The sequence below is a fragment of the Scandinavium tedordense genome, assembly GCF_024764965.1.
GTDB lineage: Bacteria > Pseudomonadota > Gammaproteobacteria > Enterobacterales > Enterobacteriaceae > Scandinavium > Scandinavium tedordense.
The window spans coordinates 1-114,365 of record NZ_JALIGG010000049.1 but is presented as its reverse complement, the minus strand read 5'-3'; the positions used below and the strand labels follow the sequence as shown (position 1 = coordinate 114,365).

The following is a 114,365-nucleotide window of genomic DNA, read 5'->3' as shown; positions in this document are numbered from 1 at the left end:
AAGCGGTGATGAGTTCCCATGCGCGTCTGACCTATAATAAGGTCTGGCACATGCTGCAGGGCGATCAGGAGCTGCGCGAGCAGTACGCCCCACTGGTGAAGCATATCGAAGAACTGCACAACCTCTACAAAGTGCTGGATGTTTCCCGCGCTGAACGTGGCGGGATCTCGTTCGAAAGCGAAGAAGCGAAGTTTATCTTCAACGCCGAGCGCCGCATTGAGCGCATTGAGCAAACTCAGCGTAACGATGCCCACAAACTGATCGAAGAGTGCATGATCCTCGCGAATATTTCGGCTGCGCGCTTCGTCGAGAAAGAATCAGAGCCTGCGCTGTTCCGTATTCACGATAAGCCAACTGAAGAGGCAATCACCTCTTTCCGCACCGTTCTGGCCGAGTTGGGCCTGGAGCTGCCGGGTGGCAATAAGCCTGAGCCGCGCGATTACGCGGAACTGCTGACGTCCATCGCTGATCGTCCGGATCACGAGATGCTGCAAACGATGCTGCTGCGCTCGATGAAACAGGCGGTATATGACCCGGAAAACCGCGGTCACTTCGGTCTGGCGCTGCAATCTTATGCGCACTTCACTTCGCCGATCCGCCGTTACCCTGACTTGTCGCTGCACCGCGCCATCAAATATCTGCTGGCGAAAGATGAGGGGCACACAGGTCACTCCACCGATACCGGCGGCTGGCACTACAGCATGGAAGAGATGCTGCAACTGGGCCAGCACTGTTCGATGACCGAACGTCGCGCCGATGAAGCGACGCGTGAAGTCTCCGATTGGCTCAAGTGTGACTTCATGCAGGATCAGGTCGGTAACGTGTTCCCTGGCGTTATTGCCAGCGTGACAGGCTTTGGCTTCTTCGTACGCCTCAGCGACCTGTTCATCGACGGCCTGGTGCACGTGTCTTCCCTCGACAACGATTACTACCGTTTTGACCAGATAGGCCAACGTCTGATTGGCGAATCCGGTGGTCAGACTTACCGTCTGGGCGACCGCGTGGAAGTTCGCGTGGAAGCGGTCAATATGGACGAGCGCAAAATCGATTTCTCGCTGATCTCCAGCGAACGTGGTCCGCGTAACGTCGGTAAAACCGAGCGTGAAAAAGCGAAGAAACCGGGCGGTGCAAAGCCTGGCAACCGTCGTCGTCAGGCCGGTAAAAAGGTGAACTTCGAGCCGGATGCCGCATTCCGCGGTGAGAACGGCCAGGCAAAACCGAAGCCAAAAGCGAAGAAAGACGCAGCCGGTAAGAAAGCCAAAAAACCGTCTGATAAAACGCTTAAAATCGCCACCGCAACCAAAGCCAAACGCGCTGCGAAGAAGAACGTCGCCGAGTAATTTTTACCCTCATGCTGTCCTTCTCCTTAAAAGAGAGAGGGTGATGCCCGGAGCAATCCGGGTTTTCTCTCTTGCCACTTTGGGGAGCGGCCGGGATGAGGGGATCAACGATTAACAATTTACGAGTACCATTCATGAGTGAAATGATTTACGGCATCCACGCGGTGCAGGCCCTTCTCGAGCGTGCACCCGAGCGTTTTCAGGAAGTCTTTATCCTGAAAGGCCGCGAAGATAAACGTCTTCTGCCGCTTATCCATGCGCTGGAAGCCCAAGGTGTGGTGATTCAGGTCGCGAACCGCCAATACCTTGACGAGAAGAGCGAAGGTGCTGTGCATCAGGGGATCATCGCGCGCGTAAAAGAGGGTCGACAGTATCAGGAAAACGATCTGCCGGATCTGCTGAGCCAGTTCGAGAACCCATTCCTATTGATCCTCGACGGCGTGACCGATCCGCATAACCTCGGTGCTTGTCTGCGTAGCGCAGATGCGGCGGGCGTGCACGCGGTGATTGTTCCGCGCGATCGTTCTGCCCAGCTCAATGCGACGGCCAAGAAAGTGGCCTGCGGTGCTGCAGAAAATGTGCCGTTGATCCGTGTGACCAATCTGGCACGTACCATGCGTCTGTTGCAGGAAGAAAACATCTGGATTGTGGGTACCGCGGGTGAAGCCGACCACACGCTGTATCAGAGCAAGCTGGCTGGCCGTATGGCGCTGGTGATGGGTGCGGAAGGTGAAGGCATGCGTCGCCTGACCCGTGAGCACTGCGATGAGCTGATCAGCATTCCGATGGCGGGCAGTGTGTCTTCACTGAATGTGTCTGTCGCCACCGGTATTTGCCTGTTTGAAGCCGTGCGCCAGAGAAGTTAATATTGAATGCCTGGTGGCACTACGTTTACCCGGCCTACAATCCGTAGGCCTGGCAAGTGTTAGCGCCGCCGGGCAGTTTGTTTACTCATCCAGTGACCGCAGATGGTCATCCTTCCTCAGCGTCATCAACGCCATAATACTCACCACTGCCGTGGCCATCACGTAATACGCCGGAATATCGAGATTACCCGTTTGCTTAATCAGCCCGGTAATAATCAGCCCTGCGCAGCCAGAGAAAATGGCATTGGAAAGTGAATACGCCAGCCCAAGTCCGGTGTAACGAACTTTGGTTGGGAACATTTCCGACAGCATGGCAGGCCCAGGCCCGGCCAACATCCCTACCAGTCCACCCGCAATAAACACGACCAGCCCTTTGACCAGCAGCGTGCTGGATTCCGCCTGCAAAATTTTCAGCAACGGCAGTGCCAGTACCAGCAGTAATACCGCGGCGAGCACCATCAGCGTGCGGCGACCAATTTTATCGCTCAGCATGCCCGACGGAAGAATGGTTACCGCAAAACCAATATTTGAAATCACCGCAATCAGCAGCGCCTGGTTAAACCCGGTATGCAACGCAGATTGTAGGTAGGAAGGCATGATTACCAGATAGGTGTAACCCGCAGCAGACCACACCATCAGACGGCCAATGCCGATAACAATCGCTTTGAAGGTACCGCTACTGCTGGCTTTGACCGGAATCGCATCCGTTTTCTGCTGACGGACGAAACTTGGCGTTTCTTCCATATTCATTCGCAGCCAAAGTGCCACGCCGCCCATCGGCAGCGCTAAAAAGAACGGCATGCGCCAGCCCCAGTCGAGCATTGCTTCAGGGCTGAGCATGGCAGACATCAGTGCCACGATACCCGCACCCGCCAGCAAACCCAGCGCAACGGTGAAGGATTGCCACGCGCCGTACAGCCCGCGTTTGCCTTTTGGCGCGAACTCGGTCATCAACGACACGGCTCCGCCGTATTCTCCGCCCGCAAACAGACCCTGCAAAATGCGCAGCGCGGTTAAGAGTAACGGCGCGGCGACGCCTATTGTGGCGTACACCGGCACGAAGCCAATCGCGGTGGTTGCCAGCGTCATCATCACCAGCACCAGAATCAGCGTCGGTTTACGTCCGATGCGGTCGCCCAGACGCCCGAAAACGACGGCTCCCAGCGGGCGGAAGAAAAAGGCCACAGCGAATGCCGCATAGGTGAGGATAAGCCCGGTAATCGGCGCCTCTCCTTCGAGCTGAAAGAAGTTTTTGGCAATAACCGTCGCCAGAAAACCGTAAACGGCAAACTCATACCATTCGATGAAATTGCCAATTGAACCGGCTATCAACGCACGTTTGTGCGCCCCTGCTGCCACTGCTCCTGTTTGCATAGCATGTCCTGAGGTTGTACATCGTATTAACCATTGAATAAATTATTCCATACAAAGCATATAAGAAAATTTAAAATTCTTATGGCTGTGATGGGCCTCACGAAGCTGGGTATGTTTCTTTTTTGTCGCTCTTTTTACGGGCAGACCCTCAGTGCGCTGACCATACTTACGGCTGATGCTCATGAAGGAAGGAGGCGCCATGTCCTGGCAAACGCATACCGTGTTCAACCAGCCTATGCCGCTCAATAACAGCAACTTGTTCCTTTCCGATACCGCGCTGCATGAGGCGGTGATGCGGGAGGGCGCAGGCTGGGATCTCGATTTACTGGCCAGCATTGGGCAACAGTTGGGGGCTGCGGAATCGCTGGAGCTCGGGCGACTCGCCAACGTGAATTCGCCGGAACTGCTACGCTACGACGCCACGGGTGAACGGCTGGATGATGTGCGCTTTCATCCGGCCTGGCACCTGTTGATGCAGGGCCTGTGTGCCAACCGCGTGCATAATCTGGCCTGGGAAGAGGACGCACGATCCGGCTCGTTTGTTGCCCGCGCGGCGCGTTTTTTGCTGCATGCGCAGGTCGAGGCCGGCACGCTTTGCCCGGTGACCATGACCTTCGCCGCCACGCCGTTGTTACAGCAATTCCTGCCTAAGCCTTTTGCCGACTGGGCCACGCCCTTAATGAGCGATCGCTACGATTCCCATTTGCTGCCCGGTGGTCACAAGCGCGGGTTGCTGATTGGCATGGGGATGACCGAGAAACAGGGCGGTTCTGATGTGCTGAGTAATTCCACCCGGGCCGAGAAAATCGACGGTGAAATGTACCGGCTGGTAGGGCATAAATGGTTCTTCTCCGTGCCGCAAAGCGATGCGCATCTGGTTCTGGCGCAGGCCAGCGGCGGATTATCGTGCTTTTTCGTCCCGCGCTTTTTGCCTGACGGACAGCGTAATGCGGTACGGCTCGAGCGCTTAAAAGACAAACTTGGCAACCGCTCCAATGCCAGCAGCGAAGTGGAGTTTACCGATGCAATCGGCTGGCTGCTGGGAGAAGAAGGCGAGGGGATCCGCCTGATCCTCAAAATGGGCGGCCTGACCCGCTTCGATTGCGCGCTGGGCAGCCACGGTCTGATGCGTCGGGCGCTATCAGTGGCGCTGTATCACGCGCATCAACGACAGGCGTTTGGCAAAACGCTTGTCGAGCAGCCGTTAATGCGCCAAGTGTTGAGTCGGATGGCATTGCAGCTGGAAGGGCAAACCGCCTTTCTGTTTCGTCTGGCACGGGCGTGGGATAACCGGGCTTCCGCCGAGAGCGCACTCTGGGCCAGACTCTTTACGCCGACGGCGAAATTCGCCATCTGCAAAGCGGGCATTCCGTTTGTCGCCGAGGCGATGGAGGTACTCGGCGGGGTGGGCTACTGCGAAGATAATGAGCTGCCTCGTCTGTACCGTGAAATGCCGGTGAACAGTATCTGGGAAGGCTCGGGGAATATCATGTGCCTCGATGTACTGAGGGTGCTGGCAAAACAACCGGGGGTCCTGGAACTGCTCAGCGTCGAATGCAATGAAGTGAAAGGGCAGGACCGGCATTTCGACCGCGCCTGGCGTCAACTTCAGCAGCGGCTGCGTAAACCACTGGAAGCGCAGGGGCGTGAAATCACGCAGCAGCTCTATCTGCTGGGTTGCGGGGCGCAAATGCTGCAAACGGCATCACCACCGATGGCGCAGGCCTGGTGTCGGATGATGCTGGATTCGCGCGGCGGAATGCTGCTGGATGAGCGTTTACAGAGTGATTTACTGCTGCGGGCAACAGGCGGGATGGGGTAAAGCAGGGGCAGGCGCTCAGCGTCTGCCCATTATATCAGGCGTACAGAATGGCCTGTACGCGCCAGTTGTCTGGATTCTGTTCTTCATACATCTGGATAATACGGTACCACGACGCCCCTTGCTCATCGGCTTTGAGGGCGATCACGCGTTCGACGTCCTGAAGGCTGCCAGAAATATTATTGACGGAAATTTGACCGATTTCATTCAGTCCAGTCACACAATCGGCGCTGGCAAACTCTGCAGATTGCGCCGTGGTGTTCGAAAATCCTAAAGTAAAGGCAAAGGCGTGTTTCATCGTCGTCAGCTCCATTTCACGTAACCCGAGGTTAGCCCTGGGCAATCCATCGCAGACATGCATCCTGTTATTCCCCGTCATACTTCGATCTGCAGGGGCGTTGACTGCACTCTCTCACTCAGTCACTTACTCACGTAGGCTCCTGGAGATTCAGTCTCTTGCCGCCTTCCTGCCACACGAATTATTTCGGGGATGGCATGACGTCATTGTGCATCGGGAAACGTGAACGGCTGAAAAGCAATGTAAAGCTGGCTAAATTATGCCCGCTCAAGGTTTGCGATACAGTATTGCCTGTGAATACCATTGTCCCGGAACCATGGTGTCATCAATCATGATGATCACGTAGTAATCTGCTTTGGCGGCGGTCACTTTCGCCTTGATGACCGATTCAACATCCATCGGTGAACCGTACACCATGGCACTGACTGTACCCATCTTTTGCAGACCTTCCGTCTGATTCCGTTGGATTTCCTGCGGGTGACTGGTGAGTGGCGGCGGGGCTTCAGGGGTTCCCTGAAGTACGCTACATCCACACAGCAAAAGCACCAGCAGCATTGGCGCAAAACGTCGCATAGCCATATCCCGTTTCCTGATAATCATTAGTGTAGTGATTAATAAATTGCGTTTAGGGGGAATGTTCCCGAACTGTTATCTCTGGCGCGATTTTCGAATGAAATAATCGTAAAACCGTAATCCACCTCTCAACATTAGCAGCCGTGAGGAAAGGATAAACTTGCGCGGGAAATCTCAGCGTGTCATACCAGCATAAAAGAAGGGGAAGATAAATGATTGAACTTGAAATGCGTAAGCTGGCGGGCAGCGAGATTTTACACGCCTTTCCGCGCGGAAAAGCAGATTGTGCATTGCCGTGTATCGTTTTTTATCATGGATTTACTTCGTCAAAACAGGTCTACAGCTATTTTGCCGTAACGCTGGCACTGGCCGGCTTTCGGGTCATCATGCCCGATGCGCTCGATCACGGGTCGCGTTTTAGCGGTGATGATGCGACACGAATGCAGCGCTTCTGGCCTATTCTGCTCAACAGCTGTCACGAATTCGCCGCGCTGAAAGAGGCTATCGTGGAACAAGGATGGCTGGAAGAAGACCGGCTGGCGGTGGCGGGCGCATCGATGGGTGGCATGACGGCGCTGGGGATAATGACCCATCACCCGGAAGTAAAATGCGTCGCCAGCCTGATGGGGTCAGGCTACCTCACATCACTTTCCCGCTCGCTGTTCCCTTCACTAGAAACGCCAGCGGAACTGACCGAATGGGACGTTGGGCATCAGCTGGAAAAATTGGCTACCAGGCCTCTGCTCTTGTGGCACGGTGAAGACGACGACGTAGTGCCCGCCGCCGAAACGTTCCGTCTACAGCAGGCGATGCAACAGCAGGGGCTGGACCGCAAGCTTACCTGCCACTGGCAAGCAGGCGTTCGCCACCGAATCACGCCGGAAGCGCTGGACGTGACGGTGGCGTTCTTTAAGCAGTTCCTCTAAACACGCAGAACCCGGACGCCCTGATTTTCCAATTGTGTGAGGATTTCAGGGTTAGCGTCTTTGCCGGTAATTATAATATCGATATCTTCCGCGCGGCTGAACAGCATGCCCGCGCGTTCACCGACTTTGGTGCTGTCGACTAACACCACCAGTTTCCCGACGCCGTTCAGCATTTTTTGCTCTGCCATCGCGGTCAGCATATCGGTTTTATATAACCCGTCGACGGTGAGGCCCTTGCCGCTGGTGAACATCCAGTGTCCTGCATAAAGCGAGTTTTCACTTCCCTGCGGGCTCAGCGTGATGGACTGGCTCTTATCGTACTGGCCGCCCATGATGATCACGCTGTCGTGCTCCTGGTCGATCAGGAAATTCGCCAGAGGCAGATAGTTGGTGATGATTTGTACTGGCTTGCCGCACATTTCCCGGCCAAGCAGGAACGCCGTTGAACCACAATTGATAACCACGCTTTCTCCTGGATTCACCAGTTGCGACGCGGCCCGTGCGATACGCACCTTTTCATCGTGATTCAGTGCTTCGTGGATGTTCATCGGCGTCCAGCGTGGGCGCTGTTGGCTAATGGCTTCGGCGCCGTTCCGCACTTTTTTCAACCTGCCGCTTTCATCCAGTTTATTGATGTCCCGACGAGCGGTTGCCGGAGAAACCCCCAGTTTTTCAATCACCTGTTCGACAGTGACAAAACCCGTCTGCGCCAGCAGTTCGAGTAAGATTTGGTGCCGTTGTGCTTCGGTCATGAGCTATTCCGCAGATCCCTGATTTTTAATGATGATATTTGAAATAGCCTGAAATTACTAAGCAAAAGTCGTATTGAAAGGCCAGCGCAGCGGTCATCCCCCCGGATCGGTGCCGCGCCAGCGCGGTCTTACAGGAAAGATTTAAACGGCAGATCCGGTTCTGTGGTGAAGCAATCATCGAAGCCACGCGGGTAATGGTATTCCAGATTGTCTTTATCCTGCGGCCAGGTGAATTTGCCGCCAACCTGCCAGATAAACGGCTTGAAGCCATATTTCAGGCGGTCTTTCTTCATTTCCCACAGCGCGCGGATTTCCTGCGGGTCGGCCTGGAAATTCGACCAGATATCGTGATGGAACGGGATAACCACTTTAGTGTTCAGCGCTTCCGCCATTCGCAGCATATCGGCGCTGGTCATTTTGTCGGTTATGCCACGTGGGTTTTCACCGTACGACCCGAGCGCAACGTCGATCTGGTGCTCGTTGCCGTGTTTGGCGTAGTAGTTGGAATAGTGAGAGTCGCCGCTGTGATACAGATTACCGCCCGGTGTTTTGAACAGGTAGTTGACCGCGCGTTCGTCCATGCCATCCGGCAGAATGCCTGCCGCTTTTTGTTCTGCAGGTAGGGTGATCAACGCTGTGCGGTCAAAAGCATCGAGGGCGTGGATTTCAATATCTTTCACTTTTACCACGTCACCCGGTCTTACTACGATGCAGCGTTCACGCGGCACGCCCCAGCCAATCCACAGGTCGACACAGGTTTGCGGCCCGATAAACGGAATATCGTCGGCGCAGTTTTGCATCACGGCGGCAGCGACGTTCACGTCGATATGATCGTTGTGATCGTGCGTCGAAAGCACGGCGTCTATTTTTCTGATCGCAAAAGGATCCAACACAAACGGCGTGGTACGCAGGTTAGGCTGGAGTTTCTTCACGCCTGCCATTCGCTGCATCTGGTGGCCCTGTTTCATCAGCGGATTGCCGTGACTTTGTTTGCCGGTACCGCACCAGAAGTCGATGCAAAGGTTAGCACCACCCTGAGATTTCAACCAGATACCGGTGCAGCCTAGCCACCACATGGCGAAGGTTCCCGCGGCCACCTGCTCTTGCTCAATTTCCTCATTCAGCCAGCTTCCCCACTCCGGAAAAGTATTCAGGATCCAGGATTCGCGGGTAATGCTCTTCACTTTACTCATGGTTATCGTCCTTATCAGTTTTCAAAATAAATCACATTGTGATTATTATTGATTGATACTGACATCACTTTTACGTCAGCGCAACTCTGCTTTTTGCCAATTATCGCTAACCCCAGAGACTGGATTATGAGCTGGAGATATTTCACTGGTGGTTTAAATGTGTTTTTTATTATTGAGTTATGTTGATTTGTTTATCGTCGAAAACGGTGTGATGAAAGCCATGTAATAACCAGGGATATATTTTGCGATCGGACTCTCAATAAATCAAATTCAATCTTGTGATGATTACTTGTGATTATTAAAGTGAGCAGCACAACACCGGGCGGTGTCAATTCGCCCGATGATTCCAACCATGGAGATCGTTATGGCGTTCCTCTACACCGCCTTTACCGTGTTCTTTAATCAGGTCATGACTAACGCCCCGTTGCTGCTGGGGATAGTGACGTGTCTGGGCTACATCCTGCTGCGTAAGAGCGTGAGCGTAATCATTAAAGGCACCATCAAAACCATTATTGGTTTCATGCTGCTGCAGGCAGGGTCGGGGATTTTGACCGGCACGTTCAAGCCAGTGGTGGCGAAAATGTCGGAAGTGTATGGCATTAATGGTGCTATCTCAGATACCTACGCGTCGATGATGGCGACTATCGAGCGCATGGGAGATGCCTATAGCTGGGTGGGATACGCGGTACTTCTGGCGCTGGCGCTGAATATTATTTATGTCCTGCTTCGGCGCATCACCGGTATCCGCACCATCATGCTGACCGGGCACATCATGTTTCAGCAGGCAGGGCTGATTGCCGTGTTCTTCTACATACTCGGTTACCCGATGTGGACCACCATTATTTGCACTGCGGTACTGGTGTCACTCTACTGGGGCATTACTTCCAACATGATGTACAAGCCGACGCAGGAGGTCACCGACAACTGCGGTTTCTCTATCGGCCACCAACAGCAGTTTGCCTCCTGGATTGCCTACAAAATTGCGCCGTACCTCGGTAAGAAAGAGGAGAGCGTTGAAGATTTGAAGCTGCCTGGCTGGTTGAATATTTTCCACGACAATATCGTGTCTACGGCTATTGTCATGACCGTGTTCTTCGGTGCCATTTTGCTTTCCTTCGGTATCGATGTGGTGCAGGCGATGGCGGGCAAAGTGCACTGGACCGTCTATATCCTGCAAACCGGTTTCCAGTTCGCGGTGGCAATATTCATCATCGTGCAGGGTGTGCGCATGTTTGTGGCTGAGCTCTCCGAAGCCTTCAACGGAATATCGCAGCGGCTGATCCCTGGGGCCGTGCTGGCCATCGACTGCGCTGCCATCTACAGCTTCGCGCCGAACGCTGTGGTTTGGGGTTTCATCTGGGGCACCGTTGGCCAGTTGATTGCTGTTGGCATCCTCATTGGTTGCGGATCGTCGATCATGATTATTCCCGGTTTCATTCCAATGTTCTTCTCTAACGCCACCATTGGCGTCTTCGCTAACCACTTTGGCGGCTGGCGCGCTGCGCTCAAAATTTGCCTGGTGATGGGCATGATTGAGATTTTCGGCTGCGTCTGGGCTATCAAGCTGACCGGTATGAGCGCGTGGATGGGCATGGCGGACTGGTCGATTCTGGCTCCGCCGATGATGCAGGGCTTCGTCTCTATTGGCATCGTCTTTATGGCGGTCATTATCTTGATTTCTCTGGCTTATATGGTCTTCGCTGGCCGCACGTTGCGTGCCGAAGAAGACGCAGAAAAACAACTGGCAGAGTCTTCTGCCCACTAAAAGGATCGGGATTATGACGGTACGAATTCTGGCGGTATGCGGTAACGGGCAGGGCAGTTCCATGATTATGAAGATGAAAGTGGATCAGTTCCTGACGCAGCAGGGAGTCGATCACTCAGTGAACAGCTGTGCGGTGGGCGAATATAAAAGTGAGCTGAGCGGGGCTGACGTCATTATCGCGTCAACACACATCGCCGGTGAAATCACGGTAACGGGCAACAAACATGTGGTCGGCGTGCGCAACATGCTGTCAGCGGCGGATTTTGGACCCAAGCTGATGGAAGTGATTACCGCGCATTTTCCTCAGGATCTGAAATAAGGACGCGGTATGAAACTACGTGATTCGCTGGCCGATAACCGCTCGATTCTGCTTCAGGCTCAGGCTAACACCTGGCAGGAGGCGGTAAAGCTGGGCGTCGATTTACTGGTCAAGGCTGACGTTGTCGAGCCGCGATATTACCAGGCCATTCTGGATGGCGTGGCGCAGCACGGCCCGTATTTTGTCATCGCACCAGGCCTCGCCATGCCGCATGGTCGTCCGGAAGAGGGCGTGAAGAAAACGGGTTTTGCCCTGGTCACGCTGCGGGAGCCGCTGGTGTTTAACCATGAAGATAACGATCCGGTGGATATCCTCATCACCATGGCGGCGGTGGATGCCAACACCCATCAGGAAGTGGGCATCATGCAAATCGTTAATCTGTTTGAAGACGAAGCCAATTTTGACCGTTTACGCGCCTGCCGTACCGAGCAGGATGTGCTGGACCTGATTGATAGCGCCACTGAGGCGTGTGCTTAACAAGGAAATACTATGAGCTCTTCATTACCGATGTTGCAGGTCGCGCTGGATAACCAGAGCATGGCCGATGCGTATGCCACCACGCGATTGATCGCCGAAGAAGTCGATATCATTGAGGTCGGCACCATCCTTTGCGTGGCCGAAGGCGTTCGCGCCGTGCGTGATCTGAAAGCGCTGTATCCGCACAAGATTGTGCTCGCAGATGCCAAGATTGCCGATGCCGGAAAAATCCTCTCACGGATGTGCTTTGAAGCCAATGCCGACTGGATAACGGTGATTTGCTGCGCGGATATCAACACCACCAAAGGTGCGCTGGAAGTAGCAAAAGAATTTAACGGCGACGTGCAGATAGAACTGACCGGATTCTGGACATGGGAACAGGCACAGGAGTGGCATCAGGCAGGTATTCAGCAGGTGGTTTATCACCGCAGCCGTGATGCACAGGCGGCGGGAGTGGCGTGGAGTGACGCGGATATCACCGCCATCAAACGCCTTGCAGATATGGGTTTTAAGGTTACCGTGACCGGTGGTCTGGCCCTGGAAGATTTACCGCTGTTTAAAGGTATTCCCATCCATGTATTTATCGCCGGGCGTAGCATCCGTGATGCAAACGATCCTGTTGAGGCCGCGCGTCAGTTTAAGCGGTCTATCGCCCAGCTGTGGGGCTAAGGAGCGTCTATGTTGTCGAAACAGGTTCCACTCGGTATCTATGAGAAAGCGCTCCCCGCCGGGGAGTGCTGGCTGGAGCGTCTGGGCCTTGCCAAAACGCTGGGTTTTGACTTCGTCGAAATGTCGATTGATGAGACCGATGCGCGCCTTTCGCGGCTTGGCTGGAGTCGTGAACAAAAGCTCGCGTTAATTAACGCCGTCGCCGAAACTGGCGTGCGGGTGCCGTCGATGTGCCTGAGCGCCCATCGTCGTTTTCCACTCGGCAGTGAGGACGACGCGGTGCGCCAGCAGGGCCTGGCGATTATGTACCAGGCGATTCAGTTCGCGCAGGATGTCGGCATTCGGGTGATTCAACTGGCGGGCTATGATGTCTATTACCAGCAGGCGAATAACGAAACGCGCCGTCGTTTTCGCGAAGGGCTGAAAGAATGCATTGAAATGGCGAGTCGGGCGCAGGTGACGCTGGCAATGGAAATCATGGATTACCCGCTGATGAACTCCATCAGCAAAGCGTTGGGGTACGCTCATTATCTCAATAACCCGTGGTTCCAGATTTACCCGGATATAGGCAACTTGTCTGCATGGGAAAACGATGTGCAAATGGAACTGCAAGCGGGTATTGGGCATATCGTGGCGGTTCACGTCAAAGATACACAACCGGGCGTCTTCAAGAATGTGCCGTTTGGCACGGGTGTCGTGGATTTTGAACAATGCTTCAGTACGTTAAAACAGAGCGGCTACCACGGGCCATATTTGATTGAAATGTGGAGCGAAACGGCGGAAGACCCTCTGGTTGAAGTGAAAAAAGCCCGCGACTGGGTGCTTCAGCGCATGGCAAATGCTGGATTGGTGGAGGCCGCCTGATGGAACAGCTTAAGCAGCAGGTTTTCGCCGCTAACATGGATTTACCGCGGTTTGGTCTGGTGACGTTTACCTGGGGAAATGTCAGCGCCATTGACCGCGAACATGGGTGGGTAGCCATTAAGCCGAGCGGCGTGGCGTATGAAGCCATGACTGCCGATGACATCGTCGTGGTCGACCTCCAGGGCAATGTGCTGGAAGGTTGCTATCGTCCCTCCTCTGATACTGCCACACATCTGGCGCTGTATTGTCAGTATCCCGACATCGGCGGCGTGGTTCATACACACTCAACGCATGCTACTGCGTGGGCGCAGGCCGGTCTTTCTATCCCGGCATTGGGCACAACGCATGCGGATTACTTCTTTGGCGATATTCCTTGCACTCGCCCGTTAAGTGAGCCGGAAGTGCAGGGGGATTACGAGCTCAATACCGGCAAGGTGATTATCGAAACACTCGGTGAAACCCCAGCGTTGCATATGCCTGGCGTTGTCGTCTGGCAGCATGGTCCTTTTGCGTGGGGCAAAGATGCGCATGAAGCGGTCCATAATGCGGTGGTCATGGAGGAAGTCGCGAAAATGGCGTTGCTGGCGCAGGGGATTAATCCGCAGCTCAAGCCGGTCGATGGTTGGCTGATGGAGAAACATTTCAATCGCAAGCATGGGCCGAATGCCTACTATGGGCAACAAGAGACTGGCCAGAAGTAAGTTTTCAGTACCTGCCGTACAAAAAAAAGCCCCCAAAAAATGGGGGCAGCATTGAGTCAGGGCAAATACGTTCTGCGGTTTTCCTGGTGCTAGCGGTAAACGTCAGCGCTGGCGTGAATAAGGCCATTGCTGCCGGGTTCATGGATAAGGATTGGGTGATAGTATTTGGCGCCACGGGCGTCACTCTCTTCACTCAAGGCTTGATCTGCTTCACTTTCGGTGGCGATGTTATGATTAATGTAAATGACGCCTAAGCTCTGCACATCGTCCATATTTCTGGCCTGTCGGCCGTCTATCTTGATGGCTGCCATCGCGTTTGCGCTGAGCAAAACGGCAGCCATTACGGCGATTACGATGTTTTTCATGACAGTGACTCCATACAGCCTGCTGCGTTATGGTGAAGTCTCCTCGTGGCTTCGGTCCTGATATGATTTAAGTGTAATCCCTCTTGGTTGATTAAATAGCGACCATTTCTGATGCAGTTGTTCAAAAAAATGGCGCATCCAGTGTTGGTTAATATTAAACCACTGACTTTCTTCCTCTTTGCGCTTCGTGCGAATTATTTGTGCAATCACCTTGAGTTATTCAGGGGCTGCAAGTATGATTACGCGTCAATTTTTCAGCCGCCCTTTAACCACGTTCCTTGCCTCCATGGGCCGCGGCTGACCCAGACAGGAGGCTGAATAATCCGTAAGGAGCAATTCGATGCGTCATTACGAAATCGTTTTTATGGTCCATCCTGACCAGAGCGAACAGGTTCCGGGTATGATCGAGCGTTACACTGGTGCAATTACTGCAGCAGAAGGTACGATCCACCGTCTGGAAGACTGGGGCCGCCGTCAACTGGCTTATCCGATCAACAAACTGCACAAAGCTCACTACGTTCTGCTGAACGTTGAAGCGCCGCAGGAAGTTATCGATGAGCTGGAAACAAACTTCCGCTTCAACGATGCCGTTATCCGCAGCATGGTTATGCGTACTAAACACGCTGAGACTGAAGCATCTCCGATGGTAAAAGCGAAAGACGAGCGCCGTGAGCGTCGCGATGATTTCGCAAGTGAAACCACAGATGATGCTGAAGCTGGGGATTCTGAAGAGTAATCGCTGATGGCCAACCGTCTGGCGTTGTCCGGCACAGTGTGCAGGGCGCCACTTAGAAAGGTTAGCCCATCAGGAATTCCTCACTGCCAGTTCGTGCTTGAGCACCGATCTATGCAGGAGGAAGCCGGTTTTCACCGGCAGGCATGGTGTCAAATGCCCGTTATTATTAGCGGACACGAGAACCAAGCCATTACTCACAGTATAACGGTCGGCACGCAAATCACCGTTCAGGGCTTTATCAGTTGCCACAAGGCACGAAATGGTCTGAGCAAAATGGTGTTGCATGCCGAGCAGATTGAATTGATAGATTCTGGAGACTAGCCAAATGGCACGTTATTTCCGTCGTCGCAAGTTCTGCCGTTTCACCGCGGAAGGCGTTGTAGAGATTGATTACAAAGACATCGCTACGCTGAAAAACTACATTACCGAAAGCGGTAAAATTGTCCCGAGCCGTATCACCGGTACTCGTGCAAAATACCAGCGTCAGCTCGCTCGTTGCATCAAGCGCGCTCGCTACCTGTCCCTGCTGCCGTACACTGATCGTCATCAGTAATCGGCCACAGTCCATTAACACGACTTTGAGAGGATAAGGTAATGCAAGTTATTCTGCTTGATAAAGTAGCAAACCTGGGCAGCCTGGGTGATCAGGTAAACGTTAAAGCGGGCTACGCTCGTAACTTCCTGGTTCCACAGGGTAAAGCTGTTCCAGCTACCAAGAAAAACGTTGAATTCTTCGAAGCACGCCGTGCTGAACTGGAAGCCAAACTGGCTGACGTTCAGTCTGCTGCTGAAGCTCGCGCTGAGAAAATCAACGCACTGGGCACCGTTACCATCTCGTCTAAAGCAGGCGACGAAGGTAAACTGTTCGGTTCTATCGGTGCTCGCGACATCGCTGATGCAGTTACTGCTGCTGGCGTGGCTGTTGCTAAGAGCGAAGTTCGCATGCCGAACGGCGTTCTGCGTACCACTGGTGAGCACGAAGTGGACTTCCAGGTTCACAGCGAAGTGTTCGCTAAACTGGTAGTAAACGTAGTTTCAGCGTAATTTTATTACTCTGTAACAACGACAAAACGCCGGCCTTGTGCCGGCGTTTTGCTTTTCTGCACTGGCACCATTCCTGCCCGCAGTAGCTATTCCCTAGACATTTCCGGATAATGAATTAAAACGCTATTTTAATTCAGGTGTCGGTAATGGAAATAGTTACACCCGCTCCGCTCTTTACCCGTAAAAACGTGGTCTATGCCGGGGCAACGCTGTGCTGTTTACTGTGGGGAAGCTCTTATCCCGCGATCAAAAATGGTTATGAAATCTTTGAGATAGCCACCGACGACATCCCTTCAAAAATCATCTTTGCAGGCTATCGCTTCCTGTTCGCAGGCTTGTTACTGCTGCTGTTCGCGCTGGTGCAGCGTAAGCCCATTGCCCGATTTAACGCCCGGCAGTTCGGCCAGTTCACGATCCTGGGTCTGGCCCAAACCTCGATTCAGTACGCCATTTTCTATATCGGCCTGTCGTTCACTACGGGGGTGAAAGGCTCAATCATGAACGCCACGGGCACATTCTTTAGCGTTCTATTGGCGCATTTTATCTATCAGAACGACAAGCTGAGCTATAACAAAACCCTGGGCTGTGTCCTCGGGTTTGCCGGGGTGATGTTGGTGAACTTTAGCCATTCACTGACCGATTTCAGCTTTGTCTGGCGCGGTGATGGTTTTGTGGTTCTGGCAGCATTCATTCTTTCCGCGGCGACGCTGTACGGGAAACGCATTTCGCAGACGGTCGACCCGACGGTGATGACCGGCTGGCAGTTGGCTATCGGCGGGCTGGTACTGGTGGTGGGCGGCTATCTTTCCGGTGGCATGCTGACGTTCCACGGCATTGAATCCATGGCGGTGCTGGGCTATCTGACACTGCTCTCATCGGTAGCGTTTGCGCTGTGGAGCACGCTGCTGAAGTACAACCGCGTCAGCATGATTGCGCCGTTCAATTTCGTTATTCCAGTGGCGGGTACGGTACTGTCAGGCATTTTCCTCGGCGAGAATATTATGGAGTGGAAATACGTGGTGGCGCTGGGGCTGGTGTGTACGGGGATTTGGTGGGTGAACAAGCAGAAAGGGTGAAACTGGCCCGGTAAGCGCAGCGTTACCGGGCAAAAGCGTTAGTGAACGCGGATATAGCTACCGTCAGATTGACGGGTAAACATCACCTGCTGTCCGCCGCCGCTATCGATGGTGAGCCCTGTCACCACGCCGTTAGCATTCTGGCGAACCTGAACCATTTGCCCGGCCTGCAGTGAACTCAACGGCTTTCCGGCACCTTCCACTTTTGACATCGCATAGACATCGGTCGGCGACAGATTATGATCGCGGAACAGCTGTGCCAGGGTTTTGCCTGACTCTACGCGATAGCTGCGCCACTGCTGTTCGATGCCCGGTAAGGATTGCGACTGCGCAGGCGCGGTTTGCGCCTGAGGCTCAGATTGTGGCTGAGCTTGTACCGTCTGCGACTGCTCGTCAGGCTGCTCTTCCTGAACGACTTCCGGGGCGGCAGGCGCAGCCTGGCCTGGATCGTTTACCGGCGGTGTGGAAACCAGCGGTGGCAGCGGCTGCTGTAGATTGCCCTGTTGCGGCTGAGACTGAGACTGGATATCGAGCTGCGCATTCCGGCTCACAGGCTGTTGGACTGGCGCATTATCATCAGAGGGAAGCAGAAAGCCGATGATGACCAGCAGAAAACCCGCAATGATACCGCGACGGTGCAGCGGTGGCAGCGGGTCCATCAGTGTGAAATTATCCGGTGCATGCCAGATTTTTAACAACGTAGGTTGTAGTGCGAATCGCCCGGGCATGGGTCACCTCCTGCTCCGCGTTTCCCTGTTTTGTCCCTCAGTATATACATAATTCTGCCGAGACAAAGTTTTACCCGATGCGGCCTGGCTGTTATGCTGCCCGCTGATTTTCATCCGATGAAAGGAAAGACCATGGCAACCCCGACTTTTGACACCATTGAAGCCCAGGCTAGTTACGGAATCGGCCTCCAGGTAGGACAACAGCTTAGCGAATCCGGCCTGCAGGGCCTGCTGCCAGAAGCACTGGTTGCTGGTATTGCTGATGCGCTGGAAGGCAAACAGCCGCAGGTTCCGGTGGATGTGGTTCACCGTGCGCTGCGTGAAATTCACGAACGTGCTGATGCAGTGCGTCGCGAACAATTCGAAGCCATGGCTGCAGAAGGCGTGAAATACCTGGAAGAAAACCGTGAGAAAGACGGCGTGAGCAGCACCGAGTCCGGCCTGCAGTTCCGCGTTCTCAATCAGGCCGAAGGCGCAATCCCGGCCCGTACCGACCGTGTACGCGTTCACTACACCGGCAAGCTGATTGACGGCTCCGTGTTTGACAGCTCCGTGGCACGCGGCGAACCCGCTGAATTCCCGGTTAACGGCGTGATCCCAGGCTGGATCGAAGCCCTGACCCTGATGCCGGTTGGCTCCAAATGGGAACTGACTATCCCGCAAAACCTCGCTTACGGCGAGCGTGGCGCTGGCGCGTCCATCCCACCATTCAGCACTCTGGTTTTCGAAGTCGAACTGCTCGAAATCCTGTAAGTCAGCTGATCCTCTCCCGTTCGTGGGAGAGGATGTCATAAAGTAGTGTAAAATCCCTAAGTTATAACTTCTTTAGCATTTAATTTTGCATTGTCGCAAGGTTAGTGTATTTTCGTGAGCTGTTTCGCGTAAGTAGAGTGATATAACACTCACTTCAAACATCTTATTAACATTATATTCATTTCTTAGTATTCAACCCGCCGATTCTTTCCTACTATCGATCCGTCTTAAAACTGAAACATCGACAGATGTATTCAATGGCCGCAGAGCCAGCACAACACAACAGGAACAACAGGAAGAAATCACATGGTAGATCAGATAAAAGTCGCTGCCGACGAAGAGGCATCGACCGAACAATCACTTCGGCGCAATCTCTCCAACCGACACATTCAGCTAATCGCTATCGGCGGCGCCATCGGCACCGGGCTGTTTATGGGCTCGGGTAAAACCATCAGTCTGGCTGGGCCGTCGATAATCTTCGTTTATATGATAATCGGCTTCATGCTCTTCTTCGTCATGCGCGCAATGGGTGAATTGCTGCTGTCGAATCTCGAATACAAATCCTTTAGCGATTTCGCCGCCGACCTGCTCGGACCGTGGGCGGGGTACTTCACCGGCTGGACTTACTGGTTCTGCTGGGTGGTGACCGGAATGGCTGACGTTGTCGCGATTACCTCCTATGCGCAATTCTGGTTCCCCGGATTGTCAGACTGGGTCGCGTCGCTGGCAGTTATCGTTCTGCTGCTGGGCCTGAACCTCGCCACCGTGAAAATGTTCGGTGAGATGGAGTTCTGGTTCGCGATGATCAAAATCGTTGCCATCGTCGGGCTGGTGATTGTCGGTCTGGTTATGGTGATGACGCACTTCACGTCCCCAAGCGGCGTACAGGCGTCGTTCGACCATCTGTGGAATGACGGCGGCTGGTTCCCGAAAGGGATTAGCGGTTTCTTCGCCGGGTTCCAGATAGCGGTGTTTGCCTTTGTCGGTATTGAGCTGGTGGGCACCACGGCTGCTGAAACGAAAGACCCGGAGAAATCCTTACCGCGCGCGATCAACTCCATTCCCATCCGTATCATCATGTTCTACGTGTTCGCCCTGGTGGTGATTATGTCCGTCACGCCATGGGGTTCCGTGGTGCCGGATAAGAGCCCGTTTGTTGAATTGTTCGTGCTGGTTGGCCTGCCTGCGGCGGCGAGCATCATCAACTTCGTGGTGCTGACCTCGGCGGCATCGTCCGCGAACAGCGGCGTGTTCTCGACCAGCCGTATGCTGTTCGGGCTGGCGCAGGACGGCGTAGCACCAAAAGCGTTCGCTAAGCTCTCTAAGCGCGCAGTTCCGGCGAAAGGGCTGACCTTCTCCTGCATCTGCCTGCTGGGTGGGGTGGTTATGCTGTACGTGAATCCAAACGCAATCGCCGCGTTCACGATGATCACCACTGTGTCGGCCATTCTGTTTATGTTCGTGTGGACCATTATTCTCTGTTCGTATCTGGTCTACCGTAAACAGCGTCCGCAGCTGCATGAAGCGTCAAAATACAAAATGCCGCTTGGCAAAATGATGTGCTGGGTATGTATGGCGTTCTTCGTGTTCGTGCTGGTGTTGTTGACGTTGCAGGAAGATACCCGTCAGGCGCTGATTGTCACGCCGCTGTGGTTCGTGGTGCTGGGCTTAGGCTGGATGTACGTCGGTAAAAAACGGATGGCGAAGTAACGATTTTTTCCCTCTCCCAATGGGAGAGGGAAACGACAGAACTATTCTCCCGCTAACGCCCGCGGGAAAAGCACATTGTTTTCCAGACTGATGTGCTCCATCAAATCATCGATCAGTTCGTTAATGCCGTTATACATCGCCTTCCAGGTGGTGCAGGCTTCTGGCGGTGGCGTCACGTTATGAGTCACGTGCTTAATCACTTCCAGCAGTTCTCCGGCATCATCATGCTCGCTTTCCATTACGCTGATTGGCCCCATCGCCTGGTGGCCCATGCCTCGTTTGATCATCGGGAACAGGATCTGCTCTTCTTTCATCATATGGCTGGAAAGCTCCTGATGCAGGGCGGTCAGGTATTTCGCCAGGCCTTTTGGCACGTTGGGTTTATCTGCATGAACGCGCTCCACTTTAGTGGCCTGTAAAATCAGCTCCGGCAGCTGTTCGCGGTGACGGTCGTGATAGCGCACCAGAATGTGGTCGATAATTTCTGCCAACGGTGCCACGCGCCACTCTTTCTCGACGGGCTGCAGCACGAGCGTTGCCAGCTCTGCTTCGATCAGCGCCACGTCCAGCGCTTTGCGCTCCGCAGCCCTGGCCAAGGTTTGCTTGCCACCGCAGCAGTAATCCATATCGTATTGACGAAACAGGGCAGACGCACGTGGGATTGAGAGTGCCAGTTCACCTAAAGGTTGATCGCGAAATGCCATAGCCGTTACCTCATCTTGAAATATAAGATGCATTTTAAATACATCTTTATGATAAGGAAATACCCCTTAGGAATAACGGATTATTTTACCGGTTTTTCATGCAGTTCCTGGAGTCGCGGCGGCTGTGGCTTGGCGCGCACGGCAATGATGACGCCCACGACCAGCAGAGCAATGCCGGTGAACGTCAACAGCGGCGGAAAACTCTGGCGCAGCAGGAAGGTATACAGCAGACCCGCCAGCGTTTCGAACACAATTAAAGGCCCGACGATAACCGTCGGCAGGCGCTGGCTGGCGATATTCCAGCACAGTGCGCCCACCCATGAGCAGAACACGGCGATGACTATCATCAGCGTGATAAACACTTCTGGCCGTGGCCCAAACGGCAGCGGGAAGGATTGTCCCTGTCCGGTGAGCCACAGGCAAGCGAGCACGTAACCCAGTAGCGACACGGGCAGCGTCACCAGAGCCTGTGCGGTCGCCCACATCATCGGGTGCTTCTCCGGATTTTCACGCAGCCAGCGCGCGTTGCGCAGTGCGTACCACGCCCAGCAAACGACGGATATTAATGCCAGACCGATACCGCTCCCGTAACGCCACCAGCTGAAATCAACGAGGCCATGGCGCAGCTCGGCGATATTCACGCACACTAATCCAAGCGCAATGCAGACCAGGGCTGGCGCCATGCTCAGCCAGGAGAGCTTGCCATCGCGATGGCTGTACAGCAGATTGGCGAATACTGGAAGCACCACCGGCAGCGTACCGATGATCATCGTTGAAACTGGCGCGCCTGCGCGCTGAATAGCGCTGGCCAGGCAGACGTAATAGATGAGGTTGCCCATCATGGTCAGGCCCAGCGCCGTAAGCCAGTCACTTTTGCGGAGCTGTTTAAGCTTCGCGCGTCCGAGCCACGCGAGCGGCAGAGCGATTAATCCCAGCGCCAGATAGCGCCCCATCGACTGCAGCACCGCCGGATATTCCGGCACCAGTAGTGGCCCGACGAAAATCAAACCCCACATCAACCCCGCCAGCAGGGCGTACAACACACCACTCATCATTGTCTACACCTTCTTGGTCAACAGACGCAGTGTAGGAGGGGCGACGGCGGGATGTATTGTATGAGGTTGCGCATTAGCGCATGAAGACCTGTTTTTGGTAGCGAACGGGCGTGATGCCATAGCGATGGCTAAAGGCTCGGGTGAGGTGAGACTGATCGGTCAGGCCGGTCGCAGCAGCCACGTCGGCGGCAGGCATGCCGCGGGTCAGAAAATCTTTGGCGCGCCATAGGCGAATCGCCATCAGCATTTGGTGCGGCGAAACGTGATAGCGGGCTTTGAACTGACGCTGAAAATGGTACGGGCTCAGCGACACTACGGCAGCCAGATCGTCGAGCGTCACGGTATGCATATAGTTGCCGTGCAGATAGTCTCGTACGCGTTCGAAACGGTGGGTCGCTTCATGCAGATGCGGAGCATGGTGGGCGAAGGGGGTGAAAGTCTCAATCAGATCGAGCAGCAGCCCTTTTTGTGCCAGCGGGTCGTCGGTGTTCCACAGGCCATAAATCTGCTGACACAGTTTGGCAGAACGCTCTGCGTCATGGCGGACCACATCGCTGAACCACCAATGGCGAACACCGGTCACTTCTTCAAGTAAATCGGGTTCCAGGTAAACCATCCGATAGCGCCAGCCGTCGGCGGTTTCGGCTTCGCCCGTGTGCAGCTCATCCGGGTTCATGGTGACGACGGAATTGACCGCAGCCACATATTGGGTGCCGCGATAGCGAAAACGTTCGGCACCGAGTTCAATAGCACCGATACCGAAGGCCTCATGAGTATGCGGCTCAAAGGCATAGCGCGAGATATAGGCGTGATAAAGTTCCACCCCGGGCACCTGGGGCAGGTGGCGGAAACTGGCACAATCTCTCTTATCTGCGAACTGTTCTGGAACACCCTGCACGCTGACCTCCCACGAAATATCCCGTCATTATCGAAGATACCCCGTGGGTGCGCCACAAAAATAGCCGCTTATTAACTTTACAGGATACTTTTGACGCTTTCAGACAACGGGGTGGTTGGGCGCTGGATAAGCTTGCTGAGCGTGCGGCTGTCATCAAATAAGCCGCCTTTTGAGGCACCAACGTCAGAGTCCGCCAGCATATCTGCCAGCCCAGCAGGCAGGCCGACGCCTTTCAGAGCGGCGGCAAAATCCGCTTCGCTCAGGTTCTGGTAACTCACGGGCTTACCGCTTTGTTTACTCAGTTCGTCGGCCAGTTCGCTGAGCGTCCAGGTACTGTCACCCGCCAGCTCATAGACTTTTCCGGCATGGCCTTCTCCGCTTATCACTTGTGCTGCGGCGGCAGCGTAATCAGCGCGGCTCGCCGAGGCAATTTTGCCGTCACCCGCAGCCCCGATAAACACGCCATGCTCAATGGCCGGAGGCGCGCTGGCGAGATGGTTTTCGGTGTACCAGCCGTTACGCAACAAGGTGTACGCGATCCCGGATTCAGCGAGCATTTTCTCGGTTTCGACGTGTTCAACGTGCAGGCCCAATGGGGATTTGTCAGCATGGAGGAGGCTGGTGTAGGCAATGAATTTCACGCCCGCGGCCTTCGCTGCGTTGATTACGTTGCGGTGCTGCACGGTGCGCTGGCCGACTTCGCTGCCGGAAATCAGCAGCAGTTTCTCTACGCCCTGAAGCGCGGATGTAAGCGCGGCTTCGTCGGTGTAATCGCCCTGACGTACGACGATGCCTTTGTCGCTCAGCGCCTGGGCTTTTGCGGGGTTACGCACAATGGCGACCAACTGGTTAGCGAGGATAGCTTTCAGCAGGTTGTCGATAACAAGTTGGCCCAGTTGGCCGGTAGCGCCGGTAATTGCGATCATCAGGTGACTCCTTCGTGTTTGTCTTCAGTTGTGATACGCTAACACCATAGCTAACTTTTAGTAAGTACGTACAAAAAGGTAAGTATGAAAATGGAAAATCCGACCCTCAGTGAACAGCTGCGCGATGGCAATTTGTTTGCCGAACAATGTCCTTCTCGGGACGTGCTCAAGCATGTGACCAGCCGCTGGGGCGTGCTAATTCTGGTGGCGCTGCGCGCTGGCACCCATCGCTTCAGCGATCTGCGTCGGAAAATGGGGGGCGTCAGCGAGAAGATGCTGGCACAGTCCTTACAGGCGCTGGAGATGGATGGCTTTATCGACCGAGTGTCGTATCCAGTGGTACCCCCGCATGTGGAATACAGCCTGACGCCGCTCGGTGTGCAGGTGAGTGAGAAAGTGGAAGCGTTGGCGGACTGGATCGAGCTGAACCTGCCGCAGGTGATGGCACACTGGGATGAGCGTGCAGCGTGATTGCCCGGCGGCACTGAGGCTCGCCGGGTCTACAAATAGCCTACAGTTACTTGCTTAAATCAAGCTGATACACCGCAAAACCGATATCGTCGGTGCCGACTTTTTTCATCGGATACTGCGCGTGGTCTTTGATAAACGCCGCGGCTTTCTCCGTCGGTGACGTTTCAAAACGAATATCCAGTGGCGTGGCCGAATGAATCGGCGCTAAGCGCCAGTTGTTGTCCGCTGCAGGATGGATTTCGCCCTGCTTTTTCGACTCCGCACTGATCCACGTCGCCAGCACCGAACGGTTTTCATCCGGTGAAGCGAAAGCGATATGGCTGTCGCCGGTTCCCGCAAACTTGCCGCCGTAAGCACGGTAGTTATTGGTCGCCACCAGGAATGTTGCGGTCGGATCGATAGGTTTGCCGTTAAAGGTCAGGTTTTTGATGCGTTCTGCTTTCGGGTTAATGCTCTGGCATTCACCGTCGTAGCGCGCCGGTTGGCTGACATCAACCTGATAGTCCACGCCGTCGATAACGTCGAAGTTATAGGTACGGAAACCGTCCCAGTTGATCAGCGATTGCGGTTTACTGCTGGTCACGTCAATCTGATTGAACTGCCCGGCGGAGCACTCCAGCCACTCTTTCACCTCTTTTCCGCTGACTTTCATCACCACCAGAGTATTCGGGTAGAGATACAAATCGGCGGCGTTACGGAAGGTGAGTTGCCCTTTTTCTACTTCGACAAAACTGGCAGGATCGTTTTTACGTCCACCGGCTTTAAACGGTGCGGCTGCGGAAAGCACCGGCAGTTTCGCCAGGTCCGGATCGCCCTGGATAAAGTGCTCCACGTAGGCTTTCTGCGCCATATTCACCACCTGAACGGTGGGATCGTCCTGCACAAGCGACAAATAGCTGTACATATTGTCGGACGATTTGCCGATAGGCTTGCTGACGAACGCACGAGTGGCATCGTGATCGGCTTTCAGCACCTTCACCATATTCGGGTCTTCTGCGGCGAGGGATTTTTTTGCGACGGCGTCATAAATCGGCCGCGCGCTGGCTTTGGCCTGCGATACTTGCCATTTACCGCCGTCATTGTTCAGCACCAAATCCACGACACCAAGGTGATCTCCCCACATGCCAGGCATCACCGCAGGAATTCCGTTGAGTAAACCTTTGTCGGTATCCGCCCCTTTGATGCTGGCGAAATCCTTCGACGGGAACACCGCATGGGCGTGACCAAACATGATTGCATCCACGCCCGGCACTTGGCTGAGATAGTAAACGGAGTTTTCCGCCATCGCCTGATACGGGTCGGCGGAGAGACCGGAGTGGGCGATAACCACCACCACATCGGCACCTTTTTCACGCATTTCAGGCACATATTTGCGGGCGGTTTCGGTGATGTCATTCACTGTCACTTTGCCGCTAAGATTGGCTTTATCCCAAATCATTATCTGCGGCGGCACAAAACCGATGTAGCCAATTTTTAGGCTCTGCGGCTTGCCGTCTTTGTCGACAACCTGGGTCTCTTTAATCAGATACGGTGTAAACAATGGCTTTTGGGTCTTAACGTCGATGATATTGGCGTTAACGTACGGGAACTTCGCGCCGTTGATTGCGTTGTGCAGGTAATCCAGACCGTAGTTAAATTCGTGGTTACCGAGATTACCGACTGCGTAATCCAGCGTGTTCATTGCCTTGTAAACCGGATGCACATCGCCCTTTTTGAGGCCTTTCGCCGCCATGTAATCGCCGAGCGGGCTCCCCTGAATCACATCGCCGTTATCCACCAGCACGCTGTTTTGCACTTCACCTCGCGCGGCATTGATCAGGCTGGCGGTACGCACCAGGCCAAACTTTTCCGTGGCGGAATCTTTGTAGTAGTCAAAATCCATCATGTTGCTGTGCAGGTCAGTGGTTTCCATGATCCGCAAATCCACGGTCGAAGCCTGAACACTTGCGGCAATCAGCGTGGCAAGGAGCGTTGCGCTAAACTTAATCATCAGAGGGGTCCTTTCATTGATCGGGGGCACAAAAGACAAAAGGGTATACATCCTGTTGCTTACAGAAGTGTGAAGGTTGCCAGAAAATTGCGCGATTAAACGGGTAACGCTTCACAGATAGCGCAAACAGCCGCGATAGGATATAAATAAAACAACGAGTTAACGCCACTCTACTTAACACGAGGTGGAAAATGCTGGAACAAGTATGTCAGCTTGCACGGAAAGCAGGTGATGCCATTATGCAGGTTTACGATGGGGCGCAGCCGATGGACGTCGTCAGCAAAGCTGATGACTCTCCGGTGACGGCCGCGGATATTGCGGCCCACAGAGTGATCGTCAGCGGGCTGAATGCCCTGACGCCGGAAATTCCGGTGCTGTCAGAAGAAGACCCGCCGGGTTGGGATGTACGCCAGCACTGGCAGCGCTACTGGCTGGTGGATCCGCTCGATGGCACTAAAGAGTTTATCAAGCGCAACGGGGAATTCACGGTCAATATCGCCCTGATTGAACAAGGGAAACCGGTGCTCGGCGTGGTCTATGCGCCAGTGATGAAAGTGATGTACAGCGCACATGAAGGCAAGGCCTGGAAAGAAGAGTGCGGCGTGCGCAACCAGATTCACGTGCGCGATGCCCGGCCGCCGCTGGTGGTGATCAGCCGTTCGCACGCCGATGGCGAGCTGACGGAGTATCTGCAACAGCTTGGCGAGCATCAGACCACCTCGATTGGTTCGTCGCTTAAGTTCTGCCTGGTGGCAGAAGGGCAGGCGCAGCTTTATCCGCGCTTCGGGCCGACCAATGTCTGGGACACCGCCGCGGGCCATGCGGTTGCGGTGGCTGCTGGGGCGCACGTTCACGACTGGCAGGGCAAAACCCTCGATTACACCCCGCGTGAAGCGTTTCTTAACCCCGGCTTCCGGGTATCAATCTACTGACCGAGTAGCTTATGCAGCAGGGCGGTAACCTGCTGCACATCCTCTTGTGTCAGCGCGCCGTCTTTTGCCCATTCCACGCGACCGTCTTTATTCAGCACTACAATCGCCGAACTGCCTTCTTCAAGCTGCCAGGCGCTGCGTGTTAGCCCGTTGCTGTCGACAATAAACTGTGACCACGGATAGAGCTTTTTATTGCTCTCAATACTGCTGCGCACGAACATCCCCGAGCCCGGAATAGCGTCATCGGTGTTTACAATGGTGGTGGTCTGGTATTTGTCGTGCGGGAATTTTGCGGACTTAATCGCTTCGATAAGCGTCGCGTTCTTCTCTTTGGCAGATGTACGGCCGGCAATATGTTGTACAACTCTCACTTTGCCAGGAAGCTGCGAGCTATTCCAATTTTTATAGCTAAAATCATCTTTATCAAGAATGAGTTCGCCACGGTCGGCGATGCCGACAGCGGGCACCCGTTGACCGTTCTGGAAATTATGCGCAGAGGCCATCAGCGGTATTAACAGGCATGAGATCGCCATCAGCTTACGTAGGGTCATGGTGTTTCCTTATTTTATGCAGGTGATCCGACCACTTGGTTCTGAGCTTTAATCATAAGTGCGAATTATGAGGTTTACCCGCAATCATGATGCCAGTTTGCGGGTGACCGCACATAACCGTGGAAAAATGAAGGCTTATACTGTCTTATTCGCCAATCTGAATAGATTATTCTTAATTACTGTCATCAAACGGTAAATAAACTTCTACAGACTGGGTGTCCCGGTCGTTATGGACTATAGTTTTAGAGCATTAATTTTGCGCCCCGGAACGCGGAACCGATTGTGGAGTCGTAAGGGCGTAAGACTCAGCAGGAGATAACAATGAAAATTTTCCAACGGTACAACCCACTTCAGGTGGCTAAGTACGTGAAGATCCTGTTTCGTGGACGGTTGTACATCAAGGACGTGGGCGCTTTCGAATTTGATAAGGGCAAGATTCTTATCCCGAAAGTGAAGGACAAGCAGCATCTTTCTGCCATGTCCGAGATCAACCGTCAGGTTACGCGTCTGCAAACTGAGATGGCGTAATCAACCAACGTGCTATGCAGTAATTAAGAAGTAAAAAAAACGGCTCCCACTGGGAGCCGTTAGTGTTTCTACAGGCCGTGAACTTATGCCGCACCTTTCTCTTCGGCATCAGGCAGTTTCGGCGTCAGAACCGTGGGCTTGCTGTCGACGCGGGTCACCAGCAGCTGATCGATGCGGTAGTTATCGATATCCACCACCTCGAACTTATAACCAGAGAACTTCACGAAATCAGTGCGTTTCGGGATTTTACGCAGGGTAAACATCATGAAGCCGCCGATGGTTTCATAGTTGCCGGACTGCGGGAAATCGTCGATATCCAGCACGCGCATCACGTCTTCAATCGGCGTACCACCGTCGATGAGCCATGAGTTTTCATCACGCGCCACAATCTGCTCTTCCTGACCCTGGCCGACCAGGTCGCCCATCAGGGTGGTCATCACGTCGTTGAGGGTGATAATGCCCACCACCAGCGCGTATTCGTTCATGATAACGGCGAAGTCTTCACCGGCGGCTTTGAAACTTTCCAGCGCTTCAGAGAGCGTCAGGGTGTCGGGCACAATCAGTGTATTGCGTAACTGCACGCCACCCGCCAGAGCCAGGCTCTGGTTCGCCAGCACGCGGTTCAACAGGTCTTTTGAGTCGACGTAGCCGATGATGTGGTCGATATCTTCTTTACAGACCAAGAACTTAGAGTGCGGATGCTGCGCGACTTTGTTCTTCAGGCTTTGTTCGTCTTCGTTCAAATCGAACCAGATAACGTTTTCGCGCGACGTCATCGACGACGGCACGGTACGCGATTCCAGTTCAAACACGTTCTCAATCAGCTCGTGCTCCTGCTTACGCAGCACACCTGCCAGCGCACCGGCTTCCACCACCGCATAAATATCGTCGGAGGTGATATCGTCTTTGCGCACCATTGGCAGCTTGAACAGGCGGAAAATCATGTTCGCCATGCCATTGAAGAACCATACCAACGGGCGGAATACCGAGAGGCAGAAGCGCATCGGGTTGATGATCCGCAAAGCCACGGCTTCGGGCGAAATCATACCGATGCGTTTCGGAGTCAGGTCAGCTATCAGGATGAACAAACTGGTGACCAGCACGAACGACAGAATGAAACTTATCTGCTCAGCAAGCTCGGCTGAAACGTACTTTATAAGAATGCTGTGGAAGGCAGGGGAAAAGGCTGCATCACCGACGATACCACCAAGAATGGCCACGGCGTTAAGACCGATTTGCACCACGGTAAAGAACATACCGGGGTTTTCCTGCATTTTGAGAACACGGTGTGCATTAATATTGCCCTCATCGGCGAGCAGCTTCAGTTTGATTTTGCGGGAAGCTGCAAGCGAGATCTCAGAAATCGAGAAAAACGCACTGACGCCGATGAGGCAGAGTATGATTAATATACTGTTTAACATAGTTTTTCTAACCGTTAAGGTCAGAACCTCGGAAGGATGGTTGAGTCGTTGATTGAATTGGAATAACGCTTAAAAAAACCGGTCCGAAGGCTCTGGACCGGCAATATCGGGGATAGTATAGCGTAAGGGACTGTTAATTCGCCAGAGGTTAACTTCCAGGCGCTAAAGCCGCACCGTTTTTGCTTTTATCCGGCGTGGCGTCCCACACTTCGTTGTAGGCCCGACCAGTCAAATCTTTGATGACCTGGCGCGTCTCTTCATCACAATCCTCGCAGGCACCGCCGAGTTTGCGACGGGCGATCTCTTTAATCAACGTTTTGTGCGAAGCCTGGGTGAGTTTGAATTTGAAGGTCATCCAGAAGCTTATTGCCAACAGCCCGGCGGTGGCGAAAATCATCAGCCCGATGATCGCATGCAGGGCGCTTTCCGGCTGCGTGCCGCCGCCTTTCACGAAACCACTTTCCTGCAACACGATACCAATCAGCATAATCGCCAGCGCTACCGTACTTTTGCGGGTCAACACCATTACGCCGGCGAAAATCCCCTCGCGACGCTGGCGGGTCACCATCTCATCGATATCCGGGATAAAGCTGTAGATATTCCACGGAATATAATAGAGCCCCGCACGGGCCGCACCGAGGACCACAAACACGGCAGAGAACAGCAGCGTCGGTACGCGGATATCGTTGATGTACACCACAAACAAGAAGGCCAGCACCGCGAAAATACAGCTGTAGGAGAGCCGCAGCGCGCCGGATGGCGTCATGTTGAGCTTATTCATCAGCATCATAAAGCCGAAGGTGCCCGGCACGGATACAAAGGCGGCAATGGTCAACAGGCCCGACACCGCCCCGGCATCGCGGCCTAGCGCGTACACCACGTAATATGTGAATACCGAACCGAATACATCCATCGCGGTAAACGAGCAGATATAAATCATGATGTGCTGGCGGAATGCTTTGATTTTGAACGATGAAAACAGGTCGACAACCAGATATTTCAGGTGATTGAGCAACCCTGATTGCCGATTATTCACGGGTTTAAATTCATACTCTTCGCGCACATCTTTAGCCTCCCAGGTGCAGGCCCAGGTGGTAAAGACGGCAATACAGAAAATCAGTGCAAAGATGCCGCCGGTCAGGGTGTAGGTGAACGGGTTATCTTTGCCGGTGAACTGCATAATTACCCCTGGCACGGACACCGCCAACAAGCCGCCGAACTGCGAGCACATCATGCGTACGCCGGAAAGACGGGTACGTTCGCTGAAGCGGTTAGTCATTTCAGCGGCCAGTGTTTCCCACGGCACCAGCACCATCGCTGAAAGCAGTTCGATGGAAAGGTAGGTGCCAAGGTAGTACCAGTAGCTCATGTCGGTGATCCAGACCAGCGCGTACAGGAACATCAACGGGGCACTTAATAACAGGAAAAAGCGGCGGCGACCGAATTTACGGCCCAGCCAGGTATCGCCAAAGTTATCCGTTACATAGCCCATAATCGGGCTCAGGATCGCGTCAATGACGCGGGCAATCGCGAAGATAGAACCTGCCTCTAAAACCGACAGGCCACAGTAGGTGGTGTAAAAAAAGAGCAACCAGGTGCCGATAACGGCAAAAGCACCCCCGCCAAAAAGATCGGTTACGCCGTAGCCAATTGCTACGCCGTAACCCACTTTGCGTTCAGTAGGTTTAACCATAATTATTATTCTCTGTTCGATGTTTAGTTATATGGCACACGCTCACTGTATGCCGCATCTTATTACAGCCAGAATCGCGTTGTTATTGGGGTAACGTGACCCAGTGTCGTAATTGTGAGGACCGGTAAATCGCTTCTACGAGTTGCAGGGATTTTGCCGCCTCGTGAAGGCCGGTAATGCCCTCGGACCTGCCGCTGCGCACGGCCTCATAAAATCGGCGAATGGCCTGAAGGTGGCCAATTCCCCAATAGCTTTTGCTGTGGCTGTAGGGGGTTTCGTCGCAGGCGAGAACCACCCGTTTGCCATCTGATACCCGCCAAAGCGTGTTATCTCGTAGCTGTAACTCGCCTTGTTCACAATGGATGTCCAGCTGTAACGGTGCGTCCCGGGTGTGGTTGTTGCTGGCGAAAAACAGCCCGCGCGCGCCGCCGCTGAATTCCAGCGTCGCCATGGCGGTGTCTTCGGTATCGATGGTGTCTTCAAGCCGTGCGCAGTCGACCACACCTTTCAGACGTGTGACGCCGCCGCCAAACCACTGCACAAGATCAAGCGTGTGAATGGCCTGATTGATAAGCAAACTGCCGCCTTCACTGGCGTAACGTCCACGCCAGGGGCTATTGGCGTAATAAGGTGGGGTACGTGACCAGGTCAGAAATGCATTAATGCTAAGTATCCGCCCTAATGCGTTTTCGCTCAGAAGCTGATGCAGTGCCAGGCTGGTGGGATTCAGGCGGTTTTGATAGCAAACGCCAAGCCGTCCGTCGGCCTGCTTTTCCGCTGCCCGCATTTCCACGACATCGACCATGTTCATCCCGACCGGCTTCTCGCAGAACACCTGTTTCCCTGCGGCCAGCGCGGCCAGGATCATCGGTTTGTGCAGGTTATGCGGCGTGCAAATGTGCACCACGTCGATGGTCACATCACAGAGCATCTCCCGATAGTCCTGATAAAAATGGCAGCCATACTCGGCGGACAGCGCCAGCCCTTTGTCTTTGTCGACGTCCACTACCGCCCGCAATGCCACGCCAGGCGTCTGGCGTAGCGCTTCAACGTGGCAGGTGTGAATGGCTCCGCAACCGATAATGGCGGCATTGAGCGTTTTCATCGCAGCCTCCTTATCGTCCGGCGTTGGCCAGCATTTGCGCCTTCACGCACAGCTCGGCGGCCTTAAAGGCATGCACCTGGCTCATGGCGTTTTCAGTGCGGTTCAGGCAATCCTTAATCAGCTCGCCGAAATAGGGGAAGCCCACCTGGCCCGCCACCGGATAGCGATGCTCGCCGTCTTTATTCACCAGATACACCACATCCTGTTCGCCGCGCGTCAGGTCAATGTATTTGCGGATTTCGATATAGCCCTCGGTACCGAGCAGCGTCAGGCGGCCGTCACCCCAGGTTGGCAAGCCTGCTGGCGTGAACCAGTCGCAGCGGAAATAGCCCGTTGCGCCGTTAGCCCCGGCCAGCATCGCATCGCCGAAATCTTCAAACTGTGGATGCTGCAGATGGTTCACGTTACGCACCTGGCTGGCGACGATGTGCGCCTCTTCATTGCCGGTATAAAACAGGAACTGCTCGATCTGATGGCTGCCGATATCGCACAGGATGCCGCCGAAGTAGCGACGATCATAGAACCAGTCCGGACGGCCTTCGCCTTCGCGGTGTGGCCCGGTGCCAAGCGTCTGAATGACCTGACCAATCGCGCCCTGTTTCACCAGCTGCCCGGCAAAGACGGCGCTTTCCACGTGCAGGCGTTCGCTATAGTAAACCGCGTATTTGCGTCCGGTTTTGGCGACCATCGCTTTGGCATCTTCCAGCTGTTCAAGGGTGGTCAATGGTGCTTTATCGACGAAGTAATCCTTGCCTGCGGCCATCACTTTCAGTCCCAGCGCGCAACGTTCAGACGGCACACCTGCGCCTGCGATGAGCTGCACCTGCGGGTCGTTGAGCAACATTTCCAGCGAGGTGGCAACCTGGGCCTGCGGATATTGCTGCACAAATTTATCGACTTTCGCCGGGTCCGGATCCCACACCCATTTCAGCTGTGCTCCGGCTTCAACCAGCCCATTGCACATGCCGTAGATATGCCCGTGATCGAGGGCGGCGGCGGCAAAAACAAACTCACCAGGCTTCACCACAGCCTGAGGCTTGCCAGTCGGGGCGTAATTCATACCGTCGTTCTTGTTCATGATGCAGCTCCTGTATCGAAATTTTTGCCGAGCGGGATGGCGCCGACTTCGCTGAAATTGGCGACTGAGGCGGATTTTTCATAAAAATGCGGAGCGCGCGCGGTCAGGCTGCCGGTACGATAAAAGACATCGTCAGGCGCAATTGGCAGCGTCACCACCGAACGGGTAATCGCTGATTTATAAATGGCGGTGATGATTTCCAGCGAACGCTTGCCCTGCACGCCGTCCACTAACGGAGACGTCTGCTGTTCGAGTGCGGTGAGGAAGTTGTCTATTTGCCCGGTGTGCAACGTCCAGCGCAGTCCTGGCGTCCCCCGAAACAGCGTGGTCAGCTGGTCTTCCAGCGCCGCGTCATGGGTATCTTGCGGAAAACCGTTGTCTGCCGACTGACTGGCGAAAACGTCCCACGGCGCGGAGATTCGCGCTTTTTCACCTTGAATTACTATCTTCTGGTCTTCGCCGTGATGCACCACCGAGGCGGTAAGCTGGGTCAGTGCGCCGGAAGGGTATTTGAAAATGGCGGCGCTCAGGTCCTCCACTTCGGCGTTGTCGTGGGCGACGTTGCTCATCATTGCCACCACTTCGCTCGGGAAACCGAGCATCCACTGAATGGCATCGATATGGTGTACCGCGTGGTTCAGCGTGCAGCCACCGCCTTCTTTCTCCCAGGTACCGCGCCACCACAAATCGTAATAGCAGTGGCCGCGCCACCAGAAGGAATCGACCTGCGCGTGGCAGATTTTCCCCGCAAGGCCGGAGTCCACCGCTGCTTTCAGGCGCCAAAAGGCGTCGGTAAAGCGGTTCTGGGCGATAATCGACAGTGTTTTACCGCTTGCCTGCTGGGCGGCAATCATCGCGTCGCACTCTTCCAGTGACGCGGCCATGGGTTTCTCGCACAGCACGTGCTTTCCTGCGTGTAGCGCGTCAATGCTGATTTCTGCATGAACGTACGGCGGGGTGCAGACATCAACGATATCAACGTTCGGTTCGTTGTCGAGCATCTGCTGATGGCTGCTGTAGATGCGTGCGTCTTGTAATGCGTAGCGGGTTTTCTTTTCCTGCGCTTTTTCCGGATAGATATCGACCAGCGCGACAATCTGGCAGCGCGCGCCCATTTCCAGATATCCCTGAATGTGGTTGTGCGAAATGTTCCCTGTTCCGACAATTGCGACACGTAACATATTGGCTCCTAATTACCAGGTTCCGGAAGCGTCGAGGGTGCGGCTCTCGACGTGTTTTTCCACCGAGGCGGCGATGCGTTCGTCGAGCAACTGCTTGAATTGCTGCTCATCAAACGGCAAATCGACCCAGCCGTCGGTCCATGTTGAAAGGTGCATGGCGTTGGAAAGGGTCAGGCCGCGAATGCCTTCGAGGCCCGGAGCAATAAGGGGGGAACCGTGCAGAATAGCGGCACAGAAATTGGCGGTGATCACGTGATGTTCGCTGCATTCGGCGGCGACGGGGAGGGTGACTTCCCAGCACTCCGGCTCGCCAAAGCCGTTTTGCCAGCGGGCATTGAAGGCATCTTCAGATTCGCGCAGTCGCCAGAAGCGCAATTGGCCCTCTTCGACGACAATTTTGCCCCGGGTGCCCGCGATTTCAAGGCGGTTGGTGCCCGGCGTTTCCGCCACAGTGGTGATGAACACACCGGTCGCGCCGTTGGCATATTCAGCGTAGGCGGTGACTTCGTCTTCCACTTCAATCTGGCGGTGCTTGCCGAACTGGCAGAAGGCGCGCAGTCGTACCGGCATACCGACCAGCCACTGCCAGAGATCGAGCTGATGCGGATCCTGATTGAGCAGCACGCCGCCGCCTTCACCTTTCCATGTGGCGCGCCAGCCACCGGAGTTGTAGTAACTCTGCGAGCGATACCAGTTGGTGATGATCCAGTTAGAACGGCGGATGTCGCCAAGTTCGCCGCTGTCGATCAGGTCTTTGACCTTCTGATACAGCGGGTTAGGGCGCTGGTTGTACATGATGCCGAACACCACATCGCACTCGCGGGCGCAGGCGTTCATCTCCTTAACCTGCGCGGTGTAAACCCCTGCGGGTTTTTCGCACAGCGTATGAATGCCGTTTTGCATCGCCAGGATTGAGAGGCTCGGGTGATCGTAATGTGGCGTGGCGACGATCACCGCGTCGATAAGCCCGCTGCGTAGCATGTCGTAGGCGCTACTGAAGATGTCGACTTGTTCACCCACAATCTGGCGGATGGCGTCGTGCTTTTTATCGTCAATATCGCAAACCGCGGTCAGTCGCGCGTCTTTTACCGTGCCTGCCAGCAAATAGCGAGCATGAACCGTGCCGATATTACCCACACCAATAATGCCGAATCTTACGCTTTCCATGTCACACCTTATTCAGAGCTGATGGCTGATAAAACGAAAATAGGTAAGGGGATACGGACAGACAAAAGGAATTTGTGAGAATGCTCGCAGGCTAATTATCAATTTCACCTGCAACCAAAATTTCTGTTTTAAAATCAGATGACTGTCTCTGCAAAAATTTGCAGATATTGATTGCGAGCGAGGTCACATAATGTCCGGCAAGCTGAAAATGGACCAAATAGCGGCGGCAACAGGATATTCCGTCAGTACCGTTTCGCGAGTGCTAAGCGGAAAGTCGTATACCAGCGAGCAGGCGCGGGAGGCGATTGTTCGCTGTGCCAGAAAGCTCGGTGTGCTGGATGAACTCGCCAGCGGGCGGTTATTGATTAACGGCATTGCCGTATTTGCCCCGTCGAGAACCTTTACCGCCCGTGGGGATATTTTCTATCAGGAAGTGACCCGTGGGATTGCCGATGCAATTGAACCGCATGATGTGTATCTGACATTTTGTGGCCTGGAAGAACAGGACGCGGATATTAAAGTCTTTCTGGATAAAGCCAATAATAAGAATATTAACGCAATAATTATTATCGGCACCGACGATTCCACCGTCTTTAAGCTGGCGCAGACCCTGAATAAACCCTGCGTATTAATAAATACCAACGATAAAGAACGTATTCTTGATGCCGTTTCACCCGATCATCGCGCCATTGGTTTTAGCGCCATGCGTTACCTGTTCGAGCAAGGCCATCGGCGCGTGCTGTGTATGACCACTCTTCGGCGGGAAACGCTGTACGCCCGGCTGGATGGCATAAAAGAGGCCTATCGCCGCTATCACGTGCCGTTCAACGCGCAAAAGGATGTGATTATCACCGAAGGCTTTACCGCCGAGGAGTCCGAGAAGGCGCTGACTCAGTGGCTGGCAGAAACGCCACGTGAAGAGTGGCCACAGGTGATTTTCCCTGGCAGCACCAGCATGACCACCGGTGTGCAGCGCGTACTGGAGCATCACGGCCTGCGAGTTCCGGAAGATATTTCGCTGATAACCACTGATTTTCACTGGCGGCTCGACAACGAACTGACGAAGCCCATCACCAGCGTGACGGTGCCGTGTCGCGAACTGGGCGTGGAAGCGGTGCATTTACTGCAAAACCGGCTGAACCGGCAGGGCGCATCAGTGCTGAATGTGCTACTACAGGGGAAATTACAGGATACGGGAACGGTGAGTAACGCAACGCGGCATGCGGCCCGCGTTGCGATGGAGAGCTAGCGGTCAGGCGAGCTGTGGCGGTAAGCACACGCCAATGCCGCCGATGCCGCAATAGCCGTACGGATTTTTATGCAGGTACTGCTGGTGGTCGTCTTCCGCGTAGTAGAACGGTTTAGCGGTATCGATTTCAGTGGTAATGGTCCGGGAGTCATTGGCCTCGTTCATTGCCGCCTGGAAACGCTCCAGACTGGCGTGGGCCGCTTTCTCTTGCTCAGGCGTCAGCGGGTAAATTGCCGAGCGGTACTGGGTGCCTTTATCATTGCCCTGACGCATTCCTTGGGCCGGGTCATGATTTTCCCAGAACACATGTAACAATTGCTCATAGCTGATAACGGACGGGTCATAGACCACGCGAACCCCTTCGGCGTGACCGGTTTCGCCGGAGCACACTTCGCGGTAGGTTGGATTCGGTGTGTAGCCGCCGGTGTAGCCCGCAGCGGTGCTGTAGACGCCTGGCAGCTGCCAGAACAGGCGTTCAACGCCCCAGAAGCAGCCCATGGCGAACAGCGCGATTTCCATCCCTTGCGGAACATGAGTCATGGAATGCTCGTTAACGGCATGCAGCGCGGCGACAGGCATCGGCGTATTGCGACCGGGCAGCGCATCCGCTTGAGCGACAACGTGTTTTTTATCGAATAAACTCACGGTTTGGCCTCCGGATAAAGGAAATTGGGGTTAAGGTTGTCACAGCGCCTCACTTTGATGACAATAAAGGCGATGAATACGTCTAGATTTAAACATAAGAAATATTGAGGTGTACGTCTTTTTTTCAACCGGTAGTGTTGAAATTTTGTTAAGCCGTGGATCGGCTATTGCGTTTCCTGACGGGGTGGAAACAAGGATATTTGGGAGAAAACGTGCCACAAATTCGCCAGTTATGTTGGGCCAGTCTGTTTCTGGTCAGTGGTGTTGCCGGGGCGGCAAACATACGTTTACAGGTAGATGGACTTTCTGGAGAGCTGCTCAAAAACGTGCGCGCGCAGCTGTCAACGATTGAAAGCGAAGAGGTCACTCCGGATCGCCGCTTCCGTGCGCGTGTGGATGACTCCATTCGTGCAGGCCTTAAAGCTCTGGGCTATTACGAACCTCAGATTGATTTCGAACTGAAGCCTGCACCGGCCAAAGGCCGCCAGGTTCTGTTGGCGCACGTCAAACCAGGTGAACCAGTACGCATTGGTGGCACCGACGTGATTTTGCGCGGCGGCGCACGTAATGACAGAGACTATCTGGATTTACTGAAAAAACGCCCGGCGATAGGGACGATTCTGGACCACGCCGATTACGACGGCTTCAAAAAATCGCTCACCGGCGTCTCGTTGCGTAAGGGCTACTTCGACAGCGAGTTCAAAAAGAGCCAGCTCGGCGTGTCGCTCGACCGCCATCAGGCATTTTGGGATATCGATTATGACAGCGGCGAGCGTTATCGCTTTGGCGCCGTCACGTTCCAGGGTTCGCAGATCCAGGATCGTTATCTGCAAAATCTGGTGCCGTTCAAAGAGGGGGATTATTACACCTCCGATGATTTGGCTGAGCTGAACCGCCGCCTTTCCGCGACCGGCTGGTTTAACTCGGTGGTTGTGGCACCAGAATTTGATAAAGCGCGAAAAACTAAAGTGCTGCCGTTGAGCGGCGTGGTGTCTCCGCGTACTAAAAACACCCTCGAAACCGGTGTCGGTTATTCCACCGACGTGGGCCCACGCGTCAAAGCCTCGTGGAACAAGCCGTGGATGAACTCCTACGGCCACAGCCTGACTACCGATCTCAGTCTGTCTGCGCCCGAGCAGCAGCTTGATTTCTCCTACAAAATCCCGCTGTTGAAGAACCCGCTGGAGCAGTATTACTTGCTGCAGGGCGGCTTCAAACGCACCGATTTGAACGATACCGAATCCGACTCGACCACGCTCGGCGTGTCGCGTTATTGGGATCTCTCCAGCGGCTGGCAGCGCGCCATCAACCTGCGCTGGAGCCTCGACCACTTTACGCAGGCTAACGTCACCAACACCACCATGCTGCTTTACCCGGGCGTGATGATCAGCCGTACCCGTTCACGCGGGGGTCTGATGCCAAGCTGGGGCGATTCGCAGCGCTATTCGGTGGATGTCTCCAACGGTGCGTGGGGTTCAGACGTCGATTTCGTGGTCGCTCAGGCACAAAATACCTGGATTCGCACAATTTACGATCGCCATCGCTTTGTGGTGCGCGGCAACATCGGCTGGATTGAAACCGGTGACTTCGACCGGGTTCCACCCGATCTGCGTTTCTTCGCCGGGGGCGACCGCAGCATTCGCGGCTATAAATACGAATCCATCTCGCCAAAAAATGCCGACGGTAAACTCACCGGTGCCTCGCGCCTGGCCACTGGTTCCCTAGAATATCAGTATAACGTGACCGGTAAATGGTGGGGCGCGGTGTTCGTCGACAGCGGCGAAGCGGTGAATGACTTCCGCGACAATGATTTCAAAACCGGTGCAGGCATCGGCGTGCGCTGGCAGTCGCCAGTCGGCCCGGTCAAACTCGATATTGCTGCTCCGGTCGGCGATAAAGAAGAGCACGGTTTACAGTTCTACATCGGTCTGGGGCCAGAATTATGAGTTTATGGAAGAAGATTAGCCTCGGCGTCCTGGTGTTTATCATCCTGCTGCTGGGGACAGTGGCGTTCCTGGTCGGCACGACTACCGGTCTGCATTTGGTATTTAAAGCCGCTGACCGCTGGGTGCCTGGGCTTTCTATCGGCCAAGTGGTTGGTGGCTGGAAAAATTTGACCGTTAAAAACCTGCGTTACGAGCAGCCTGGCGTGGCGGTCGATGCCGGGCAATTCCATCTGGCGGTGAACACGTCCTGCCTATGGGACAGCAGCCTGTGCGTGAATGACCTTTCGCTTGCCAACGTGAACGTGGCTATCGACAGCAAAAAGATGCCGCCGTCGGCGCCAGCGGTGGAAGAGGACAGTGGGCCACTGAACCTCTCGACGCCGTATCCGATTACACTCAGCCGGGTCGCGCTGAACAACGTCAACATCAAAATCGACGACACCACGGTGTCGGTGATGGATTTCACCTCCGGCCTGACCTGGCAGGAGAAAAACCTGACGTTGAAACCAACGTCACTGCAAGGGCTGCTGATTGCGCTGCCGAAAGTGGCGAAAGTGGCGCAGGAACAGGTGGTTGAACCGAAAATCGACAAGCCGAAGCCGGATGAAAAACCGCTCGGTGAAACGATGAAAGACTTGTTCTCGAAGCCTGTTTTGCCTGAAATGACCGATGTGCATCTGCCGCTAAACCTGAACATTCAGGAATTCCGCGGCGAGCAGCTGCGTCTGACCGGCGATACCGATTTAACGGTCTATAAACTGCTGCTGAAAGTCAGCAGTATCGACGGCAACATGAAGCTCGACGCGTTGGACGTGGATTCGAGCCAGGGTACGGTCAACGCCACCGGTACTGCGAAATTGCAGGATGACTGGCCGGTGGATTTAACCCTCAACAGCACCCTGAATATCGACCCGGTGAAGGGCGAAAAAATCAAAATGAAGATTGGCGGCGACGTGCGTAAGCAGCTCGACGTCGGGATCAATCTTTCCGGGCCGGTGGACGTGGGCATTCGCGCTCAGGCGCAGCTGGCCGAAGCCGGGCTGCCGCTGAATCTCGAAGTGCTCAGTAAACAGCTTTACTGGCCGTTTACCGGCGAAAAGCAATATCAGGCCGATAACGTAAAACTCAAGCTTAGTGGCAAGATGACCGACTATACGCTGTCGTTCGCGACGGCGGTAAAAGGGCAGGGTCTACCGCCAGCCACGATTACTCTGGACGCGAAGGGCAACGAGCAGCAAGTCAATCTCGACAAGCTGACCATCGCGGCGCTGGAAGGGAAAACCGAGCTGAAGGCGTTACTTGACTGGCAGCAGGCGATCAGCTGGCGCGGCGAGCTGAAGTTAGACGGCATCAATACCGCCAAGGAAGTGCCGGACTGGCCAGCGAAGCTCAACGGTCTGATTAAAACCAGTGGTAGCCTGTACGGCGGCAGCTGGCAGGTAGATGTGCCGGAACTGAAACTCACCGGTAACGTGAAGCAGAATAAGGTTAACGTCGACGGTAAGCTTTCCGGTAACAGCTATCTGCAATGGAAAATTCCCGGCCTGCATCTCGAACTGGGGCGTAACAGCGCTGACGTGAAGGGCGAACTGGGCGTGAAAGAGCTGAACCTCGACGCCACCATCGACGCGCCGGGGCTGGATAACGCGCTGCCGGGACTCGGCGGCACGGCGAAAGGGCTACTGAAAGTGCGTGGCACCGTGGATGCGCCGCAATTGTTGGCGGACATCACTGCCCGAAATCTGCGCTGGCAGGCGCTTTCCGTCGCCCAGGCCACCATTAAAGGTGATGTAAAATCGACGGACCAGATCGGTGGCAATCTCGACGTGCGCGTGAACGGCATCGCGCAGCCGGGCGTGAACATTAGTCAGGTGCTGCTCACCGCCAAAGGTGATGAAAAGCAGCACAAGCTAGAGCTGAAAATGCAGGGCGATCCGGTTTCCGGTCAGCTTGAACTGGCGGGCAGCTTCGACAGGAAAGAGCAACGCTGGAAAGGCACGCTGAGCAATACACGTTTTCAGACGCCGGTAGGCCCGGTATCTCTTTCGCGGGCGATTGCGCTCGATTACCGTAATCAGGAACAGAAAATCAGCATCGGGCCACACTGCTGGACTAACCCGAACGCCGAACTGTGCGTGCCGCAAACCATTGATGCCGGTGCCGCGGGGCACGCGGTGGTGAATCTCAACCGCTTCGACCTGGCGATGCTTAAACCGTTTATGCCAGACGCCACGCAGGCCAGCGGTGTGTTCACGGGGAACGCCGATGTCAGTTGGGACACCACCAAAGAAGGGCTGCCGCAGGGCAAAGTGAGCCTTTCCGGGCGCAATGTGAAGGTTACCCAAACGGTGAATGATGCGGCGCTGCCGGTGGCGTTTGATACGCTCAATCTGAATGCCGATTTGCACAACAACCGTGCGCAGCTGGGCTGGACGATTCGCCTGACTAACAACGGCCAACTCGACGGGCAGATTGACATCACCGACCCGCAAGGGCGGCGCAATCTCGGCGGTAACGTCAATATCCGCAACTTCTCGCTGGCGATGATTAACCCTATCTTCGCGCGCGGTGAAAAAGCCGCGGGTACGTTGAACGCGAATCTGCGTTTGGGCGGTGACCTGCAAAGCCCGCAGCTGTTCGGCCAATTGCAGCTCACCGGACTGGATATCGACGGTAACTTTATGCCGTTCGACATGCAGCCGAGTCGGGTGGCGATGAACTTCAACGGCACGCGCTCGACGCTGGATGGTGTGATTGCCACGCAGCAGGGGCAGATTAGCCTCAGCGGCAACGCTGACTGGACGCAAATCGACAACTGGCGTGCGCAGGTGGCGGCGAAAGGCAGCCGGGTGCGCATCACCGTGCCGCCGATGGTACGCCTCGATGTATCTCCGGACGTGGTCTTTACCGCCACGCCAAGCCTGTTCACGCTCGACGGTAACGTAGACGTGCCGTGGGCGCGCATCGTGGTGCATGACGTGCCGGAAAGCGCCGTGGGCGTTTCCAGCGACGAAGTGATGCTCGATAAAGATCTCAAACCGGTGAATCCGAAGTCCGCAGGCATTCCTATCAACAGCAACCTGACGATTCACGTCGGCAATAACGTGCGTCTGGATGCGTTTGGTCTGAAGGCGCGCCTGACCGGTGACCTGAAAGTGGCGCAGGATAGCCACGGTCTGGGTCTCAACGGGCAGATTAACATTCCGGAAGGCCGTTTCCACGCCTACGGCCAGGACCTGATCGTGCGCAAAGGGATCTTGTTGTTCTCTGGCCCGCCGGATCAGCCTATGCTCAATATTGAAGCCATTCGTAACCCTGAGGCCACCGAAGACAACGTGACTGCCGGGGTACGAGTGACCGGAATGGCGGACCAGCCGAAGGCCGAAATCTTCTCTGACCCGGCGATGTCTCAGCAGGCCGCGCTCTCGTACCTATTACGCGGACAGGGGCTCGACAGCGAACAGGGCGACGGCGCGGCAATGACTTCCGCACTGGTTGGTTTGGGGGTTGCACAAAGTGGGCAGATTGTGGGTAAAATCGGCGAGACGTTTGGCGTCAGCAATCTGGCTCTGGATACCGCTGGAGTAGGGGACTCCTCTCAGGTCGTGGTCAGCGGCTATATCGCGCCGGGCTTGCAGGTAAAATATGGTGTGGGAATTTTTGACTCTCTGGCAACACTCACGTTACGCTATCGCCTAATGCCCAAGCTTTATCTTGAAGCGGTGTCCGGCATAGACCAGGCACTTGATCTGCTCTATCAGTTTGAGTTTTAGCAATGCGAATATTTGTTTACGGCAGTTTACGGCGCAAACAAGGCAACAGCCACTGGATGACCAACGCTCAGTGGCTGGGCGATCATAGCGTCGATAACTATCAGCTCTACAGCCTGGGCCACTATCCAGGCGCGGTACCCGGCGACGGGACTGTAGCGGGTGAAGTGTATCGTATCGACGCCTCGACGCTCGCCGAGCTTGATGCGCTGCGCACTAAAGGCGGTGAGTACGCACGCCATTTAATCCAGACACCGTACGGTAGCGCGTGGATGTACGTCTACCAGCGTCCGGTGACCGGATTCATTCGTATAGAAACCGGCAACTGGCTGGACAAAGATAAGTTCTGAATGAATAACGCCACCCTCGGGTGGCGTTATTTTTTGCACCCTTCTGAAGAAATTCCTGCATCATTTTCGACATTTCATCTCTTTTCTGAAACGTACAAACAAAAACACCGCCCGTAGGCGGTGTCTTGCTTCACGACGCTAAGAATTATTTCTTAGCGCGTTCGAAGGAGGCGATGATTTCTGCTTTCGCAGCTTCAGCGTTATCCCAGCCTTCAACTTTAACCCATTTGCCTTTCTCGAGCGCTTTGTACTGCTCGAAGAAGTGGGAGATCTGCGCTTTCAGCAGTTCTGGCAGGTCGTTCACATCTTTGATGTGATCATATTCTTTGCTCAGTTTGGTGTGCGGTACCGCAACCAGTTTCGCATCTTCACCGGCTTCGTCGGTCATTTTCAGAACGCCAACTGGACGGCAACGGATCACAGAACCCGGCTGCAGTGGGTATGGCGTTGGGACCAGTACGTCAACCGGGTCACCGTCCAGAGACAGGGTGTGGTTGATGTAACCGTAGTTGCACGGATAGAACATCGCGGTAGACATGAAACGGTCAACGAACAGCGCGCCGGTGTCTTTATCAATTTCATATTTGATAGGGTCAGCGTTGGCTGGAATTTCGATAACAACGTAGATGTCTTCTGGCAAGTCTTTGCCCGCAGGGACGTTGAGTAAGCTCATGTCTTTTTCCTTTAATCTGGTGTCATTCAAGTGCCCGGTATTATAGCCAACTCGAGGTAAATGTCTCCGCTTCTTTTCAGCCGCAGAAGGCCTTCAGACCGTTTTTCAGAGCCTTTAACCAGGTGATAAATCCATAAACCCAGCCACTTCATGAATAAGTTTGTGGAAGCGCTTACAAATTACCCTTTCTCTTTTTGGAAGTGTGATGTAACGCATCACGTTACATTTCCCATTGTCTATAGTTTTTCGGCAGATGACTATTTTGTACCCTAAATAGTTCGAGTTGCAGGAAGGCGGCGAGTGAGTGATGCCCAGCAGCTTACTAGAGTAAGCGGCTGGGGTGAGGGAGTGCGGCCAACGCACATGCCGCTCGAAATATGATGAGTAAACAGATAATAACCCGAAGAGGATACCTTTATGTGGAAGCGCTTACTTCTTGTCTCGGCTGTTTCTGCAGCCATGTCGTCTATGGCGATGGCTGCCCCTTTAACTGTAGGATTTTCGCAGGTCGGGTCGGAATCCGGCTGGCGTGCTGCTGAAACCAGCGTGGCCAAGAGTGAAGCTGAAAAACGCGGCATCACCTTGAAAATTGCTGATGGTCAGCAAAAACAAGAAAACCAAATCAAGGCAGTACGTTCATTTATCGCCCAAGGCGTGGATGCAATTTTCATCGCGCCGGTGGTGGCAACGGGCTGGGAGCCGGTGCTGAAAGAAGCGAAACAGGCAAAAATCCCGGTATTCCTGCTCGACCGTTCCATTGATGTGAAAGACAAGTCGCTCTACATGACCACCGTGACGGCTGACAACGTGCTGGAAGGCAAGCTGATTGGCGACTGGCTGGTGAAAACCGAAGCCGGCAAACCGTGTAACGTCGTGGAATTGCAGGGTACGGTCGGGGCGAGCGTGGCTATCGATCGTAAGAAAGGCTTTGCAGAAGCCGTGGCGAAAGCGCCAAACATCAAAATCATTCGTTCTCAGTCCGGCGACTTTACCCGCAGCAAAGGTAAAGAAGTCATGGAAAGCTTCATCAAAGCGGAAAATAACGGCAAAAACATCTGCATGGTTTACGCCCATAACGATGACATGGCGATCGGTGCCATTCAGGCCATCAAAGAAGCGGGCCTGAAACCGGGCAAAGATATCCTGACCGGCTCTATCGACGGCGTGCCGGATATCTATAAAGCGATGCTGGCCGACGAAGCCAACGCCAACGTTGAGCTGACGCCAAACATGGCGGGCCCGGCGTTTGATGCACTTGAGAAGTTCAAGAAAGACGGCACCATGCCACCGAAGCTGACGCTGACCCACTCGCAGCTTTACCTGAAAGACAGCGCTCAAGCGCAGCTGGATAAGAAAAAAGACATGGGCTATTGAGTTGTATTCCCCCTCATCCTCGCTGCTCTGCGCAGTTTGTTGTTCTCCCTCTCCCGCGGGGAGAGGGCTGGGGCTGAGGGTGCAGTCGACACCGTAGCTTGTTTTCCTTCGCCCTAATCCTTTCCCTTGAGGGGAGATGAAGCCGGTTAACACCGCGTGTTTCATCTCCTTTTTCGGGAGCGGGTTGGGGTGAAGGGCATTTTCAGGGGACTGATAATGACTGACGTAACCCATAACCAGGATATTTTGCGCACGGAAGGCTTGAGTAAATTTTTCCCCGGTGTGAAAGCGCTGGATAACGTGGATTTCAGCCTGCGTCGCGGCGAAATCATGGCCCTTCTCGGCGAAAATGGCGCCGGAAAATCGACCCTCATTAAAGCGCTGACCGGTGTTTATCACGCCGATCGCGGCACTATCTGGCTGGAAGGCGACACTATCTCGCCAAAAAACACCGCCCACGCCCAACAGCTGGGCATCGGCACGGTGTATCAGGAAGTAAACCTGCTGCCCAACATGTCGGTGGCGGACAATCTGTTTATTGGCCGCGAACCACGGCGATTCGGTTTACTGCAACGTAAAGAGATGGAAAAGCGCGCCACCGCGCTGATGGCCTCTTACGGCTTTTCCCTCGATGTCCGTGAACCGCTGAATCGCTTTTCGGTGGCGATGCAGCAAATCGTCGCGATTTGCCGCGCCATCGATTTATCGGCCAGAGTGCTTATCCTTGATGAACCGACCGCCAGCCTCGATACCCAGGAAGTGGAAATGCTGTTCACTCTGATGCGCCAACTGCGCGATCAGGGCGTCAGCCTGATTTTCGTCACTCATTTTCTCGATCAGGTTTATCAGGTCAGCGACCGCATCACGGTGCTGCGCAACGGCAGTTTTGTCGGCTGCAAAGAAACCAAAGAATTACCGCAAATTGAGCTGATCAAAATGATGCTCGGCCGCGAGCTGGACAACAACGCCCTGCAACGCGCGGGCCGTACGCTGCTGAGCGACAAACCGGTGGCGGCGTTTAAAGGCTATGGCAAAAAAGGCGTCATTGAACCGTTCGATTTGCAGGTACGCCCTGGTGAAATTGTTGGCCTGGCTGGGCTGCTCGGCTCCGGGCGCACCGAAACCGCAGAAGTCATATTCGGCATCAAACCGTCCGACAGCGGCAGCGCGGAAATCAAAGGCAAGCCGCAAACGCTGCGATCCCCGCATCAGGCCTCGTGTCTTGGCATTGGTTTTTGCCCGGAAGACAGGAAAACCGACGGCATTATCGCCGCTGCTTCGGTGCGCGAAAACATCATTCTGGCGCTCCAGGCCCAGCGTGGCTGGCTGCGGCCAATTCCGCGTCGTGAACAAAATGAGATTGCCGAACGCTTCATTCGCCAACTGGGGATCCGCACGCCCAGTGCGGAGCAGCCGATCGAGTTTCTTTCTGGCGGCAACCAGCAAAAGGTCTTGTTGTCACGCTGGCTGCTGACGCGCCCGCAGTTCCTGATCCTCGACGAACCCACGCGCGGGATCGACGTCGGTGCACACGCGGAGATCATTCGTCTGATCGAAACGCTGTGTGCCGATGGCCTCGCGCTGCTGGTCATTTCGTCGGAGTTGGAAGAGCTGGTGGGCTATGCGGATCGGGTCATTATTTTACGCGATCGGAAACAGGTAGCAGAGATCCCGCTGGATGCGCTGTCGGTTCCGGCGATCATGAATGCAATTGCGGCATAAGGAGTACGACGTGATGCCACAATCTCTTCCTCAAACTGAACGGCCAAAACGCCGTTTCCGTTGGCCCACGGGCATGCCGCAAATCGCGGCATTGATCCTGGTATTGGTGGTCGACAGCATTGTTTCGCCACATTTTTTCCAGGTGATATTACAGGACGGTCGCCTGTTCGGCAGCCCAATAGACATTCTTAACCGCGCGGCTCCGGTGGCGCTCTTGGCAATCGGTATGACGCTGGTGATTGCCACCGGCGGCATAGACTTGTCGGTCGGCGCAGTGATGGCGATTGCTGGGGCTACGGCGGCATCGATGGAAGTTGCCGGGCACAGTTTGCCAATGGTGCTGTTGGCGTCGCTGGCGACAGGCGTGCTGGCCGGGCTGTGGAACGGCATTCTGGTTGCCATTCTTAAGATCCAACCGTTTGTCGCGACGCTGATTTTAATGGTGGCCGGACGCGGCGTGGCGCAGTTGATCACCGGCGGGCAAATCGTGACGTTTGATTCGGATTCCCTCGCCTGGTTTGGTAGCGGCAAATTATTGCTGTTCCCGACACCGGTGATTATCTCGCTGATTACGCTGGTGGTCTTCTGGCTGTTCACCCGTAAAACGGCGCTGGGAATGTTTATCGAAGCGGTAGGGATTAACATCCGCGCGGCGAAAAACGCCGGGGTGAATACCCGCATCGTGGTGATGCTGACCTACGTCTTGAGCGGCGTGTGTGCCGCCATTGCCGGGGTGATTGTCGCGGCGGATATTCGCGGGGCAGATGCCAACAACGCCGGGTTGTGGCTGGAACTGGACGCCATTCTGGCCGTGGTGATTGGCGGGGGTTCGCTGATGGGCGGCCGCTTTAACCTGCTGCTGTCGGTGATTGGCGCGTTGATTATCCAGGGCATGAATACCGGGATTTTGCTGTCGGGTTTCCAGCCGGAGCTCAATCAGGTGGTGAAAGCGGTGGTGGTGCTGTGCGTGCTGGTGGTCCAGTCGCCGCGCTTTATCAGCTTACTGAAAGGAGTGCGCGGCCATGATAAAACGTAACTTGCCGCTGATGATCACCCTCGGGGTGTTTATCCTCGGTTATCTCTATTGCCTGACGCAGTTCCCGGCTTTTGCCTCGACTCGCGTGATTTGCAATATCCTCACCGATAACGCTTTTCTCGGGATCATCGCCGTCGGCATGACCTTTGTGATCCTCTCTGGTGGGATCGATCTGTCGGTCGGCTCGGTGATCGCCTTTACCGGCGTGTTTCTCGCCAAGGCGATCGGCTTCTGGGGATTATCACCGCTGGTGGCGTTCCCACTGGTGCTCCTGATGGGCTGCGCGTTCGGTGCGTTTATGGGCCTACTGATTGATGCTCTGAAAATCCCGGCGTTTATCATCACCCTGGCCGGCATGTTCTTCCTGCGTGGCGTCAGTTATCTGGTGTCAGAAGAGTCGATCCCGATTAACCACCCCATTTACGATTCGCTATCAGACATGGCGTGGATGATCCCCGGCGGCGGGCGCCTGAGCGCCATGGGTGTGCTGATGCTGCTGGTGGTCGTTGCGGGAATGTTTGTCGCTCACCGCACGCGTTTCGGTAATCAGGTGTATGCCATCGGAGGCAGCGCGGTGTCGGCCAACCTGATGGGGATTTCTACCCGCAGTACCACTATCCGCATTTACATGCTGTCGACGGGTCTGGCTACGCTTGCCGGGATCGTCTTCTCTGTTTACACCCAAGCCGGTTACGCGCTGGCAGGAATGGGCGTGGAGCTGGATGCGATTGCCTCAGTGGTGATTGGTGGCACGCTACTCAGCGGCGGCGTGGGCACGGTGCTCGGCACGCTGTTTGGCGTCGGCATTCAGGGGCTGATTCAGACCTACATCAACTTCGACGGCACGCTCAGTTCGTGGTGGACCAAAATCGCCATCGGTATTTTGCTGTTCATCTTTATCGCCCTGCAACGCGGCTTGACCGTGCTGTGGGAAAGCCGCCAGAGCTCGACGGTGACCCGCATCCCGGTGGCGATAACAAAACAATAACATACTGAATTTACTGATAACCCTAAAGTCATTCCGGTAGCAGCCGATACTGTCTGTTTACGCCCAAAAGTCTCTTTGCTACCGGGAATGACATCATGCTGAAAAAGCTTTCAATCCGTACCGGCCTGCTTTCTTTACTGGCCGTGATGACCCTTCTTCTGCTGCTGGTCAGCGGCATGGGTATTTACGCACTCACCAAAAGTTCGTCTTCTCTCACGCGCATTAATCACCTACAGGGTGAGCAACTTGTCCAGCTCAACAAGGGCTATACGCTTATTCTGCGCGCGCGGAACGAAGCGGGTCAGGCGGTCCGGTTGATGGAAATAGGGATGCTCGACGACGCGGCAAAATCGGTACAAAACATCAATCGTGAAGTCACGACGGCGCAGAAAGCGCTGACCGACGTGATTGCCTCGACGATCGACGATAAGCAGGGCGCGCAGCTGCTGGCGAAGGTGGCAAAAAGCTACGCCGCCTATAACCAACAGGGCATCACGCCGATGCTGGCGGCACTGAATCAGCAAAGTGCAGACAGCTATTACGATCTGCTGGAAAATCATCTGATCCCGGTTTCCCGCCAATTTGATAACGACATGCAGGCGTTTCAGACGTGGGTAGACAGCCGTGGGCAGGCCGAAGTGAACGTGGTCCAAAAGAGTAAAAACCGGGTGATGACGTTGATGATTATCGCCATTCTGCTGACTGCGGGCGTGATTGTGCTGGCCTGGCTGGCGCTGCGCAACATGCTGCTCAAGCCGCTGAACACCGCGATTGTGCAGCTCGAACAGGTGGCGGCGGGCAATCTGACCCACAGCGACAATGCGCCGGTCAGCCGGGAGATTAACCGTCTGAACGCGGCGATAAGCGAAATGCGTGAATCGCTGATGGGTTCGGTTCTGCGAGTGCGCGATGCCAGTTCGCAGATTGATATCGGCAGCCGCGAGCTGACCGCGGGCAACAATAATCTGGCGCAGCGCACCGAATCCACGGCGACTTCGCTGGAGCAAACGGCGGCGAGCATGGAGCAAATAACTGCGACGGTGAAACAGAACGCCGACAACGCCGAGCAGGCGCACCAGCTGGCGAAAACGGTGTCGGATACCGCCGATCGCGGCAGCGAAATGGTGTGTTATGTCATTGAGAAAATGCGCGATATTTCCGGCAGCTCCAGCCGCATCGGTGACATCCTTAGCGTGATTGACGGGATTGCCTTCCAGACTAATATTCTGGCGCTGAATGCGTCTGTCGAAGCGGCACGCGCCGGTGAACAGGGGCGTGGGTTTGCAGTGGTGGCGGGTGAAGTGCGTAATCTGGCGAGCCGCAGCGCTGACGCAGCGAAAGAAATCCGCACCCTGATCAGTGATTCACAAACCCACGTCAGTGAAGGCAGCGAGCTGGCGCAGCAGGCCGGGGAAACGATGGACGAAATTGCGTCAGAAGTGATGCGAATGACTAAACTGATGCGCGAAATTGCCAGCGCGTCGCAGGAGCAGAGTCGTGGCATTGAGCAGGTAAATATTGCGGTGATTCAGATGGATGAAACCGCGCAGCAGAATGCGGCGCTGGTGCAGCAGTCTTCCGCCGCCACCCGCTCGCTGGAAGAGCAGTCCCGCGAACTGATGGAAGCAATGGCGTCGTTCAGGTTACAGACTCAGGCGGCGTAGCTATCGTCTGATGCCCTCTCCCTAACCCTCTCCCACAGGGAGAGGGAACCTATCGGTATTTTGTTGTCAGTCTTTCACTCAGGAAGAAGGGCGCTGCCGATTTTTCGTTTTCTCCCTCTCCCTCAGGGAGAGGGTCGGGGAGAGGGGAAACGCAAACCGATTACGCCTCCGGGAACTCGCGAATTAAGCGTTCCACATCGTCGACCATATGCTCGTTACCGACGAAGAACGGACGGCGCTGGTGCAGCGTATCCGGAACGATATCCAGAATGCGGTCTTTACCGTCGCTGGCCTTACCGCCCGCCTGCTCGGCAAGGAAGGCCATCGGGTTGCATTCGTACAGCAGACGCAGTTTCCCTTCCGGGTGGCTGGCGGTGCTTGGGTACAAATAAATGCCACCCTTCAGCAGGTTACGGTGGAAATCTGCCACCAGTGAGCCAATGTAGCGCGAGGTATACGGGCGCTGGGTGTTCTTATCTTCTTCCTGACAGAACTTCAGATACTTCTTCACGCCCATCGGGAATTTGATGTAGTTGCCTTCGTTGATCGAATAGGTGTTGCCCTTATTCGGGAAGCGCATGCGCTCCTGGCACAGGCAGAATACGCCGAGCGAAGGGTCGTAGGTGAAGGCGTGCACGCCGCAGCCGGTGGTGTACACCAGCATGGTCGAGGAGCCGTAAACCACGTAACCCGCCGCGACCTGTTTATTGCCGGGTTGCAGGAAATCTTCTTCAGTTACCGGTGTGCCGACAGGCGTCACGCGACGGTAGATGGAGAAAATGGTGCCGACGGAGACGTTAACATCGATGTTGGACGAACCGTCCAGTGGATCCATCAACACCACGTATTTGGCGTGCTCGCAGCCGTCGAAAACAACAATGTCGTCTTCTTCTTCGGAGGCAATCCCGGCCACGATATCACGGGCTCTCAGTGCGGCTTTCAGCTTTTCATTGGCGAACAGGTCCAGCTTCTGCTGCGTTTCGCCCTGAATATTTTCAGCCCCGCTGGCACCCAGGATATCGACCAGACCGGCCTTGTTGATATCGCGGTGGATGATCTTGGCGCCGAGCTTTATTGCCGACAGCAAAGCAGTGAGCTCCCCGGTCGCATGAGAGAACTCGTGCTGCTTTTCGACAATAAATTCACCTAACGTTTTCATAACACTTTCCCTGCATTTGATGTTGAGTAAAGCGGTTAATGTCCAACAATCTTAACAAACATTCAAAATCCCGCGTAATGGTGAATCGCGCCAGCAAATTACGGAATTAACCGAAATGCGTTTCTTAGCCCGCTCACATGAGGGTAAAATACGCGGCTAATGAAAGAGGGATAATGACGTATGCGCATTCATATTTTGGGGATTTGTGGCACTTTTATGGGCGGGCTGGCGATGCTGGCACGTTCCCTGGGCCATGAAGTGACTGGTTCGGACGCCAATGTGTATCCACCGATGAGCACGCTGCTGGAAGAGCAGGGCATTGACCTGATTCAGGGCTATGACGCGAGCCAGCTAGAGCCTCAGCCGGATCTGGTCATCATTGGAAACGCCATGACCCGTGGCAATCCGTGCGTTGAAGCAGTGCTTGAGAAAAACATTCCGTACATGTCCGGCCCGCAGTGGCTGCATGACTTTGTACTGCGCGACCGCTGGGTCGTGGCCGTTGCGGGCACCCATGGCAAAACCACTACCGCCGGGATGGCGACGTGGATCCTCGAAGCCTGCGGCTACAAACCAGGTTTCGTGATCGGCGGCGTACCGGGCAACTTCGACGTATCCGCGCGTCTGGGCGACAGCCCGTTCTTCGTGATTGAAGCCGATGAATATGACTGCGCGTTCTTCGACAAGCGTTCCAAATTCGTGCATTACTGCCCGCGCACGCTGATCCTCAACAACCTTGAGTTCGATCACGCGGATATTTTTGACGATCTGAAAGCGATTCAGAAACAGTTCCATCACCTGGTGCGCATCGTACCGGGCCAGGGCCGTATTATCGTGCCGGAAAACGACATCAACCTGAAGCAAACGCTGGCGATGGGCTGCTGGAGCGAGCAGGAGCTGGTGGGTGAACAGGGTCACTGGCAGGCGAAGAAAATCACCCCCGATGCCGCCGAATGGGGAGTGTTCCTCGACGGTGAAAAAGTCGGTCAGGTGAAATGGGGTTTGGTGGGCGAGCACAACATGCACAATGGCCTGATGGCGATTGCTGCCGCGCGTCACGTAGGTGTGAAGCCTGCCGATGCGGCCGAGGCGCTGGGCTCGTTCGTCAACGCCCGTCGTCGTCTGGAACTGCGTGGCGAAGCCAACGGCGTCACCGTGTACGACGATTTCGCGCATCATCCGACCGCCATCCTCGCGACGCTGCAGGCGCTGCGTGGCAAAGTCGGCGGAACGGCGCGTATTCTCGCTGTGCTGGAGCCGCGTTCTAACACCATGAAAATGGGTATCTGCAAAGACGACCTTGCACCGTCTCTTGGCCGTGCCGATGAAGTGTTCCTGCTACAACCGCAGCATATTCCGTGGCAGGTCGCGGAAGTGGCGGAAGCCTGCATTCAGCCTGCACATTGCAGTGCTGACGTAGATACGCTGGTCGACATGATCGCGAAATCCGTGCAGCCGGGTGATCACATTCTGGTGATGAGCAACGGTGGTTTCGGTGGCATCCATCAGAAACTGCTGGATATGCTGGCTAAAAAAGCGGAAGCGGCAGAGTAATCAACACGCCCGGTGGTGCTTTGCTTACCGGGCCTACAACATCGTAGGCCGGATAAGCGCAGCGCCATCCGGTAACGACTTAGCCGGCGTTTTCGGTCAGTTCGCGCAGATACTGGAAAATCAGACGCGAAGATTTCGGCGGTTTGTTACCTTCTTTCTCTTTCTTCGCGTTACGGATAAGCGAACGTAGCTGCTGACGATCGGCATTCGGCCACAGACTCAGTACTTCCGCTACCGCGTCATCCCCTTCATCCACCAGACGATCGCGCAGTTGTTCCAGTTTGTGGAACAGAGCAACCTGCTGGTTGTGGCGGTTTTTCAGCTTGTCGAGTGCCTGACGGATTGGGTCTACGTCACGCTGACGCAGCATTTTTCCGATCAGCTGCATCTGACGGCGACGGCCTTCTTTCTTGATACGCTGTGCCAGTTCAACGGCGGCACGCAGGTCGTCATCGAGCGGGATTTTGTCCAGCGCGTTTTTACCCAGCTCTACGATTTCGGCCCCGAGATCTTTTAATTCCTCGGCGTCGCGTTTAATTTCACTTTTACTGACCCAGATGATTTCATTATCTTCATCGTCGATCTCGTTATCACCGGGCACGTCGTCGAGCCAGTCTTCGGGCTGCTTTGTCATCTCAGGCTCCTAAAAAAAGAGACACATGTTATCAGTTAAGGTGCGCACTGAAAAACGGTTCTACTCGTATACTTCAAGCTGCAAGTTCGTTGGCTACAGTTGCTCGCCCCGGTCACTTACTTGAGTAAGCTCCAGGGGGCTCACATCTTTGCCGCGTTATTCAGTCCATACGGACCTCACCCCCTACGAGGCCAGCGCAAGCGCTGTTCAATGCGCCATAGGCGTGTTGTCCTGCAACTCGAATTATTTCGAGTATTTCTGTTAGACTTCAATAAACTCCTTTCTACATTATGGCATTAGCGATGAAAGTAATCACACAGGTTGCAGAACAGCGTAAAGCACTGGAAAAAGCCGTCTCCACCGCCCTCGAACTGGCGGCAGGCAAGTCTGATAGTGCAGAGGTCGGAGTCAGTAAATCGACCGGGATCAGCGTCAGCACGCGCTACGGCGAAGTGGAGAACGTCGAATTTAACAGCGACGGCGCCCTGGGGATTACGGTTTACCATCAGAATCGCAAAGGCAGCGCGTCCACCACGGATTTAAGCCCGGACGCCGTCGCGCGTACCGTACAGGCCGCACTGGATATCGCACGTTATACCTCGCCGGACCCGTACGCTGGCGTGGCGGAAAAGGAGTTACTGGCCTTTGATGCGCCGGACCTCGACCTGTTCCATCCGGCAGAAGTGACGCCGGACGAAGCCATTGAACTGGCCGCGCGCGCTGAACAAGCGGCGTTGAAGGCAGATAAACGCATCACCAATACCGAAGGCGGCAGCTTCAACAGCCACTACGGCGTGAAAGTGTTCGGCAACAGCCACGGCATGCTGCAGAGCTATTGCTCCACCCGCCATTCACTGTCGAGCTGTGTTATCGCTGAAGAAAATGGCGACATGGAACGCGACTATGCGTACACCATTGGCCGCGCGATGGGCGACTTGCTTGACCCGGAATCGGTCGGTGCGGACTGCGCACAGCGCACACTGTCTCGCCTGTCGCCGCGTAAATTGTCGACCATGAAAGCACCCGTGATTTTTGCCAATGAAGTCGCAACCGGGCTATTTGGCCATCTGGTCGGCGCCATTGCTGGTGGCGCGGTATACCGTAAATCCACGTTCCTGCTGGACTCACTCGGACAGCAAATTCTGCCGGAATGGCTGACTATTGAAGAGCATCCGCACCTGCTGAAAGGCCTGGCATCGACACCTTTCGACAGCGAAGGCGTCGCGACCTCCCGTCGCGACATCATTAAAGACGGCATTCTGACGCAATGGCTGCTGACCAACTACTCTGCCCGCAAATTGGGGTTGAAAAGCACCGGTCATGCTGGCGGCATTCATAACTGGCGCATTCAGGGTCAGGGTTTGAGTTTTGAAAAGTTGCTTAAAGAGATGGGCACCGGTCTTGTCGTCACCGAATTGATGGGACAGGGTGTGAGTGGCGTAACGGGAGATTACTCTCGCGGAGCATCAGGCTTCTGGGTTGAAAACGGTGAGATCCAGTATCCGGTAAGTGAAATCACCATCGCCGGAAACCTGAAAGATATGTGGCGTAATATCGTGACCGTCGCCGACGATATCGAAACGCGTAGCAACATTCAGTGCGGTTCCGTACTGCTGCCGGAAATGAAAATCGCCGGCCAATAATAGTGTTCTCATGGTGGCGCGACCTGCCGCGCCACGCCTGTTAAATAATAATAAAGGAAGTGAGCAATGCGTAAGAAAGTACTGGCTTTATTGGCCGTCACGGCGCTGATGAGTGCTGCCCCGGCGTTTGCCGACCTGGGCGATGACATGGACACCCTGTCCGAAAACCTCAAAGTCGTGCAGAAAACCAATGATGCCGCGGCGATGAAAGACGCCCTCGGAAAAATGCGTACTGCGGCGCTCGATGCCCAGAAGCAAACGCCGCCGAAACTGGAAGACAAAGCGGCAGACAGCGCAGAAATGAAAGATTACCGCCACGGTTTTGATATTCTGATCGGCCAGATTGACAGCGCCACCAAATTTGCCAACGAAGGTAAAATAAAGGAAGCGCAAGGCGTGACGAAGGATCTGGCGGGAACCCGCAACACCTATCACCAGAAATACCGTTAATTTCGTATTCGTATAACGTTATCCTGCCGGGGAAATCCCTTTCCCTGGCAGATTCATTACCCAAATCCTTCCGCAACGTCATCGCAAAAGCTTATCGACATCACAGTTTCAAACGAAAGCCCGCAAATTTTTTCCACTTTCTCCTGCTCTCTTTTCAGCCGTTTCCCGTGATATTCATCACGCTTATCTAGCATTTAATCCGTATTCAGTGAAATTATGTGGGACAGATCACTCCCGCCTCTCCCCTTTCCACTTCGAAGTGGAAAACAACTCGCTACAAACCCAACACCGCTCACGTTAGTTTTAAGTCAGACGCAACAAACGGGGTCAGAAGAGTGAACAACGGAGCAGTCATTACCGACGTTGGGAGTCAGACAGAAGAGCTTGCGACACGCATGCTGAGTCAGGTTTACAGCCTGCTGAAGAGTCAAGGCATCATCCCTAACGCAGTCCAGGAGCAAATGCTGACATCTCATGTCCGCGCAATGGCACACCGGTCAATTACCGGCGAGCCGCTGCCAGAAGTAGAAGCCAGCCTGTTTGAAGAAATTTCACCCGATTCAATGTCGCTTGCCCGCGAAGTGGTAGCGCAGTTCGGCAACCTTCCGGATGAAGAAGCCTGGCTGTTGTCGGTGCACTTCGAAGTGGCGAAAGAAAACCTTTAAGGAGCAAAAACATGGAACAAATTACCGTAGTGATTGGCGATCGTCTGGGCAAAGGTCAGAAAGTTGCAGCAGGTGTGGAAAAGGCCGGTGGCCGTGCGGTAGTCGTGCCGGGCGTTGCTGCTGATATGAAACTGGGCGACGTGATGAAAGCAGAAAATGCCACCTTCGGCATCTCCTTCTGCGGCAGCGGTGGCGCAGGTGCGATTACCGCGCAGACCAAGCACGGTTACAAAGCAAAATACGGCATGCGCTCAGTGGATGAAGGCGTTACCGCAATTAACGAAGGCGCGAACGTACTGGGCTTCGGCTTTATGGATAAAGAAGAGTTGGGCGAGCGTTTGGTGCTAGCCTGGCAGAAGAAATACGGCGCATAAGCATGAAAGAACAATTCACCACAACGGTGAGGGTCAAGGGCAAAGGTGAGGCCAAATCACGCGCCTTCGCCGATGCTCTCAACCAGGTACAGGGTGCGGTGATGAAAGCGTCATCGCATATTTTACTGCGCATCGAACCACAGGACGTGGCGGTTGTTCATGCGCAGGAATCGGTCCGGAAAGAGGCATTTCTGTTTATCTTTCTGCGCCGGGAGCGACGCACGTTCAGCGTTGAGCTGGATGTCACCGTCAACGTGACAGCGTTAAATCTCGACAAAGTGGATTTCGTCACGACAACATAACCATTAGAAAAGGACAGACTCATGTTCCTGATTATTCTCTTTAAATCACTCATCATTGGCGGCCTGGTCGGCGTCGGTGTGGGTGCCGGAGCTGCACGCATGTTTCATGCGCCCACCACGCAAGGGATGGGTGCTTTTCGTACGTTGGGTGAGCTGAACTCCTGTGAAGGTGATCCGGCTTCCCACTTCTCCTTTGGTCTGGGCTTCTTCTTTAACGCCTGGGCATCCTCAGTGGCGGCGGGGGCCTTCACTCAGGACGTTGATCACCGCATCATCCCGAACTGGGGTGCCGCGGCACTGATGATCAAAAACCGCAACGTGGCGGAAACCCTGCACGACCCGAGAAAGATGGCGATTGCCTGCGGCGTGATTGGCATGATCGTGGTGGCATTCCTGAACTCTACCGCCTCGGCAGTACCGGAAGCGCTGCAGGTGACTGCGGTGAAAGTGCTGGTGCCTGCGGCCAACCTGCTGGTGAACATCATCATGCCTGTCATCTTCTGGCTGGCGGCGATTGATGCCGGTAAGAAATCCGGTTTCTGGGCGACCATTTTCGGCGGCGCAGCGCAGCTCATTATGGGTAACGCCGTACCGGGCCTGGTACTGGGTATCCTTATCGGTAAAGGCGTTGAAGAGAGCGGCTGGCATCGTGTCACCAAAGTGATGATGGGCGCGATTGTGGCTCTGTTTGTGCTGAGTGCCTTCTTCCGTGGCTTCGACATGAAGGTGATTGAATCCTTCCACATGACGGTGCCGAACTGGCTGGATCTGATTCACAACGCCATGAGCGGAAAATAAGGGGATAACGCATGGAACAGAATAAAGGTTTTTGGTACGCGGACTGGTCATTCCCGATCTTTGTCGGCCTGCTGTCCGCTGGCGTATTCGCCGGGACACACATGTATTACCTGTACGGCATTGGCGCATTTAACGAAGTGGCTTTCGTCGCGATGCTGAAATCGGGTATCGACACCGGTGCATACGGTGCGGTTGCCGCGTTTGGCGCAAGCTTCCTGTTCGCCCGTATCATTGAAGGCTCGCTGGTAGGGATTCTGGATATCGGCGGTGCCATCCAGACCGGTATTGGTCTTGGGGTTCCGGCACTGTTACTGGGCGCAGGCATTGTTTTCCCGGTAGCTAACTTTGCGGCTTCGCTGGCGACCGGTCTGATTCTGGGCTTGGCGGTAGGCTACATCATTATCCTGGCGCGTAAGTTCACCATCAATCAGAGCGACTCCACCTACGGTGCCGACGTGATGATGGGCGCGGGTAACGCCTCTGGCCGCTTCCTCGGTCCTTTGATTATCCTCAGCGCGATGACCGCCTCCATTCCTATCGGAATCGGTTCTCTGGTTGGCGCGTTACTGTTCTACATCTGGCAAAAGCCGATCACCGGCGGGGCTATCCTCGGTGCGATGATCCTCGGGTCTATCTTCCCGGTGGCTATCGGTTAAAAACCTACCCCATTAGGGCTATTTTGCTTGCCATTTTGAACCAGGGCAGTGCTCGAAATCCTCACGTACCACGTGTACGCTCCGGTTTCTCCGCGCTGTCCGTATTCAAACTGTCTACGCCAGTAACGCCTACTGGGATAGGTTATGTATGAAGGAGAAAGCGATGTTTGATTTACTGCTTAAGCGCGCACGACTGGTTAACGATACGGTAACGGATATCGCCATCAAAGATGGCAAGATTGCAGCGCTGGGCGAGATTAACGGTGAGGCGACGAAAGTTGTCTCTCTCAACGGCGAGCACTACGTCAGCGCTGGCTGGATTGATTTACACGTTCACTGCTACCCGAAATCGCCCATTTATAACGACGAGCCGGACAGCGTGGGCGTGGCGACAGGCGTCACCACTGTCATCGACGCAGGCAGTACCGGGGCAGACGATGTCGATACCTTCCACGAACTGACCCGCGCCTGTGCTACCGACGTGTATGCGCTGCTGAACATCTCTCGCGTGGGTCTTATCGCGCAGAATGAATTAGCCAACATGGCGAACATTGATGCTGACGCCGCGACGGCCGCCATCAAGCGCCACCCGAATTTCATCGTCGGCCTGAAGGCGCGCATGAGTAGCAGCGTGGTCGGTGAAAATGGCATCACGCCGCTGGAAAAAGCGAAAGAAATTCAGAATGCTAACGGCGATCTGCCGCTGATGGTGCATATCGGCAATAACCCGCCGAACCTCGATGAAATCACCGAGCTGCTGACCTCCGGCGACATCATTACCCACTGCTACAACGGCAAACCGAACCGCATTCTGACTCCGTCGGGTGAGCTGCGTGCCTCGGTTTCCGGCGCCCTGAAACGTGGCATCAAGCTGGATGTGGGCCACGGCACCGCCAGCTTCAGTTTTGACGTTGCCAAACAGGCGATTGCGATGGGCATTTTGCCGCACACCATTAGCTCTGACATTTACTGTCGCAACCGCATCAACGGGCCGGTGCATTCCCTGGCGCGTGTGATGGCGAAATTCCTCGCCATCGGGATGTCGCTGCCGCAGGTGATCGACTGTGTGACCGCCAATGCCGCCGAGGCAATTCGCCTGAAGAATAAAGGCCAGCTGGCTGTAGGCTTCGACGCCGACCTCACCCTATTCACCCTGAAACGCCAGCCGGTCACGCTGGTGGATGCTGAAAACAACGCCCTGCAGGCGGACCAGGATCTGGTGCCGCTGGCCGCAATCCGTGCAGGCAAGGGCTATCTGACCGAACAAGGGAGTGCAGAACATGTCTTCGATTTATGAGAAATACCAGCTTAAACAAGTGATTAACGCCTCTGGCCGTATGACTGCGCTCGGTGTGTCGACCCCGCGCCCGGAAGTGGTTGAGGCGGTCCTGACCGGTATGAATCACTACTTCGAAATGAAAGACCTGGTGAACAAAACCGGCGAATACATCGCGAAACTACTGGACGTAGAAGGCGCAACGGTTGTTTCCTGCGCCTCCGCAGGCATCGCGCAGTCCATCGCCGGTGTGCTGGTGAAAGACAGTGACTGGCTGCTGGAAAACCTGCACAACACGCCGGTTGAGAATAACGAAATCGTTCTGCCGCGCGGACACAACGTCAACTTTGGCGCACCGGTCAGCACCATGATCGCGCTTGGCGGCGGCAAAATGGTGGAAGCGGGCTACGCCAACGAGTGTTCCGCCGATCAGCTGGCGGCGGCGATCACGCCACGTACCGCGGCAATCCTCTATATCAAGTCTCACCACTGCGTACAGAAAAGTATGCTCAGCGTAGAGCAGGCGGTCGTGGTGGCGCGTAAACACAATCTGCCGCTGATTGTGGATGCTGCCGCAGAAGAAGATTTGCAGTGTTACTACCGTGCGGGCGCTGACCTCGTGATTTACAGCGGCGCAAAAGCGATTGAAGGGCCGACCAGCGGCCTGGTTATCGGTAAAACGCAGTACGTCGAGTGGGTCAAACGCCAGACGGCGGGCATTGGCCGTGCGATGAAAGTGGGTAAAGAAGGTATTCTCGGCCTGACCTGCGCTATCGAACATTACCTGACGGCGGAAAAAGAGAGCGGCGCACAGATGGTGGAAAAAATGACGCCATTTATCGCCGCGCTCAATGCCCTGAACGGCGTGACATCTCGCGTAGTGTGGGATGCTGCGGGTCGTGATATCGCCCGTACCGAAATCAAGTTTGATGAAGCCGTCACCCGCATCGCCACTGGCGAACTGGTGGCCGAGCTGAAAAAAGGCGAATACGCCATCTACTTCCGTGGCTACAAGGCCAATGAAGGCATTATTGAAGCTGATGTGCGCAGTGTGAATGCACAGCAGTTGGAGATTGTCGCAAGCCGTATTGCAGAAGTGCTGAACAAGGAAAAAAACGCATGAAACTGACCCCGAATTTTTACCGTGACCGTGTCTGTCTGAATGTCCTCGCCGGGTCGAAAGCGAATGCCAGCGAAGTGTATGAGGCCGCAGAAGGCCATGTGCTGGTCGGCGTGCTCTCCAAAAATTATCCGGACGTCGCGACCGCGGTCGCCGATATGCGTGAATACGCGGCGCTGATTGATAATGCGCTGTCCGTTGGCCTGGGTGCCGGTGATCCGAACCAGTCCGACATGGTTAGCCAGATTTCCCGTGAAGTGCAGCCGCAGCACGTGAACCAGGTGTTCACTGGCGTGGCAACCAGCCGTGCGCTGCTTGGGCAGAACGAAACCGTGGTTAACGGCCTGGTGTCTCCAACCGGCACGCCGGGTATGGTCAAGATATCCACCGGTCCCTTAAGCAGCAAAGAGCAGGACGGCATTGTGCCGGTCGATACCGCGATTGCGCTGCTGAAAGATATGGGCTGTAGCTCCATCAAATACTTCCCGATGGGGGGTCTGAAGTGTCGTGACGAATATCAGGTTGTCGCCGAAGCCTGCGCCCGTCACGATTTCTGGCTGGAGCCGACCGGCGGTATCGATCTGGAAAACTACAGCGAAATCCTTAAGATCGCTCTCGATGCGGGCGTGAAAAAGGTGATCCCACACATTTACAGTTCGATTATCGACAAAGACAGCGGCAACACCCGCCCGGCGGATGTGCGCACGCTGCTGGAGATGACGAAAAAACTGGTAGGGTAATTTATCCCCTCTCCCTAACCCTCTCCCTGTGGGAGAGGGGCGGGGAGAGGGCATCAAACCGCACCACTCATCAACTGACCGTCAAGGAGTTCCCATGCTGTCCGCACGCCATCTGCTTGTCGCTTCATTCTCACTGCTCGCCACCGCTGCCAACGCACAGACACAGTTCGCCTGGGTCGGCACCTACAACCCAAATGGCGAAGGCCTGTACCGTTTCGCGGTCGATCCTTCCACTGGCGAACTTCACGACAAAACCCTGGTCAGCTCGCTGCCTAACGCTGCGCAGCTGACCGTCTCTCACGACGGCAAAACGCTGTATGCCGCCAGTGAAGCGGAAAAGGGCGTGGTGCAGGCCTGGAAAGTGGCTGCCGACGGCAGTCTGACGGAGCTGAATCAGGTGTCTTCCGGTGGTGCGGGCCCGGTCTATCTATCCCTGACGCCAAATGGTCGCCACTTGCTGATAGCCAACTACGTCAGCGGCACGATCGCGGTATTGCCGGTGAAAAAGGACGGTAGCCTCGGTGAGGCCACGGATACGCATCAGGATGAAGGCCCGGCGGGCGCGAGCAAACCAGAAGCCGCCGTTGAAGGAAGCTTTGCCGCCAGTGATCACAACGGACCGCACGCGCACATGATCGCCGCCGATCCGCTGGGAAAATACGTTTTCTCAACCGATCTGGGTCTCGACCGGATCTACCAGTATCAGCTGGATGATGCTACCGGCAAACTGACGCCAAACACGCCGCCGTTTATTGCTGCGTCTTCCAAAGGTGCTGGTCCGCGTCACTTTGTCTTCACGCCGAAGGGGGATGGGCTATGGTTAATCAACGAAGAAGCCTCGACGCTGACGCATTATCGTCTCGATTCGGCGAAGGGCACGCTGACCGAAGGCAAAACCGTCTCATCGCTGCCCAAAGACTATAAAGGCACCAATTTTGCTGCTGGTTTGACGTTGAGTCACGATGGGAAACAGTTATATGTCGCCAATCGTTTGCATAACAGCGTCGCACACTTTACGGTATCCGCCGACGGTGAGCTCATTCATCAGGATGATGTGTGGACGCGTGGAGATTACCCGCGCACCGTCACGCTGGACCCGAAAGGCCAGTGGCTATACGTCATGAACCAGCGCAGTGACAACATCACTCGCTTTAAGGTCGCCCCGCACACCGGAAAATTGACCTTCGAGCCTGGCTACACCGCGGTAGGTAGCCCATCGCAAATGGTGATATCACCCAAAAATTAAGCTGGACGTCGGGCGGTAATCGCCCGTTTTGAAAAGAGGACACCCGAGTGCGATTTCCGAACCAACGCTTAGCACAACTGTTTGATATGTTGCAAAACGAAACGCTGCCGCAGGACGAGCTCGCCCAGCGGTTATCCGTTTCTACGCGTACGGTTCGGGCAGATATCACCGCGCTCAATGCCCTGCTAATTCATCACGGCGCGCAGTTTGTGCTTAGCCGGGGTAATGGTTATCAGCTGCGTGTGGATGACCCGACGCTGTTCCAGTCTTTGCAAGATTCCCGCCCACGCCTGTTGCGTATTCCGCGAACCGGTAGCGAGCGGGTGCATTATTTAATGGTTCGTTTTCTGACGTCAGCCTTTTCTCTGAAGCTGGAAGATTTGGCCGATGAATGGTTTGTCAGCCGCGCCACCTTGCAGGGCGATATGGCTGAAGTGCGTGAATGGCTGGCGCGTTATCAGCTGACGCTGGAAACTCGCCCGCGCCATGGCGTGAAGCTGTTCGGCAGCGAAATGACCATCCGCGCCTGCCTGACAGACCTGTTGTGGCAACTGGCGCAGCAGGACAGTACCAACCCGCTGCTGACCCAGGAAGCGCTCAATGCGGGCGTGCCTGAGCAGCTGACATCCGTACTGCAAGACGCGTTTAGCCGCTGGCACATTCGCCTCACCGACGAAGGTGAGCTGTTCGTGCGGCTGTATTGTTCGGTGGCGGTGCGTCGTGTCAGCGAGGGGTATCCGCTGCCAGAATTTAGCGCCGATGATGTCGATGACGCGGTGCGCAATGCGGCCCATGATATCGCCGTCGCGATTCAACAGCTGGCGGGCAAAACCCTGGCCCCTTCGGAAGAGAACTGGCTGCGAGTGCATATTGCGGCGCGCCAGGTGCAGGACATCTCCCCGAGCCAGATTAACGCCGACGACGATGAAGCGCTGGTGAACTACATTCTGCAGTACATCAACAGTCACTATAACTACAACATGCTCAGTGATGAGCAGCTGCACGCGGACCTGCTGACCCACATCAAGACCATGATCACCCGCGTGCGCTACCAGATTATGATCCCCAATCCGCTGCTCGATAACATCAAACAGCACTATCCGATGGCCTGGGATATGACCCTGGCGGCGGTGTCCGGCTGGAGTAAATACACGCCGTGGACCATCAGTGAAAATGAAATTGGTTTCCTGGTGCTGCATATTGGCGTGGGGCTTGAGCGTCATTACAACATCGGTTATCAGCGTCAGCCGCGCGTGCTGCTGGTGTGCGATGCGGGCAACGCGATGGTGCGGATGATTGAAGCGGTACTGCAGCGCAAGTATCCGCAGCTGGTGATGACCGAAACCATCACCCTGCGCGATTACGAACAGCGGGATGGCATCAGCGAAGACTTCGTGGTCTCGACGGTGCGCATTACCGAGAAAGACAAGCCGGTGGTGGTGATGTCGCCGTTCCCAACGGATTATCAGCTGGAGCAAATCGGCAAGCTGGTGCTGGTGGACCGAACCCGTCCGTGGATGCTGGAGAAGTTCTTTGATGCTCGCCATTTCCGCATCATTAACGAGCCGGTCGATCAGCAAATGCTGCTGGCTGAACTGTGCAATCAGTTAAGTGATGAAGGGTTTGTTGATGACGATTTTGTTGAGTCGGTCATTGAACGTGAGGCGATTGTCAGCACCATGCTCGGGGATGGCATTGCTTTGCCACACGCATTGGGCTTAATGGCCAAGAAAACGGTGGTGTACACGGTGCTGGCCCCGAAGGGAATTGCCTGGGGTGATGAAACCGCGCAGGTGATTTTCCTGCTCGCCATCAGTAAAAGCGAATACGAAGAGGCGATGGCGATTTACGATATTTTTGTCACTTTCCTGCGTGAACGCGCCATGGCCCGACTCTGTATCTGCAAAAACTTCAGTGAGTTTAAAACCGTGGCGATGGAGTGCGTGAGCCGGTTCTGATACAAAAAAGCGGAGCCAGAGCTCCGCTTTTTCTAACGCAGGTGATGAACCACCTGATTGCTGCTGCCGCGCCAGATAAGCGCCGGATCTTTCAGGTCCTGCACAAACTTGCCATCGACCAGCACGTTAATGAGATTGACCACTTCGAGCTGTTCCGTGTTTAGTTCATCGAGCTTGTAGCCAGTCCACACCCAGATATCTTTCCCCGGGCATTCCGTGTGAATGCGCTTCACCAGCCGCAGAATTTCCGCCACGTTTTGCGGATGCAGCGGATCGCCGCCTGAGAGCGAGATCCCCTGGCGTTTGATGCGCGTATCGTTGAGGTCAGCGATGATGCGGTCTGCCGTCTCATCGGTAAACGGCAGGCCGGAATTCAGCCGCCAGGTGCTTTTGTTATAGCACCCAGGGCATTCATGGACGCACCCGGAGACGAATAGCGTACAGCGCGTACCGGGGCCGTTGATGATGTCGACAGGATAATACTGGTGGTAATTCATTTTTCGCTTCTCACTGAATGCCATAACCGCGTTGGCTTCGCTCGCTCACCCGGGTCACTTACTTGAGTAAGCTCTCCGGAATTCTCTCGTTTGCCGCCTTGTTCTGACATCCATTGCTTTGCGAAAACGGAGCGATATGTGAAGCCGCAGGTAAGGCTTTTTACTCCCTCTCCCTGAGGGAGAGGGAGTAACGTGGCTGAATGCCGACTTAACCCAGCTGCCCATTCCCCAAATGCTTCACGCGGCGCTTCACTTCTTCCTGCTTCCCGGCGTTGAACGGACGTGCGTCCGGGCTGCCGAGATAGCCGCACACGCGGCGAGTCACTGATACGCGCGCGGCGTCATGGTTGCCACATTTCGGGCAGGTGAAGCCTTTGCTGGTGCATTCGAACTCACCGGTAAAGCCGCACTCGTAGCATTCGTCGATCGGCGTGTTAGTTCCGTAATACGGCACGTGCTGGTAGCTGTAATCCCATACGTCTTCCAGCGCTTTCAGGTTGTGCTGAATGTTCGGGTATTCGCCATAGCAAATGAAACCGCCGTTAGCGATTGGCGGATAGGCCGCTTCGAAATCAAGCTTGTCGTACGGGTTCACTTTTTTCTCCACGTCGAGGTGGAAGCTGTTGGTGTAATACCCTTTGTCGGTCACGCCATCGACCAGGCCAAACTCGGCGGTGTCGAGACGGCAGAAGCGGTCGCACAGGTTTTCGCTCGGCGTGCTGTACAGGCTGAATCCGTAGCCGGTCTCGTCTTTCCACTGGTCCACGGCGTCACGCAGACGCTGCACAATGGCCACGCCTTTTTCGCGCAGCGCGTCACTGTCATACATGTGCGAATCGCCAAACAGCGCGTTAATGGTTTCGTGAATGCCGATATAACCCAGAGAAATGGACGCGCGCCCGTCTTTGAAAATTTCCGACACATCGTCGTCTGCTTTCAGACGCACGCCGCAGGCACCTTCCATATACAGGATTGGGGCCACGCGCGCTTTCACGCCTTCCAGACGGGCGATGCGCGTCATCAGCGCCTTACGGGAGAGCTGTAAACGTTCGTCCAGTAATGTCCAGAACGCCGCTTCGTCGCCTTTGGCTTCCAACGCAATGCGCGGCAGGTTGAGGCTGATAACGCCGATGTTATTGCGGCCTTCGTGGATTTGCTCGCCGTTTTCGTTTTCCCACACGCCGAGGAAGCTGCGACAACCCATTGGGGTTTTGAATGAACCGGTGACTTTCACCACCTGGTCGTAGTTCAGGATGTCCGGGTACATACGCTTGCTCGCGCACTCCAGCGCCAGCTGCTTGATGTCGTAGTTAGCGTCACCGGCTTTGTGGTTCAGACCATCGCGAATTGCAAACACCAGTTTCGGGAACACCGCGGTTTTGCGGTTTTTGCCCAGACCGGCAATACGATTACGCAGGATCGACTGCTGGATCATGCGTGATTCCCAGCTGGTGCCCAGGCCAAAGCCAAAGGTCACGAACGGCGTCTGTCCATTGGCGGTGTGCAGCGTATTCACTTCATATTCAAGTGACTGGAACGCGTCGTAGCACTCTTTCTCGGTGCGAGAATGGGCGTAACCGTCGGCGTCCGGGATCTGCCACTCTTCTGCGGTTTGGCGGTGTTTCTCAAAGCTTGCGCTCACGAACGGAGCCAGCACTTCATCAATACGGTTGATGGTGGTGCCGCCGTAAATGTGGCTCGCAACCTGCGCGATAATCTGTGCGGTGACGGCAGTGGCCGTTGAGATGGATTTTGGCGGCTCAATCTCCGCGTTACCCATCTTAAAGCCCTGAGTCAGCATACCTTTGAGGTCGATCAGCATGCAGTTGAACATCGGGAAGAACGGCGAGTAATCGAGATCGTGATAATGAATTTCACCGCGCTCATGCGCCTGTACCACGTCGTAGGGCAGCAGATGCTGGCGTGCATAGTGTTTGGCCACGATGCCCGCTAGCAGGTCGCGCTGGGTCGGGATCACTTTGCTGTCTTTATTGGCATTTTCGTTGAGCAACGCGGAGTTAGTCTGGTCAACCAGACCGCGAATTTCCTGATTCAGGCGGCCACGCTTTTCGCGTTGAACGTCACGGTCGTGACGGTATTCAATGTAAGCGCGTGCCAGCTGTTTGTGCGGGCCAGACATCAGCTGATTTTCGACTGCGGTCTGAATGTCGTTGATATCAACGTGGTCACGGTCCTGCATCTGGGTACTAACGACTTCTGCGACGGTGGCGCAATAGTCTGCGTCATCGACTCCCGCTGCTTTGGCCGCACGCAGGATAGCTTCCTGGATGCGTGCTGAGTTGAAAGGCGCTTTACAGCCGTCTCGTTTCATCACATGCGGTGTCATGATCACTCCATAATTATAAGAACAGGTTATCCACAGAGGGGGAATGCGCACCTGAGACGCCAATGGGCTTATACGCCAATAACTTCCTCAGGTTCCGGCCCTTTTTATCCACAAATCTCATCACCCGAGTCCTTGGGGGATTGGTGTGAGAATAGGCGATTAATACAATATGTAGGGCCGGGGTGCATTCTAAGTTCTATATATAGTGATATGCATCAAACATGTTTACGATTTTTTTGATTCAGAACAAAGTAAAAACGGGACAGCACAGCAGATGGGCAACGCGGCTTAAAATGAAATTTATGATAGTTTGAGCTGTGTAAAAAACCAGCGAAATCAGTTGGTCACCGTGCAGCCAATGTTGTGAAAAAGATCACGCGATAAGAGTGTCGTTCAGCAAGTCGACAAGCATCAGCAAAGCGTAACGCGCAGCCTGGGCCGAAGGGGCCAGCGGCAGCACTTCTGCGGCCATGTTGCTTAGTGCGTGGGTATCCGGAGTGAGGGCAAAGATGGTCGCGCCCTGCATTCTGGCTTGCAGTGTGGCGCTTTGCAGCAGGTTATCCGCCGGGCCGGTGGCTAACACCAGCAGAACGTGATCGTCGCTGAGGGTGCTGGCAATCATGCGCATCAGGTTACCGTCCTGGCACAGATTGATGGCGATGCCGAGCGGCAGCAGCTGGTGTTGCAGCAGGGTTGCGAGCGGGATGTCCTGCTCGCCGAGGGCAAAACAGTGAACGGCGCGGGCCGTTTGCAGCCGCGCTTTCAGCTTTTCCACCGCGCTTTCGCTGGTGTGCTGCAGTTGGTGGGTCAGGGTCAGATTGACGGTATCAAAGCGGTCGCGCCAGCTGGAGGGCAGGGCGGCGCTGTTGCCTGACACCCAGGTTGAGCGGCGTTCGCTGGCCTGAGCGAGTTGTTTACGCAGGTCGCGAATATCGTCGCAGCCCACAGAACGGGCAAAACGGGTGATGGTCGCCGGACTGACCCCCGCTTTCGCCGCCAGTTCGTCAATCGAAGCGCTGGCGGTAAAGCTCATGTTTTCCAGAATAAATGCCGCTACCCGGGATTCCTGGGTGCTGAAACGGCTCATCCCATCCTTCAGTTGCCCAACGATATCCATCCGGTTCTGTCCTTTGCGCGAAGTCACGATTTGAAAATATTTTTCACTTATTGATAACTCACTTTATACCATTAATTCCCAATGACGCCTACGTTTTCGCTTGATCTTCCCGCTGCCCAGGCGCAAATAATGGCTGAAAATTATGCATTGATCACATCCATGAAAATAAATTTCATATAGCCTTCACCATTACATTATCTTAACAACATAGTCATATCCATCCAGATTAACCGGATGAATCACCGAAGGGGAACGTCATGCAACGAATCGTTTTATGCTGTGCCGCAGGAATGTCGACCAGCATGCTGGTGAATAAAATGAAGGCTGAAGCCCAGCTGCGCTCGCTGGAGTTGGATATCTACGCCGTACCCGTCGCTGAATTCGAACGCGAGCTGCCGGGTGCCGATGTGGTGCTACTCGGGCCACAGGTCAAATATGAAATTACCCGCCTGTCCGCCATCGCCGAGCCACAGGGCAAGGCCGTCGCGGTTATCGACATGGCCGACTACGGCATGATGCGCGGCGCTGCGGTGCTCGACAAAGCGCTGGCCCTGATCGCTCGCTAATTTCCTTTATATCCTGACTGGCACTTCCGCGTGGCGTTCGCGTTCACGCGTGGGCTTTCGTGTGCCGAAAACGAGGTCATCATGCAATCCTTAAAAATCGCCGTGATCGGCGGCGGCAGCAGCTACACCCCGGAACTGATTGAAGGGATTATTGTGCGCTACGAGCAACTTCCCGTAACGGAACTGGCGCTGGTGGACGTGGAATCAGGGCGCGAAAAAGTAGACGTTATCGCCGCGCTGACCCAGCGAATGCTCAAACACAAAGGACTCGAGCACGTAAAAGTTAGCGTGCATTTCACGCTGGATGACGCGATTCGCGGGGCCCATTTCGTGCTGACGCAGCTGCGCGTCGGGCAACTGGCGGCGCGCGCCCAGGATGAGCGGTTAGGTCTGAAATATAACCTGCTGGGCCAGGAAACCACCGGCGTAGGCGGTTTCGCCAAAGCGCTACGCACCATACCGGTTATTCTCGAGGTGGCGCGGAAAGTGGAAGAACTGGCCCCCGACGCTTTTATTCTCAACTTCACCAACCCGGCGGGGATCGTCACCGAAGCGGTCAGCCGTTACAGCAAGGCGAAAATCATCGGGTTGTGTAACGTGCCTATCAACATGCAGCACATGATTGGCAAAATGCTCAACGCTGATGAAGCCACGCTGAACCTGCGTTTTGCCGGGCTCAATCACATGGTGTGGATCCACAAAGTGATGCAGGACCATCAGGACGTCACCGCGAAAGTGATTGAGATGCTGTGCGATGGCAATGCGCTGTCGATGAACAACATCAAAGAGCTGCCGTGGCCTGCCGATTTCCTGCGTGCGCTGAAAGCCATCCCGTGCCCGTATCATCGCTATTTCTGGCTGACTCCGGCAATGCTGGCGGATGAAATCGACGCGGCGAAAAGCAAAGGTACTCGCGCGGAGCAGGTGATGAAGGTCGAGCAGGAGCTGTTTGCGCTGTATGCCGATCCGAATCTGGACGAAAAGCCCGAGCAGCTGAGCTTCCGTGGGGGTGCCTATTACTCCGAAGTGGCGGTGGAACTGATCAACGCTATTCACAACAATTTGGGCAAAGAGATGGTGGTGAACACCCGAAACAACGGGGCGATTCACGGACTGGGTGACGATGCGGTGGTGGAAACCAACAGCATTATCGATGCGCAGGGCGCGCGGCCGCTGGCGTTTGGCCCGCTGCCACCCGCGATGAACGGACTCACTCAGCAGGTCAAAGCGTTCGAACATTTAACGATTGAGGCGGCGGTTCATGGCTGTCGAGAAAGTGCGCTGCTGGCACTGGTCACTAACCCGCTGGTGGGCAACGTCACCGACGCACAGGCGTTGCTTGAGGAAGTGTTAACCCTGAATCGTCAGTGGTTACCACAATTTAACTGAGTTCGGCTTTTTAACGGAAGAGACGGGGTTTCACCATGTCAAAAACTACGCTTATTGAACGCTATGTCATGCCCGTCGCGCTGAAAATCGCCGGGCAAAAACACGTATTGTCAGTGCGCGACGGCATCATTCTTAACATGCCGTTTATGCTGATCGGCTCATTTTTCCTGATTTTTGCCTACCTGCCGGTGCCGGGTTATGCCGACATGATGACGCATTTTTTTTGCGACGTCTGGCGTGACAAGATGCTGTATCCGGTGAAAGCGACTTACGACATCATGGCGCTGATTTCGAGCTTCGGCATTGCGTATCGTCTGGCGGAAAAATACCGCACGCTCGACCCGTTGACCGCCGGGGCGATGTCGCTGGTGGCGTTCGTGATGACCATTCCGCAGAACACGCTGTTCACGCCGGTTCACGGGGCGGCAGAAGTGGTGAAAGGGGTGATCCCGGTGAATATGGTGGGCAGCCAGGGGCTGTTTGTGGCGATTGTTATTTCGCTGCTTTCCACTGAAATTTACCGCTTTGTCGCCAACCGCAATTTGGTGATTCGTATGCCCGACGGCGTTCCGCCTGCGGTGGCAAAATCGTTCCTCGCGCTGGTGCCTGGCTTCTGCGTACTGGCGGTGGTGCTGGCGCTGCGTCTGGCGGTGGAAGCTTCACCGTTCGGCGACATCAACAATATGATTGCGACGTTGATCGGCATTCCGATGCATCACGTCGGCGGTACGCTGCCGGGGATGATTATCTCGGTGATTCTGATTGGGATTCTGTGGACGCTCGGCCTGCACGGCGATGCGATTGTGCTGGTGTTCATTCAGCCGGTGTGGCTGTCGAACATGGCGGAAAACCTGACCGCGTTTCAGAATGGTTTGCCTATTCCGCACATTATCACACAGCAGTTCTACGATCTGTGGATTGCACCGGGCGGGACGGGCGCGCTGTTAGGGCTGGTGATTTTCATGGTGTTCCGCAGTCGCAGTGCACAGATGAAGCAGCTGGGTAAAATCGCCGCGCCGGCTGCCCTGTTCAACATCAGCGAGCCGATGGTATTTGGTATTCCGCTGGTGATGAACCCGTACTTCTTCCTGCCGTTTATCCTGACGCCGGTGCTGTTGGTGATCGTCACCTACACCTCGATGGCGACTGGGCTGGTGGCGCCGCCTGCGGGGATTGCGCTACCGTTCACCACGCCGATTTTCATCAGTGGTTATCTGGCAACCGGCGGACACATTTCCGGGACGGTATTGCAGGCGGTAAATCTGGGAATTTCGCTGGTAATTTATTATCCGTTCTTCCGGGCGTGGGACAAGTTGAAGGCAAAAGAAGAACACGCCTCGCAGCAGAAAACGACAGCCGAAACGGTGGAAGGATTACCGAACGCGTAGCGCGATTGCCTGGCGGCACAAGCTTGCTAGGCCTACCGGGAATGTTAATCGGTAGGTCCGTGCAAGCGACGCGCCGCCGGGAAATTCAACATATCACTTCTGGATCCACCATACCGCTTCAAACGGGCGCAGCGTCATTGCGCCCGGTTGGGTATCCAGGCCCGGATAATTACTCATCGCCACGTTCCACTCTCCATCGACTTGACCCGGCTGCCACGGCTGACTTTCACGGCTGAGGTTCGCCGCCACCAACAATTGCTGGCCCTGCCATTCGCGGCGATAGCACCACAGTGACGGATGTTCCGGCAGCAAGTCCTGATAGTTCCCCCACGTCAGCAATGGCTCGGCTTTACGCAGGGCGATCAGCTGTTGATAGGTGTAGAACACAGAATCTGTGTCCTTCAGCGCCGCCTGAACGTTAATTTCCTGCACGTTGTCGCCAAGGCCAATCCACGGTTCGCCGGTGGTAAAACCGCCGTGCGTTTCCGCGCTCCACTGCATTGGCGTGCGGCTGTTGTCGCGCGATTTACTGGCCAGAATCGCCAACAATTCATCGGCATCGTGGCCCTGTACGTGCAGTTCTGCGTACATATTGTGGCTTTCCACGTCGCGATAATCGGCGATCGTCGAGAAATGGGGATTAATCATGCCAATCTCTTCGCCCTGATAAATGTACGGCGTACCTTGCATACCGTGCAGCACCATCGCCAGCATTTTCGCCGCCGGGATGCGGTATTCCCCTTCATCACCAAAGCGCGACACGATGCGGGGCTGATCATGGTTACACCAGAACAGCGCGTTCCACGCCCGGTTGTGCATCCCTTGCTGCCAGTGGCTGAACAGCGCTTTCAGTGCCACGTAATCGGGTTTGGCGAGCGTCCATTTTTCACCGCCCGGGTAGTCGACTTTAAGGTGATGGAAATTGAACGTCATCGACAATTCGTGGCCCGCCAGGGAAGCGTACTGCTGACAGTGATCGAGCGTGGTGGAGGACATTTCGCCGACCGTCATCAAGTCGCGCGGGATAAACACGTCACGGCTCATTTGCTGCAAGAATTCGTGTACGCGCGGGCCGTCAGTGTAGAAACAGCGCCCGTCGCCAAGCGGATCGTTCGGGAACGCCTGGTCTTTAGAAATCAGATTCACCACGTCGAGACGCAGGCCATCGACGCCGCGATCGGCCCAAAATTCGCAGACCTTTTTCAGCTCTTCGCGCACCACTGGGTTTTCCCAGTTGAGGTCCGCCTGTTCCGGGGCGAAAAGGTGCAGAAAATACTGTTCGCTTTCGGCGTGCCACTGCCATGCGTTGCCACCAAACTTCGAACGCCAGTTGTTCGGTAGTTCGCCGGATTTACCGTCGCGCCAGATGTAGAACTCGCGGTGCGGGCTGTCCGGGTCGAGCGATGCCTGGAACCAAGGATGCTGCGTGGAGGTATGGTTGAGGACCATATCCAGCACGATGCGAATGCCGCGAGATTTGGCTTCGGCCAGCAGTTCGTCAAAATCTTCCAGCGTGCCGTAAGCCGGGTCGATAGCGGTGTAGTTCGCCACGTCGTAACCGTTATCCACCTGAGGCGAGATATAAAACGGTGTCAGCCAGAGGGCATCCACGCCGAGGGTTTTCAGATAGTCCAGACGCAATATCACGCCGCGTAAATCACCGGTGCCGCTGCCGGTGGTGTCCTGAAAACTTTTTGGATAGATTTGGTAGATAACGCCGTTTTGCCACCAGTGGGGGAGGTTGTTCATAAGGCTTTCCTGGTTAAAACAGAACGGGGCGCAAACGCGCCCCAAAAGTATTTATACAATTTGCAGCGTGCCCTGACGGTACTTACGCTGGTACACCGCGGTGGTGAGGACAATCGGGATAATCACTGCAATGGCCATCGCGACGGCATACACCTGCCAGAAGGTTGGCTGAATGGAGAGGATGCCCGGCAGGCCACCGACGCCGATGCCGTTCGCCATCACGCCGTTCAGGCCACACAGCAGGCCCGCCAGCCCGGAGCCGACCATGGCGCACAGCATCGGGAAGCGGTATTTGAGGTTGATGCCGTACATCGCCGGTTCGGTCACGCCGAGGAAGGCGGAAATGGCGGCGGGCACGGAAATCTCACGCTCGTTGTGTTTCTTGCTACAGATAATGATGCCGACCACCGCTGAGGCTTGCGCAATATTCGACAGCGCAATCAGCGGCCACACAGGCGTACCGCCCATGCTCTGAATCATCTGCATGTCGATGGCGAGCGTGGTCTGATGCACGCCGGTAATCACCAGCGGCGCATACAGGAAGCCGAACAACGCGGCACCAATCGGTGCGAAGCTACCGGTCATCAGGTGACGTACCGCGAAGGCCACGCCGTCACCAATCATGCGGCCAAATGGGCCGATAAGCGCGTGGGCCAGGAACACCGCGAGGATCAGCGAGCACACTGGCACCACAACCAGATACAGGTAATCCGGGACGATGCGTTTGAGGCGAGTTTCAATCATGCCGAGCGCCAGACCTGCCAGTAATGCCGGGATCACCTGCGCTTGATAGCCGACTTTCTCAATCGCAAACAGGCCGAAATTCCATACGTCCGGGATTTTGCTGCCGAGTTCGTAGGCGTTCATCAGCTGCGGAGAAACCAGCGTGACGCCCAGCACGATGCCGAGGATTGGCGTGCCGCCCATTTTTTTGACCGCAGACCAGCAGATGCCGACCGGTAGATAGAAGAAGATAGCTTCGCCAATTAGCCACAGGAAGTCATACAGAGTTTTCAGGCCAGGGTACATCTGTGCCAGCGTCTGGCCGTTGCTCATCGGTACATCACCGATGACGTTTCGGAAACCGAGGATCAGGCCCCCGCTGATAAGCGCGGGCAGCAGTGGGAAGAAAATTTCCGCGAAGTGCGAGATCATCCGCTCGTGCCATTTCATGTTCTGACGCGCCGCCAGTTTGGCCTGCTCTTTATCCGCTGAAGCCTGCCCGGTGCTGGTGATCAACACTTTGTAGTAATCGCCCACTTCGGTGCCGATAACCACCTGGAACTGCCCGGCGTTGGTGAAGCAGCCTTTGACCATCGGCAATTCTTCGATGGCTTTCGGGTTGGCCTTCGCCGGGGAGTTCAGCACGAAACGCAGGCGGGTAATGCAGTGGCTGACCGTGGCGATATTGTCGCGACCGCCGACCAGTTCGATCAGGCTGTCGATATCCTGTTGTTTGACCTTGCTCATCATGGAGCCTCATCTCTGTATTACACATCATCCTTCGAGCTGCCTCTTTGTTGGCTGCGCCCTCGAACCCCAGTCACATAGTTTTCTATGCTGCTGGGGATTCTCCGGCTTGCCGCCGCGACGCATCTCGAATGATTTCGTGTTGGAAGTTGGATTGAGTGTTATATGACTGAGCGCAAGCCTATCCGTTTCGCTTATTTTACAAAATGGGAACGTTCCCGAAGCGGGGCGGCGATCACAATAAATCGTTTTTCGGGCGGGGGAAAATCAGGTCAGGGAGGCGGGGATCACCAGCTGCTGTGGCTGTGCGCGGCCATTGATCTGTTCGATCAGCTGATGCGCGGCCTGGCGTCCGGCCTCGCCGTAGCCGGGATCAACGGTCACGATTTCCGGGTGCAGGAAATTCATCAGCGGCGTGTTGCCGACGCTGGCGAGTTGCAGGGTGTCGTTACGCTGTTCTTGCAGATATTTGCTGGCGCCGAGCGCCAGGGTGTCGGTGGCGCACACCAGCGCGGTGGTATCGCTATGGGTCACGCTGGCGACGGCCTCGTAACCCTGTTTCATCGCCAGACCGGGCAGCGCGGCGACCGGGTGCAGTTTGTATTGTTTGCAGAAGGTGAGGTACGCATCGTGACGGCGCTTTCCGGTGGTCACATCGCTGTGCGGTACGCCGAGATAGCTGATATGGCGGTGGCCTTTATCGAATAGCGACTGCATCAGCAGCGTGATGGCTCCTTCATCGTCGTAGCACACCGAGGCAATGCCTTTGGCATCGCGTGCCAGCATCACCAGGGTTTCGCGCCACGGCGCAAGCATCGCGTCGGAAATACCGGTAAAACCAAACAGCACCACGCCGTCGATATTGCGACGTCGCAACATGCCGAGATGTTCCTTCACCTTCTCCGGGGAGAACTGGCTTTCCATCATGATCGGGTCGTAGCCCTGCTCGTAGAAGGCCGGGAGCATGGTCTGCACCGCGAGGTTTTCCGACAGCGAATCCAGACGGCTCATGATGATCGCCACTACTTTATCGCTCTGACCGCGCATCGCCCGGGCTGAACGGGAAGGGGAAAAGTCGTGCTGATTCATTACCGCTTCCACCCGTTCACGGGTGCGCTGGCTGACGCCGCTTTCATTATTCAGGACACGAGAGACGGTCGATTTCCCGACGCCGCTTAAGCGCGCAATGTCTTTGATAGTCAGCCGGTTTTGCATCCTTTTTTCCCGTGTCAGTAAAGGCGAAGTGATTATAAGCGTAAACGCGTCGAGAAACAGTTCAATGAGTAAAGTCTGGTATACGTATCGTTTAGTGTCGGGCGCGTAAGATAATGGCACTATCGCTATGTATTGTAGGGTTAACGGCCTAGAGTTCGCGGCGTTTATTTCACTTACCGGAGGCTGTATGGATCCCGATCCCACTCCCCATCATCGATGGAGCAACATTTTTTCCCGGTAAGCCTGTCTTTCACTGTCTTGCCGGAGAACGCGTGAGGCAGTGACGTCACTTCTTTGATGTCCCTGTTTTAACTCTTAAAGTGCCCTTCAGGTGCAGCTTTGCTACGCCTGTAAGAAAACCGCGATCGCCGAACGGTGAGCGCAGAGGGACGTATTATGCTGAAAAACATCACCCGGCAGCTGTTCGCGCAGCTCAGCCGCCACCTGCCACATCGTCTGGTTAGCCGCGACCCGCTGCCTGACGGTAAAAATCTGGCAGCCACTCCGATCCCGGATTCGTTAAGCAAACAGTGTCTTAACGTTGCGGCGATGGATGAAAATGAAATCTGGCGCGCCTTTAACAGTCATCCTGAAGGGCTGAATCCGTCAGAAGTTGAAGACGCTCGCGAACAGCATGGCAGTAACGTGATTCCGTCACAGAAACCGTCGCCGTGGTGGGTGCATCTGTGGTTGTGCTATCGCAACCCGTTTAACCTGCTGCTGACCATTCTCGGGGTCATTTCGTACTCTACCGAAGACGAGTTTGCGGCCGGGGTGATCGCGCTGATGGTGGTGATTTCCACCCTGCTGAACTTCATTCAGGAAGCGCGATCCACCAAAGCGGCGGATGCGCTGAAAGCGATGGTCAGCAACACCGCGACGGTGCTGCGAGTGGTTAACGAGCGGGGCGAAAGCCGTTGGCTGGAGATCCCCATCGACAGGCTGGTACAGGGCGATATCGTGAAGCTGTCTGCCGGAGATATGATCCCGGCGGATCTTCGCGTGTTTCAGGCTCGCGATCTGTTCGTCGCTCAGGCCTCGCTCACCGGAGAATCGTTGCCGGTAGAGAAAGTGGCGCGGACCCGTGTACCGCAGCAAAATAACCCACTCGAAAGCGACACTATCTGCTTTATGGGCACCAACGTGGTGAGCGGCACAGCGCAGGCGATTGTCTTCGCGACCGGCGGTAATACCTGGTTCGGTCAACTGGCCGGGCGCGTGAGCGAACAGGAAAACGCGCCAAACGCTTTCCAGAAAGGCATCAGCCGCGTCAGCATGTTGTTGATCCGTTTTATGCTGGTGATGGCGCCGGTGGTGCTGCTGATCAACGGCTACACAAAAGGCGACTGGTGGGAAGCGGCACTGTTTGCGCTGTCCGTGGCAGTCGGCCTGACACCGGAAATGCTACCGATGATCGTCACCTCGACGCTGGCGCGTGGGGCGGTGAAGCTGTCAAAACAGAAAGTTATCGTTAAACACCTCGACGCCATCCAGAACTTTGGCGCGATGGATATTCTTTGCACGGACAAAACCGGGACGCTGACGCAAGACAAAATCGTGCTGGAGAATCACACCGACATCTCCGGCAAAACCAGCGAGCGCGTGCTGCATAACGCCTGGCTGAACAGCCATTATCAGACCGGGCTGAAAAACCTGCTGGATACCGCAGTGCTGGAAGGCGTCGATGAAAACTCGGCGCGTGGGCTGTCCGAACGCTGGCAGAAAATTGACGAGCTTCCGTTCGACTTTGAACGCCGCCGGATGTCAGTTGTGGTGGCCGAGCAGGACGACGTGCATCAGCTGATTTGCAAAGGCGCGTTGCAGGAAATCCTCAACGTTTGTACTCAGGTGCGCTACAACGGTGACATTGTGCCGCTGGACGACACCATGCTGCGCCGCATCAAACGCGTGACTGACACGCTGAACCGTCAGGGCCTGCGGGTGGTGGCGGTGGCGACGAAATATCTGCCTGCGCGCGAAGGGGATTATCAGCGCGTTGATGAATCGGATCTGATCCTCGAAGGCTACATTGCGTTTCTCGATCCGCCGAAAGAAACCACTGCCCCGGCGCTGAAAGCGCTGAAAGCGAGCGGCATCAGCGTCAAAATCCTCACCGGCGACAGCGAATTAGTGGCGGCGAAAGTGTGTCACGAAGTCGGGCTGGATGTGGGCGATGTGGTGATAGGCAGCAGCCTGGATGCGATGAGCGACGACGCGCTGGCGGCGTTGGCAAAACACACCACGCTGTTCGCACGTCTGACGCCGATGCATAAAGAACGCATCGTCACCCTGCTGAAACGTGAAGGCCACGTGGTCGGCTTTATGGGCGACGGCATCAACGATGCGCCCGCGTTGCGTGCGGCGGATATCGGTATTTCCGTTGACGGCGCGGTGGATATCGCTCGTGAAGCGGCAGACATCATTCTGCTGGAAAAAAGCCTGATGGTGCTGGAAGAAGGGGTGATTGAAGGCCGCCGTACCTTCGCCAACATGCTGAAATACATAAAAATGACCGCCAGTTCTAACTTCGGTAACGTCTTCAGCGTGCTGGTGGCGAGCGCGTTCCTGCCGTTCCTGCCAATGTTGCCGTTGCACTTACTGATTCAGAACCTGCTGTACGATGTCTCTCAGGTGGCAATTCCGTTTGATAACGTCGACGACGAGCAAATTCAGAAACCGCAGCGCTGGAACCCGGCGGATCTCGGGCGGTTCATGATGTTCTTCGGTCCAATCAGCTCCATTTTCGACATTCTGACATTTTGCCTGATGTGGTTTGTGTTCCACGCGAATACGCCTGAACACCAGACGCTGTTTCAGTCCGGCTGGTTCGTCGTCGGGTTGCTGTCTCAGACGCTGATTGTGCACATGATCCGCACCCGCCGTATTCCATTCATTCAGAGTCGTGCCGCGTGGCCGCTGATTGTGATGACCCTGGTGGTGATGGTGGTCGGTATCGCACTGCCGTTCTCGCCGCTGGCGTCGTATCTGTCGTTGCAGGCGCTGCCGCTTTCTTATTTCCCATGGCTGGTGGCGATTCTGGTGGGGTATATGACGCTGACGCAACTGGTGAAAGGGGTGTATACCCGTCGCTACGGTTGGCAATAAGCGTGACGGGCCCGGCACGCACAACCGGGCCTGTATCCTTAAGACAGGCAAGGGCTTTTTCTTAATTCTCAGCAGGTTGTGATGTCGATCGCATCCTGCGCTTGACCCTCAAATCGACGCATGTTACCTCATTGGATTGCCTTTTTTTGGCCCGTCATAAAGGAACCCTCATGCTTAAAACTGTGCGCTACAGCTTGTTGACGACCGGACTCTTATTGAGCGGTTTTGCGCTGGCAACGCCCGCTGGAGATTTACCGCTGATGCCGTGGCCGGCTCAGGTCGAACGCCCTTCGGCACAGGGGGCGCTGGTGCTGAATAACCAGCTCACCATCAATCTTTCCGGGGATGATTTAGGGGATGCAGTTAACCGTCTGCGCGAGCGCATTGGCCGTCAGACTGGCTGGGAAATGATGCCGCAAAGTGCGCCTGCAAAATCACCGACGGTTGATATCGTTATCGCGCGTAAAGTTCCGGCCATTCCGCGTCCGGATAGCGATGAAAGCTATAAGCTGGTGGTCGATGAAAGCGGCGTGAAGCTCACCGCCAACACCCGGTTTGGTGCGATGCACGGCATTGAAACGCTGCTACAGCTACTGCAAAACGGCCCGGACAATACCGCTATCCCTTACGTTACCATTGAGGATGCGCCTCGTTTCCCATGGCGTGGTGTGCTGTTGGATTCCGCACGTCACTTCCTGCCGATTGAAAATATCAAACGTCAGCTCGATGGCATGGCGGCGGCCAAACTCAACGTCTTCCACTGGCATCTGACCGACGATCAGGGCTGGCGTTTTGCATCGACCCGATACCCGAAATTGCAGCAGCTCGCCAGTGACGGCAAGTTCTATACCCAGGCGCAGATGAAAGACATTGTGCGATACGCCGCAGATCGCGGCATTCGCGTGGTGCCGGAAATCGATATGCCGGGACACGCCTCGGCAATTGCGGTGGCGTATCCGGAACTGATGAGCGCGCCAGGTCCGTATGAAATGGAGCGCCACTGGGGCGTGCTGAAGCCAGTGCTTGATCCGACCAAAGACGCGACTTACGCCTTTGCGGACGCGATGGTCGGTGAGTTAGCGGCTATTTTCCCTGATCCGTATTTGCACATCGGCGGCGATGAGGTGGACGATACCCAGTGGAAAAATAATCCAGCTATCCAAAAATTTATGCAGGAGAACAAGCTAGCGGACAGCCACGCGCTGCAGGCGTACTTCAACCGCAAGCTGGAAACAATCCTCGAAAAACACCATCGCCAGATGGTCGGCTGGGATGAGATATATCACCCGGACCTGCCGAAAAGCATTCTGATCCAATCCTGGCAAGGGCAGGACGCACTGGGTGACGTGACGAAAAATGGGTATAAGGGCATTCTGTCGACCGGGTTCTACCTCGATCAGCCGCAAAGTGCCGCCTATCACTATCGCAATGAAATCGTGCCGCAGGGTCTGAACGGTGTGGACAAAATCAGCGACGCCGACAGCGCTCAGAGCTGGACTTTCACCATGCCGCGCCTGAAAGGCAGCGCTGTGGAAGGCACCGTTACGTTAGTTAAAGGCGACCAGGAGTGGCGAGGGTTTATTGATTTCAAAGGGAAATCCCGCCGCGCGGTGGATGATATCGAATGGCTGAGCCCGGACCAGGTGACCTTCACGGTGGATACCTGGATGGGCGAAACCCGCCCGGTGCTGAGCATTCACGATGACCAACTGAAAGGTTATTTCCTGGTGGGCAATGCCCGCTATCCGATCAGCGGCGAGCGGCTGGATGAGGTGCCGAAAGGCATTCAACCGGTTGTGCCGGATGAAGCACAGCAGAAGAATCTGCTGGGTGGCGAAGCCGCGCTGTGGGCGGAAAATATCGTTGCGCCGGTGCTGGATATCCGCCTGTGGCCACGCGGTTTTGTGGTGGCAGAACGCCTGTGGTCGGCGAAGGATGTGACCGACACCGACAATATGTATCAGCGCTTGCAGGCAATTGATAGCTGGTCGACGGTGTCTGTCGGGCTGCAACAGCACACGCAGCAGCTGGTGCTGTTTACGCGGTTGGCGAACGGCGGCAGCACGCTGCCACTGCAAATTCTCGCACAGGCGATTGAGCCCGCGCAGTATTACACCCGTCAGCACCTGAAATTCCAGGCCGGAAATTATCACGCCTTTGAGCCGCTTAACCGCGTGGCTGACGCGCTCCCGGCGGAGAGCAACACTGTGCGTCATCTCAATGAGTGGGCGGATAATCTGATAAGCGACGCGGAAGATAATGAGAGTGCCGATGCGCTACGTCACGTCTTCACCCGCTGGCAGAACAACACCGCGGACGTGCTAGTGCTGACTGACGGTAATCATCAGTTGGCGAGTATGAAACCGGTGGCGTTGCAGGTTGATAAACTGGCGGCGTTAGGGCTGCGTTTAACCGATTTGGTGGCGCGACAGGGCACGCTGGATGACAAAGAGTATGCGTCTATTCAGTCGCAGCTGGATGAAGCGGCGAAAACGCAGGATGAAGTGGTGATTGCCGCGGTGTATCCGCTGGAAACGCTGCTGCGCGCGACGCGAATAGAGTAAGACGATTGCCCGGTGGCGCTTCGCTTACCGGGCCAACCCTTTCGGATTGGCTAAATCTGTCGGCCCGGCAAACGGAGCGCCGCCGGGCACTGGCGATTAACGACGAACGGCAATCGCTTCGATTTCAATCTTCACATCTTTCGGCAGACGCGCGACTTCCACACAAGAACGTGCCGGGAAAGTAGCATTATGCTCGGTGAAGAATGCTTCGTAGGTGGCGTTAACGGTGGCAAAATCGTTGAGATCTTTCACGAAAACAGTTGTTTTCACGATATCGCCCACTTTCAGGCCTGCGGCTTCAACGATAGCCTGCACGTTTTCCAGTGACTGGCGCGCCTGCGCGGAAACGTCTTCTGCTACGGTGCCGGTTTTCGGGCACACCGGGATCTGACCGGAAGTGATAATCATACTGCCTAAATCAACGCCCTGAACGTATGGGCCGATGGCTGCTGGTGCATTTTCCGTCGCGATAACTTTAGTCATGATGTCTCCATTTGTGACAGCGGGATTAGGTTTCAAAAGTGCCGGACCATTATAGGCAGCCCGGCACCTGATACCAACCTCAATTAGTTGGCCAATACCGCAGTATGCGAGAACTCTTTTTCACAGTATTTGCACTTCAGGGCGATATCGTCGGCGCGCTTTTTGACGCTAAAGCTTGATGAAACCGGTTCCGCGTGGCTGATGCAGTTGCTGTTCGGGCACACCAAAACGTTTTCGATACGCTCCGGCAGGCTAGGGCGTGACTTGCCCACCACTTCATATTCGTCGATGCGGTTCACCGTGGCGTCTGGCGCATACAGCGACAGCTGGTTGACCTGCTCGTCAGTCAGGAAGGTGTTCTCGATCTTAATCAAATCTTTACGGCCCATTTCGCCGGATGGCAAGTTCAGGCCGATGGTGATGCGCTGATCGGTTTCGGTCAGTTTGAACAGCGTCAGCAGCTTAAAGCCGATTTGTGCCGGGATATGGTCAATCACCGAGCCACGTTTGATGGCTTCTACCTGAAGTTTATTATCGTGTGTCATCGTCATTCCCCTTACAGTGCCAGGTCGCTGTTCAAAACCAGCGCCAGTAACGCCTGGCGCGCGAAGATGCCGTTCCCGGCCTGTTGGAAGTACCAGGCGTGCGGTGTTTTATCGACATCGGTAGTGATTTCATCAATGCGTGGTAGCGGGTGCAGTACCTTCATGTTGCTGCGCGCGCCTTCAAGATCTGCCGCCCGCAGGACAAACTGTGCTTTCACGTTGGCGTACTCGGACGGGTCCAGGCGCTCTTTCTGTACGCGAGTCATATACAGAATATCCACTTCCGCCATCACTTCTTCAATGGTGCCGTGCAGGCTCCAGGCAATGCCTTTTTCGTCGAGCATATCGAGAATGTACTGCGGCATTGCCAGCGCGTCCGGGGCGATAAAGTAGAAACGGTTACCGTTAAACTTCGCCAGCGCCTGGGTCAGAGAATGCACAGTGCGGCCATATTTCAGGTCGCCGACCATCGCCACACTTAAGTTTTCCAGACGACCCTGAGTTTCCTGAATGGTGAACAAGTCGAGCAGGGTTTGCGTCGGATGTTGGTTGGCGCCGTCACCGGCGTTGAGGATGGGCACGTTGCCGGAAAACTCGGTCGCCAGACGCGCTGCGCCTTCCTGCGGGTGGCGCATCACAATCGCGTCGACGTAGGTGCTGATAACGGAAATGGTGTCGGCGAGGGTTTCGCCTTTTTTGCCCAGCGAGGTGTTGGCGCTGTCCGAGAAGCCCACCACGCTCGCGCCCAGACGGTGCATCGAGGTTTCAAACGACAGGCGGGTGCGGGTAGAGGCTTCGAAGAAGCAGCTGGCGATAACCTTATGTTTCAGCAACTCCGGCTGCGGGTGCGCTTTCAGTTTGGCGGCAGTCGCCAGCACCAGTTCGAGGTCTTCGCGGCTGAGATCGTTTATGGAAATGATATGTTTTTGATATAGCGGATTAGCCATGGTTATCTCCTGACGCCTGGGCAAAAAAAAAGCCCCTTAAAAAGGGGCTTCTTGAATGGGGTGATGCAACGGGAGAAAAACGGCAGGCCAGCGTCTGTTCTCAGACGCGGTAAGACAGAATGTCGAACGCAGTTGACCATGCTTCCTCCCGGCAAATCGGCTGGCATTATACGCAGCTAAGCGCCGGATTCAAGTGATTCGTTCACAGACAGGAAAACGTTTGCCTCAAAAGATCCTGCGTCAGTGCAAATATCCCTAAAAAAGGAGTGGTATGGCCAGGTGAATGCGCGTATAAAAATCAAAAATGAAACATTGTTTTATATTTGGAGGTTTTTATGATCGCCGGAAATATTCACCATCTGCAGGGTTGGCTGCCGCTGGAACTGCGTCAGGCTATCGAACACGTTAAGGCGCACGTCACCGACGCTACGCCGCTTGGGAAACACGATATCGACGGTAACCGTCTGTTCTATCTGATTTCAGAAGACAGCACTGAGCCATTTGCGGATCGTCGTGCGGAATATCATGCGAAATATCTCGATATTCAAATCATTCTCAAAGGCCAGGAAGGGATGACGTTTAGCACGTACCCTGCGGGCAAGCCGGACACCGACTGGCTGGCGGATAAAGATATCGCGTTCCTGTCGGAAGGTGTGCAGGAAAAAACGGTAGTGCTGAGCGAAGGGGATTTCGTGGTGTTCTACCCGGGCGAAGTGCATAAACCGCTGTGCGCCGTGGGCACACCTGCGAAAGTGCGCAAGGCGGTAGTGAAGATGTTGGTTGAATAATCGTTAGTTTGATGCCCGGCGCGCGCTGCACTGACCGGGCCTACGAATGCTTGTAGGCCCGGCAAACAATGCGTCGCGGGCATATTCTGGGGATTAATTCTGACTCAGCGTCGCCACCATCACGGCTTTAATGGTGTGCATTCGGTTTTCGGCCTGATCGAAAACAATGCTCGCTTCCGACTCGAATACCTCGTCCGTGACCTCCATCCCGCCGTGTAAACCGTACTCTTCGGCCATCTGCTTTCCGAGCGTGGTCTCATCATCATGGAAGGCGGGCAGGCAGTGCAGGAACTTCACCTGCGAATTACCGGTCAGCGCCAACATGTTTTTATTCACCTGGTAGTCACGCAGCAGCCCGATACGTTCGGCCCATTTTGACTTCGCTTCGCCCATCGACACCCATACATCGGTATAGATGAAATCGGCGTCTTTCACGCCAGCAGCGACATCTTCCGTCAACGTAATATTCCCGCCATTTTTCTGCGCCAGCGCTTTGCATTCCGCAACCAGGCTCGCTTCTGGCCAGCAGCTTTGCGGGGCCACCAGGCGTAAATCCAGTCCGGTCAACGCTGCGGCTTCGAGCATCGAATTGCCCATGTTATTGCGCGCATCGCCCGCATACACCAGCGTCATCTCATTGAACGCTTTGCCCGGCAGGTGTTCCTGCATGGTCAGTAAATCGGCCAGCAGTTGGGTTGGGTGGAACTCGTTGGTCAGCCCGTTCCACACCGGAACGCCTGCATATTGCGCCAGCGTTTCAACGACTTCCTGACCGTGGCCGCGATACTGAATGCCGTCATACATCCGGCCCAGCACCCGGGCGGTATCTTTAATCGATTCTTTGTGGCCAATCTGGCTGCCGCTTGGGCCAAGGTAAGTGACACGTGCCCCCTGATCGTATGCGGCAACTTCGAAAGAGCATCGGGTACGGGTCGAGTCTTTTTCGAAGATGAGCGCGATGTTTTTACCGGTCAGTTTTGGCACTTCGTTACCGCTTTTTTTATCGGCTTTCAGTTGTGCGGCCAGCGCCAGCAGGTGAGTGAGTTGCGCAGAGGTAAAATCCAGTAATTTCAAAAAATGGTTCTGGTATAACGCAGACATATTTCCCTCTCATGGCTCAAGCCATTTATTGAATTAAAATTCAATTTATATGTATGAATATTCATTTGCAACCCCGTTTCACAATTCTTTCTCGGAAAGGTGGAGGCATTGACTGCGGTATGTGAAAATAGAAGTATCTGCCGCACATCATGAGGAACGAGCTATGGCAAACCCGGAGCACCTGGAAGAGCAGCGTGAAGAGACGCGTCTGATTATTGAAGAGTTACTGGATGATGGCAGCGATCCGGACGCGCTGTACACCATCGAGCATCATTTCTCTGCGGACGATTTTGAAACGCTTGAGAAAGTAGCGGTTGAAGTCTTCAAACTGGGTTACGAAGTGACCGAGCCGGAAGAGCTGGAAGTGGAAGAAGGCGGCGAAGTGGTTATCTGCTGCGACGCACTCAGCGAATGTGCCCTGAACCGAGAGCTCATCGATTCACAGGTTGAACAGTTGATGAACCTCGCTGAGAAGTTTGGCGTGGAATATGACGGCTGGGGAACCTACTTCGAAGATCCGAACGGTGAAGGCGAAGAAGGTGATGACGAAGACGAGATCGACGAAGACGACGATGGCGTTCGCCACTAAGTAATGACGGATGCGGCAGCACCCGCTGCCGCATTTTATTTAGAGTATGTTTATAAGAGACTGCGCAAGATACATGCATTACCCGCAAATACTCGCTCCTGTTTTAACCTTTCTCCAGTGCCCTACGCCGCAGGCGTGGATAGACCAGGCCCGTTCCCCTGAACACCTTCCTCTGTTGCTGACTGACCATCTGGTGTGCGAGCTGAAAGCCGCGCAGACCGCCATGCTATTGGTACGCAAATACGTAGCCGATAAAGACGGGGCTGATGCGCTGCTGGCGTGGCTGCAGCCGTACGAAGCCTTTGCGTTTCGTGGTGGCCCGGAGCCTGATTTTGCCGCCCTGCAAAAGCAGATTGGTAAAAGCATAATGCCGCAGACCGATGATGTATGGGGCCGACAGCTCATCGACAGCATGGTGCTGCTCATCAAAGAGGAGTTGCATCACTTCTGGCAGGTGCGGGAGATCATGACTGCGCGGGACATTCCATACGTGAAGATAACCGCCAGCCGCTACGCCAAAGGTATGCTCAAGGAAGTGCGCACTCATGAACCGCTGACGCTTATCGACAAGCTGATTTGTGGGGCGTACATCGAGGCGCGCTCCTGTGAGCGTTTTGCCGCGCTGGCGCCGTATCTGGATGATGATTTGCAGGCGTTTTATCTGTCGCTGCTGCGCTCCGAGGCGCGGCATTATCAGGATTATCTGGCGCTGGCTCAGCAGGTGTCAGACGAGGATATCACGGCGCGCGTGCGGCATTTTGGGGAAGTGGAGGCGGCGCTGATTTCGACGCCAGATACAGAGTTTCGTTTTCATAGCGGGCTCCCCCCTCACACGGCGTGACAGAGGGCCAGGATGCGGGGGAAATCCCGCACCAAAACGTACTAAAGCGTTTTCAACATCCGCACTTCGCAGTCGACGTGGCCGGTACAACCGAGCGGGCCGTCGATATGCTCAAAGCCGAGATGCTCATACAGCATAATCGCTTCTTTAAGAAAGGCGGTAGTTTCCAGATAGCAGCGGGTAAACCCATGCTCACGGGCGTGATCCATTGCCTGCAGCGCCAGCTTCTTGGCGAACCCTTTTCCGCGCGCTTCAGGCAGAAAATACATTTTTTGCAGTTCACAAATATCGGGCTCGCTGCACGTTAGTGGCGCGACACCACCGCCGCCCACCACTTTACCGTCCTGTTCGATCACCCAATAAGCATGCCCAGGCTGGCTGTAGAGCTGATACAGCTCGTCCAGGTTCGGGTCAGCAACGGTATAGCCTTTATCGGCAGTGAGGCCGTATTCGGCGGAGACTTGTCGAATGACGCGGGCGATCGCCGGGTTGTCATCGGGTGTCAGGGCGCGTAAGGAGAGTGGCTGCTCATGAGAGATATTCATTCTATTGCTCAATAAAAAATACATGAATCATAATGCCATTTAATACCACTCTCATAAACAGCGTGCAAGATCCGATTCCATGAATTCTGTATCTTGCTGTTGGGTTAAATGCCAGACATACTGCGTTTTTAACATGGCAGGGTAATTATTTATCCAGGTTATACATATTAATAAAAGGGAATGTTTTAATATGACTAGTAGCGAGGTTGGTACTGCGAATTCACAGCATGTATTTGTATTTCATGGGAAGGCTTGGCCCTTCTTTTTAATTTGCCTGGGGAATTTATTACTGACAATAATTACGTTGGGTATTTATCTACCCTGGGCATACGTTAAATCACGTCGCTATATTTATAAAAATATGGAGTTAAATGGCGTTCATTTTGACTATCATGCCACCGGAGGGGCATTTCTGGTGAGCTGGCTGTTAGTCGGCCTTATCTTTATTGTCCTGACGCTAGTCTGTGAGAGTATAAATCTGCTGTTCGGTTTTCTTCCTATCCTCCTGCTATGGGCGTTGATGCCGCTTATGATGGCAAAAGGATTGCGTTATCAGGCAATGATGACCCGACTGAATGATGTGCGCTTTGGTTTTAAATGTAGCGTGGGTAAAGTCATGTGGACGATGCTGGGGTTGCCGCTGCTGCTTGGCATTGCGGTAATTTTTTTCCTCTTTGGCGTTAACCGCACTATGGGAATACCTGAAAGTACGAATGGTGGATTAATTCAGCTCGCCGTCTTAGGTGTGCTGGGGCTGTTATCTGTAGGTATCACCAATGGATTTATGTATGGTAAATGGATGCACCTCCTGGGAAACCATACCCGTTTTGGTATTCACCCTTTCCGCATCGACATTTCTCTTAAACGCTGCATGGCTATTTGTATCGCAGCCATGCTTATATTGGTTCCGTTTGCGATTGTAATCGTAAAATTGATGGCGCCGTTTTATAGTACTTTATTCAAAGCAATGGGACAGGGGGAGATGGATCCAGCAATAAGTGATGCGGTGGCGCAGGAGTATATTCCACAAATTATTGTTAGCTATGTCCTTTACTTTATCGCAATTGTTCTGATGTCAATATTTTCCAAGGCTTCGCTGCGCAATCAGTTTATTAACGGATTGCGTCTGGGGGATTCACTGACTTTCCGTTCATCCCTGACTTTCGTTGGGCTGCTGATGCAGATACTGGTCTTAATCCTGGCGACGATGTGTACCTTTGGGCTGGCTTATCCGTGGGCCAAAATGTGTTACATGCGCTATCTGGCCAGCAATACTTGCGTCGTAGGGGAACTGGATGATGTTGAGCTTGATGATACCGACGGGCCTAACGATTCCGGTTTCTTTGCGATAATTTCGCGTGGGATGATGGTGGCCACTCCGTTTATTTAGGTGCCGATAAGCGGCAGGCATAAAAAAACCGGGCATTCGCCCGGCTTGATACGTTTAATGACGATTACAGCGCAGCGATAACGGCCTGCTGTTCAATCAGCTTCGCTTTTGCTTCTGCGTAGCCGTCGAGCTTCTCGCGCTCTTTGGCAATAACGGCTTCCGGGGCACGCGCCACGAAACCTTCGTTCGCCAGTTTGCTTTCGATGCGGCCAATTTCACCTTCAACTTTCGCCACTTCTTTCGCCAGACGCACCAGCTCATCTTCTTTGTTGATGAGGCCAGCCATTGGGATCAGCAGCTCGGCACCGTCGATGATTTTGGTCACGGAAACGGGACCTTTGTCATCGGCAGGCAGCACGGTGATGCTTTCCAGGCGTGCCAGGGTCTGCAGGAAGCTGAGGTTGTCGTTCACACGACGCTCAGCATCTTTACTGCAACCGCGCAGCAACAGATCCAGCGGTTTACCCGGGGAGATGTTCATCTCAGCACGAACGTTACGCACTGCAATGATAGCCTGCTTCAGCCATTCGGTATCGGCCAGCGCGGCTTCATCCACCTGAGCGGCATCGAATGCCGGGAACGGCTGCAGCATGATGGTGTCGGCGGAAATTCCGGCGATAACCTTCACGCGCTGCCAGATGGTTTCGGTGATAAACGGAATGATCGGGTGCGCAATACGCAGCAGACCTTCCAGCACCGTCACCAGCGTATGGCGAGTGCCGCGCAGTTCTGCTTCAGAACCGCCAGTCATTACTGGTTTGGTCAGCTCCAGATACCAGTCGCAGAACTGGTTCCAGGTGAACTCGTACAGGATGCCCGCGGCGATATCGAAGCGGAAGCTGTCCAGCGCGTCACGGTATGCTTTGATGGTCTGGTTGAATTCGGCGAGGATCCAGCGATCTGCCAGCGACAGAGTCATTTCGCCGCCGTTGAAGCCGCAATCCTGGTCTTCGGTGTTCATCAGCACAAAGCGGCTGGCGTTCCACAGCTTGTTACAGAAGTTACGGTAACCTTCCAGACGTTTCATGTCCCAGTTGATGTCGCGGCCGGTAGAGGCCAGCGCCGCCAGGGTGAAACGCAGGGCGTCGGTGCCGTGCGGCTCGATGCCGTCCGGGAATTGCTTCTCGGTGCGCTTGGCGATTTTCTCTGCCAGCTGCGGCTGCATCATGTTGCCGGTACGTTTCTCCAGCAGGTCTGCCAGCGAAATCCCGTCGACCATATCCAGAGGGTCAATGACGTTGCCCTTAGATTTGGACATCTTCTGGCCTTCGTCATCACGGATCAGACCGGTCATGTAGATGGTCTTGAACGGGATCTGCGGCTTGCCGTCTTCATCTTTGATGAAGTGCATGGTCATCATGATCATGCGGGCAATCCAGAAGAAGATGATGTCGAAGCCGGAAACCATCACGCTGGTTGGGTGGAACTGACGCAGCGCATCAGTGTTTTCCGGCCATCCGAGGGTAGAGAAGGTCCACAGCGCGGAGGAGAACCAGGTGTCGAGCACATCGTCGTCCTGGCGCAACGCAACGTCGGCGCTCAGGTTGTTTTCCTGACGTACTTCGTCTTCGGTACGGCCCACGTACACGTTGCCGTCGTTGTCGTACCATGCCGGGATACGATGGCCCCACCACAGCTGACGGGAGATACACCAGTCCTGAATGTCGCGCATCCAGGAGAAATACATATTTTCGTACTGCTTCGGTACGAACTGGATGTCACCATTTTCAACCGCTTCGACAGCCGGTTTTGCAAGTACGTCTGCACGCACGTACCACTGGTCGGTAAGCATCGGTTCGATAACCACGCCGCCACGGTCACCGTACGGCACGGTCAGATCGTGAGGTTTGATTTCTTCGAGCAGGCCGAGAGCGTCAATGGCGGCAACCACAGCTTTACGCGCAGCAAAACGCTCCAGTTTCTGGTATTCAGCCGGGATGTCGGCTGCGTATACGTCAGATTCTTCGCCTTTGGTGTCGAAAACCTGCGCGCTTTCACGGATATCGCCGTCGAAGGTCAGGATGTTGATCATCGGCAGAGCGTGACGTTTACCGACTTCGTAGTCGTTAAAGTCGTGAGCCGGGGTGATTTTCACGCAGCCGGTGCCTTTTTCCATGTCGGCATGTTCATCACCCACAATCGGAATACGGCGGTTAACCAGCGGCAGTACCAGGAATTTGCCGATCAGATCTTTATAACGCGGATCTTCCGGGTTTACGGCAACACCAGTATCGCCCAGTAGGGTTTCCGGACGGGTCGTCGCGACCACCAGGTAATCTTTACCGTCGGCAGTTTTTGCGCCGTCGGCCAACGGATAGCGGATGTGCCACATCGAGCCTTTAGACTCGCGGTTTTCCACTTCCAGGTCAGAAATCGCGGTACGCAGTTTCGGGTCCCAGTTGACCAGACGCTTACCACGATAAATCAAATCTTCTTTGTACAGGCGAACGAAGACTTCTTTCACGGCATTGGAAAGGCCTTCGTCCATAGTGAAACGCTCGCGCTCCCAGTCTACGGAGTTACCGAGACGGCGCATCTGACGGGTAATGGTGCCGCCAGATTCTGTTTTCCACTGCCAGATTTTGTCGATAAAGGCATCGCGACCGTAGTCTTGACGGGTTTTACCTTCTTCAGCGGCAATCTTACGCTCAACCACCATCTGGGTAGCAATACCCGCATGGTCAGTACCAGCCTGCCACAGGGTGTTTTTGCCCTGCATGCGCTGGTAGCGGATCATGGTATCCATGATGGTTTGCTGGAAGGCATGACCCATATGCAAACTGCCGGTGACGTTCGGAGGCGGGATCATGATGCAGAAGCTTTCCTGGCTTTCATCACCATTCGGTTTGAAATAGCCCTGCTTTTCCCAGTGCTCGTAAAGCGGCTGTTCGATATCTTGTGGGTTGTATGTCTTTTCCATTATTTCCAGGTTGCCGTATTCAGGTTAAAACCAGCCATGCGGTACGCTTTGTAGCGATCGCGCGCCAGTTGTTTTAAAGAATCTTCGTGAGGTACGAAGTCTATCACTTCTGTGAAAGCGGTGGCAAAATCTGCAAAGCCCACACGCAGGCTAATCAGTATATCTCGCGGGCTGCTGTTACGTTTTTGCGGCCAGGCAATTTCCACAGGCGCGCCGCCGCGCGGACCTTCACCGGACAAATTGTGTGGCACAAAGCTTTCCGGCGGCCGCGACCACAGCGCCTCATCGAGGCGAATGGCCTGATTCTCATTTTCACAGGCGATCAGAATGCGCTTCCCCGCCCGCCAGCGGTCTGCCGTCAGTTCGCACACCAGTTGCTCCACGGCGCTTAAGCCGTCGGCGGTGTCTTCGTTGTCGAGCAGGTAAAACGTCGCATTCTTATTCATATGGGGCTTCTTGTGGTGGATTTAAACGTATCGCCGGGCAGGCCCGGCTTACGTAAATCTTGTAGGTCCGGCAAGCATTACGCCGCCGGGCAATCATTGACTTACTCTTCGCCGCTAAATCCTGCGCGGTTCAACAGGAACTGAGACAGCAGGGCAACCGGACGACCAGTAGCCCCTTTGGCTTTACCGGAGCGCCAGGCGGTGCCGGCAATATCCAGATGCGCCCAGTTGTACTTGCGGGCAAAGCGCGACAGGAAGCAGCCTGCGGTAATGGCGCCGCCAGGACGACCGCCAATGTTGGCCATATCCGCAAAGTTAGTTTCCAGCTGTTCCTGGTATTCATCGCCAAGCGGCAGGCGCCACGCGCGGTCGCCAGCCTGTTCGGACGCGCCGATAAGCTCATGCGCCAGCGGGTTGTGGTTCGACATCAGGCCGGTGATGTGATGGCCCAGCGCAATCACACAGGCGCCGGTCAGGGTCGCCACGTCGATAACCGCTTCAGGTTCGAAACGCTCAACGTAGGTCAGCACATCGCACAGTACCAGACGGCCTTCGGCATCGGTGTTCAGCACTTCAACCGTCTGCCCGGACATTGTCGTCAGCACGTCGCCTGGACGATACGCTCGCCCGCCCGGCATGTTTTCACAGCCCGCGAGTACGCCGACTACGTTCAGTGGCAGCTGTAACTCTGCCACCATGCGCATCACGCCGTAAACTGCCGCCGCGCCGCACATGTCGTACTTCATCTCGTCCATGCCTTCGGCCGGCTTGATGGAGATACCGCCAGAGTCAAAGGTCAGGCCTTTACCGACCAGGACGATAGGACGCGCATCTTCTGACGGATTGCCTTTGTATTCAATGACCGACATCAGTGACTCGTTCTGTGAGCCGTTACCGACCGCCAGATAAGAGTGCATACCCAGCTCGCGCATCTGCTGTTCGCCGATAACGCGGGTGATGACGTTCTTGCTGTAGGAATCTGCCAGCTGACGCGCCTGCGACGCGAGGTACGCGGCGTTACAGATGTTCGGCGGCATATTGCCGAGATCTTTCGCGGCTTTAATACCGGAGGCAATCGCCAGACCGTGCTGAATCGCGCGCTCGCCGCTGGTTAATTCGCGACGGGTTGGCACATTGAACACCATTTTACGCAGTGGGCGACGAGGCTCGCTTTTGTTGGTTTTCAACTGGTCGAAGCTGTAAAGGGTTTCTTTAGCCGTTTCAACCGCCTGGCGTACTTTCCAGTAGTTATTGCGGCCTTTAACGTGCAGCTCGGTGAGGAAGCAAACCGCTTCCATCGAGCCGGTGTCATTCAGCGTATTGATCGTTTTCTGAATAACTTGCTTATACTGACGCTCATCAAGCTCGCGTTCTTTGCCGCACCCAATCAGCAGAATGCGCTCGGAGAGCACGTTCGGCACGTGGTGCAGCAGCAGAGTCTGGCCTGGTTTGCCTTCCAGCTCGCCACGACGCAGCAGGGCGCTGATATAGCCGTCGCTGATTTTATCAAGTTGCTCGGCTATCGGGGAGAGACGGCGTGGTTCAAAGACGCCAACAACGATGCAGGCGCTCCGCTGTTTCTCCGGGCTACCGCTTTTTACACTGAACTCCATGCACTACGCTCCTGAATCTTAAAGACAACGGCGGTGGCTACGGATAGAATTGCAAGCTTTCGTAACTCATGTCCGCTGTTGCGGTGACTTCGTGTTAATCTTAACGATATCGCGATGTTGGCTCGTCAGAACCGGGTCTGAAACGTAAAGCCGCTGAGTCATATAATCTTAGCGATGTTTTCGACGACTCAAGAGAATAAATGACGTTTAAGCCATGAAACAAGCAATTTTCCTGTAATAAGACGGGTTTTAACGGGCGTATTTATAGTGATAATCATAAGATATCTCGTGCGGGAGACGCTGAAAAGCCAGCTGGCGATCCTCTTCATCCTGCTTCTGATCTTTTTCTGCCAGAAATTGGTCAGGATCCTGGGCGCAGCGGTAGATGGTGACATCCCGACAAACCTCGTGCTTTCCCTGTTGGGTCTCGGGGTGCCAGAAATGGCGCAACTTATTCTGCCCCTCAGTCTGTTCCTTGGCCTGTTGATGACGCTGGGCAAACTCTACACCGAAAGTGAAATCACGGTGATGCACGCGTGCGGCCTGAGTAAAGCCGTGCTGGTGAAAGCCGCGATGATCCTCGCACTCTTTACTGCCATCGTGGCGGCCGTAAACGTGATGTGGGCTGGGCCGTGGTCTTCACGTCATCAGGACGAAGTGCTGGCGGAAGCCAAAGCCAACCCAGGCATGGCGGCACTGGCTAAGGGTCAGTTCCAGCAGGCCAGTGATGGCAATTCGGTGCTGTTTATTGAAGACGTTAACGGAAGCAATTTCCAGAACGTATTCCTGGCGCAGATCCGTACCAAGGGCAACGCGCGTCCATCGGTGGTTGTAGCCGATTCCGGATATCTCTCACAGCAGAAAGACGGTTCGCAGGTGGTAAACCTGAACAAAGGCACCCGCTTTGAAGGTACCGCGATGCTGCGTGATTTCCGCATCACCGATTTCAAAGATTATCAGGCAATTATCGGCCATCAGGCGGTGGCACTTGATCCTAACGATACCGAACAAATGGGCATGAGTGCGCTATGGAATGCGGATACGCCGCGGGCCCGTTCAGAACTGCACTGGCGTTTAACGCTGATAGCGACAGTGTTTATCATGGCGCTGATGGTGGTTCCTCTGAGCGTCGTGAACCCGCGTCAGGGGCGCGTGCTGTCGATGCTGCCCGCGATGCTGCTGTATCTGGTGTTCTTCCTGGTGCAAACCTCACTTAAATCCAACGGTGGCAAAGGCAAAATTGACCCGACCATCTGGATGTGGGCGATTAACCTGCTGTACTTCGGTCTGGCTGTGCTCCTGAACGTCTGGGATACGGTGCCGATGCGTCGCGTTCGTGCGCGGTTTAGCAGGAAAGGAGCGGTATAATGCAGTTATTTGGCGTACTCGACCGCTATATCGGTAGAACTATTTTCACCACCATCATGATGACGCTGTTCATGCTGGTGTCGCTCTCGGGCATCATCAAGTTCGTTGACCAGCTGAAAAAAGCCGGGCAGGGCACCTATGACGCGCTCGGTGCGGGCATGTATACCCTGCTCAGCGTACCGAAAGACGTGCAGATCTTCTTCCCGATGGCCGCGCTTCTGGGCGCACTGTTAGGTCTTGGGATGCTGGCGCAGCGCAGTGAACTGGTGGTCATGCAGGCGTCGGGTTTTACCCGTATGCAGGTGGCGATGTCAGTAATGAAAACCGCGATTCCGCTGGTGCTGCTGACCATGGCGATTGGCGAATGGGTGGCTCCGCAGGGCGAGCAAATGGCGCGAAACCTGCGTGCGCAGGCGATGTACGGCGGTTCGCTGCTGTCCACCCAGCAGGGCATGTGGGCGAAAGACGGCAACAACTACATCTACATCGAACGTATCAAAGGCGATGACCAACTGGGTGCCATCAGCATTTACAGTTTCAACGATCAGCGTCGTTTGCAGTCGGTACGCTACGCCGCGTCGGCGAAATTCGATAAAGACGCTAAGGCCTGGCGCCTGTCGCAGGTGGATGAATCCAACCTGAGCGATCCGAAGCAGGTGACGGGTTCGCAGACCGTTAGCGGGATCTGGAAAACCAACCTCACGCCGGACAAACTCGGCGTCGTGGCGCTGGATCCGGATGCGCTGTCGATAAGCGGCCTGCACAATTACGTGAAGTATCTGAAATCAAGTGGCCAGGATGCCGGGCGTTACCAGCTGAATATGTGGAGTAAAATCTTCCAGCCGATGTCGGTGGCGGTCATGATGCTGATGGCGCTGTCGTTCATCTTCGGCCCGCTGCGAAGCGTGGCGATGGGCGTGCGCGTGGTGACAGGGATAAGCTTCGGCTTTGTGTTCTACGTCCTCGACCAGATTTTCGGCCCGCTAACGCTAGTGTACGGCATACCGCCGATTGTCGGCGCGCTGTTGCCAAGCGCTAGCTTCTTCCTGATTAGCCTGTGGTTGATGACGCGTAAAGCGTAATTCCCGGACCGTGCCCGGCGGCGCAATGTTTGCTGGGCCTCCAAACCGCGTTTTGCAGTGTTGGCCCGGTAAGCGCAGCGCCACCGGGCAACAGCAGTTACCGCTTTCTTCCTCCCAGCAAACTCCCCAACATGCCACGCACTATCTGATTGGTAATCTGTCGGGTGGCGCTTTTGGCCATCGTTTGCACCACGCCGTCGTGCTTGCCGCCCCGTGGCCCGGTAGTGCCAAACAGAATATCCTTCAAACCGCCGAGAATGCCGTCATCGACCTCTGCGGAAGCTCCTTTCGCTGGCGGGGCGTTTTGCTGTTCGGTTGTCGCCTGAACGCCTTGTTGCAGCTTCTCAAACGCCGACTCTCTGTCCACCGCGTCTTCATATTTCCCGTACAGCGGCGAGGTGTTGATAAGCCCGTTGCGCTCATCATCGGTTACCGGCCCCATCCGGGAACAAGGCGCAATCACCATCACCCGTTCGACAACCGACGGGCTGCCTTTTTCGTCGAGGAACGACACCAGCGCCTCACCAGTGCCAAGCTCCTGAATCGCTTTTTCGGTATCGAAAGCCGGGTTCGCACGCATGGTTTGCGCCGCCGTTTTCACCGCTTTCTGATCTTTCGGCGTAAAGGCGCGCAAGGCGTGCTGCACACGATTCCCGAGCTGACCGAGGACATTATCCGGAATATCCGACGGGTTCTGCGAGACAAAATAAACCCCGACCGCTTTGGAGCGAATCAGGCGGATCACCTGCTCGATTTTATCCAGCAGCACCTGCGGCGCGTCGCTGAACAGCAGGTGCGCTTCGTCAAAGAAGAACACCAGTTTAGGTTTCTCTAAATCGCCCGCTTCCGGCAGCTGTTCGTACAGTTCTGACAGCATCCACAGCAGGCTGGCAGCGTACAGCTTCGGCATTTGGTAGAGCTTTTCGGCGCTGAGAATGTTGATCACGCCTTTGCCGTTGCTGTCGGTCCGCATCCAGTCTTTGATGTCGAGCATCGGTTCGCCAAAGAAATGCTCCGCACCCTGTTGCTCGAGCGTCAACAGCCCGCGCTGGATAGCGCCCACCGAGGCGCCGCTAATATTCCCGTACTGATTCTGGAACGATTTGGCGTTATCACCGATGTACTGAGTGATGGCGCGCAGGTCTTTGAAATCGAGCAACAGCAGGCCCTGATCGTCAGCGATGCGGAAGATAATATTCAGCACGCCCGCCTGCACTTCATTCAGGTTGAGCAGGCGCGCGAGCAGCAGCGGCCCGAGGTCTGACACCGTGGCGCGAACGGGGTGACCTTTCTCGCCGAAGATATCCCATACCGCCACCGGATTGCTGTGCGGCTGCCAGTCGGTTACGCCGATTTTTTTCAGTCTTTCCAGCAGCTTCTCAGAGGCCTGGCCATCCTTAGCCACACCGGTCAAATCACCTTTCACGTCGGCCATAAATACCGGTACGCCAATCTCTGAAAACGACTCAGCCATTTTTTGCAGGGTGACGGTTTTCCCCGTCCCCGTGGCACCGGTAATCAGACCATGGCGGTTGGCCATTCCAGGCAATAAATACAGTTGTTGTTCCGTTGTCCGGGCAATCAGCAGGGGTGAGCTCATGATGTTTCCTCCGTTAATCTGCGTCGAGTATAGGTCAAAGCCGGGGAAAAAATGCCCAGTCCGTTTTCGACTTTGCGGCGTAATACGCAGTGCCGACTATGCTTTTCCTATCCGTTTACAACGAACGTTTCACAGGAGTGGAAAGTCATGTCCAGATTCTTCTTTAATGACCGCCAACAGCTGGTCAACGACGCCATCGAAGGCATTGTGTTATCGGCCCCGCACGGCAACCTGGTGCGCCTGGATATCGATCCGGCCATTCGGGTGATTGCCCGTGGCGACTGGGATAAAAGCCGCGTGGCGGTTATTTCGGGCGGCGGCTCCGGCCACGAACCGGCCCATGCCGGGTTTGTCGGCAAAGGGATGCTCACCGCCGCGGTGTGCGGCGACCTGTTCGCCTCGCCGAGCGTAGATGCGGTACTCAACGCCATCGTGGCGGTGACCGGCGATCGCGGCTGTCTGCTGATCGTCAAAAATTACACCGGCGATCGCCTGAACTTTGGCCTGGCGGCTGAAAAAGCCAAACGCCATGGTCTGAAAGTCGAAATGATTATCGTCGCCGACGACATTGCGCTGCCGGATAACAAACAGCCGCGCGGCATCGCGGGGACGGTACTGGTGCATAAAATCGCGGGCTACGCCGCCGAGCAGGGGAAAACCCTCAGCGAAGTACGTCACATCGCGCAGCAGGCCTGTGACAACGTGTTCAGCCTCGGCGTGGCGATGGAGAGCTGTAACTTGCCGGGCAGCGATGACGAAGAGGGGCGCATCAAGCCTGGCCACGTCGAGCTTGGGCTGGGTATTCACGGTGAGCCGGGCGCGTCAGTGGTCGACAGCCATAACAGCAAAAAGCTCATCGAGACGCTGGTGAAACCGCTGCAGGCGAAAGTCGGCGACGCCAACGTGGCGGTGTTGATTAACAACCTGGGCGGCGTGTCGGCGCTGGAGATGGCGTTGCTGACCAAAGAGCTGGCCCATTCTGCATTGAAGAACCAGATTGGCTGGCTGATTGGCCCCGCGACGCTGGTGAGTTCGCTCGACATGAAGGGCTTTTCGCTCTCGCTGCTGAAACTCACGCCTGAGTTTGAACAAGCGCTACAGGCTGACGTAGAGACCCTCGGCTGGCAAAAACCGGTGGCTTTCGCGCCACTCAAAACCATCGCACACGACAAAATTCATGACAGTGTAGAAGCCACGCCTTCTGATAATCCGCAGGTGAAAGCGATTCTGCTGGCCGCCACGCAGACGCTCATCGACCTCGAGAACCGTCTCAACGCGCTGGATGCAAAAGTGGGCGATGGCGATACCGGCTCGACGTTTGCCGAAGGCGCACGGGATATTGCCGAGCAGCTCACTGCGGGCAAATTGCCGTTGAACGACAGCGCGCAGCTGTTACAGGTTATTGGCGAGCGGCTGGCGACGGTAATGGGCGGCTCCAGCGGGGTATTGATGTCTATTTTCTTCACCGCCGCCGGGCAGGCCGTGCATGACGGCAAAAAACTCCCGGACGCGCTGTTAACCGGTCTGCAGCAGATGAAACAGTATGGCGGGGCCGATCTCGGTGATCGGACGTTGATCGATGCGCTGCAGCCCGCGCTCGAGAGCTTACGCGATCAGAACCTGCAAGCCGCCGTCAGCGCTGCCAAAACCGGCGCAGAAAGCACGGCCACAATGCAAAAGGCGGGAGCGGGGCGCTCATCGTATGTGAATAAAGAGAACCTTGAAGGCGTCACCGACCCGGGGGCAGTGGCGATTGCGGAGGTGTTTGCCGCTTTAGTGACGGGATAATTCTCCAGGCCCGGCAAGGCGTAGCCGCTGCCGGGCACTCATATTCAACTCGCGATGCTTAAAAATCCGCTTTCAACACCACGCGATAACGGGCTTTGCCGTCACGCACATGCTTCAACGCTTCGTTGATTTGCGACATCGGGAACATCTCAGTCGTCGGCGCCACTTTAGTGCGACCGGCAAACTTCATCAGCTTACGCAGCTCCGCCGGGTTACCGGTAGCCGAACCCGAAATGCTACGGTCGCCGCCAATCAGTGTAAAGGCCGGGACCTGCAACGGTTTCATCACCGCGCCGACGGTATGGAAGTTGCCGCCGTAGGCCAGCGCTTCAAAGTACGGCTGCCAGTCGAGGTCCACGCTCACGGTGTTGATGATCAGGTCAAACTGACCGGCTAACGTTTTCAGCGCTTCCGGGTCTCGGCTGTTGACCACGCGGTCAGCACCCATCGCCAGCACTTCTTTTTCCTTCGCCGGATTAGAGCTAAATGCCGTCACTTCCGCGCCCATCGCGTGCAGCAGTTTAATGGCGATATGCCCCAGACCACCGATACCAATCACCCCAACGCGGCTGGTGGCAGTAACGTTATTGAGCAGCAGCGGTTTAAAGACCGTAATGCCGCCGCACAGCAGCGGGCCTGCGGTTTCAATATCAATGCTTTCCGGCAGAGGGATAATCCATTGCCAGTCGGCGCGAAGCTTATCGGCGAAACCACCGCGGTTCATGATGGTCGGCACAGAGCCTTCCAGACAGTTGATCTGATTGCCGCTGATGCAGGCATCGCAATGACCGCAGCTGCGTGCGGTCCAGCCCACGCCCACGCGTTGACCCACTTTCAGGCCTTTGTTCTGCGCAGCTTCGCCCAGGGCCGCCACGCGACCAATAATTTCGTGGCCCGCAACCAGCGGATAGCTCGACATGCCCCATTCATTGTCGATCATCGACAGGTCGGAATGGCAAATCCCGCAGTAATCCACCAGGACTTCCACATCTTCCGGCTTTAGCTCACCGGCATCGTATTCCCACACTTCCAGGTCGGAACCTGCCTGCTTTGCGGCGTAGCTTTTTATGATGGACATCGCACTTCCCCTCTTATGGCGTTGAACAGAGAGTGTAGAGCATGGGGTCAGGTGGTGCTTAGCAGAAGGGGGCAAGAAAAGTGCTGTGGCAGAAGGGATTGTCTGATTTTTCAGGCAATTCCTTTGCCCGTTGAGACTAAATACTACGCCTTACGCAAAAGAGCGTTCAGCCAGGTTTCATTCCGGTCCGGCCGCTTATCTTCCGTCAGCCATGTCGATTGGATGTGAATGCCGGGTAGCGGTTGAATCAGTTTGCTGAATGTCTGCTCGTTGAGATCGGTAAAATGCCGACCTTCTTTTACGCGTTCGCTGTCACCGTATTTGAACGAGACATACCAGACGCCGCCAGGCATCAGAGCACGGGCAAGCTTTTGCATCGCATCCGGAAGTTGTGATGCGGGCAGGTGCAACAGCGAGGCACAACACCAGATCCCCTGATAGCGCTCGGTGTCCGTGAGTTCATGAAACGACAACTGACGAACTGGAACGGCGGCATGCCGGGAAGCCAACGTCACCATCTCAGATGATGCGTCGAAGGCTTCAACCTGATATCCCATTTCGCGAAAAGCTTTGCTGTCTCGGCCCGAGCCACAACCGGCGTCCAGCACACGGGCATTCGGTGCAAGCTGTTCGGTGAATGCGGCATACAGCGAAGACATATCCACGTTGACGGTGCTGTCAAAAAACTGTCGGGCATTGGTCTGGTAAAAGTTAATAGTCATCAGAGGATCAGTGTCTCTCGAACGGGTGGCTTCCAGGTTTGCAGCCGAAGGCTAAATGCTGCGTTCCAGCTGTCGTTTAAAAATGTCTGACGTTGAGATTTGTTTTTGCCGGTCTGATTAATAATCGCCTCATGCAACGGCAGCCTGCTGTTAATAAAATACTCATTGCGGGCATGAAGACGATACAGTAAATCCAGCACAGGCACACGATCCGACTTCCCTTCAATGCCGCGATTACAGGGCTGGCAGGCCAGAACCAGATTCCAGACGCCATTCAGATTCACGCCCGGTAGCGACGATTGAATTTTCAGCGGCAGAAAATGATCAACATCCGTCAACTGCACATGGCCAGCCTCAAGGCTGATGGGCGCGTGGCAGTAGAAACAGTGGCCTTTCTGATAGCCATTCAGGCTGTTACGGCAACTGGTGAGCGTAATGCGTGACGATTTCGCCAGGGTGAACAGCGTTTCCTGATTCGGGTCGTAATGGACATCCAGCAATTCCGGCGGGAGGTTCATCTCCCAGGCTTTTTCCACCAGATTCCAGCGGGCATCCGTTTCATGCGTCAGGTTGTGGAACTGTGCACTTTGGGTGAGGTGATAAAAATCATCGGTCAGGCGGATGCTTTTACTTTCTCGCCGCTCATTGATGAAAAACTGCTTAGCGATGGGGCCGCCACCGACGTTATGAAACGCGTCCAGTACAATGCCGAACCCGTGCTTCACGGTCTGTTGAATGAGCTGGTCATCAGAGATTGCACCCTCGTTAAACTGAATGCACGCTTTCAGTAATGGCCCGGGTTTACTCATGTTGAGCGTTTGTTTGGCGGCATCCCGCAAATGCGCGCAGAGATGTCGACTGAAGGGAACCGCCAGGTCTTCAAGACGGATGACTTCATGTTCATGAGAGACGTCATACAGCGCATGCGCCAGCGCAAACTTGTATGTCGCGAAGTTCTTGCCAAAAAGGATAACCCCACGCCAATAGCTTTCAAGCGTGGGATCGACCTGATAAAACCGCATACGTTTGTCCTGATTGATTCGGATGGTGAATAGCAAAACCCGTAACAGGATCAGATAACAATGCGAGAAGAATGTAAACCACCCTCGTCACGTTGCAGTGTTTTGCGTGCACGGTTCCAAAAGCAGGGTGATTTGTGGGGGAAGTGATGTTTTTTTCGGCGTTCAGAAGGCGTTACGCTGGGCAATGCTTGCGCAGGGATCCGCAACAGGTATAATGCAACCCGCTATCAGCAGTTCCCCTTCCGTGCCGGAGTGGCGAAATCGGTAGACGCAGTTGATTCAAAATCAACCGTAGAAATACGTGCCGGTTCGAGTCCGGCCTTCGGCACCAAAAAGTACAAAATCGACGTCTACTGACGTCTTTTTTTGTCTCTAAAATCCAGCATTTACGCTGTTTCCCCTCTGTTCTGTGTCTCTTGACGTCCACTCACATCTATCCACATATACCAACAAATGATGGTATAACTGGTGGTATCTTCGGTTCGATTGATTTTGATACCAACAATGGAGGTATCAACTGATGGCACTCACTGATATCAAAGTTCGAACAACCAAACCCTCAGATAAACCCTTCAAACTCACCGATGGGCAGGGTATGCACCTGCTAATCAATCCAAATGGCGCTAAGTATTGGCGATTGCAATACCGTTTTGACGGCAAACAAAAAGTTCTGGCATTAGGTGTCTATCCTACAGTCTCACTTGGCGAAGCTCGTAGAAAAAGAGATGAAGCGAAAAAGTTGGTATCTGTTGGTATTGATCCCTCCGAAAAGAAAAAAACTGACAAGATTGAGCAAAGCGAAGCTTTTACCTTTGAAGCAATAGCAAGAGACTGGCATACCGCATGTAATCGGCGATGGTCTCCTTCACACAGCGAACGAGTTCTTAAAAGTCTTGAAGACAACCTTTTCTCCTCGATAGGGAAGAGGAAAATTGTCGAGCTTAAAACCAAGGATCTACTCGTTCCGATCAAGGTCGTTGAAGCTTCCGGGCGTCTGGAAGTGGCAGCACGTCTGCAACAGCGAACCACAGCAATAATGCGATATGCAGTCCAGAATGGTTTAATTGACTACAACCCTGCTCAGGAGATGTCTGGGGCTATTGCTGTAGCAAAACGAACCCACAGGCCCGCTTTACCTTTTGATCGCTTCTCTGAACTTCTGGAACGCATTGATAGTTTTAAAGGCAGGAAATTAACCAAACTAGCGGTGAAGCTCACATTGCTGATTTTCATTCGCTCCAGCGAACTCAGGTTTGCAAGATGGTCAGAGATTGATTTAGAAAACGCTATGTGGACGATCCCTGCGGAACGTGAACCATTACCCGGAGTGAAACACTCACACCGTGGGTCAAAAATGCGAACACCACATCTTGTCCCATTAAGCCGTCAAGCCTTAGAAATTCTGGAAGCAATCAGAGAAATCAGCGGTGACTATGGACTTGTGTTCATCGGTGATCATGATTTTAGAAAGCCTATGAGCGAGAACACGGTGAACAAGGCTTTAAGGTCTATGGGATATGACACATCTACCGAAGTGTGTGGGCACGGTTTCCGTGCGATGGCCTGTAGCGCATTAATTGAAGCAGGTTTTTGGTCCAAGGATGCGGTTGAGCGTCAGATGAGCCATCAAGAAAGAAACTCAGTCAGGGCTGCCTATATACATAAAGCTGAACATCTTGATGAACGCCGTCTAATGGTTCAGTGGTGGGCAGATTATCTTGATGCTTTGAGGACGCGAGCAATTTCTCCCTTTGACTTCAAAAAAGAGTAAACTCCAAACCTTCTGAGGAATCACGATTGCTGATACCTCATCAACCTTTTTAAGTTTCGATGGTTGTTGGGGTATCTTTCTTATTTATGCTCTGGTTAATATATTCCTTCTGAATTTTGCCTATTCTCAGGGGGGGAAATGCAAAACTGGAAGCCAGAGCATACCAAAGAGATCAAAGCGTGGTTGAACATTGATACTTATCGTAAATTCGAGGGAGTATCGTTGTTACTTTTGTATCATGAACTCTGGGCAAGAACACTGTTCTTCAAAACTAATAGAGACGGTTTTGAGCAAAAGGCATTTCTAAATTACCAGCAGCAAATATTCAACGGTGATCCTTTCCTTATTGAAGAGGAAAGGCTTGGTTATTTAAATATGGAGCATCAATTGCTCGACCCACCACATTTTCTATTGACCAATACAGAAGAAATAGCGTTATGGAGTATTGTGGCAATGAAGCGTGGAATTTTTTTATGGAAAGGAGGGGATGATTACGAAATTAATAAAAGTTACTCTGAGATCCCTCTTTCAGAATCAATGCCTGACTTTTTTAAGAGTTCAATTTTGTTGGAGTTAGATTTAGAAAGTGGGACGGACGAACAAATTGCAGAGTCTTTAAAATCTGCATTGCCTCAATGGCGAAAGTTTAAGGGTGTGTCTCCCAATCCTGTCGAGACTATGCGTTTCGGGTATGGAGTAATAAAAAAAATTATTAACTATCGGCTGATCCCAATGCTGGACATACTCTTTTGGGCTTCATGCAATGACGTTCGAATATCAGAAGATAGACTTTCACGTTTGCTTTATACCGATGACGACGACGAATCACAGACCAGGCTTCATTATCAAATAAAAGACACAGATCGACCACTTGCAATGAAAGCTATTACGAAGGATTTTATTCGACAGTTTAATTTTTTTATAAATAAAAACAGTGTGTTAAAAAATATGAGAGTTTCAGACGTGATGAAACTCACTGATTCTGAGTGAACTAAACTTCCTCAAACTCATCCCGAGGGAACTCGCATGGTTCCCTTGTTTTGGCCCTCGCTATTTTTCTCTTCTAATCAATTCTAAAGTCACTCCATCGAAGCAAAGCATGGAGAACTGACAATGAACAACCAAACAACCCGCCTTATCCGTCTACCTGAAGTGATGAACCGAACTGGTTATGGTAAAGCTTGGATCTACCGCCTGATCAGCGAGGGGCGCTTTCCTGCCCCAATAAAAATAGGAATTCGATCTGTGGCCTTCATTGAAGAAGAAATTGAAGAATGGATTCAAACCGCAATAGATAAAACAAGAAAAAATGCTGCTTAACTCATTTTAACTACAAGGATATCAAAATGAGAATTGAACACTTTATAAGTGAAGAATGCACAATGACCGGTGTTGAGTTAGAAATATACTCACAGATCTTTGATTTAAAGATAATGGATGCTCTTTCAGATAATGACCTTCACAGGAGGATAGGATATTGGTTAAGTCAATATTTTGAAGGGGATATTAGAGGCGTATTTGAAGAGATAAGTAAGATTAATATATTTGAGCAATCAATTGTCTACGAGACATTTATTCTTTTGATTAAGTCTCGCCGAGAATTAAAATTATTAGCAATAAGAATTATGAAATATCAGTTAGAATTAAGATGTTGTCAATAATTGCATATGTTTTTAAAAAAATTACACTTAGAAATTTGAGCTACTTGTGAAGTGATGAATGAAATGTAAAATTTAAATGATAAGAATAGAAGTGAATTAAAAATAATACTTTACTGAAATTCTGAGTGCCTTATTCTACTTTGATTCGACACTCATGTCTAAGATAAAAATATAATCAGAATATTGAATGGGAGCTATAGTCTTCTTTTGTCACTTTTTTTTGTAGGGCTTTTCGATACGCAATGTAATAATAATTCCCTATCTTGATTTGCTTGGTGAGATAATTTCAAAGTGTCGACTCTTTTTTGTATGTCAGAGAAATCATTGAATATTACATCTTGTAATATATGTTCACCCTTGTCATTTTTCACGACTATATCTTTACCAAGTATATAGTTAAGTAGGTCTGTTATCTTACAGGGTATTTCAATATCTGATTCGATAATTTCATCAATTAGTAATTCTATAAAATCTAAAAACTCTCGGGTGGATAAAGTAAGTAAGTATTTATCACAGAAATTAAAGCTACTAATTCTCTCGATCTCATTCTTAAATAACATTTCATTATTGTAAAAGTAATATTTTATGTGCTCAATGTTGTTTTTTACATCAATCATAGCGATCCTCGATAATATTTTATTAATATAAATAAATTAACATGATAAAAGTAAATAATGGAATAATTTCACCATGGCAATACAACAAGGAGTGTATATATATGAATGCTATATCCACTCCATATTTTTTAAAAAGGAATGTCGTCACGGTTACATTGCATTCTTTTTTCATTTTTTGATTCAATAACTGATCTGTCAGATTTTCTTTTTGCACTATAAATATTAAATGAATTATCAAAATCCTCGGTTTCTACTTTTGATTTTTTAAACTTATCCATTTGTTCGTCAATGAATTTATGAGGAATTCCTTTTACACATAAATTAGAGTTCAAATAAACATGACCATTTTCTGTATCACGGATTAATATTTTATTATCAAATAGCTCTTTAAAAGCTCTGGATACATTAGATTTATGCAATCCTAAATCCTCCGCTATTCTCGATTGGGAAAAATTGACAAGGATATTACCATAGTCAAGGATAGAGAAAAGATAGATAGTGATTCTGAAAGAAGTAGGCGTTAGCTTCATTTTTGCCAGCGTTCCAACATTCGTTTTAAATACCACGGAAAAGTCATCTTTAAATGAAGTTTTCTTCTTCGTGCTGGCTTTTATTGTAATTTCTTCCAATTCATCTACTGTGACATCTAACGCTTTAGCAATAGCAGACTTTTGTTCTTTTGTTATGGTTAAATTTGTATTCATTATAATATTTCCTTTTTGTTGTTGGTCTGATAATATATATTGCATATTTAAATAAAATGTCAAATATATTTTTTAAAAAACAAGAATATTTTATCCATGCCGATATGAGAATTATTAAATGTATTACTATGGTAGTGAGTTTAAAATTTATAGTTATACAATAAATAATTTTTTGTCATGAAATTGATTATCATGTGTAGAGTGTAATATTATGATTTATATGGTTTTATCTCTATCTGTTCACGCAAGATAAAAGATAAATAAAGAAATAAGAAACCAGAGCTTCGCTCCTTATTGCTGAAAGGTTGCGTAGTATTACTAAATTATACGTAACACTTACCTCGCTTTACTATTGTGTGTATGGATAATGAAGCCTGCGCAACTTCTGCGTTGCGCTTATGGGCTTCTGCTCAATGTCATAATATTGATCTGACATTCGTTTTGAATATATCGAGGATAATAATTTATATAGAGGTGCCCATAAATCAATCAGGAAGAATGAGTTTTTAACAGAAATTTATGGCACCAAAGAATGGGGAAATCGTTGTGTTTTCTGTGTATGTAAACCGGCATAAGCCGGAAAACCACTGGAAAATTCTATCTGTTTCAGCGAATGAGTGCTGTGGGCACTCAGTGGCGCTGCGAGAAGCTGGTAATGGGTATTGCCTGATAATATCACTACGGTAGCATTAAAGTCCTAAGGGCGATAGCCAGTGCGTAGCACTTAGTCAGAAACTTTCCAAAGGTGTTAGGTTTTGATTTTTTACTTACATACAGTTATGTTTTTTCAAGTGTAGTTATTATATTAAGTTATTTTAAAATTATATAATCCTATACGTGATTGGTTTTTAAAAGTAAAAAATTAAGATAATTATCTAATTTAATAGTTATTTGAGGAAAGGACAATATATTGGAGTGTTAAGAGGTTTTGAGTGGGAATCATACTATATATGAAAGTATCTGCTAATTTTCAATACGGTTTTAATAACATAAAATGACAAACGGTCAATTAAGGCAAGAGTTTTCAAATGTTATAAGATATTTTCCAGTAGGATAATTGACGCTATTGACAGAATTATTTTATATGTTATTAATTTATTATAAAGGAATGATGAATATGCAAGGATGCAACTTATGGACAATAAAAATGAGTGCTTTTCGAAAGAAGAAAAACTAATAAAGCTTATTGATAGATATATTTCTGATTCATACAAGCATGATGATGATATTTTTACATATAAGTTATATCTAATTTTCGTAGGATATCACCTAAAATATTTTTACCCAAACTCTCAGTATTGTTGCTCTCTTTCTAATATTGACAACATTATGCATATGTTTTGTAGTGTGTTTAAATGCATGAAAAGGAATTTTATACATGACTTACAAAATAAAGAGTTTATTTTTGTTCAGTTGAACGCACTTGTAGATTACATCGATGGGAATCAACTTAGATTAGAGCAGGTATATGCAGAATTAAAAGCTCAGTATGAATTGAAAGAGATCAGCAGTCGTGTCACAAAGGTATATAAACCTAAAAGGCCAAGGTTGTGATGCTTATATCAGAAAAGCTCCCTTCTGGGAGCTCTTTTGAAAATTAATCATTAATTACCAATTGCTTTCCATCCATCATCAGTGTTCAGTAATCTCACTGTGGTTGTTCGGCTTTCATTATTAATTGCTACTTCTGCATTACATTTATAATTTTTATCAGACTCTTTTATACAATCAATTTTCTTAACAGATTTTAGCGTTCTAAGCATATCTTGTGATGCATTTGGATTAATAGCTCGAATTGCAGAATTTCCACTTTCTAAAGATTTGTTTAATGCGCCGAATATATCTTGCTCTGAAGGTTCGCTATCGCAACCAGAGAGAAGAAAAGAAGAAATTATGACTGCAACAAAAGTATATTTTTTCATTTTATTTTCCATATAAAAACATGTCTACAGAATTATTTTTTGAAACTTCCGTTTCCAACTTCTTTTTCGATTCTCGATGTATGGCTGGCTAAAGTAAAATCACTTGTACCGATCGATGCAACGATGTTGATAGGTTGTGGCTATCGTAATTCAAATATTGATCTGTAATACCGATCAATATTTATTAAAAAAATCAATAGATTAATGCATGAAGATTTCATAGTTAATGCCTGGATTGTTGCAAGCTATTGTTATAAATGGTTTTTTATATTTTTAGAAAGCTGTGGTTGTATGGATGGGGTTAATGCGTGGATGGTCAGGACTCTCTTGAATTTGCGGAAAGAATTTATCAAGTAAAAACCAAATATTTTCAATGTGTTAATGTGGATTTTCCAAGAATTGAAGCGAGTGAACTTTACTGCTTTCCTGCTCTTAGCATTTTGTAAATCGAGGACAGCATCGATTATGCGTTTCCGTCTATCTTCTATTGCAACAATGTTGGGTGTAAAAGATGGTGTTGGTGCATGAGAAACCATTACGGGAGGGGGGAAGGCTATGGAAGAAGAAAGAGAAGCTATTTTCTCAGAAATAGTTAGTGATTCTTTCGTTGTATAGTTTACCTTTTTAGCAGGAGCAGGAGCAGGAGCAGGAGCAGGAGCAGGAGCAGGAGCAGGAGCAGGAGCAGGAGCAGGAGCAGGAGCAGGAGCAGGAGCAGGAGCAGGAGCAGGAGCAGGAGCAGGAGCAACTGACTTCGCATTTAGGAATAGAGGGTTATCACGGTTAGGTTCGTAGTTTATGCATTTCTGAAGATTTGACCATGCGTATTTTTTTCCAAGCTGCGAAGCTTTGAATGCTATACCTGAGAATTCGAATGAGAACCCGTTCATTTTTCCTGTGTTGGCTATGTTGGCCGTCCAGGAAACTTCAGCCTCTTTAAGCCGCTTGATAAAAGTTAGAAGTTCAGGTCTATCATCTAAACTTTTATCAAGGATCTGTTGTAAAGCTTCCTTAGGTGCAGGAACTCCTGTCCGTTCTGATAGCATCTTCTCATTACGGGAAACTCTTTTCTGCTTCGCTTGCTTTGGCTCTATGGAAGCTGCGGATTTTGTTACTGTGAGATTGTGCGCGATTTCGAGTTCACTGATTATGCGTGTGCTGATGAGGTTTTCGTTCCTACCGAGGTAAAGCTTACCATTAGCCACATCTATACGACTCGCAATGATATGAATATGTTGACCAGCAGCATCGTCGTGTAGGACGTAACAGCGAAGATGAGTATCACTAAACCCCATGCGCTTCATATAGTCGTCTGCGATACAAGACCACCGTTCGGTCGTGAGTGATTCGCTCGTGGGTAAGCGAAGCGAATTGTGCCACACGGGTTTCTGAACATCAGGGCGAAGCTGTTCGCTTGTATCGAATTCAGCGATTAGATCATTCGCTAAATTACTCAGCATGTTGCCACCGATTACAATTGGATCAGTTTTATGGTGAGATGCTTGCTTCAATGCATAGAGAACAACACCAACGAAGCTTTTACCACGCCTAATCTTCTGCATTCCCTTCATTAGAAGAAGCCCCCTGACTGTTTATACTAATTAATTTGTGGCGAAGCTCACGGATCTGTCTTTGGATTACGAAGATCTCTGTTTTCGTTAGCGGACTACTACTGCTTTTGTTGTCGAGATGGACAAGTATTCTGTTCAGCTTCTGCGACACATCTCCAATGCATTTCCATGCATCAATATTGATGGATGGAACAATAGGAGGTAGCCGGTGCAGTAATGCCATGCGAAGCCATTCACCTTTTTTTGTGGCACCACGTTTTTCGTTGAGAAGTTCCAATTCTTCCTTATTAAACCTGACACTGACGCAATAGCTTCTCAAAGCATCGATTGGTATCTTTTCAGTATTAAATTTTCCACGACGAGATGATTTGGATAGATCTATTTCTAATATTCTTTGTATTTCACTCATGTAAACTCCATTTTAAATTAATGATTATTGTTTTTAATCACAATGCGCATATTCCTTATGCATGCCGTGTTATAACCATTTATAAAGCGGATATGAATATTGTCAATAGCTTCGCAAACTACTTGGAATGTTCTTTTTCAACCGAAGGGCAGAAAAAGCAAGGCAACACTTTGAAGCGAGCGCAGCAGCTTCGGAGAGTTAGCCCTTGCTTTACACTTCACATAATATTTTATTTTGCTGATGCAACAGTAACTTTATATCCACGCTGAGTTAAATTTGTATATGTATTCATTAAGTTAACTTTACTGAAAAAAGGCAGGTCTTTTAATAACTTAGTATTGTCGCAACCAAGCATTAATAAAACAATTTCAAATTCACTACTTTTTATTTTTTTAGCTGGTATCAAATTCATAGCAGCATTCCCATGATTTTCTTTGATAACTATTCTCGCTGCCTTTCTAAATTCTTCATCGCTAAGAATTAGTTCAGAAGCTACGCTTGCTTGTGCAAATAGGTGACTTAAACCAGAAGACCCCCCTTTTCGGTGTTTAGCATGAATTAAAATTTTATTTTTAACATCAGCTATATCACATAACTCTATAGAAGTTGTAGTTCTACTGCTTTTAACTAGTTTTCTGTCCATGAGAATATAATTTCTAGACTTACATATGCGTTCATTATAATCTCCCTCAGACTCTAGCTTCTCTTTCATTGTGGCTTTATCAATTTTCCTTATTAAATCAGGGAATGTGTTTTTATGTGTAGGTATAAACTTTAATTCTTTTTCAACATATTCAGAAAATTTTTTTTCTATTTCGAACCACTGACCAAGAAATAACATGTAGTTTTTTCTTTTATGAGTAACTTCTAAGTTAATGCATTTATAAATTGAGAAGCTCTTAACCTCTGAGCCTTGATTGTCGAAGGCAAAAAGCTTATCTCTTTTCATCCTGTCGATATCAAAACTTAGAAAGTCAATAGCATTGAAATATATGGTTTTATCTATGTTGTATGAGGTGTTCTGTTTAGCTCTAGTAAAACTAAAATATTCTATTTCTTCATCACTCATAACTTCTGGCACTACTATAGAAATCTCATCATGTTTTTTTGATTTTATAATCTTTATTAACAGAGTATCTAGTTCCTCAATAGTAGCGGGCTTGCCTACTTTTTTTAAATTGTCTACCCATGAAAATTGCTCTAAATATTCTTTACCTCCATAGCATTGTAAGCATTCATCGAGGTAACGAACTAAATCATCTGGCTCTAACTGGCTTTGTTGAATAAATCAGATTTGAGGCGAGTTTCCCCTGTAACAGCTCCGGCTCTCAGCCGATACGTACACTTTCTGGCATACCTGCCTTCGTCATTTTGTTCAGCGCACGCACCATGGCCAAA

At 53.4% G+C, this 114,365-nt stretch carries 110 protein-coding genes and 1 tRNA gene (1 of these 111 running past the window's edge); 62 read left to right on the top strand and 49 right to left on the bottom strand.

Features of this window, described 5'->3' with window-relative positions; genetic code table 11:
* Together rnr and rlmB are read left to right on the top strand one after the other, a co-directional pair.
* Positions 1 to 1,340 carry the 3' portion of a ribonuclease R gene (rnr, locus tag MUU46_RS03915; RefSeq protein ID WP_258964817.1) on the top strand. Its footprint begins 1,114 nt before the window's first position, so the window shows 1,340 of its 2,454 coding nt (coding positions 1,115-2,454); its start codon lies beyond the left edge, outside the window; its stop codon occupies positions 1,338 to 1,340.
* A 134-nt stretch (positions 1,341 to 1,474) separates the two neighbouring features.
* Complete coding sequence (gene rlmB, locus MUU46_RS03910; RefSeq protein WP_159774978.1) at positions 1,475 to 2,206, top strand: 23S rRNA (guanosine(2251)-2'-O)-methyltransferase RlmB; 732 nt, start codon at positions 1,475 to 1,477, stop codon at positions 2,204 to 2,206.
* Between the two features lie 81 nt (positions 2,207 to 2,287).
* Here the strand turns inward: rlmB and MUU46_RS03905 are convergent, their stop codons facing one another.
* On the bottom strand, positions 2,288 to 3,565 hold the full coding sequence (locus MUU46_RS03905) for an MFS transporter (RefSeq protein WP_258964836.1): 1,278 nt from the start codon (positions 3,563 to 3,565) through the stop codon (positions 2,288 to 2,290).
* Positions 3,566 to 3,779: 214 nt separating this feature from the next.
* On the opposite strand from MUU46_RS03905, the gene MUU46_RS03900 reads away from it, so the two are divergent.
* Entirely contained in the window at positions 3,780 to 5,402 is a 1,623-nt protein-coding gene (locus MUU46_RS03900) for an isovaleryl-CoA dehydrogenase (RefSeq protein WP_258964816.1), read from the top strand.
* Between the two features lie 34 nt (positions 5,403 to 5,436).
* On the opposite strand, the gene MUU46_RS03895 is transcribed toward MUU46_RS03900, so the two are convergent.
* Positions 5,437 to 5,712 (bottom strand): YdgH/BhsA/McbA family protein, encoded by a 276-nt coding sequence (locus MUU46_RS03895; protein ID WP_159759856.1) that lies wholly within the window; start codon positions 5,710 to 5,712, stop codon positions 5,437 to 5,439.
* A gap of 252 nt (positions 5,713 to 5,964) precedes the next feature.
* The gene (gene bsmA, locus MUU46_RS03890; protein ID WP_258964815.1) at positions 5,965 to 6,276 is read right to left on the bottom strand and encodes a biofilm peroxide resistance protein BsmA; all 312 of its coding nucleotides are present in this window, start codon (positions 6,274 to 6,276) and stop codon (positions 5,965 to 5,967) included.
* Between the two features lie 206 nt (positions 6,277 to 6,482).
* Between bsmA and yjfP the strand changes: the two genes are divergently transcribed.
* Positions 6,483 to 7,196: an esterase gene (gene yjfP, locus MUU46_RS03885; RefSeq protein ID WP_258964814.1), complete on the top strand. Its 714-nt coding sequence runs from the start codon at positions 6,483 to 6,485 to the stop codon at positions 7,194 to 7,196.
* Here yjfP and ulaR read toward each other — a convergent pair.
* On the bottom strand, positions 7,193 to 7,948 hold the full coding sequence (gene ulaR, locus MUU46_RS03880) for an HTH-type transcriptional regulator UlaR (RefSeq protein WP_258964813.1): 756 nt from the start codon (positions 7,946 to 7,948) through the stop codon (positions 7,193 to 7,195). The genes yjfP and ulaR overlap by 4 nt on opposite strands.
* Before the next feature lie 128 nt (positions 7,949 to 8,076).
* Positions 8,077 to 9,141 carry an L-ascorbate 6-phosphate lactonase gene (gene ulaG, locus MUU46_RS03875; RefSeq protein WP_159759477.1) on the bottom strand — a complete coding sequence of 355 codons (1,065 nt, stop codon included), beginning with the start codon at positions 9,139 to 9,141 and terminating at the stop codon, positions 8,077 to 8,079.
* 364 nt (positions 9,142 to 9,505) lie between these two features.
* On the opposite strand from ulaG, the gene ulaA reads away from it, so the two are divergent.
* The 6 genes from ulaA to MUU46_RS03845 are packed head-to-tail and all read left to right on the top strand — an operon-like array spanning position 9,506 to position 13,936.
* On the top strand, positions 9,506 to 10,906 hold the full coding sequence (gene ulaA / locus MUU46_RS03870) for a PTS ascorbate transporter subunit IIC (protein ID WP_185153765.1): 1,401 nt from the start codon (positions 9,506 to 9,508) through the stop codon (positions 10,904 to 10,906).
* Between the two features lie 13 nt (positions 10,907 to 10,919).
* Positions 10,920 to 11,225 carry a PTS ascorbate transporter subunit IIB gene (gene ulaB / locus MUU46_RS03865; protein ID WP_064540712.1) on the top strand — a complete coding sequence of 102 codons (306 nt, stop codon included), beginning with the start codon at positions 10,920 to 10,922 and terminating at the stop codon, positions 11,223 to 11,225.
* 9 nt (positions 11,226 to 11,234) lie between these two features.
* Positions 11,235 to 11,702, top strand: coding sequence for a PTS ascorbate transporter subunit IIA (gene ulaC, locus MUU46_RS03860; protein ID WP_159759473.1), 468 nt, complete (start codon positions 11,235 to 11,237; stop codon positions 11,700 to 11,702).
* 12 nt (positions 11,703 to 11,714) lie between these two features.
* Positions 11,715 to 12,371 carry a 3-keto-L-gulonate-6-phosphate decarboxylase UlaD gene (locus tag MUU46_RS03855; protein WP_258964812.1) on the top strand — a complete coding sequence of 219 codons (657 nt, stop codon included), beginning with the start codon at positions 11,715 to 11,717 and terminating at the stop codon, positions 12,369 to 12,371.
* A gap of 9 nt (positions 12,372 to 12,380) precedes the next feature.
* Complete coding sequence (locus MUU46_RS03850) at positions 12,381 to 13,235, top strand: L-ribulose-5-phosphate 3-epimerase (RefSeq protein WP_159759469.1); 855 nt, start codon at positions 12,381 to 12,383, stop codon at positions 13,233 to 13,235.
* Complete coding sequence (locus MUU46_RS03845; RefSeq protein ID WP_258964811.1) at positions 13,235 to 13,936, top strand: L-ribulose-5-phosphate 4-epimerase; 702 nt, start codon at positions 13,235 to 13,237, stop codon at positions 13,934 to 13,936. The genes MUU46_RS03850 and MUU46_RS03845 overlap by 1 nt, the downstream gene beginning before the upstream one ends.
* 89 nt (positions 13,937 to 14,025) lie before the next feature.
* On the opposite strand, the gene yjfY is transcribed toward MUU46_RS03845, so the two are convergent.
* Positions 14,026 to 14,277 (bottom strand): DUF1471 family protein YjfY, encoded by a 252-nt coding sequence (gene yjfY, locus MUU46_RS03840; RefSeq protein ID WP_374684500.1) that lies wholly within the window; start codon positions 14,275 to 14,277, stop codon positions 14,026 to 14,028.
* Positions 14,278 to 14,641: 364 nt separating this feature from the next.
* Between yjfY and rpsF the strand changes: the two genes are divergently transcribed.
* The 5 genes from rpsF (at position 14,642) to MUU46_RS03815 (ending at position 17,157) form a co-directional block, all read left to right on the top strand.
* Positions 14,642 to 15,037, top strand: coding sequence for a 30S ribosomal protein S6 (gene rpsF / locus MUU46_RS03835; protein WP_159759463.1), 396 nt, complete (start codon positions 14,642 to 14,644; stop codon positions 15,035 to 15,037).
* A gap of 6 nt (positions 15,038 to 15,043) precedes the next feature.
* Positions 15,044 to 15,358: a primosomal replication protein N gene (gene priB / locus MUU46_RS03830; RefSeq protein WP_159759461.1), complete on the top strand. Its 315-nt coding sequence runs from the start codon at positions 15,044 to 15,046 to the stop codon at positions 15,356 to 15,358.
* A gap of 4 nt (positions 15,359 to 15,362) precedes the next feature.
* Positions 15,363 to 15,590 carry a 30S ribosomal protein S18 gene (gene rpsR / locus MUU46_RS03825; RefSeq protein ID WP_002210155.1) on the top strand — a complete coding sequence of 76 codons (228 nt, stop codon included), beginning with the start codon at positions 15,363 to 15,365 and terminating at the stop codon, positions 15,588 to 15,590.
* A 41-nt stretch (positions 15,591 to 15,631) separates the two neighbouring features.
* Complete coding sequence (rplI, locus tag MUU46_RS03820) at positions 15,632 to 16,081, top strand: 50S ribosomal protein L9 (RefSeq protein ID WP_159759459.1); 450 nt, start codon at positions 15,632 to 15,634, stop codon at positions 16,079 to 16,081.
* Positions 16,082 to 16,227: 146 nt separating this feature from the next.
* Positions 16,228 to 17,157, top strand: a complete 930-nt coding sequence (locus tag MUU46_RS03815; protein WP_258964810.1) for a DMT family transporter — start codon at positions 16,228 to 16,230, stop codon at positions 17,155 to 17,157.
* A gap of 38 nt (positions 17,158 to 17,195) precedes the next feature.
* Here MUU46_RS03815 and MUU46_RS03810 read toward each other — a convergent pair whose 3' ends face one another.
* On the bottom strand, positions 17,196 to 17,885 hold the full coding sequence (locus MUU46_RS03810; RefSeq protein WP_258964809.1) for a LysM-like peptidoglycan-binding domain-containing protein: 690 nt from the start codon (positions 17,883 to 17,885) through the stop codon (positions 17,196 to 17,198).
* Positions 17,886 to 18,017: 132 nt separating this feature from the next.
* On the opposite strand from MUU46_RS03810, the gene bamJ reads away from it, so the two are divergent.
* The gene (bamJ, locus tag MUU46_RS03805) at positions 18,018 to 18,638 is read left to right on the top strand and encodes a BamJ family beta-barrel-assembly machinery protein (protein ID WP_258964808.1); all 621 of its coding nucleotides are present in this window, start codon (positions 18,018 to 18,020) and stop codon (positions 18,636 to 18,638) included.
* 306 nt (positions 18,639 to 18,944) lie between these two features.
* Entirely contained in the window at positions 18,945 to 20,348 is a 1,404-nt protein-coding gene (cycA, locus tag MUU46_RS03800; protein WP_159759451.1) for a D-serine/D-alanine/glycine transporter, read from the top strand.
* Between the two features lie 41 nt (positions 20,349 to 20,389).
* Here the strand turns inward: cycA and ytfE are convergent, their stop codons facing one another.
* The 4 genes from ytfE to MUU46_RS03780 form a co-directional block, all read right to left on the bottom strand.
* A complete protein-coding gene (gene ytfE, locus MUU46_RS03795; protein ID WP_258964807.1) occupies positions 20,390 to 21,052 on the bottom strand; it encodes an iron-sulfur cluster repair protein YtfE in 663 nt (220 codons plus the stop codon).
* Between the two features lie 80 nt (positions 21,053 to 21,132).
* Positions 21,133 to 22,107 carry a DMT family transporter gene (locus MUU46_RS03790; RefSeq protein WP_258964806.1) on the bottom strand — a complete coding sequence of 325 codons (975 nt, stop codon included), beginning with the start codon at positions 22,105 to 22,107 and terminating at the stop codon, positions 21,133 to 21,135.
* 73 nt (positions 22,108 to 22,180) lie between these two features.
* On the bottom strand, positions 22,181 to 23,005 hold the full coding sequence (locus MUU46_RS03785; RefSeq protein WP_258964805.1) for an AraC family transcriptional regulator: 825 nt from the start codon (positions 23,003 to 23,005) through the stop codon (positions 22,181 to 22,183).
* Between the two features lie 77 nt (positions 23,006 to 23,082).
* A complete protein-coding gene (locus MUU46_RS03780) occupies positions 23,083 to 23,931 on the bottom strand; it encodes an SDR family oxidoreductase (protein ID WP_258964804.1) in 849 nt (282 codons plus the stop codon).
* Positions 23,932 to 24,021: 90 nt separating this feature from the next.
* Here MUU46_RS03780 and MUU46_RS03775 point away from each other — a divergent pair, with 90 nt between their 5' ends.
* On the top strand, positions 24,022 to 24,402 hold the full coding sequence (locus tag MUU46_RS03775; protein WP_159759441.1) for a winged helix-turn-helix transcriptional regulator: 381 nt from the start codon (positions 24,022 to 24,024) through the stop codon (positions 24,400 to 24,402).
* A 46-nt stretch (positions 24,403 to 24,448) separates the two neighbouring features.
* Here the strand turns inward: MUU46_RS03775 and MUU46_RS03770 are convergent, their stop codons facing one another.
* Positions 24,449 to 26,392, bottom strand: a complete 1,944-nt coding sequence (locus MUU46_RS03770; protein WP_258964803.1) for a bifunctional 2',3'-cyclic-nucleotide 2'-phosphodiesterase/3'-nucleotidase — start codon at positions 26,390 to 26,392, stop codon at positions 24,449 to 24,451.
* 191 nt (positions 26,393 to 26,583) lie between these two features.
* Here MUU46_RS03770 and cysQ point away from each other — a divergent pair, with 191 nt between their 5' ends.
* Complete coding sequence (gene cysQ, locus MUU46_RS03765) at positions 26,584 to 27,324, top strand: 3'(2'),5'-bisphosphate nucleotidase CysQ (protein ID WP_159774938.1); 741 nt, start codon at positions 26,584 to 26,586, stop codon at positions 27,322 to 27,324.
* Here cysQ and MUU46_RS03760 read toward each other — a convergent pair.
* Positions 27,318 to 27,875, bottom strand: a complete 558-nt coding sequence (locus MUU46_RS03760; RefSeq protein ID WP_258964802.1) for a YtfJ family protein — start codon at positions 27,873 to 27,875, stop codon at positions 27,318 to 27,320. The genes cysQ and MUU46_RS03760 overlap by 7 nt on opposite strands.
* 321 nt (positions 27,876 to 28,196) lie before the next feature.
* Between MUU46_RS03760 and MUU46_RS03755 the strand changes: the two genes are divergently transcribed.
* On the top strand, positions 28,197 to 28,403 hold the full coding sequence (locus tag MUU46_RS03755; RefSeq protein WP_159759433.1) for a DUF1107 domain-containing protein: 207 nt from the start codon (positions 28,197 to 28,199) through the stop codon (positions 28,401 to 28,403).
* An 83-nt stretch (positions 28,404 to 28,486) separates the two neighbouring features.
* Here the strand turns inward: MUU46_RS03755 and paeA are convergent, their stop codons facing one another.
* The 6 genes from paeA to MUU46_RS03725 all read right to left on the bottom strand — a co-directional run bounded on the left by paeA (position 28,487) and on the right by MUU46_RS03725 (position 36,048).
* Positions 28,487 to 29,824 carry a polyamine export protein PaeA gene (gene paeA / locus MUU46_RS03750; protein ID WP_110510899.1) on the bottom strand — a complete coding sequence of 446 codons (1,338 nt, stop codon included), beginning with the start codon at positions 29,822 to 29,824 and terminating at the stop codon, positions 28,487 to 28,489.
* 148 nt (positions 29,825 to 29,972) lie between these two features.
* The gene (locus tag MUU46_RS03745; protein WP_258964801.1) at positions 29,973 to 31,517 is read right to left on the bottom strand and encodes an MFS transporter; all 1,545 of its coding nucleotides are present in this window, start codon (positions 31,515 to 31,517) and stop codon (positions 29,973 to 29,975) included.
* A gap of 82 nt (positions 31,518 to 31,599) precedes the next feature.
* On the bottom strand, positions 31,600 to 32,622 hold the full coding sequence (locus MUU46_RS03740; RefSeq protein WP_258964800.1) for a Gfo/Idh/MocA family protein: 1,023 nt from the start codon (positions 32,620 to 32,622) through the stop codon (positions 31,600 to 31,602).
* 10 nt (positions 32,623 to 32,632) lie between these two features.
* The gene (locus MUU46_RS03735) at positions 32,633 to 33,700 is read right to left on the bottom strand and encodes a Gfo/Idh/MocA family protein (protein ID WP_258964799.1); all 1,068 of its coding nucleotides are present in this window, start codon (positions 33,698 to 33,700) and stop codon (positions 32,633 to 32,635) included.
* Entirely contained in the window at positions 33,697 to 34,881 is a 1,185-nt protein-coding gene (locus MUU46_RS03730; RefSeq protein WP_258964798.1) for a Gfo/Idh/MocA family protein, read from the bottom strand. Before MUU46_RS03730 ends, MUU46_RS03735 begins: the two co-directional genes overlap by 4 nt.
* Before the next feature lie 12 nt (positions 34,882 to 34,893).
* Complete coding sequence (locus MUU46_RS03725) at positions 34,894 to 36,048, bottom strand: Gfo/Idh/MocA family protein (RefSeq protein WP_159759423.1); 1,155 nt, start codon at positions 36,046 to 36,048, stop codon at positions 34,894 to 34,896.
* 190 nt (positions 36,049 to 36,238) lie between these two features.
* Between MUU46_RS03725 and MUU46_RS03720 the strand changes: the two genes are divergently transcribed.
* Positions 36,239 to 37,297, top strand: coding sequence for a LacI family DNA-binding transcriptional regulator (locus MUU46_RS03720; protein WP_159759421.1), 1,059 nt, complete (start codon positions 36,239 to 36,241; stop codon positions 37,295 to 37,297).
* 3 nt (positions 37,298 to 37,300) lie between these two features.
* On the opposite strand, the gene msrA is transcribed toward MUU46_RS03720, so the two are convergent.
* Positions 37,301 to 37,942: a peptide-methionine (S)-S-oxide reductase MsrA gene (gene msrA / locus MUU46_RS03715; RefSeq protein WP_258964797.1), complete on the bottom strand. Its 642-nt coding sequence runs from the start codon at positions 37,940 to 37,942 to the stop codon at positions 37,301 to 37,303.
* 212 nt (positions 37,943 to 38,154) lie between these two features.
* Here msrA and tamA point away from each other — a divergent pair, with 212 nt between their 5' ends.
* Genes tamA through MUU46_RS03700 form a run of 3 tightly spaced genes read left to right on the top strand, consistent with a single transcriptional unit; the run spans position 38,155 to position 44,008 of the window.
* The gene (tamA, locus tag MUU46_RS03710) at positions 38,155 to 39,888 is read left to right on the top strand and encodes an autotransporter assembly complex protein TamA (protein WP_258964796.1); all 1,734 of its coding nucleotides are present in this window, start codon (positions 38,155 to 38,157) and stop codon (positions 39,886 to 39,888) included.
* Complete coding sequence (gene tamB, locus MUU46_RS03705) at positions 39,885 to 43,661, top strand: autotransporter assembly complex protein TamB (RefSeq protein WP_159759415.1); 3,777 nt, start codon at positions 39,885 to 39,887, stop codon at positions 43,659 to 43,661. Before tamA ends, tamB begins: the two co-directional genes overlap by 4 nt.
* 2 nt (positions 43,662 to 43,663) lie before the next feature.
* Positions 43,664 to 44,008, top strand: a complete 345-nt coding sequence (locus MUU46_RS03700) for a gamma-glutamylcyclotransferase family protein (protein ID WP_159759413.1) — start codon at positions 43,664 to 43,666, stop codon at positions 44,006 to 44,008.
* A gap of 145 nt (positions 44,009 to 44,153) precedes the next feature.
* Here MUU46_RS03700 and ppa read toward each other — a convergent pair whose 3' ends face one another.
* Entirely contained in the window at positions 44,154 to 44,681 is a 528-nt protein-coding gene (gene ppa, locus MUU46_RS03695; protein ID WP_110510886.1) for an inorganic diphosphatase, read from the bottom strand.
* Between the two features lie 417 nt (positions 44,682 to 45,098).
* On the opposite strand from ppa, the gene ytfQ reads away from it, so the two are divergent.
* The 5 genes from ytfQ to MUU46_RS03670 all read left to right on the top strand — a co-directional run bounded on the left by ytfQ (position 45,099) and on the right by MUU46_RS03670 (position 51,465).
* Positions 45,099 to 46,055, top strand: a complete 957-nt coding sequence (gene ytfQ, locus MUU46_RS03690) for a galactofuranose ABC transporter, galactofuranose-binding protein YtfQ (protein ID WP_159759411.1) — start codon at positions 45,099 to 45,101, stop codon at positions 46,053 to 46,055.
* Between the two features lie 216 nt (positions 46,056 to 46,271).
* On the top strand, positions 46,272 to 47,777 hold the full coding sequence (gene ytfR / locus MUU46_RS03685) for a galactofuranose ABC transporter, ATP-binding protein YtfR (protein ID WP_159759409.1): 1,506 nt from the start codon (positions 46,272 to 46,274) through the stop codon (positions 47,775 to 47,777).
* A 10-nt stretch (positions 47,778 to 47,787) separates the two neighbouring features.
* Complete coding sequence (ytfT, locus tag MUU46_RS03680) at positions 47,788 to 48,813, top strand: galactofuranose ABC transporter, ATP-binding protein YtfT (RefSeq protein ID WP_185153763.1); 1,026 nt, start codon at positions 47,788 to 47,790, stop codon at positions 48,811 to 48,813.
* Complete coding sequence (gene yjfF, locus MUU46_RS03675) at positions 48,800 to 49,801, top strand: galactofuranose ABC transporter, permease protein YjfF (RefSeq protein WP_159759407.1); 1,002 nt, start codon at positions 48,800 to 48,802, stop codon at positions 49,799 to 49,801. The genes ytfT and yjfF overlap by 14 nt, the downstream gene beginning before the upstream one ends.
* A gap of 95 nt (positions 49,802 to 49,896) precedes the next feature.
* Complete coding sequence (locus tag MUU46_RS03670) at positions 49,897 to 51,465, top strand: methyl-accepting chemotaxis protein (RefSeq protein ID WP_258964795.1); 1,569 nt, start codon at positions 49,897 to 49,899, stop codon at positions 51,463 to 51,465.
* Between the two features lie 160 nt (positions 51,466 to 51,625).
* On the opposite strand, the gene fbp is transcribed toward MUU46_RS03670, so the two are convergent.
* Positions 51,626 to 52,624, bottom strand: a complete 999-nt coding sequence (gene fbp / locus MUU46_RS03665) for a class 1 fructose-bisphosphatase (protein WP_159759403.1) — start codon at positions 52,622 to 52,624, stop codon at positions 51,626 to 51,628.
* Between the two features lie 180 nt (positions 52,625 to 52,804).
* Between fbp and mpl the strand changes: the two genes are divergently transcribed.
* A complete protein-coding gene (gene mpl / locus MUU46_RS03660; RefSeq protein ID WP_258964794.1) occupies positions 52,805 to 54,178 on the top strand; it encodes a UDP-N-acetylmuramate:L-alanyl-gamma-D-glutamyl-meso-diaminopimelate ligase in 1,374 nt (457 codons plus the stop codon).
* Positions 54,179 to 54,257: 79 nt separating this feature from the next.
* Here mpl and yjgA read toward each other — a convergent pair whose 3' ends face one another.
* Positions 54,258 to 54,812 carry a ribosome biogenesis factor YjgA gene (gene yjgA / locus MUU46_RS03655; protein WP_159759399.1) on the bottom strand — a complete coding sequence of 185 codons (555 nt, stop codon included), beginning with the start codon at positions 54,810 to 54,812 and terminating at the stop codon, positions 54,258 to 54,260.
* Positions 54,813 to 55,102: 290 nt separating this feature from the next.
* Between yjgA and pmbA the strand changes: the two genes are divergently transcribed.
* The 12 genes from pmbA (at position 55,103) to MUU46_RS03595 (ending at position 66,040) form a co-directional block, all read left to right on the top strand.
* Complete coding sequence (gene pmbA / locus MUU46_RS03650; protein WP_258964793.1) at positions 55,103 to 56,455, top strand: metalloprotease PmbA; 1,353 nt, start codon at positions 55,103 to 55,105, stop codon at positions 56,453 to 56,455.
* 66 nt (positions 56,456 to 56,521) lie between these two features.
* Entirely contained in the window at positions 56,522 to 56,905 is a 384-nt protein-coding gene (gene cybC / locus MUU46_RS03645; protein WP_159759395.1) for a cytochrome b562, read from the top strand.
* A gap of 335 nt (positions 56,906 to 57,240) precedes the next feature.
* Entirely contained in the window at positions 57,241 to 57,570 is a 330-nt protein-coding gene (locus MUU46_RS03640; protein WP_159759393.1) for a glycine dehydrogenase, read from the top strand.
* A gap of 11 nt (positions 57,571 to 57,581) precedes the next feature.
* Entirely contained in the window at positions 57,582 to 57,944 is a 363-nt protein-coding gene (locus MUU46_RS03635; protein ID WP_159759391.1) for an SFCGS family glycine-rich protein, read from the top strand.
* A gap of 2 nt (positions 57,945 to 57,946) precedes the next feature.
* Complete coding sequence (locus tag MUU46_RS03630; protein WP_159759389.1) at positions 57,947 to 58,246, top strand: DUF4312 family protein; 300 nt, start codon at positions 57,947 to 57,949, stop codon at positions 58,244 to 58,246.
* Positions 58,247 to 58,267: 21 nt separating this feature from the next.
* A complete protein-coding gene (locus MUU46_RS03625) occupies positions 58,268 to 59,044 on the top strand; it encodes a DUF4311 domain-containing protein (RefSeq protein WP_159759387.1) in 777 nt (258 codons plus the stop codon).
* Positions 59,045 to 59,055: 11 nt separating this feature from the next.
* Complete coding sequence (locus MUU46_RS03620; RefSeq protein ID WP_159759385.1) at positions 59,056 to 59,700, top strand: DUF4310 family protein; 645 nt, start codon at positions 59,056 to 59,058, stop codon at positions 59,698 to 59,700.
* A 163-nt stretch (positions 59,701 to 59,863) separates the two neighbouring features.
* Positions 59,864 to 60,997, top strand: coding sequence for an amidohydrolase/deacetylase family metallohydrolase (locus tag MUU46_RS03615; protein ID WP_159759383.1), 1,134 nt, complete (start codon positions 59,864 to 59,866; stop codon positions 60,995 to 60,997).
* The gene (locus MUU46_RS03610) at positions 60,981 to 62,099 is read left to right on the top strand and encodes a DgaE family pyridoxal phosphate-dependent ammonia lyase (protein ID WP_258964792.1); all 1,119 of its coding nucleotides are present in this window, start codon (positions 60,981 to 60,983) and stop codon (positions 62,097 to 62,099) included. The genes MUU46_RS03615 and MUU46_RS03610 overlap by 17 nt, the downstream gene beginning before the upstream one ends.
* Positions 62,096 to 62,836 carry a 2-dehydro-3-deoxy-phosphogluconate aldolase gene (gene dagF / locus MUU46_RS03605; RefSeq protein WP_159759379.1) on the top strand — a complete coding sequence of 247 codons (741 nt, stop codon included), beginning with the start codon at positions 62,096 to 62,098 and terminating at the stop codon, positions 62,834 to 62,836. The genes MUU46_RS03610 and dagF overlap by 4 nt, the downstream gene beginning before the upstream one ends.
* A 94-nt stretch (positions 62,837 to 62,930) precedes the next feature.
* Positions 62,931 to 64,082, top strand: a complete 1,152-nt coding sequence (locus MUU46_RS03600; protein WP_258964791.1) for a lactonase family protein — start codon at positions 62,931 to 62,933, stop codon at positions 64,080 to 64,082.
* A gap of 47 nt (positions 64,083 to 64,129) precedes the next feature.
* Complete coding sequence (locus MUU46_RS03595) at positions 64,130 to 66,040, top strand: BglG family transcription antiterminator (RefSeq protein ID WP_258964790.1); 1,911 nt, start codon at positions 64,130 to 64,132, stop codon at positions 66,038 to 66,040.
* A gap of 32 nt (positions 66,041 to 66,072) precedes the next feature.
* Here MUU46_RS03595 and nrdG read toward each other — a convergent pair whose 3' ends face one another.
* The 3 genes from nrdG to MUU46_RS03580 all read right to left on the bottom strand — a co-directional run bounded on the left by nrdG (position 66,073) and on the right by MUU46_RS03580 (position 70,001).
* A complete protein-coding gene (nrdG, locus tag MUU46_RS03590; RefSeq protein ID WP_159759373.1) occupies positions 66,073 to 66,537 on the bottom strand; it encodes an anaerobic ribonucleoside-triphosphate reductase-activating protein in 465 nt (154 codons plus the stop codon).
* Positions 66,538 to 66,745: 208 nt separating this feature from the next.
* Complete coding sequence (gene nrdD, locus MUU46_RS03585) at positions 66,746 to 68,884, bottom strand: anaerobic ribonucleoside-triphosphate reductase (protein WP_258964789.1); 2,139 nt, start codon at positions 68,882 to 68,884, stop codon at positions 66,746 to 66,748.
* A gap of 373 nt (positions 68,885 to 69,257) precedes the next feature.
* Entirely contained in the window at positions 69,258 to 70,001 is a 744-nt protein-coding gene (locus MUU46_RS03580; protein WP_258964788.1) for a MurR/RpiR family transcriptional regulator, read from the bottom strand.
* A 257-nt stretch (positions 70,002 to 70,258) separates the two neighbouring features.
* Between MUU46_RS03580 and MUU46_RS03575 the strand changes: the two genes are divergently transcribed.
* From MUU46_RS03575 to celB, 3 genes are all read left to right on the top strand, one after another.
* On the top strand, positions 70,259 to 70,567 hold the full coding sequence (locus MUU46_RS03575) for a PTS sugar transporter subunit IIB (protein ID WP_258964787.1): 309 nt from the start codon (positions 70,259 to 70,261) through the stop codon (positions 70,565 to 70,567).
* 81 nt (positions 70,568 to 70,648) lie between these two features.
* Complete coding sequence (locus MUU46_RS03570) at positions 70,649 to 71,956, top strand: 6-phospho-beta-glucosidase (RefSeq protein ID WP_258964786.1); 1,308 nt, start codon at positions 70,649 to 70,651, stop codon at positions 71,954 to 71,956.
* Between the two features lie 35 nt (positions 71,957 to 71,991).
* Positions 71,992 to 73,344 (top strand): PTS cellobiose transporter subunit IIC, encoded by a 1,353-nt coding sequence (gene celB, locus MUU46_RS03565; protein WP_258964785.1) that lies wholly within the window; start codon positions 71,992 to 71,994, stop codon positions 73,342 to 73,344.
* A gap of 93 nt (positions 73,345 to 73,437) precedes the next feature.
* Here celB and treC read toward each other — a convergent pair whose 3' ends face one another.
* The 3 genes from treC to treR all read right to left on the bottom strand — a co-directional run bounded on the left by treC (position 73,438) and on the right by treR (position 77,778).
* Entirely contained in the window at positions 73,438 to 75,093 is a 1,656-nt protein-coding gene (gene treC, locus MUU46_RS03560; protein ID WP_258964784.1) for an alpha,alpha-phosphotrehalase, read from the bottom strand.
* Positions 75,094 to 75,144: 51 nt separating this feature from the next.
* Positions 75,145 to 76,563, bottom strand: a complete 1,419-nt coding sequence (gene treB / locus MUU46_RS03555) for a PTS trehalose transporter subunit IIBC (RefSeq protein WP_159759852.1) — start codon at positions 76,561 to 76,563, stop codon at positions 75,145 to 75,147.
* Positions 76,564 to 76,830: 267 nt separating this feature from the next.
* Entirely contained in the window at positions 76,831 to 77,778 is a 948-nt protein-coding gene (gene treR, locus MUU46_RS03550) for a trehalose operon repressor TreR (protein ID WP_159759359.1), read from the bottom strand.
* A gap of 127 nt (positions 77,779 to 77,905) precedes the next feature.
* On the opposite strand from treR, the gene mgtL reads away from it, so the two are divergent.
* The 3 genes from mgtL (at position 77,906) to MUU46_RS03540 (ending at position 83,447) form a co-directional block, all read left to right on the top strand.
* On the top strand, positions 77,906 to 78,019 hold the full coding sequence (mgtL, locus tag MUU46_RS22950; RefSeq protein WP_374684987.1) for a mgtA regulatory leader peptide MgtL: 114 nt from the start codon (positions 77,906 to 77,908) through the stop codon (positions 78,017 to 78,019).
* Positions 78,020 to 78,174: 155 nt separating this feature from the next.
* A complete protein-coding gene (gene mgtA / locus MUU46_RS03545; RefSeq protein WP_258964783.1) occupies positions 78,175 to 80,883 on the top strand; it encodes a magnesium-translocating P-type ATPase in 2,709 nt (902 codons plus the stop codon).
* Positions 80,884 to 81,053: 170 nt separating this feature from the next.
* Positions 81,054 to 83,447 (top strand): beta-N-acetylhexosaminidase, encoded by a 2,394-nt coding sequence (locus MUU46_RS03540; RefSeq protein WP_258964782.1) that lies wholly within the window; start codon positions 81,054 to 81,056, stop codon positions 83,445 to 83,447.
* Between the two features lie 96 nt (positions 83,448 to 83,543).
* Here the strand turns inward: MUU46_RS03540 and MUU46_RS03535 are convergent, their stop codons facing one another.
* From MUU46_RS03535 to pyrL, 4 genes are all read right to left on the bottom strand, one after another.
* On the bottom strand, positions 83,544 to 83,930 hold the full coding sequence (locus MUU46_RS03535) for an enamine/imine deaminase (RefSeq protein WP_110512172.1): 387 nt from the start codon (positions 83,928 to 83,930) through the stop codon (positions 83,544 to 83,546).
* Positions 83,931 to 84,013: 83 nt separating this feature from the next.
* Positions 84,014 to 84,475, bottom strand: coding sequence for an aspartate carbamoyltransferase regulatory subunit (gene pyrI, locus MUU46_RS03530; protein WP_159759353.1), 462 nt, complete (start codon positions 84,473 to 84,475; stop codon positions 84,014 to 84,016).
* Positions 84,476 to 84,486: 11 nt separating this feature from the next.
* Positions 84,487 to 85,422: an aspartate carbamoyltransferase gene (gene pyrB, locus MUU46_RS03525; RefSeq protein ID WP_258964781.1), complete on the bottom strand. Its 936-nt coding sequence runs from the start codon at positions 85,420 to 85,422 to the stop codon at positions 84,487 to 84,489.
* Positions 85,423 to 85,424: 2 nt separating this feature from the next.
* Positions 85,425 to 85,562, bottom strand: coding sequence for a pyr operon leader peptide (gene pyrL, locus MUU46_RS03520; RefSeq protein ID WP_159759350.1), 138 nt, complete (start codon positions 85,560 to 85,562; stop codon positions 85,425 to 85,427).
* 195 nt (positions 85,563 to 85,757) lie between these two features.
* Between pyrL and MUU46_RS03515 the strand changes: the two genes are divergently transcribed.
* A complete protein-coding gene (locus tag MUU46_RS03515) occupies positions 85,758 to 86,210 on the top strand; it encodes a YhcH/YjgK/YiaL family protein (protein ID WP_258964780.1) in 453 nt (150 codons plus the stop codon).
* Between the two features lie 93 nt (positions 86,211 to 86,303).
* Here MUU46_RS03515 and argF read toward each other — a convergent pair whose 3' ends face one another.
* Together argF and argL are read right to left on the bottom strand one after the other, a co-directional pair.
* Positions 86,304 to 87,311, bottom strand: a complete 1,008-nt coding sequence (gene argF, locus MUU46_RS03510) for an ornithine carbamoyltransferase (protein WP_258964779.1) — start codon at positions 87,309 to 87,311, stop codon at positions 86,304 to 86,306.
* Positions 87,281 to 87,376: a putative translational regulatory protein ArgL gene (gene argL, locus MUU46_RS22945; protein WP_374684985.1), complete on the bottom strand. Its 96-nt coding sequence runs from the start codon at positions 87,374 to 87,376 to the stop codon at positions 87,281 to 87,283. Before argL ends, argF begins: the two co-directional genes overlap by 31 nt.
* 98 nt (positions 87,377 to 87,474) lie before the next feature.
* Here argL and rraB point away from each other — a divergent pair, with 98 nt between their 5' ends.
* Positions 87,475 to 87,900: a ribonuclease E inhibitor RraB gene (rraB, locus tag MUU46_RS03505; protein ID WP_258964778.1), complete on the top strand. Its 426-nt coding sequence runs from the start codon at positions 87,475 to 87,477 to the stop codon at positions 87,898 to 87,900.
* A 73-nt stretch (positions 87,901 to 87,973) separates the two neighbouring features.
* Complete coding sequence (gene miaE, locus MUU46_RS03500) at positions 87,974 to 88,741, top strand: tRNA isopentenyl-2-thiomethyl-A-37 hydroxylase MiaE (RefSeq protein ID WP_258964777.1); 768 nt, start codon at positions 87,974 to 87,976, stop codon at positions 88,739 to 88,741.
* Between the two features lie 41 nt (positions 88,742 to 88,782).
* Here miaE and MUU46_RS03495 read toward each other — a convergent pair whose 3' ends face one another.
* Positions 88,783 to 89,286 carry a GNAT family N-acetyltransferase gene (locus MUU46_RS03495; RefSeq protein WP_159759342.1) on the bottom strand — a complete coding sequence of 168 codons (504 nt, stop codon included), beginning with the start codon at positions 89,284 to 89,286 and terminating at the stop codon, positions 88,783 to 88,785.
* A 190-nt stretch (positions 89,287 to 89,476) separates the two neighbouring features.
* Between MUU46_RS03495 and MUU46_RS03490 the strand changes: the two genes are divergently transcribed.
* On the top strand, positions 89,477 to 90,676 hold the full coding sequence (locus tag MUU46_RS03490; protein ID WP_258964776.1) for a YjgN family protein: 1,200 nt from the start codon (positions 89,477 to 89,479) through the stop codon (positions 90,674 to 90,676).
* Between the two features lie 64 nt (positions 90,677 to 90,740).
* On the opposite strand, the gene MUU46_RS03485 is transcribed toward MUU46_RS03490, so the two are convergent.
* From MUU46_RS03485 to pepA, 3 genes are all read right to left on the bottom strand, one after another.
* A complete protein-coding gene (locus MUU46_RS03485) occupies positions 90,741 to 93,596 on the bottom strand; it encodes a valine--tRNA ligase (RefSeq protein WP_258964775.1) in 2,856 nt (951 codons plus the stop codon).
* Complete coding sequence (gene holC / locus MUU46_RS03480; RefSeq protein ID WP_258964774.1) at positions 93,596 to 94,042, bottom strand: DNA polymerase III subunit chi; 447 nt, start codon at positions 94,040 to 94,042, stop codon at positions 93,596 to 93,598. The genes MUU46_RS03485 and holC overlap by 1 nt, the downstream gene beginning before the upstream one ends.
* Positions 94,043 to 94,143: 101 nt before the next feature.
* Entirely contained in the window at positions 94,144 to 95,655 is a 1,512-nt protein-coding gene (pepA, locus tag MUU46_RS03475; RefSeq protein WP_110512184.1) for a leucyl aminopeptidase, read from the bottom strand.
* Between the two features lie 153 nt (positions 95,656 to 95,808).
* Between pepA and MUU46_RS03470 the strand changes: the two genes are divergently transcribed.
* The 3 genes from MUU46_RS03470 to lptG all read left to right on the top strand — a co-directional run bounded on the left by MUU46_RS03470 (position 95,809) and on the right by lptG (position 98,105).
* Entirely contained in the window at positions 95,809 to 95,859 is a 51-nt protein-coding gene (locus MUU46_RS03470) for a hypothetical protein (protein ID WP_217448718.1), read from the top strand.
* A gap of 63 nt (positions 95,860 to 95,922) precedes the next feature.
* Positions 95,923 to 97,023, top strand: a complete 1,101-nt coding sequence (lptF, locus tag MUU46_RS03465) for an LPS export ABC transporter permease LptF (RefSeq protein WP_258964773.1) — start codon at positions 95,923 to 95,925, stop codon at positions 97,021 to 97,023.
* On the top strand, positions 97,023 to 98,105 hold the full coding sequence (lptG, locus tag MUU46_RS03460) for an LPS export ABC transporter permease LptG (protein WP_159759330.1): 1,083 nt from the start codon (positions 97,023 to 97,025) through the stop codon (positions 98,103 to 98,105). Before lptF ends, lptG begins: the two co-directional genes overlap by 1 nt.
* Before the next feature lie 97 nt (positions 98,106 to 98,202).
* Here lptG and MUU46_RS03455 read toward each other — a convergent pair whose 3' ends face one another.
* On the bottom strand, positions 98,203 to 99,705 hold the full coding sequence (locus MUU46_RS03455; RefSeq protein WP_258964772.1) for a helicase HerA-like C-terminal domain-containing protein: 1,503 nt from the start codon (positions 99,703 to 99,705) through the stop codon (positions 98,203 to 98,205).
* 147 nt (positions 99,706 to 99,852) lie between these two features.
* On the opposite strand from MUU46_RS03455, the gene MUU46_RS03450 reads away from it, so the two are divergent.
* Positions 99,853 to 101,493: a glycerone kinase gene (locus MUU46_RS03450; protein ID WP_258964771.1), complete on the top strand. Its 1,641-nt coding sequence runs from the start codon at positions 99,853 to 99,855 to the stop codon at positions 101,491 to 101,493.
* 58 nt (positions 101,494 to 101,551) lie between these two features.
* On the opposite strand, the gene ahr is transcribed toward MUU46_RS03450, so the two are convergent.
* The 3 genes from ahr to MUU46_RS03435 form a co-directional block, all read right to left on the bottom strand.
* Complete coding sequence (gene ahr / locus MUU46_RS03445) at positions 101,552 to 102,571, bottom strand: NADPH-dependent aldehyde reductase Ahr (RefSeq protein WP_159759324.1); 1,020 nt, start codon at positions 102,569 to 102,571, stop codon at positions 101,552 to 101,554.
* Positions 102,572 to 102,714: 143 nt separating this feature from the next.
* The gene (locus MUU46_RS03440; RefSeq protein WP_258964770.1) at positions 102,715 to 103,293 is read right to left on the bottom strand and encodes a class I SAM-dependent methyltransferase; all 579 of its coding nucleotides are present in this window, start codon (positions 103,291 to 103,293) and stop codon (positions 102,715 to 102,717) included.
* Positions 103,293 to 104,315: an HNH endonuclease family protein gene (locus tag MUU46_RS03435; RefSeq protein WP_258964769.1), complete on the bottom strand. Its 1,023-nt coding sequence runs from the start codon at positions 104,313 to 104,315 to the stop codon at positions 103,293 to 103,295. The genes MUU46_RS03440 and MUU46_RS03435 overlap by 1 nt, the downstream gene beginning before the upstream one ends.
* 246 nt (positions 104,316 to 104,561) lie before the next feature.
* Here MUU46_RS03435 and MUU46_RS03430 point away from each other — a divergent pair.
* From MUU46_RS03430 to MUU46_RS03410, 5 genes are all read left to right on the top strand, one after another.
* Positions 104,562 to 104,646: transfer RNA gene (locus MUU46_RS03430), tRNA-Leu, on the top strand.
* Positions 104,647 to 104,835: 189 nt separating this feature from the next.
* Positions 104,836 to 106,086 (top strand): tyrosine-type recombinase/integrase, encoded by a 1,251-nt coding sequence (locus tag MUU46_RS03425; protein ID WP_130933857.1) that lies wholly within the window; start codon positions 104,836 to 104,838, stop codon positions 106,084 to 106,086.
* A 138-nt stretch (positions 106,087 to 106,224) separates the two neighbouring features.
* Positions 106,225 to 107,076, top strand: a complete 852-nt coding sequence (locus MUU46_RS03420) for a DUF6387 family protein (protein WP_130933856.1) — start codon at positions 106,225 to 106,227, stop codon at positions 107,074 to 107,076.
* Positions 107,077 to 107,199: 123 nt separating this feature from the next.
* Positions 107,200 to 107,406, top strand: a complete 207-nt coding sequence (locus MUU46_RS03415; RefSeq protein WP_130933855.1) for a helix-turn-helix transcriptional regulator — start codon at positions 107,200 to 107,202, stop codon at positions 107,404 to 107,406.
* Between the two features lie 26 nt (positions 107,407 to 107,432).
* A complete protein-coding gene (locus tag MUU46_RS03410; RefSeq protein WP_258964768.1) occupies positions 107,433 to 107,747 on the top strand; it encodes a hypothetical protein in 315 nt (104 codons plus the stop codon).
* A 194-nt stretch (positions 107,748 to 107,941) separates the two neighbouring features.
* On the opposite strand, the gene MUU46_RS03405 is transcribed toward MUU46_RS03410, so the two are convergent.
* A complete protein-coding gene (locus tag MUU46_RS03405; protein ID WP_130933853.1) occupies positions 107,942 to 108,364 on the bottom strand; it encodes a hypothetical protein in 423 nt (140 codons plus the stop codon).
* Between the two features lie 128 nt (positions 108,365 to 108,492).
* Positions 108,493 to 109,071 (bottom strand): helix-turn-helix domain-containing protein, encoded by a 579-nt coding sequence (locus tag MUU46_RS03400; protein WP_258964835.1) that lies wholly within the window; start codon positions 109,069 to 109,071, stop codon positions 108,493 to 108,495.
* 1,131 nt (positions 109,072 to 110,202) lie between these two features.
* On the opposite strand from MUU46_RS03400, the gene MUU46_RS03395 reads away from it, so the two are divergent.
* Positions 110,203 to 110,622 (top strand): hypothetical protein, encoded by a 420-nt coding sequence (locus tag MUU46_RS03395; RefSeq protein WP_130933852.1) that lies wholly within the window; start codon positions 110,203 to 110,205, stop codon positions 110,620 to 110,622.
* Between the two features lie 50 nt (positions 110,623 to 110,672).
* Here MUU46_RS03395 and MUU46_RS03390 read toward each other — a convergent pair whose 3' ends face one another.
* The 4 genes from MUU46_RS03390 to MUU46_RS03375 form a co-directional block, all read right to left on the bottom strand.
* Positions 110,673 to 110,990, bottom strand: a complete 318-nt coding sequence (locus tag MUU46_RS03390; protein ID WP_109491887.1) for a cell wall-binding protein — start codon at positions 110,988 to 110,990, stop codon at positions 110,673 to 110,675.
* 251 nt (positions 110,991 to 111,241) lie between these two features.
* Entirely contained in the window at positions 111,242 to 112,558 is a 1,317-nt protein-coding gene (locus MUU46_RS03385; protein WP_258964767.1) for a relaxase/mobilization nuclease domain-containing protein, read from the bottom strand.
* Complete coding sequence (locus MUU46_RS03380; RefSeq protein WP_258964766.1) at positions 112,536 to 112,967, bottom strand: hypothetical protein; 432 nt, start codon at positions 112,965 to 112,967, stop codon at positions 112,536 to 112,538. The genes MUU46_RS03385 and MUU46_RS03380 overlap by 23 nt, the downstream gene beginning before the upstream one ends.
* A 229-nt stretch (positions 112,968 to 113,196) precedes the next feature.
* Entirely contained in the window at positions 113,197 to 114,252 is a 1,056-nt protein-coding gene (locus MUU46_RS03375; RefSeq protein ID WP_258964834.1) for a TIGR04141 family sporadically distributed protein, read from the bottom strand.
* Between the last annotated feature and the right edge of the window lie 113 nt (positions 114,253 to 114,365).

Bases quoted from the DNA above. Each gene is read 5' to 3' on its own strand.
- rlmB (WP_159774978.1), top strand. From the start codon at position 1,475: ATGAGTGAAATGATTTACGGCATCCACGCGGTGCAGGCCCTTCTCGAG.
- MUU46_RS03900 (WP_258964816.1), top strand. From the start codon at position 3,780: ATGTCCTGGCAAACGCATACCGTGTTCAACCAGCCTATGCCGCTCAAT.
- MUU46_RS03895 (WP_159759856.1), bottom strand. From the start codon at position 5,712: ATGGAGCTGACGACGATGAAACACGCCTTTGCCTTTACTTTAGGATTT.
- bsmA (WP_258964815.1), bottom strand. From the start codon at position 6,276: ATGGCTATGCGACGTTTTGCGCCAATGCTGCTGGTGCTTTTGCTGTGT.
- yjfP (WP_258964814.1), top strand. From the start codon at position 6,483: ATGATTGAACTTGAAATGCGTAAGCTGGCGGGCAGCGAGATTTTACAC.
- ulaR (WP_258964813.1), bottom strand. From the start codon at position 7,948: ATGACCGAAGCACAACGGCACCAAATCTTACTCGAACTGCTGGCGCAG.
- ulaG (WP_159759477.1), bottom strand. From the start codon at position 9,141: ATGAGTAAAGTGAAGAGCATTACCCGCGAATCCTGGATCCTGAATACT.
- ulaA (WP_185153765.1), top strand. From the start codon at position 9,506: ATGGCGTTCCTCTACACCGCCTTTACCGTGTTCTTTAATCAGGTCATG.
- ulaB (WP_064540712.1), top strand. From the start codon at position 10,920: ATGACGGTACGAATTCTGGCGGTATGCGGTAACGGGCAGGGCAGTTCC.
- ulaC (WP_159759473.1), top strand. From the start codon at position 11,235: ATGAAACTACGTGATTCGCTGGCCGATAACCGCTCGATTCTGCTTCAG.
- MUU46_RS03855 (WP_258964812.1), top strand. From the start codon at position 11,715: ATGAGCTCTTCATTACCGATGTTGCAGGTCGCGCTGGATAACCAGAGC.
- MUU46_RS03850 (WP_159759469.1), top strand. From the start codon at position 12,381: ATGTTGTCGAAACAGGTTCCACTCGGTATCTATGAGAAAGCGCTCCCC.
- MUU46_RS03845 (WP_258964811.1), top strand. From the start codon at position 13,235: ATGGAACAGCTTAAGCAGCAGGTTTTCGCCGCTAACATGGATTTACCG.
- yjfY (WP_374684500.1), bottom strand. From the start codon at position 14,277: ATGGCTGCCGTTTTGCTCAGCGCAAACGCGATGGCAGCCATCAAGATA.
- rpsF (WP_159759463.1), top strand. From the start codon at position 14,642: ATGCGTCATTACGAAATCGTTTTTATGGTCCATCCTGACCAGAGCGAA.
- priB (WP_159759461.1), top strand. From the start codon at position 15,044: ATGGCCAACCGTCTGGCGTTGTCCGGCACAGTGTGCAGGGCGCCACTT.
- rpsR (WP_002210155.1), top strand. From the start codon at position 15,363: ATGGCACGTTATTTCCGTCGTCGCAAGTTCTGCCGTTTCACCGCGGAA.
- rplI (WP_159759459.1), top strand. From the start codon at position 15,632: ATGCAAGTTATTCTGCTTGATAAAGTAGCAAACCTGGGCAGCCTGGGT.
- MUU46_RS03815 (WP_258964810.1), top strand. From the start codon at position 16,228: ATGGAAATAGTTACACCCGCTCCGCTCTTTACCCGTAAAAACGTGGTC.
- MUU46_RS03810 (WP_258964809.1), bottom strand. From the start codon at position 17,885: ATGCCCGGGCGATTCGCACTACAACCTACGTTGTTAAAAATCTGGCAT.
- bamJ (WP_258964808.1), top strand. From the start codon at position 18,018: ATGGCAACCCCGACTTTTGACACCATTGAAGCCCAGGCTAGTTACGGA.
- cycA (WP_159759451.1), top strand. From the start codon at position 18,945: ATGGTAGATCAGATAAAAGTCGCTGCCGACGAAGAGGCATCGACCGAA.
- ytfE (WP_258964807.1), bottom strand. From the start codon at position 21,052: ATGGCATTTCGCGATCAACCTTTAGGTGAACTGGCACTCTCAATCCCA.
- MUU46_RS03790 (WP_258964806.1), bottom strand. From the start codon at position 22,107: ATGATGAGTGGTGTGTTGTACGCCCTGCTGGCGGGGTTGATGTGGGGT.
- MUU46_RS03780 (WP_258964804.1), bottom strand. From the start codon at position 23,931: ATGATCGCAATTACCGGCGCTACCGGCCAACTGGGCCAACTTGTTATC.
- MUU46_RS03775 (WP_159759441.1), top strand. From the start codon at position 24,022: ATGGAAAATCCGACCCTCAGTGAACAGCTGCGCGATGGCAATTTGTTT.
- MUU46_RS03770 (WP_258964803.1), bottom strand. From the start codon at position 26,392: ATGATTAAGTTTAGCGCAACGCTCCTTGCCACGCTGATTGCCGCAAGT.
- cysQ (WP_159774938.1), top strand. From the start codon at position 26,584: ATGCTGGAACAAGTATGTCAGCTTGCACGGAAAGCAGGTGATGCCATT.
- MUU46_RS03760 (WP_258964802.1), bottom strand. From the start codon at position 27,875: ATGACCCTACGTAAGCTGATGGCGATCTCATGCCTGTTAATACCGCTG.
- MUU46_RS03755 (WP_159759433.1), top strand. From the start codon at position 28,197: ATGAAAATTTTCCAACGGTACAACCCACTTCAGGTGGCTAAGTACGTG.
- paeA (WP_110510899.1), bottom strand. From the start codon at position 29,824: ATGTTAAACAGTATATTAATCATACTCTGCCTCATCGGCGTCAGTGCG.
- MUU46_RS03745 (WP_258964801.1), bottom strand. From the start codon at position 31,517: ATGGTTAAACCTACTGAACGCAAAGTGGGTTACGGCGTAGCAATTGGC.
- MUU46_RS03740 (WP_258964800.1), bottom strand. From the start codon at position 32,622: ATGAAAACGCTCAATGCCGCCATTATCGGTTGCGGAGCCATTCACACC.
- MUU46_RS03735 (WP_258964799.1), bottom strand. From the start codon at position 33,700: ATGAACAAGAACGACGGTATGAATTACGCCCCGACTGGCAAGCCTCAG.
- MUU46_RS03730 (WP_258964798.1), bottom strand. From the start codon at position 34,881: ATGTTACGTGTCGCAATTGTCGGAACAGGGAACATTTCGCACAACCAC.
- MUU46_RS03725 (WP_159759423.1), bottom strand. From the start codon at position 36,048: ATGGAAAGCGTAAGATTCGGCATTATTGGTGTGGGTAATATCGGCACG.
- MUU46_RS03720 (WP_159759421.1), top strand. From the start codon at position 36,239: ATGTCCGGCAAGCTGAAAATGGACCAAATAGCGGCGGCAACAGGATAT.
- tamB (WP_159759415.1), top strand. From the start codon at position 39,885: ATGAGTTTATGGAAGAAGATTAGCCTCGGCGTCCTGGTGTTTATCATC.
- MUU46_RS03700 (WP_159759413.1), top strand. From the start codon at position 43,664: ATGCGAATATTTGTTTACGGCAGTTTACGGCGCAAACAAGGCAACAGC.
- ppa (WP_110510886.1), bottom strand. From the start codon at position 44,681: ATGAGCTTACTCAACGTCCCTGCGGGCAAAGACTTGCCAGAAGACATC.
- ytfQ (WP_159759411.1), top strand. From the start codon at position 45,099: ATGTGGAAGCGCTTACTTCTTGTCTCGGCTGTTTCTGCAGCCATGTCG.
- ytfR (WP_159759409.1), top strand. From the start codon at position 46,272: ATGACTGACGTAACCCATAACCAGGATATTTTGCGCACGGAAGGCTTG.
- yjfF (WP_159759407.1), top strand. From the start codon at position 48,800: ATGATAAAACGTAACTTGCCGCTGATGATCACCCTCGGGGTGTTTATC.
- MUU46_RS03670 (WP_258964795.1), top strand. From the start codon at position 49,897: ATGCTGAAAAAGCTTTCAATCCGTACCGGCCTGCTTTCTTTACTGGCC.
- fbp (WP_159759403.1), bottom strand. From the start codon at position 52,624: ATGAAAACGTTAGGTGAATTTATTGTCGAAAAGCAGCACGAGTTCTCT.
- mpl (WP_258964794.1), top strand. From the start codon at position 52,805: ATGCGCATTCATATTTTGGGGATTTGTGGCACTTTTATGGGCGGGCTG.
- yjgA (WP_159759399.1), bottom strand. From the start codon at position 54,812: ATGACAAAGCAGCCCGAAGACTGGCTCGACGACGTGCCCGGTGATAAC.
- pmbA (WP_258964793.1), top strand. From the start codon at position 55,103: ATGGCATTAGCGATGAAAGTAATCACACAGGTTGCAGAACAGCGTAAA.
- cybC (WP_159759395.1), top strand. From the start codon at position 56,522: ATGCGTAAGAAAGTACTGGCTTTATTGGCCGTCACGGCGCTGATGAGT.
- MUU46_RS03635 (WP_159759391.1), top strand. From the start codon at position 57,582: ATGGAACAAATTACCGTAGTGATTGGCGATCGTCTGGGCAAAGGTCAG.
- MUU46_RS03630 (WP_159759389.1), top strand. From the start codon at position 57,947: ATGAAAGAACAATTCACCACAACGGTGAGGGTCAAGGGCAAAGGTGAG.
- MUU46_RS03625 (WP_159759387.1), top strand. From the start codon at position 58,268: ATGTTCCTGATTATTCTCTTTAAATCACTCATCATTGGCGGCCTGGTC.
- MUU46_RS03620 (WP_159759385.1), top strand. From the start codon at position 59,056: ATGGAACAGAATAAAGGTTTTTGGTACGCGGACTGGTCATTCCCGATC.
- MUU46_RS03615 (WP_159759383.1), top strand. From the start codon at position 59,864: ATGTTTGATTTACTGCTTAAGCGCGCACGACTGGTTAACGATACGGTA.
- MUU46_RS03610 (WP_258964792.1), top strand. From the start codon at position 60,981: ATGTCTTCGATTTATGAGAAATACCAGCTTAAACAAGTGATTAACGCC.
- dagF (WP_159759379.1), top strand. From the start codon at position 62,096: ATGAAACTGACCCCGAATTTTTACCGTGACCGTGTCTGTCTGAATGTC.
- MUU46_RS03600 (WP_258964791.1), top strand. From the start codon at position 62,931: ATGCTGTCCGCACGCCATCTGCTTGTCGCTTCATTCTCACTGCTCGCC.
- nrdG (WP_159759373.1), bottom strand. From the start codon at position 66,537: ATGAATTACCACCAGTATTATCCTGTCGACATCATCAACGGCCCCGGT.
- nrdD (WP_258964789.1), bottom strand. From the start codon at position 68,884: ATGACACCGCATGTGATGAAACGAGACGGCTGTAAAGCGCCTTTCAAC.
- MUU46_RS03580 (WP_258964788.1), bottom strand. From the start codon at position 70,001: ATGGATATCGTTGGGCAACTGAAGGATGGGATGAGCCGTTTCAGCACC.
- MUU46_RS03575 (WP_258964787.1), top strand. From the start codon at position 70,259: ATGCAACGAATCGTTTTATGCTGTGCCGCAGGAATGTCGACCAGCATG.
- MUU46_RS03570 (WP_258964786.1), top strand. From the start codon at position 70,649: ATGCAATCCTTAAAAATCGCCGTGATCGGCGGCGGCAGCAGCTACACC.
- celB (WP_258964785.1), top strand. From the start codon at position 71,992: ATGTCAAAAACTACGCTTATTGAACGCTATGTCATGCCCGTCGCGCTG.
- treC (WP_258964784.1), bottom strand. From the start codon at position 75,093: ATGAACAACCTCCCCCACTGGTGGCAAAACGGCGTTATCTACCAAATC.
- treB (WP_159759852.1), bottom strand. From the start codon at position 76,563: ATGAGCAAGGTCAAACAACAGGATATCGACAGCCTGATCGAACTGGTC.
- treR (WP_159759359.1), bottom strand. From the start codon at position 77,778: ATGCAAAACCGGCTGACTATCAAAGACATTGCGCGCTTAAGCGGCGTC.
- mgtL (WP_374684987.1), top strand. From the start codon at position 77,906: ATGTATTGTAGGGTTAACGGCCTAGAGTTCGCGGCGTTTATTTCACTT.
- mgtA (WP_258964783.1), top strand. From the start codon at position 78,175: ATGCTGAAAAACATCACCCGGCAGCTGTTCGCGCAGCTCAGCCGCCAC.
- MUU46_RS03540 (WP_258964782.1), top strand. From the start codon at position 81,054: ATGCTTAAAACTGTGCGCTACAGCTTGTTGACGACCGGACTCTTATTG.
- MUU46_RS03535 (WP_110512172.1), bottom strand. From the start codon at position 83,930: ATGACTAAAGTTATCGCGACGGAAAATGCACCAGCAGCCATCGGCCCA.
- pyrI (WP_159759353.1), bottom strand. From the start codon at position 84,475: ATGACACACGATAATAAACTTCAGGTAGAAGCCATCAAACGTGGCTCG.
- pyrB (WP_258964781.1), bottom strand. From the start codon at position 85,422: ATGGCTAATCCGCTATATCAAAAACATATCATTTCCATAAACGATCTC.
- pyrL (WP_159759350.1), bottom strand. From the start codon at position 85,562: ATGGTCAACTGCGTTCGACATTCTGTCTTACCGCGTCTGAGAACAGAC.
- MUU46_RS03515 (WP_258964780.1), top strand. From the start codon at position 85,758: ATGATCGCCGGAAATATTCACCATCTGCAGGGTTGGCTGCCGCTGGAA.
- argF (WP_258964779.1), bottom strand. From the start codon at position 87,311: ATGTCTGCGTTATACCAGAACCATTTTTTGAAATTACTGGATTTTACC.
- argL (WP_374684985.1), bottom strand. From the start codon at position 87,376: ATGAATATTCATACATATAAATTGAATTTTAATTCAATAAATGGCTTG.
- rraB (WP_258964778.1), top strand. From the start codon at position 87,475: ATGGCAAACCCGGAGCACCTGGAAGAGCAGCGTGAAGAGACGCGTCTG.
- miaE (WP_258964777.1), top strand. From the start codon at position 87,974: ATGCATTACCCGCAAATACTCGCTCCTGTTTTAACCTTTCTCCAGTGC.
- MUU46_RS03495 (WP_159759342.1), bottom strand. From the start codon at position 89,286: ATGAATATCTCTCATGAGCAGCCACTCTCCTTACGCGCCCTGACACCC.
- MUU46_RS03490 (WP_258964776.1), top strand. From the start codon at position 89,477: ATGACTAGTAGCGAGGTTGGTACTGCGAATTCACAGCATGTATTTGTA.
- MUU46_RS03485 (WP_258964775.1), bottom strand. From the start codon at position 93,596: ATGGAAAAGACATACAACCCACAAGATATCGAACAGCCGCTTTACGAG.
- holC (WP_258964774.1), bottom strand. From the start codon at position 94,042: ATGAATAAGAATGCGACGTTTTACCTGCTCGACAACGAAGACACCGCC.
- pepA (WP_110512184.1), bottom strand. From the start codon at position 95,655: ATGGAGTTCAGTGTAAAAAGCGGTAGCCCGGAGAAACAGCGGAGCGCC.
- lptG (WP_159759330.1), top strand. From the start codon at position 97,023: ATGCAGTTATTTGGCGTACTCGACCGCTATATCGGTAGAACTATTTTC.
- MUU46_RS03455 (WP_258964772.1), bottom strand. From the start codon at position 99,705: ATGAGCTCACCCCTGCTGATTGCCCGGACAACGGAACAACAACTGTAT.
- MUU46_RS03450 (WP_258964771.1), top strand. From the start codon at position 99,853: ATGTCCAGATTCTTCTTTAATGACCGCCAACAGCTGGTCAACGACGCC.
- ahr (WP_159759324.1), bottom strand. From the start codon at position 102,571: ATGTCCATCATAAAAAGCTACGCCGCAAAGCAGGCAGGTTCCGACCTG.
- MUU46_RS03440 (WP_258964770.1), bottom strand. From the start codon at position 103,293: ATGACTATTAACTTTTACCAGACCAATGCCCGACAGTTTTTTGACAGC.
- MUU46_RS03435 (WP_258964769.1), bottom strand. From the start codon at position 104,315: ATGCGGTTTTATCAGGTCGATCCCACGCTTGAAAGCTATTGGCGTGGG.
- MUU46_RS03425 (WP_130933857.1), top strand. From the start codon at position 104,836: ATGGCACTCACTGATATCAAAGTTCGAACAACCAAACCCTCAGATAAA.
- MUU46_RS03420 (WP_130933856.1), top strand. From the start codon at position 106,225: ATGCAAAACTGGAAGCCAGAGCATACCAAAGAGATCAAAGCGTGGTTG.
- MUU46_RS03415 (WP_130933855.1), top strand. From the start codon at position 107,200: ATGAACAACCAAACAACCCGCCTTATCCGTCTACCTGAAGTGATGAAC.
- MUU46_RS03410 (WP_258964768.1), top strand. From the start codon at position 107,433: ATGAGAATTGAACACTTTATAAGTGAAGAATGCACAATGACCGGTGTT.
- MUU46_RS03405 (WP_130933853.1), bottom strand. From the start codon at position 108,364: ATGATTGATGTAAAAAACAACATTGAGCACATAAAATATTACTTTTAC.
- MUU46_RS03395 (WP_130933852.1), top strand. From the start codon at position 110,203: ATGGACAATAAAAATGAGTGCTTTTCGAAAGAAGAAAAACTAATAAAG.
- MUU46_RS03390 (WP_109491887.1), bottom strand. From the start codon at position 110,990: ATGAAAAAATATACTTTTGTTGCAGTCATAATTTCTTCTTTTCTTCTC.
- MUU46_RS03385 (WP_258964767.1), bottom strand. From the start codon at position 112,558: ATGAAGGGAATGCAGAAGATTAGGCGTGGTAAAAGCTTCGTTGGTGTT.
- MUU46_RS03380 (WP_258964766.1), bottom strand. From the start codon at position 112,967: ATGAGTGAAATACAAAGAATATTAGAAATAGATCTATCCAAATCATCT.